The 89,157-nt window shown below is 70.7% G+C and carries 80 protein-coding genes and 1 pseudogene; 35 read left to right on the forward strand and 46 right to left on the reverse strand.

The window, feature by feature from the left end; all coding sequences use genetic code 11:
- Positions 1 to 164: 164 nt before the first annotated feature.
- The 12 genes from AC0B9F_RS34630 to AC0B9F_RS34685 form a co-directional block, all read right to left on the reverse strand.
- Positions 165 to 1,391, reverse strand: a complete 1,227-nt coding sequence (locus AC0B9F_RS34630; RefSeq protein ID WP_472009299.1) for a cytochrome P450 family protein — start codon at positions 1,389 to 1,391, stop codon at positions 165 to 167.
- 46 nt (positions 1,392 to 1,437) lie between these two features.
- Complete coding sequence (locus tag AC0B9F_RS34635) at positions 1,438 to 2,655, reverse strand: cytochrome P450 (RefSeq protein ID WP_472009300.1); 1,218 nt, start codon at positions 2,653 to 2,655, stop codon at positions 1,438 to 1,440.
- Positions 2,652 to 3,275: a GTP-binding protein gene (locus tag AC0B9F_RS34640; RefSeq protein ID WP_472009302.1), complete on the reverse strand. Its 624-nt coding sequence runs from the start codon at positions 3,273 to 3,275 to the stop codon at positions 2,652 to 2,654. The genes AC0B9F_RS34635 and AC0B9F_RS34640 overlap by 4 nt, the downstream gene beginning before the upstream one ends.
- Positions 3,253 to 3,579: a DUF742 domain-containing protein gene (locus AC0B9F_RS34645; RefSeq protein WP_472009414.1), complete on the reverse strand. Its 327-nt coding sequence runs from the start codon at positions 3,577 to 3,579 to the stop codon at positions 3,253 to 3,255. Before AC0B9F_RS34645 ends, AC0B9F_RS34640 begins: the two co-directional genes overlap by 23 nt.
- 23 nt (positions 3,580 to 3,602) lie before the next feature.
- Entirely contained in the window at positions 3,603 to 4,025 is a 423-nt protein-coding gene (locus tag AC0B9F_RS34650) for a roadblock/LC7 domain-containing protein (protein ID WP_472009303.1), read from the reverse strand.
- A gap of 2 nt (positions 4,026 to 4,027) precedes the next feature.
- On the reverse strand, positions 4,028 to 5,488 hold the full coding sequence (locus AC0B9F_RS34655) for an ATP-binding protein (RefSeq protein ID WP_472009304.1): 1,461 nt from the start codon (positions 5,486 to 5,488) through the stop codon (positions 4,028 to 4,030).
- A 542-nt stretch (positions 5,489 to 6,030) separates the two neighbouring features.
- Positions 6,031 to 7,236 (reverse strand): sensor histidine kinase, encoded by a 1,206-nt coding sequence (locus AC0B9F_RS34660; protein ID WP_472009306.1) that lies wholly within the window; start codon positions 7,234 to 7,236, stop codon positions 6,031 to 6,033.
- Positions 7,237 to 7,247: 11 nt separating this feature from the next.
- Positions 7,248 to 9,014 (reverse strand): sodium/solute symporter, encoded by a 1,767-nt coding sequence (locus AC0B9F_RS34665; RefSeq protein ID WP_472009308.1) that lies wholly within the window; start codon positions 9,012 to 9,014, stop codon positions 7,248 to 7,250.
- A gap of 204 nt (positions 9,015 to 9,218) precedes the next feature.
- Entirely contained in the window at positions 9,219 to 10,040 is an 822-nt protein-coding gene (locus tag AC0B9F_RS34670; protein ID WP_472009309.1) for a LytR/AlgR family response regulator transcription factor, read from the reverse strand.
- A 175-nt stretch (positions 10,041 to 10,215) separates the two neighbouring features.
- On the reverse strand, positions 10,216 to 10,602 hold the full coding sequence (locus AC0B9F_RS34675; protein ID WP_472009310.1) for a hypothetical protein: 387 nt from the start codon (positions 10,600 to 10,602) through the stop codon (positions 10,216 to 10,218).
- Positions 10,603 to 10,769: 167 nt separating this feature from the next.
- Positions 10,770 to 12,236: a Re/Si-specific NAD(P)(+) transhydrogenase subunit beta gene (pntB, locus tag AC0B9F_RS34680; RefSeq protein ID WP_472009311.1), complete on the reverse strand. Its 1,467-nt coding sequence runs from the start codon at positions 12,234 to 12,236 to the stop codon at positions 10,770 to 10,772.
- Positions 12,237 to 12,242: 6 nt separating this feature from the next.
- Positions 12,243 to 13,799, reverse strand: a complete 1,557-nt coding sequence (locus AC0B9F_RS34685; RefSeq protein ID WP_472009313.1) for a Re/Si-specific NAD(P)(+) transhydrogenase subunit alpha — start codon at positions 13,797 to 13,799, stop codon at positions 12,243 to 12,245.
- Positions 13,800 to 14,076: 277 nt separating this feature from the next.
- Here AC0B9F_RS34685 and AC0B9F_RS34690 point away from each other — a divergent pair, with 277 nt between their 5' ends.
- The 3 genes from AC0B9F_RS34690 (at position 14,077) to AC0B9F_RS34700 (ending at position 17,061) form a co-directional block, all read left to right on the forward strand.
- Positions 14,077 to 15,030 carry an Imm49 family immunity protein gene (locus AC0B9F_RS34690; protein WP_472009314.1) on the forward strand — a complete coding sequence of 318 codons (954 nt, stop codon included), beginning with the start codon at positions 14,077 to 14,079 and terminating at the stop codon, positions 15,028 to 15,030.
- Between the two features lie 117 nt (positions 15,031 to 15,147).
- Positions 15,148 to 15,825, forward strand: a complete 678-nt coding sequence (locus tag AC0B9F_RS34695; RefSeq protein ID WP_472009316.1) for a TIGR00266 family protein — start codon at positions 15,148 to 15,150, stop codon at positions 15,823 to 15,825.
- A 15-nt stretch (positions 15,826 to 15,840) separates the two neighbouring features.
- Entirely contained in the window at positions 15,841 to 17,061 is a 1,221-nt protein-coding gene (locus AC0B9F_RS34700; RefSeq protein ID WP_472009317.1) for an abortive phage infection protein, read from the forward strand.
- A gap of 23 nt (positions 17,062 to 17,084) precedes the next feature.
- On the opposite strand, the gene AC0B9F_RS34705 is transcribed toward AC0B9F_RS34700, so the two are convergent.
- From AC0B9F_RS34705 to AC0B9F_RS34735, 7 genes are all read right to left on the reverse strand, one after another.
- Positions 17,085 to 18,695 (reverse strand): glycoside hydrolase family 13 protein, encoded by a 1,611-nt coding sequence (locus AC0B9F_RS34705; RefSeq protein WP_472009319.1) that lies wholly within the window; start codon positions 18,693 to 18,695, stop codon positions 17,085 to 17,087.
- Between the two features lie 221 nt (positions 18,696 to 18,916).
- Positions 18,917 to 19,792, reverse strand: a complete 876-nt coding sequence (locus AC0B9F_RS34710) for a carbohydrate ABC transporter permease (RefSeq protein WP_472009321.1) — start codon at positions 19,790 to 19,792, stop codon at positions 18,917 to 18,919.
- Between the two features lie 16 nt (positions 19,793 to 19,808).
- Positions 19,809 to 20,771, reverse strand: a complete 963-nt coding sequence (locus AC0B9F_RS34715; RefSeq protein ID WP_472009323.1) for a carbohydrate ABC transporter permease — start codon at positions 20,769 to 20,771, stop codon at positions 19,809 to 19,811.
- Positions 20,772 to 20,899: 128 nt separating this feature from the next.
- Positions 20,900 to 22,312, reverse strand: coding sequence for an ABC transporter substrate-binding protein (locus tag AC0B9F_RS34720; RefSeq protein WP_472009324.1), 1,413 nt, complete (start codon positions 22,310 to 22,312; stop codon positions 20,900 to 20,902).
- A gap of 280 nt (positions 22,313 to 22,592) precedes the next feature.
- Complete coding sequence (locus tag AC0B9F_RS34725) at positions 22,593 to 26,879, reverse strand: discoidin domain-containing protein (RefSeq protein ID WP_472009326.1); 4,287 nt, start codon at positions 26,877 to 26,879, stop codon at positions 22,593 to 22,595.
- Positions 26,880 to 27,119: 240 nt separating this feature from the next.
- Positions 27,120 to 28,130, reverse strand: a complete 1,011-nt coding sequence (locus tag AC0B9F_RS34730) for a LacI family DNA-binding transcriptional regulator (protein ID WP_472009328.1) — start codon at positions 28,128 to 28,130, stop codon at positions 27,120 to 27,122.
- An 86-nt stretch (positions 28,131 to 28,216) separates the two neighbouring features.
- A complete protein-coding gene (locus tag AC0B9F_RS34735) occupies positions 28,217 to 28,837 on the reverse strand; it encodes a DedA family protein (RefSeq protein WP_472009329.1) in 621 nt (206 codons plus the stop codon).
- Between the two features lie 197 nt (positions 28,838 to 29,034).
- Between AC0B9F_RS34735 and AC0B9F_RS34740 the strand changes: the two genes are divergently transcribed.
- On the forward strand, positions 29,035 to 30,078 hold the full coding sequence (locus AC0B9F_RS34740; protein WP_472009331.1) for a LacI family DNA-binding transcriptional regulator: 1,044 nt from the start codon (positions 29,035 to 29,037) through the stop codon (positions 30,076 to 30,078).
- 26 nt (positions 30,079 to 30,104) lie between these two features.
- Here AC0B9F_RS34740 and AC0B9F_RS34745 read toward each other — a convergent pair.
- Positions 30,105 to 31,399, reverse strand: a pseudogene (locus AC0B9F_RS34745) (ROK family protein).
- A 180-nt stretch (positions 31,400 to 31,579) separates the two neighbouring features.
- Here AC0B9F_RS34745 and AC0B9F_RS34750 point away from each other — a divergent pair.
- From AC0B9F_RS34750 to AC0B9F_RS34765, 4 genes are read left to right on the forward strand one after another with little or no spacing between them, the layout of a single operon-like run.
- Positions 31,580 to 32,896: an extracellular solute-binding protein gene (locus AC0B9F_RS34750; protein ID WP_472009333.1), complete on the forward strand. Its 1,317-nt coding sequence runs from the start codon at positions 31,580 to 31,582 to the stop codon at positions 32,894 to 32,896.
- A gap of 14 nt (positions 32,897 to 32,910) precedes the next feature.
- A complete protein-coding gene (locus AC0B9F_RS34755) occupies positions 32,911 to 33,906 on the forward strand; it encodes a carbohydrate ABC transporter permease (RefSeq protein WP_472009334.1) in 996 nt (331 codons plus the stop codon).
- Positions 33,899 to 34,771: a carbohydrate ABC transporter permease gene (locus AC0B9F_RS34760; RefSeq protein ID WP_472009336.1), complete on the forward strand. Its 873-nt coding sequence runs from the start codon at positions 33,899 to 33,901 to the stop codon at positions 34,769 to 34,771. Before AC0B9F_RS34755 ends, AC0B9F_RS34760 begins: the two co-directional genes overlap by 8 nt.
- A gap of 33 nt (positions 34,772 to 34,804) precedes the next feature.
- On the forward strand, positions 34,805 to 36,166 hold the full coding sequence (locus AC0B9F_RS34765) for a GH1 family beta-glucosidase (RefSeq protein WP_472009337.1): 1,362 nt from the start codon (positions 34,805 to 34,807) through the stop codon (positions 36,164 to 36,166).
- Positions 36,167 to 36,277: 111 nt separating this feature from the next.
- Here AC0B9F_RS34765 and AC0B9F_RS34770 read toward each other — a convergent pair whose 3' ends face one another.
- On the reverse strand, positions 36,278 to 37,372 hold the full coding sequence (locus tag AC0B9F_RS34770; protein ID WP_472009338.1) for a DUF1996 domain-containing protein: 1,095 nt from the start codon (positions 37,370 to 37,372) through the stop codon (positions 36,278 to 36,280).
- Positions 37,373 to 37,452: 80 nt separating this feature from the next.
- Positions 37,453 to 39,636: a discoidin domain-containing protein gene (locus AC0B9F_RS34775; RefSeq protein ID WP_472009340.1), complete on the reverse strand. Its 2,184-nt coding sequence runs from the start codon at positions 39,634 to 39,636 to the stop codon at positions 37,453 to 37,455.
- Positions 39,637 to 40,108: 472 nt separating this feature from the next.
- Between AC0B9F_RS34775 and AC0B9F_RS34780 the strand changes: the two genes are divergently transcribed.
- From AC0B9F_RS34780 to AC0B9F_RS34805, 6 genes are all read left to right on the forward strand, one after another.
- Positions 40,109 to 42,649: a discoidin domain-containing protein gene (locus AC0B9F_RS34780; protein ID WP_472009341.1), complete on the forward strand. Its 2,541-nt coding sequence runs from the start codon at positions 40,109 to 40,111 to the stop codon at positions 42,647 to 42,649.
- Between the two features lie 174 nt (positions 42,650 to 42,823).
- Positions 42,824 to 43,762, forward strand: coding sequence for a sigma-70 family RNA polymerase sigma factor (locus AC0B9F_RS34785; RefSeq protein WP_472009343.1), 939 nt, complete (start codon positions 42,824 to 42,826; stop codon positions 43,760 to 43,762).
- Positions 43,763 to 43,819: 57 nt separating this feature from the next.
- On the forward strand, positions 43,820 to 44,422 hold the full coding sequence (locus AC0B9F_RS34790; protein WP_472009345.1) for a dihydrofolate reductase family protein: 603 nt from the start codon (positions 43,820 to 43,822) through the stop codon (positions 44,420 to 44,422).
- A gap of 870 nt (positions 44,423 to 45,292) precedes the next feature.
- A complete protein-coding gene (locus AC0B9F_RS34795) occupies positions 45,293 to 46,372 on the forward strand; it encodes a hypothetical protein (protein ID WP_472009346.1) in 1,080 nt (359 codons plus the stop codon).
- Positions 46,373 to 46,422: 50 nt separating this feature from the next.
- Positions 46,423 to 48,225 carry an Ig-like domain-containing protein gene (locus AC0B9F_RS34800; protein ID WP_472009347.1) on the forward strand — a complete coding sequence of 601 codons (1,803 nt, stop codon included), beginning with the start codon at positions 46,423 to 46,425 and terminating at the stop codon, positions 48,223 to 48,225.
- Between the two features lie 51 nt (positions 48,226 to 48,276).
- On the forward strand, positions 48,277 to 48,675 hold the full coding sequence (locus tag AC0B9F_RS34805; RefSeq protein WP_472009349.1) for a TOBE domain-containing protein: 399 nt from the start codon (positions 48,277 to 48,279) through the stop codon (positions 48,673 to 48,675).
- Here the strand turns inward: AC0B9F_RS34805 and AC0B9F_RS34810 are convergent.
- From AC0B9F_RS34810 to AC0B9F_RS34820, 3 genes are all read right to left on the reverse strand, one after another.
- Positions 48,623 to 50,224, reverse strand: coding sequence for a helix-turn-helix domain-containing protein (locus tag AC0B9F_RS34810; RefSeq protein ID WP_472009350.1), 1,602 nt, complete (start codon positions 50,222 to 50,224; stop codon positions 48,623 to 48,625). The genes AC0B9F_RS34805 and AC0B9F_RS34810 overlap by 53 nt on opposite strands.
- Positions 50,225 to 50,560: 336 nt before the next feature.
- Positions 50,561 to 51,859, reverse strand: coding sequence for a methyltransferase domain-containing protein (locus AC0B9F_RS34815; protein WP_472009351.1), 1,299 nt, complete (start codon positions 51,857 to 51,859; stop codon positions 50,561 to 50,563).
- On the reverse strand, positions 51,856 to 52,347 hold the full coding sequence (locus tag AC0B9F_RS34820) for a molybdopterin-dependent oxidoreductase (RefSeq protein ID WP_472009352.1): 492 nt from the start codon (positions 52,345 to 52,347) through the stop codon (positions 51,856 to 51,858). Before AC0B9F_RS34820 ends, AC0B9F_RS34815 begins: the two co-directional genes overlap by 4 nt.
- 429 nt (positions 52,348 to 52,776) lie before the next feature.
- Between AC0B9F_RS34820 and modA the strand changes: the two genes are divergently transcribed.
- The 3 genes from modA (at position 52,777) to AC0B9F_RS34835 (ending at position 55,120) form a co-directional block, all read left to right on the forward strand.
- A complete protein-coding gene (modA, locus tag AC0B9F_RS34825; protein WP_472009353.1) occupies positions 52,777 to 53,610 on the forward strand; it encodes a molybdate ABC transporter substrate-binding protein in 834 nt (277 codons plus the stop codon).
- Positions 53,611 to 54,111: 501 nt separating this feature from the next.
- Positions 54,112 to 54,531, forward strand: a complete 420-nt coding sequence (locus tag AC0B9F_RS34830) for a TOBE domain-containing protein (protein WP_472009355.1) — start codon at positions 54,112 to 54,114, stop codon at positions 54,529 to 54,531.
- 58 nt (positions 54,532 to 54,589) lie between these two features.
- Positions 54,590 to 55,120, forward strand: coding sequence for a GNAT family N-acetyltransferase (locus AC0B9F_RS34835; protein ID WP_472009356.1), 531 nt, complete (start codon positions 54,590 to 54,592; stop codon positions 55,118 to 55,120).
- Positions 55,121 to 55,289: 169 nt separating this feature from the next.
- Here AC0B9F_RS34835 and AC0B9F_RS34840 read toward each other — a convergent pair whose 3' ends face one another.
- From AC0B9F_RS34840 to AC0B9F_RS34850, 3 genes are read right to left on the reverse strand one after another with little or no spacing between them, the layout of a single operon-like run.
- Positions 55,290 to 56,393, reverse strand: a complete 1,104-nt coding sequence (locus AC0B9F_RS34840; protein ID WP_472009358.1) for an XdhC family protein — start codon at positions 56,391 to 56,393, stop codon at positions 55,290 to 55,292.
- A 52-nt stretch (positions 56,394 to 56,445) separates the two neighbouring features.
- Entirely contained in the window at positions 56,446 to 59,334 is a 2,889-nt protein-coding gene (locus AC0B9F_RS34845; protein WP_472009359.1) for a molybdopterin-dependent oxidoreductase, read from the reverse strand.
- Entirely contained in the window at positions 59,325 to 60,128 is an 804-nt protein-coding gene (locus AC0B9F_RS34850) for an FAD binding domain-containing protein (RefSeq protein WP_472009361.1), read from the reverse strand. Before AC0B9F_RS34850 ends, AC0B9F_RS34845 begins: the two co-directional genes overlap by 10 nt.
- A gap of 191 nt (positions 60,129 to 60,319) precedes the next feature.
- Here AC0B9F_RS34850 and AC0B9F_RS34855 point away from each other — a divergent pair, with 191 nt between their 5' ends.
- Positions 60,320 to 61,825, forward strand: coding sequence for a PucR family transcriptional regulator (locus AC0B9F_RS34855; RefSeq protein WP_472009362.1), 1,506 nt, complete (start codon positions 60,320 to 60,322; stop codon positions 61,823 to 61,825).
- Positions 61,826 to 61,911: 86 nt separating this feature from the next.
- Here the strand turns inward: AC0B9F_RS34855 and AC0B9F_RS34860 are convergent, their stop codons facing one another.
- Positions 61,912 to 62,337 carry a hypothetical protein gene (locus AC0B9F_RS34860; protein ID WP_472009364.1) on the reverse strand — a complete coding sequence of 142 codons (426 nt, stop codon included), beginning with the start codon at positions 62,335 to 62,337 and terminating at the stop codon, positions 61,912 to 61,914.
- 424 nt (positions 62,338 to 62,761) lie between these two features.
- On the reverse strand, positions 62,762 to 63,346 hold the full coding sequence (locus tag AC0B9F_RS34865) for a TerD family protein (protein ID WP_472009365.1): 585 nt from the start codon (positions 63,344 to 63,346) through the stop codon (positions 62,762 to 62,764).
- 331 nt (positions 63,347 to 63,677) lie between these two features.
- Here AC0B9F_RS34865 and AC0B9F_RS34870 point away from each other — a divergent pair, with 331 nt between their 5' ends.
- Entirely contained in the window at positions 63,678 to 64,070 is a 393-nt protein-coding gene (locus tag AC0B9F_RS34870) for a DUF2267 domain-containing protein (protein WP_472009367.1), read from the forward strand.
- 513 nt (positions 64,071 to 64,583) lie between these two features.
- On the opposite strand, the gene AC0B9F_RS34875 is transcribed toward AC0B9F_RS34870, so the two are convergent.
- Positions 64,584 to 65,264, reverse strand: coding sequence for a hypothetical protein (locus AC0B9F_RS34875; protein ID WP_472009368.1), 681 nt, complete (start codon positions 65,262 to 65,264; stop codon positions 64,584 to 64,586).
- On the reverse strand, positions 65,255 to 65,830 hold the full coding sequence (locus AC0B9F_RS34880) for an RNA polymerase sigma factor (protein WP_472009370.1): 576 nt from the start codon (positions 65,828 to 65,830) through the stop codon (positions 65,255 to 65,257). The genes AC0B9F_RS34875 and AC0B9F_RS34880 overlap by 10 nt, the downstream gene beginning before the upstream one ends.
- Before the next feature lie 181 nt (positions 65,831 to 66,011).
- On the opposite strand from AC0B9F_RS34880, the gene AC0B9F_RS34885 reads away from it, so the two are divergent.
- From AC0B9F_RS34885 to AC0B9F_RS34910, 6 genes are all read left to right on the forward strand, one after another.
- Positions 66,012 to 66,497: an Asp23/Gls24 family envelope stress response protein gene (locus AC0B9F_RS34885; protein WP_472009415.1), complete on the forward strand. Its 486-nt coding sequence runs from the start codon at positions 66,012 to 66,014 to the stop codon at positions 66,495 to 66,497.
- A gap of 77 nt (positions 66,498 to 66,574) precedes the next feature.
- Positions 66,575 to 66,742, forward strand: coding sequence for a hypothetical protein (locus AC0B9F_RS34890; protein WP_472009372.1), 168 nt, complete (start codon positions 66,575 to 66,577; stop codon positions 66,740 to 66,742).
- Positions 66,739 to 67,152, forward strand: coding sequence for an Asp23/Gls24 family envelope stress response protein (locus AC0B9F_RS34895; RefSeq protein WP_472009374.1), 414 nt, complete (start codon positions 66,739 to 66,741; stop codon positions 67,150 to 67,152). Before AC0B9F_RS34890 ends, AC0B9F_RS34895 begins: the two co-directional genes overlap by 4 nt.
- Before the next feature lie 44 nt (positions 67,153 to 67,196).
- The gene (locus tag AC0B9F_RS34900; protein WP_472009376.1) at positions 67,197 to 67,772 is read left to right on the forward strand and encodes a DUF6286 domain-containing protein; all 576 of its coding nucleotides are present in this window, start codon (positions 67,197 to 67,199) and stop codon (positions 67,770 to 67,772) included.
- A 26-nt stretch (positions 67,773 to 67,798) separates the two neighbouring features.
- The gene (gene amaP / locus AC0B9F_RS34905) at positions 67,799 to 68,404 is read left to right on the forward strand and encodes an alkaline shock response membrane anchor protein AmaP (protein ID WP_472009377.1); all 606 of its coding nucleotides are present in this window, start codon (positions 67,799 to 67,801) and stop codon (positions 68,402 to 68,404) included.
- Between the two features lie 64 nt (positions 68,405 to 68,468).
- Positions 68,469 to 68,624 carry a DUF6131 family protein gene (locus AC0B9F_RS34910; RefSeq protein WP_472009378.1) on the forward strand — a complete coding sequence of 52 codons (156 nt, stop codon included), beginning with the start codon at positions 68,469 to 68,471 and terminating at the stop codon, positions 68,622 to 68,624.
- A 213-nt stretch (positions 68,625 to 68,837) separates the two neighbouring features.
- On the opposite strand, the gene AC0B9F_RS34915 is transcribed toward AC0B9F_RS34910, so the two are convergent.
- Positions 68,838 to 69,191, reverse strand: a complete 354-nt coding sequence (locus AC0B9F_RS34915; RefSeq protein WP_472009380.1) for a hypothetical protein — start codon at positions 69,189 to 69,191, stop codon at positions 68,838 to 68,840.
- Between the two features lie 655 nt (positions 69,192 to 69,846).
- Between AC0B9F_RS34915 and AC0B9F_RS34920 the strand changes: the two genes are divergently transcribed.
- The 3 genes from AC0B9F_RS34920 to AC0B9F_RS34930 all read left to right on the forward strand — a co-directional run bounded on the left by AC0B9F_RS34920 (position 69,847) and on the right by AC0B9F_RS34930 (position 73,201).
- Positions 69,847 to 71,061 carry a PP2C family protein-serine/threonine phosphatase gene (locus AC0B9F_RS34920; RefSeq protein ID WP_472009382.1) on the forward strand — a complete coding sequence of 405 codons (1,215 nt, stop codon included), beginning with the start codon at positions 69,847 to 69,849 and terminating at the stop codon, positions 71,059 to 71,061.
- 104 nt (positions 71,062 to 71,165) lie between these two features.
- On the forward strand, positions 71,166 to 72,734 hold the full coding sequence (locus tag AC0B9F_RS34925; protein ID WP_472009417.1) for a sensor histidine kinase: 1,569 nt from the start codon (positions 71,166 to 71,168) through the stop codon (positions 72,732 to 72,734).
- Positions 72,731 to 73,201: a response regulator gene (locus AC0B9F_RS34930; RefSeq protein ID WP_472009384.1), complete on the forward strand. Its 471-nt coding sequence runs from the start codon at positions 72,731 to 72,733 to the stop codon at positions 73,199 to 73,201. Before AC0B9F_RS34925 ends, AC0B9F_RS34930 begins: the two co-directional genes overlap by 4 nt.
- 113 nt (positions 73,202 to 73,314) lie before the next feature.
- Here the strand turns inward: AC0B9F_RS34930 and AC0B9F_RS34935 are convergent, their stop codons facing one another.
- Positions 73,315 to 73,794, reverse strand: a complete 480-nt coding sequence (locus AC0B9F_RS34935; RefSeq protein WP_472009386.1) for an ATP-binding protein — start codon at positions 73,792 to 73,794, stop codon at positions 73,315 to 73,317.
- Positions 73,795 to 73,906: 112 nt separating this feature from the next.
- On the opposite strand from AC0B9F_RS34935, the gene AC0B9F_RS34940 reads away from it, so the two are divergent.
- Genes AC0B9F_RS34940 through AC0B9F_RS34955 form a run of 4 tightly spaced genes read left to right on the forward strand, consistent with a single transcriptional unit; the run spans position 73,907 to position 76,198 of the window.
- Complete coding sequence (locus AC0B9F_RS34940) at positions 73,907 to 74,284, forward strand: STAS domain-containing protein (RefSeq protein ID WP_472009387.1); 378 nt, start codon at positions 73,907 to 73,909, stop codon at positions 74,282 to 74,284.
- 40 nt (positions 74,285 to 74,324) lie between these two features.
- Complete coding sequence (locus AC0B9F_RS34945) at positions 74,325 to 74,852, forward strand: TetR/AcrR family transcriptional regulator (protein ID WP_472009418.1); 528 nt, start codon at positions 74,325 to 74,327, stop codon at positions 74,850 to 74,852.
- A 44-nt stretch (positions 74,853 to 74,896) separates the two neighbouring features.
- On the forward strand, positions 74,897 to 75,670 hold the full coding sequence (locus AC0B9F_RS34950; protein ID WP_472009419.1) for an EamA family transporter: 774 nt from the start codon (positions 74,897 to 74,899) through the stop codon (positions 75,668 to 75,670).
- A 30-nt stretch (positions 75,671 to 75,700) separates the two neighbouring features.
- Positions 75,701 to 76,198, forward strand: a complete 498-nt coding sequence (locus AC0B9F_RS34955) for a MarR family winged helix-turn-helix transcriptional regulator (protein ID WP_472009389.1) — start codon at positions 75,701 to 75,703, stop codon at positions 76,196 to 76,198.
- A gap of 9 nt (positions 76,199 to 76,207) precedes the next feature.
- Here the strand turns inward: AC0B9F_RS34955 and AC0B9F_RS34960 are convergent, their stop codons facing one another.
- The 7 genes from AC0B9F_RS34960 to AC0B9F_RS34990 all read right to left on the reverse strand — a co-directional run bounded on the left by AC0B9F_RS34960 (position 76,208) and on the right by AC0B9F_RS34990 (position 83,349).
- Positions 76,208 to 77,428, reverse strand: coding sequence for a PP2C family protein-serine/threonine phosphatase (locus AC0B9F_RS34960; RefSeq protein ID WP_472009390.1), 1,221 nt, complete (start codon positions 77,426 to 77,428; stop codon positions 76,208 to 76,210).
- A 66-nt stretch (positions 77,429 to 77,494) separates the two neighbouring features.
- Complete coding sequence (locus AC0B9F_RS34965; protein ID WP_472009392.1) at positions 77,495 to 79,234, reverse strand: PP2C family protein-serine/threonine phosphatase; 1,740 nt, start codon at positions 79,232 to 79,234, stop codon at positions 77,495 to 77,497.
- Positions 79,221 to 80,303 (reverse strand): SpoIIE family protein phosphatase, encoded by a 1,083-nt coding sequence (locus AC0B9F_RS34970; RefSeq protein WP_472009393.1) that lies wholly within the window; start codon positions 80,301 to 80,303, stop codon positions 79,221 to 79,223. The genes AC0B9F_RS34965 and AC0B9F_RS34970 overlap by 14 nt, the downstream gene beginning before the upstream one ends.
- Positions 80,300 to 80,743, reverse strand: a complete 444-nt coding sequence (locus tag AC0B9F_RS34975) for an ATP-binding protein (protein ID WP_472009395.1) — start codon at positions 80,741 to 80,743, stop codon at positions 80,300 to 80,302. The genes AC0B9F_RS34970 and AC0B9F_RS34975 overlap by 4 nt, the downstream gene beginning before the upstream one ends.
- The gene (locus tag AC0B9F_RS34980; RefSeq protein ID WP_472009396.1) at positions 80,743 to 81,156 is read right to left on the reverse strand and encodes an STAS domain-containing protein; all 414 of its coding nucleotides are present in this window, start codon (positions 81,154 to 81,156) and stop codon (positions 80,743 to 80,745) included. The genes AC0B9F_RS34975 and AC0B9F_RS34980 overlap by 1 nt, the downstream gene beginning before the upstream one ends.
- Positions 81,153 to 82,049: an STAS domain-containing protein gene (locus tag AC0B9F_RS34985; RefSeq protein WP_472009398.1), complete on the reverse strand. Its 897-nt coding sequence runs from the start codon at positions 82,047 to 82,049 to the stop codon at positions 81,153 to 81,155. Before AC0B9F_RS34985 ends, AC0B9F_RS34980 begins: the two co-directional genes overlap by 4 nt.
- A gap of 136 nt (positions 82,050 to 82,185) precedes the next feature.
- A complete protein-coding gene (locus tag AC0B9F_RS34990; RefSeq protein WP_472009400.1) occupies positions 82,186 to 83,349 on the reverse strand; it encodes a PP2C family protein-serine/threonine phosphatase in 1,164 nt (387 codons plus the stop codon).
- 148 nt (positions 83,350 to 83,497) lie between these two features.
- Here AC0B9F_RS34990 and AC0B9F_RS34995 point away from each other — a divergent pair, with 148 nt between their 5' ends.
- The gene (locus AC0B9F_RS34995; RefSeq protein ID WP_472009401.1) at positions 83,498 to 83,980 is read left to right on the forward strand and encodes a MarR family winged helix-turn-helix transcriptional regulator; all 483 of its coding nucleotides are present in this window, start codon (positions 83,498 to 83,500) and stop codon (positions 83,978 to 83,980) included.
- 325 nt (positions 83,981 to 84,305) lie between these two features.
- On the opposite strand, the gene AC0B9F_RS35000 is transcribed toward AC0B9F_RS34995, so the two are convergent.
- From AC0B9F_RS35000 to AC0B9F_RS35010, 3 genes are all read right to left on the reverse strand, one after another.
- A complete protein-coding gene (locus tag AC0B9F_RS35000; RefSeq protein ID WP_472009402.1) occupies positions 84,306 to 84,686 on the reverse strand; it encodes a hypothetical protein in 381 nt (126 codons plus the stop codon).
- Between the two features lie 187 nt (positions 84,687 to 84,873).
- Complete coding sequence (locus tag AC0B9F_RS35005) at positions 84,874 to 85,308, reverse strand: MarR family winged helix-turn-helix transcriptional regulator (RefSeq protein WP_472009404.1); 435 nt, start codon at positions 85,306 to 85,308, stop codon at positions 84,874 to 84,876.
- Positions 85,309 to 85,487: 179 nt separating this feature from the next.
- Complete coding sequence (locus AC0B9F_RS35010; RefSeq protein ID WP_472009406.1) at positions 85,488 to 85,664, reverse strand: hypothetical protein; 177 nt, start codon at positions 85,662 to 85,664, stop codon at positions 85,488 to 85,490.
- 201 nt (positions 85,665 to 85,865) lie between these two features.
- On the opposite strand from AC0B9F_RS35010, the gene AC0B9F_RS35015 reads away from it, so the two are divergent.
- A complete protein-coding gene (locus AC0B9F_RS35015) occupies positions 85,866 to 86,282 on the forward strand; it encodes an STAS domain-containing protein (RefSeq protein ID WP_472009408.1) in 417 nt (138 codons plus the stop codon).
- The gene (locus AC0B9F_RS35020) at positions 86,279 to 86,716 is read left to right on the forward strand and encodes a hypothetical protein (protein ID WP_472009410.1); all 438 of its coding nucleotides are present in this window, start codon (positions 86,279 to 86,281) and stop codon (positions 86,714 to 86,716) included. Before AC0B9F_RS35015 ends, AC0B9F_RS35020 begins: the two co-directional genes overlap by 4 nt.
- A gap of 51 nt (positions 86,717 to 86,767) precedes the next feature.
- Here AC0B9F_RS35020 and AC0B9F_RS35025 read toward each other — a convergent pair whose 3' ends face one another.
- Positions 86,768 to 88,825: an APC family permease gene (locus tag AC0B9F_RS35025; RefSeq protein WP_472009412.1), complete on the reverse strand. Its 2,058-nt coding sequence runs from the start codon at positions 88,823 to 88,825 to the stop codon at positions 86,768 to 86,770.
- A 237-nt stretch (positions 88,826 to 89,062) separates the two neighbouring features.
- Positions 89,063 to 89,157 (reverse strand): sigma factor-like helix-turn-helix DNA-binding protein (locus tag AC0B9F_RS35030; protein ID WP_472009420.1); only part of this gene is annotated, 95 nt, incomplete at its 5' end.

Here is an 89,157-nt window from a genome sequence, read left to right on the forward strand (position 1 = left end):
ACGCCCACAAGTCCGGCACCATCAAGGGCCTCACCGCCGAGGTCGGCGCCTCCCTCACCTCCGGCGCCGCCATCTGCGAGATCACGGACTGACCCACTGAGGGAAACCGGGGACACGACCGCCCGGCGGAGCGCGACACCGCGTCCGCCGGGCGGTCGTATGCCTTACGCCGGCGTCAGCCGCACCGGGACCTCCTGGTGGCCGTTGCTGATCAGGGACGGCACCGGACGCAGTTCCTCCGCCGGGACCGCGAGGGCCATGTCCGGGAAGCGGGCGAAGAGCTGCCGCAGCACCTCCACGACCTCCAGACGGGCCAGGGGGGCGCCGAGGCAGAAGTGCACACCGTGGCCGAACGCCAGGTGTTCCTTGAGGGTGCGGGTGACGTCGAAGACGTCGGCGTCGTCGCCGTGCCAGTCCGGGTGGCGGTTGGCGGCGCCGTAGGAGGCGACGATGGCCTCGCCACGCGCGATGACGGAGCCGCCGGGCAGTTCGACGTCGGTGACGGCGTAGCGCAGCGGCAGGTGCTTGACGGCGGGCGAGTGCCGCAGGGTCTCCTCGACGACGTCGTCCCAGCCGGCCTTGCCGGTGCGGACGAGGTCGAGCTGGCCGGGGTGGGTCAGCAGGGCGACGACGGCCTGGTCGATGACGTTGACGGTGGTCTCGTACCCGGCGCTGATCATCAGCAGCAGGGTGTCGCGCAGCTCCTCGGCGGTCAGGCCGCTGCCGTCCGTCTCCTCGTCGCGGGCCGCGATGAGCAGGGACGTCATGTCGTCGCCGGGGGTGGCGGTCTTCGTGGCGATCAGCTCGTCGAGGACGCCGTAGAGGCCGACGGTGTTGGCGTGGGACTCCTCCTGGGTGAGGGTGGTGTCGAAGACGCCGTCCACGAGCTGCCGGAAGCCCTCCCGCTGGTCCTCGGGGACGCCCATCAGGTGGCCGATGACGGAGATGGGCAGCGGGTAGGCCAGGTGCTCGCGCAGGTCCACGGCCTGTCCGGCGGGCCGGGCGGCGAGGGCGTCGATGAGTTCGGTGACCATGGTCTCGACGGCGGGACGCAGTTCGGCGATGCGGCGGGCGCTGAAGGCGGGGGCCACCATGCGCCGCAGCCGGCGGTGGTCGGCGCCGTAGGCGGTGAACATGTTCTTCACCGCGACCCACAGGGCGAGCGGCCAGGTCGTGACCCGCTGTTCGAACTCGGGCCAGTGCGCGCGTGCGTCCTTGGACACGTCCGGGCTGGTCAGCAGCTGCTTGAGCAGCGCGGGGTCGGTGACGGCCCAGGCCTGGACGCCGAGGACGTCCACGCGCGCGGCCGGGCCCTGCGCGCGCAGGGTCCGCTGCTCCTCGTGGGCGGCGGCGCCGGTCGGGTCGAGGACGAGCGGGGGGTGCTGGGACATGGCCGGTCTCCTTCGGGGCGACAACGGGAAGGCGGGGAACGGGACTTCAGACGACTGCGGGGAAGCGGACGGGCAGGGCTTCCAGGGCGCGGTGGAACGGGCCGGGCCGCCAGGTGAGTTCGGACTCGGGGCACGCGAGGTCGATCTCCGGCAGTGCGTCCAGCAGACAGCTGACGGCGGTCTCCGCGATGAGGTAGGCGTGGGTCCTGGCCGGGCAGGTGTGCGGGCCGATGCTCCAGGACAGATGGGCGCGGTTGCCGGAGAGTTCGGCCGCGGTGAGGCCGGCGGTGACGGCCGGGTCGTTGTTGCAGGCGGCCATGGAGATGACGACGGGCTGGTGGGCGGGCAGCAGCACGCCCTCGACGTCGATCGGGTACTGCGGGTAGCTGATGCAGTAGTTGGCCATCGGCGGGTCGGTGTACAGGATCGTGTCGAGGGCGTCACGGACGGGCTGGCCGGCGTGCAGGCCCGCGGAGAACTGCTCGTCGGTGAGGATCCTGAGCACGGTGTTGCTGATCAGGTTGGTCAGCGGTTCGATGCCCGCGCCGTACAGCGTGACGAGCTGGTGGGCCATCTCGACGTCGTCCAGGCGGGCGGAGTGGGCGATCAGCCGTGAGGTGACGTCGTCGCCGGGCTGCCGGCGCCGCAGGGCGACGAGGTCGCCGACGGCCCGGCCGAGGATCTCGTTGCCCTTCGCCGCCGTCTCGGCCTCCGCCTCGAAGATCTTGGCCATGCCGTCGGCGATGCGCCGGCCGATCTCGTCGGGGCAGCCCAGCAGCGCGCTCAGGACGCGGAAGGCGATGGGCCAGGAGTACTGGGTGAGCAGGTCGGCGTGGCCGAGGGCGCGGAACTCGCCGATGGCCGCGGCGGCGACCTGCTCCACCAGGGCGCGCAGCGCGTGCTGGTCGACGGCCTGCAGGCTCGCGGTGTTGGCCGCGCGGTAGCGGGTGTGCTCGGCGCCGGAGGAGCGCAGCGCGTTGGGGCGCCACTCCATCATCGGCTTGACCGGGCAGGTGCCGGGGATCGACTGCTGCCAGATCCGCGGGTCGGCGGGGAAGTGCAGCGGGTCGTTGAGAATGCGCCGGGCCTGGTGGAAGCCGATGACCAGGGTGGCGGGGACGCCGGGGGCGAGGTCGACGGGGACCAGCGGTCCGATGTCGCGGCGCATGCGCTCGTAGGCCGCGTGGGGGTCGTCGGCGAACTCGGCGTCGTAGAGCGCGATCCGTGTCAAGGGGCTCGCGCTGCCGGGGGCGTGGGTCGTCATGAACGGGGCTCCACCAGGGGGGCTAAGGCCTGACGGGCGGTCAGGTACTCGAGGAGGGTGATGAGCGCGTACACGCAGGACCGGCGGTCCCGCGCGTCGCATTCGGTGAGCGGCGTGTCGTCGTCCAGGGCGAGCGCCTGCCGGATCTCGTGCAGGGGGTAGCGGGGCGCGTCCGGGAAGACGTTGATGACGACGGCGTACGGCGTGTCCTGGTCCTCCAGCAGGCCCAGCACCTCGTGGCAGCCGTCCAGGTCGCGGGTGTCGGCGAGGACCACCGCGCCCAGCGCGCCCTCGGTCAGCCCCTGCCACAGGGGGCGGAAGCGGGCCTGGCCGGGGGTGCCGAAGAGGTAGAGCACCAGGCGGTCGCCGAGCAGGTGGATGCGGCCGAAGTCCATGGCGACCGTCGTGGCCGTCTTGTGCGGCTTGCCGCGCAGATCGTCCACGCCGACGCTCGCCTCGGTGATCGGCTCCTCCATGCGCAGCGGTGTCACCTCGGAGACGCTGCCGACGAAGGTGGTCTTTCCGACGCCGAACGCGCCGGCGACGACGATCTTCGCCGACCGGGTGACGCCGGGGGCGAGGTAGGAGACGGGCTGGTCAGACGATTTCACGGAGTCCACGCAGCACCTCCTGTAGCAGGTCGGGTCCGGGCCGGTCCTCCTCGGCGGGGGCCGGCGCGGTGAGATGGCCGCTGTCCATGAGCGCGGAGACGAGGATCCGGACCGTGGACGGCGGCAGTTCCAGTGCGGCGGCGACGTCCGCGACGGCCAGTCCGCCGCGTCCGCCGGCGAACAGGCGCATCACCCGGCGGGCGTCCGGCCCCAGCCTGTCGGTGGGACCGGACGCGGCGACGAGTACCGTCTCCAGGCGGACGTCCCGGCTGGGCCGGTTGCGGCCGCCGGTGCGGACGTACGGCCGGATCATGTCCGGGTCGTGCCGCGGACCGCTCACGTCGCGGTGCCGTCGTCCGCGGCCGGGCGGCGGCCGGCGACGTCCATCTCGTGGCCGAGCCGGGTCGCGAGGCGGACCATGTGGTGGGTGATCAGGCCGACGTCCGCCTCGGGGCCGGTGGTGACGACCGAGAGCATGGTGTTCCTCGCGGCCGCGGTGGTCAGCCCGATGCGTCCCTGTGATTCGATCAGCAGCTGGCACATGCCCTTGCCGCCGACGTGCTCGTCCCACGCCTTGCCGGCGGCGCGCAGCGACGCGGTCACGGCGGCGAGCTTCTCCGCGTCCTCCTGGCCGATGGTCTGCGTACGGGCCTGCAGGAGTCCGTCGCCGCTCATCAGCACGGCGTACTCGACGCCCTCGACGGAGCCGAGTTCCTGGTCGAGCAGCCATCCCAGGCTGTTGCTGTGCGTGTCGCGCATGGTCAGTGTCCTTCGATGGGTCCGTTGTCTTCCGGCATCAGGCGGCCGCGTCGGCTGCCTGCCGCCCAGGCGGCGGCGACGCCGGGCCGGCCCGGCACGACGGCGTCCTCGGCCTGCCGCGAGGGCGCGCTGCGCGCCCGGGAGGGTCGTTGACGGACCGTCAGGCCGCTGGCGGTGGTCCGGGCGGGCGCCGCATCGGCGGCCTCCGGCGAGGCGGAGCCGGCGGCGGATTCGGCGGCGGACCGGGCGGCGGATTCAGGCCCGGCGAGGGCCTCCCGGGGGGCGGGCGGGGCGGCGTCCCGGGCGGGCACGGCGGTCGCTTCCGGTGCGGCGGACCGCACCGCGGGCTGTACGGCGGGCTGCGCCGCGGCGGGCCGGGGAGCGGTGGCCGGAGCGGTCAGGAGGCTCTTCGGCAGCACCAGGACGGCCCGGGTGCCCTGGTAGATGTTCGGCGCGGTCAGCTCGACCCGGAAGCCGTAGTTCTCGGCGAGCAGCGAGGCGACCCGCAGACCGGTCTGGGGATGGGCGCCGAGCCGGGTGATGTCGTCGCGGTGCTCGCCGGACATGATGTCGCTGGCCCACAGCAGCCGCTCGTCGTCCATGCGCAGCCCGGCGTCGTCCACGATCAGGAAGCAGGCGTGGTGGCCCTCCTCGACGGAGACGTGCACGCGTGCGGTCGGCGGGGAGTAGCGCAGGGCGTTGTCCAGGAGCAGCGCCAGGGTGTGCACGACGGCCTCGACGGCCCGGCTCTCCACCGCGACGGTGTCCAGCTCGTGGTGCTCGATGCGCTGGTAGCCCTCGATCCGGCCCATCGCGGCGCGGATCACATCGGTCAGCGTGGTCCGCGGCCAGCGCCGGGACAGCTTGTCGCCGGCCAGGACGGCGTACCCCTGCGCGGTGAGGAGCATCTGCTGCGCGAAGTGGTCGATGTGCACGAGGGTCGCGTACGCCTCGTCGTCCTGGTGGGAGCGCACGCCCTGGCTGATCTCCCGGCTCAGCCGGGACGCCTTGGCCACCACGTTGGACGCGAAGCTGCGCACAGCGGCGCGGGTGGCCTCGCGGGCGTCGCGGTGCGCCTTCTCGGTCTCCCGTTCGGCCGCGGCCCGGATCTGCGCGGTCTGCTCGTCGGCCGAGGCCTGCGCGGTCTCCCGCACCTGGGTCACGGTGGCGGTCAGCCGGCCGGTGAGGTCATGCAGCCGGTGGGCGAGCGCGGTGTGTGCCAGGGAGGGGGGCGGGACGAGGCCGTCGCCGGACGCCTCGCCCGAGGCCAACGCCGGTATCGCGTGCGTGAGTTGTCCGAGGGCGTACTCCGTCGCGTGCAGCTGCTCGGTGAGTTGCCGCGTATGGCCCCGCAGTTGTTCGCCTCTGGCGCGCTCGCGCCGGTACGCGCGGTGGAAGTGCCAGGTGGTTCCTGTGGCCGCCAGCGCGACCGCGGTGCCGGCGGCCAGTAACAGGTCGGTCATCGAGTCCTCTCCAAGGGGTCCGGCCCGTGAACCGGCCGGCACGGGGCAGGGCGACCGGGCGAGGTGGTACCACCGGCTGGATGCGGGCATGACAGTCCGGGTGCCGGGAACCTCGTGAACCCGCGCCTCCGCGGGCGGGCCTGCGCCGGTGAAGTCGCGGCGCGGATCCGGCCGGTGGCGAGCGCGGTGCGGCCGGGGTGAACGGGCCTGCCGGCCAAGTCGGGGAAGGCGGCGGGCACAGTGTCCTTTCGGGTCCGCGGTCTCGTCGTCCTGCGTCGCCTCCGCGACGCCCGGTGGCCGTTGCCGGTCCGCCCGGAGTTTATCGGCAAACCAGCAGTGTGTTCGACCCTTCGGCCCGGAACCTGTGAAAGATCAATGACGACCCGGCAGGGACCCTGACCTGCGGGGCCGTTCCTTCACCTATGTCCCGAACGACCCTGGTACGCAAGGGGGTCGACCCCTTTGCGTGCCCGGCCGGGCGGGCTCGCCGATGAACGCCCCGTACCTCGACGCCCTCTTGACCACCCCGGACGGCGAGCACGTCAGCGGGCCGGTGACGACTGGACCCCCGCGCGGAACTTGGGGATGCGTACGGTGACCTTCATCCCCGCTCCGACGGCGGTCTCGATGACCAGCCCGTAGGCGTCGCCGTACACCTGGCGCAGCCGCGTGTCCACGTTGCCCAGGCCGATGCCCGTGGACGGCCCGCCGGCGTCCTTCAGGATCGAGCGCAGCCGTTCCGGTTCCATGCCGATCCCGTTGTCCTCGATGATCACCCGGGCCTCGGGGCCGTCGTCCTCCGCGAGGATGGTGATGGTGCTGCGCTCCATGCTGTCCTCCAGTCCGTGCTTGAGGGCGTTCTCGACCAGCGGTTGCAGACACAGGAACGGCAGCGACACGGACAGCACCTCGGGCGCGATCCGCAGGTTCACCTCCAGCCGGTCGCCGAAGCGGGCCCGGGCCAGCTCCAGGTACTGCTCGATGGAGCGCAGTTCGTCCGCGAGCGTGGTGTAGTCGCCGTGCTTGCGGAAGCTGTAGCGGGTGAAGTCGGCGAACTCCAGCAGCAGTTCGCGGGCCCGGTCCGGGTCGGTGCGGACGAAGGAGGCGATGGATGCCAGGGAGTTGTAGACGAAGTGGGGCGAGATCTGCGCCCGCAGCGCCCGTATTTCCGCCTCGATGACGTCGGAGCGGCCGCGCTCCAGGTCGACCAGTTCCAGCTGTACGGAGACCCAGCGGGCCACTTCGTCGGCGGCCCGGGCCAGCACGGCGGACTGCGCGGGTCCGAAGGCCGCGAGGGCCCCTCTCCGGCGGCCGTCGACGGTGAGCGGGGTGACGACACCCCAGCGCACCGGGCAGTCCGGCCGGTCGCAGACGATCTTGACGGCCCGGGTGTGGCCCTTGCCCACCACGTCGGGCAGCAGCCGCTCCACCAGGTCCCGGTGGTGGGCGCCCGGCCCCTCCCAGGCGAGCACTGTCTCCTCGTCCGTCAGGGTCATGGCCGCCTCGCCCAGCAGAGGTCTCAGCCGCCGGGCCGCCTTGCGGGCGGTGTCGGAGGTGAGCCCGGCGCGCAGCGGACGCGCGGCGAGCGAGGCGGTGTGCAGGGTGTGGAACGTGGCGCGCTCCACCGGTGTGCCGAGCCCGTGCGGCTCCCCGCGGCCCTGTCGGGCGGTCAGGTAACCGGCGGCCGCGCCGAGCGCGCACAGCAGCGCCCCTCCGGCGACGCCGAGCGCGAGGGCCAGAGTGCTCATGAGGACGCTCCTTACGAGGCGCGGGGGTGAGGGATCTCCGGCTCCGCGGCGTCACGGCGGCGCGGGCGCGTGCCGTTCGTCTCGGGGAGATGCAGGCGGGCCATGACGGCGGCGGTGCTGCGCGGGACGCGGTGCCGGGTGGCGAGGGAGACCACGATCATGGTGGCGAAGCCCAGCGGCACGGACCACACCGCGGGCCAGGCGCACAGCACGCGCAGCCACCCGGAGCCGGGTGCGCCGCTCATCGCCGCGGTGACCGCGACCAGCGCCGAACCGCCGCCCACCACCAGGCCGGCGGCGGCTCCGGGCGGGGTGAGGCCGTGCCACCAGATCCCCAGCACCAGCAGCGGGCAGAAGGACGAGGCGGAGACGGCGAAGGCCAGTCCGACGGCTCCGGCGGCGGGCAGGTCCGGCAGGGCGAGGGAGGCGGCGACCGGTACCGCGATGCCCAGCAGGGTCGCGAGCCGGAAGTGCCGTACGCCGAGGGTGGGCAGGACGTCCTGGGCGAGCACGCCGGCGACGGACAGGGTGAGCCCGGACGTGGTGGACAGGAACGCCGCGAACGCCCCGCCGGCGACCAGGGCGCCGGCCAGGTCCCCGGCCATGCCGCCGATGAGCCGCTGCGGCAGCAGGAGCACCGCCGCGTCGGTGTCGCCCGACAGCGTCAGGTCGGGGGCGTACAGGCGGGCCAGCGCCCCGTAGACGGGCATGAGGAGGTAGAAGGCGCCGAGCAGGCCGAGGACGATGACGGTGGTGCGGCGGGCGGCGCGTCCGTCGGGGTTGGTGTAGAAGCGCACCACGACGTGCGGCAGGCCCATCGTGCCGAGGAACGTGGCCAGGATCAGACCGTAGGTGGCGTACAGGCTGTGCTCCTCCCGGCCCTGCGGCGCCGGTCGCGCCCAGCCGGAGGGCAGCGCGCGGGCCCGTTCCCCGGTCGCCGGCCGGGGCACGCCCGCCCCGGCGGGAAAGTCCAGCGAGGTGCCGGCCGCGACGCGGTGCGTGCCCCGGGCGAGCAGCAGCTCGTCGTCGTGGTACGTGCCGTCGATCGTGCCCCGCGCGGTGACGCGGACGGGCCGGTCGAGGACGATGTCCTGCGCGGTGTCCAGGCTGACGAGCGTGGACCGGTGGAAGGTGGCCGGGCGGTCCCAGGAGGGCTGCGGGGTGCGGTCGGCGTGCCAGGCGCCGAGCAGGAAGACCACCGGGACGAGCAGCGCGGTCAGTTTCAGCCAGTACTGGAAGGCCTGCACGAAGGTGATGCTGCGCATGCCTCCGGCCGCCACGGCTGTCGTCACCACCGCGGCGACCAGCAGGCCGCCGAGCCACTGGGGGGCGCCGGTGAGCAGGCGCAGGGTGAGTCCGGCGCCGCGCAGCTGCGGCATCAGGTAGAGCCAGCCGATGCCGACGACGAGCACGGAGGCGATGCGCCGTACCGCCTGGGACTCCATCCGTGCCTCGGCGAAGTCGGGCAGGGTGTAGGCGCCCGAGCGGCGCAGCGGGGCCGCCACAAAGATCAGCAGGACGAGGAAACCGGCGGTGTAGCCGATCGGGTACCACAGCATGTCGACGCCCTGGGCGAGCACGAGTCCGGCGACGCCCAGGAACGAGGCGGCCGACAGGTACTCGCCGCTGATGGCGTAGGCGTTCAGCCGGGGCGGGACGCTGCGGGAGGCGACGTAGAAGTCGGACGTGGTGCGGGAGATGCGCAGCCCGAGCGCGCCGACGAGCAGGGTCAGCGTCACGACCGCGGACACCGCGACGATCGCGTAGGTCTGGTTCAACCGGTCGCCCCCCTGAGCGTCGTGCGGGCCGGCCCGCGCCGTCTCACCGGGGGTCCGGCACCGGGGCTTCGCCGGTCGTGCTCGCCGCTCGCGTGGTGATCACATGTGGCGGTGAGTGTACGCAGCGGCGCCGCCGTGGAACAGGTGCCGTTCCCCTGCCGGGGGCAGCGGCGCGTCACCGCGCGCCGAGCGGCCCCGGCGGGGTCAACGGCCGCGCCGCGGAGCCGCGTTCGCCCGCCGGAAGAGGAGATCGCGCAGTTCGCGGGCGTTGCGCCGGCTCACGGCGAGGGTCTGGTCGCCGATGCGCACGCTCAGGCCGCCGCCGTCGAGACGGAGTTCCTCGATGCTCGACAGACAGACCAGGTGGCGGCGGTGGATCCGGACGAAGCCGCGGGAGCGCCAGCTCTCCTCGAGGGCGGCCAGGGAGTGGCGGATCAGGTGGCTGGCGCCCTGGCGGGTGTGCACCCGGGCGTAGTCGCCCTGCGCCTCGACGTGGGTGATGTCGTCCAGGTCGACGAAGCGGGTCACTCCGCCGAGTTCCACCGGGATGTGGGGCGCGGCCTGCGGGCCCGGGCCGGTGGCGAGGGCCTCGGTCACCCGGCGGACCGCCTCGGAGAACCGTTCCTTGCGGATGGGTTTGAGCAGGTAGTCCACCGCCTCCAGGTCGAAGGCGCGCACCGCGTAGTCCTCGTGGGCGGTGACGAACACGATCAGCGGCGGGTCCGCGAACCCGGCCAGCAGGTGTGCCATGTCCAGGCCGCTGAGGCCGGGCATGTCGATGTCGAGGAAGACCACGTCGAAGACGTCGTCCGTGTCCCGGCCCTCCCCCACGGTCCGGCCGAGCCTGCGCAGCGCCTCGGTGGCGCCCCGGGCCCCTTCGGCGCGGCTCACCCGGGCGTCGCCGCGCAGCAGATACAGCAGTTCCGCCAGGGCCGGTTCCTCGTCGTCGACGGCGAGCGCGCGCAGTCCCGCCCGTTGCGGCGCGTGGTCCTGCCCGTGTGTTGCGGCCGCAGTCCAGTCACCCATCCGACCCGTCCCCAGGCTCCCTCAGGCGGCCCACCCGTGCGGTGGGCTTCCCGAGGACGATAGCGACGACCCGCCCGGGCCCGTCCAGGCGGTGGATGTGCGCCACCGACGACGACCGGCCACCGACCGAAGGGGTCATGTCCTCTCGACGACGACCGGCCACCGACCGAAGGGGTCATGTCCTCTCGGGGCGCGCGGACTCGGCGTGCTCGTGCTCGTTCTCGTGGCGTTCCGCGCGCCGGGTGTACCAGCGCCCTATGCCCACCAGGACCGGGTAGGGCGCCAGTCCCAGGGCGAGCCACACGACGAGCGGGACGTGCCCCCGTGCGTCGTGGGCCGGCGCCAGGCGCAGCAGCAGGGGAAGCAGTCCGAGCAGGGCGACGAGCAGCGCGAGGGACGCCAGGGCTAGCCGCATCTGCCGGCGCATCAGCGCCCGCACCCGTGAGACGTCGTCGGGGGCGTCGGCTACGGCGGGGCCGGAAGGCGGACGGAACCCCCCGCCGCGGGTGCCGGCCGGATCGCCGGTGACCACCTCCCGGCGAGGGACGGAGTCCGCACCCATCTCCCACCCCCGGATCGCCCGGTCCGCACCGCCGCGGCGAGTCTACGCAGCCCCGCGTGAGCGGGCCAGGCTGCGCGGCGCGGGGGCCGGTACTGCGGTCGGCGCCGACGGAACGCGGGACGAGTCCGCCGGCGCCGGCCGCGTGTGCACCAGGTGCTCGCGGCGGGTCAGCGGCCGGCCGTCGTGGCCTCGCGGGTGCCCGGGTTCGGCTTGTGCCGGTCGTCGGCGCCCAGTGCGCGCAGGATCTCCTCGACGCTCTGCTTGGCGTCGCCGAAGAGCATGCTGCTGTTCTCGCGGAAGAACAGCGGGTTCTGGACGCCCGCGTAGCCGGACGCCATGGAGCGCTTGAAGACGATGACCTGGTCCGCCTCCCACACCCGCAGCACCGGCATGCCGGCGATGGGGCTGGCCGGGTCCTCGGTCGCGGCGGGGTTGACGGTGTCGTTCGCGCCGATGACCAGGACGACCGAGGTGCCGGCGAAGTCGTCGTTGATCTCGTCCATCTCCAGCACGATGTCGTACGGCACCTTCGCCTCGGCCAGCAGCACGTTCATGTGCCCCGGCAGGCGCCCGGCCACGGGGTGGACGCCGAAGCGGACCTCGACGCCCCGTTCCCGCAGCCGGCGCGTCAGCTCGGCGACCGGGTGCTGGGCCTGCGCGACGGCCATGCCGTAGCCGGGGGTGATGATCACCGAGGTCGCGTGGGCGAGCATCTCGGCCGCCTCGGCGGCCCGCACCTCGCGGTGCTCGCCCTGCTCCTCCTCGCCGCCGGAGGGCGCCTCGATGCCGAAACCGCCCGCGATGACGGAGAGGAAGGACCGGTTCATCGCCTTGCACATGATGTACGACAGGTAGGCGCCGGAGGAGCCGACCAGCGCGCCCGTGACGATCAGCAGGTTGTTGTCGAGCAGGAAGCCGGCGGCGGCCGCCGCCCAGCCCGAGTAGCTGTTCAGCATGGAGACGACGACCGGCATGTCGCCGCCGCCGATCGAGGCGACCAGGTGCCAGCCGAGCGCCAGCGCCAGCACGGTCACCGCGATCATCAGCCCCAGGTTGGGACGGACCGTGAACCACACGGTCAGCGCGATGAACGCGACGAGCGCGCCGATGTTCAGCGCGTTCTTGCCGGGCAGCATCAGCGGGCGGGACTTGATGCGCGCCGACAGCTTCAGGAACGCGACGATGGAACCGGTGAAGGTGACGGCGCCGATGAAGATGCCGATGAACACCTCGGCGTGGTGGATGCCCAGCAGGTCGGCGCCGATCCGGGTCTGCGCACTGCCGTGTGCCTCCACCTCAAGGTAGCTGTTCCAGCCGACCAGCACCGCGGCGAGACCGACGAAGCTGTGCAGGACCGCGATCAGTTCCGGCATCTGGGTCATCTCGACGCGGCGGGCGCGCCACAGGCCGATCGCCGCGCCGAGCGCCATCGCCAGCACGATCAGGGCCACCGCTCCCGCGGTGATGCTCTGCGCCGCGACCACGACGGTGGCGACCAGGGCGAGGGCCATGCCGGCGATGCCGTAGACGACGCCGGCGCGGGAGGTGCGGTGCTGTGACAGGCCGGCCAGGCTCAGGATGAACAGCAGCGCGGCGACCAGGTCGGCAGCGTGGGAGGCTGTCAGGGAGGTCATCTCGGCTCAGCCTTTCGAGAACATGGACAGCATGCGGCGGGTGACGGCGAAACCGCCGAAGACGTTGACGCTCGTCAGCAGGATCGCCACGACCGACAGCGCGGTGACGAGCGTGCTCTCGTGCCCGATCTGGAGCAGGGCGCCGATCACGACGATCCCGGAGATCGCGTTGGTCACCGACATCAGCGGGGTGTGCAGCGCGTGGTGCACCTTGCCGATGACGTAGTAGCCGATCACCACGGCCAGCGCGAACACCGTGAAGTTCCCGGCGAGTTGGGCGGGCGCGAAGGCGACCAGGAGGAACATGGCGAGCATGCCGAGCCCGATGAGGACGAAGCGCCCCACGGGGGTCAGCCGCGCGCGTTTCGGCTCGGGCTCCGGCTTGGGGGCCGCGGGCTGCGCGGCGGGCGCGGCGGAGACCGCGACGGGCGGCGGCGGCCAGGTGACGTCGCCGTCGCGCACCACGGTCACGGCCCGCTGCACGACGTCGTCGAAATCGATCAGCAACTGCCCGTCCTTGCCGGGCGTGAGCAGCTTGATCAGGTTCACCAGGTTGGTGCCGAACAGCTGCGAGGCCTGGGCCGGCAGCCGCGAGGCGAGGTCGGTGTAACCGATGATCGTGACGCCGTTGTCGGTCACCACGGCCCGGCCCGCGACGGTGCCCTCGACGTTGCCGCCCATCGCGGCGGCCATGTCGACGATCACGCTGCCCGGCTTCATCACCGCCACGTCCTCGGCCGTCAGCAGGCGCGGCGCCGGCCGGCCCGGGATCAGCGCGGTGGTGATCACGATGTCCACGTCCTTCGCCTGCTCGTGGTAGAGCTCGGCGGCGGCCCGGTCGTAGTCGGCGGAGGTCGCCTTGGCGTACCCGTCGGTGCTCGCCTCCTGGGCGACGTTCACCGCCAGGTACTCGCCGCCCAGCGACTTCACCTGGTCCGCGACCTCGGGCCGCGGGTCGGTGGCGCGGACGATCGCGCCGAGGCTGGAGGCGGCGCCGATCGCCGCGAGACCGGCCACGCCCGCACCGGCGACGAGCACCTTCGCCGGCGGCACCTTGCCCGCCGCGGTGACCTGTCCGGTGAAGAACCGGCCGAAGACGTGCGCGGCCTCGATGACCGCCCGGTAGCCGGCGATGTTCGCCATCGACGACAGCACGTCCATCGACTGGGCGCGCGAGATGCGCGGCACCGCGTCCAGCGCCAGAGCGGTGATGCCGGCCTCGGCGAGCGCCTGGAGCAGCTGGGGCCGCTGCGCGGGGGCCAGCACGGCGGCCACGGACGCACCCCGCCGCAACAGGGCAATCTCGGCGTCGGACGGGGCGTTCACCTTCAGCACGACGTCCGCGGACCAGGCCTCGCCGATCTCCGCGCCGGCGTCGCGGTAGGCCTGGTCCGTGAAGCCGGAGGCCGCCCCGGCCTCGGGCTCCACGACGACTGCATAGCCGAGGCCGAGCAGCTGACGCACCGTGGCGGGGGTCGCCGCCACACGCGTCTCCCCGGAAGCGGACTCGGCGACGACGCCGATGCGCTGCGGTGGGTGGTGCGCGGGTTCATGGGCAGACATTCTCGTGTTCTCTCCTCGGAGGAGGCGTGACGGGTATCCGCGATCAGTGGGTGTCCCATAGGCCGTGTTCCCCTGATGGCCGCAGGTCGTAGGAACCTACCCGCCACAATCGCCCGAGCAGAGGGGGCGGCGCCGTGGTGTGTTTCACTCCGTGAAAGACCGGCCTTCGTGTATGGCCACGTGACGCTCGTGCCGTCCCGGCGGCCCCCGGAGGGATGTCAGGGGCCACTGATAGCGTGCCACCCCCTGTCGACAAGATCACGAAAGGACGGCACCTGTGCGGGAAGTGACGCGTCATGCCGTCAGCGGCCGGCGTATGACCGAGGCGCTCGAGGACATCCACAGACGGGCCCGGGGGCGCCGGCACGGACTGCGGTACGACGACGCGTCCCCGCAGAGGCTGCGGGAGATGGGCGACGAACTCGTCGAGCACGTGGCCGCCCGGACGGTGCGGGAGTCCCTGCTCGACGAGACGTCGCGGGTCGCTCTGCGGACCGCGGCGGAGTGCGCGCTGGGAGTGCTGAGCATCGGGTGTTTCCCCGACGGTGACCAGGAGGTTCCCTTCCCGCTCATCGACGAGGAGCTCACCAGCGAGGACGTCGCCTTCGCCGACGTGGTCGACCACGCGCCCACGGCCCGGACATGGCTGGACGCGTTCCAGTTGTGCCTGGTCAGCGGGCTGGTGTGGGACTGGCAGCGCGCGATCGGGCTGACCCTGCGCGGCGACTGCGCCTCGGCGGTCCGTGACGGGGTGCCGTACTCACGGTTCACCCCGGTGTCGGATCCGGCGGATCTCGCGGCCATGGACGCCCTGTGCGGCTACTTGACCGAGGCGGAGGGGCACCTGCCACGGGACTGGCCGACCGTGCCACTGTGCAAGCCGGACGACGACGTACGCGCCGAAGCCGCCCGGCGCCTGGACGCGGCGGGCCCCGTGAGCCCCGACCTGCGTCTGCTGCGGATACTCCTGGACGACGACCGGGCCCGCTTCGAGGAAGCCCTCGCGGACCGGCTCGTCGAGCACCGGCAGAACGTGGGCGCCGATCCCGCCGCCGCGAGCCTCCTCCCGCTCGGCGCGCTCGCCGCGGCCGTCCTCGCGGTCCAGGTGCACGGCTGGGAGCTCGGCGTACGCTCCGGCTACCTGCCGCCCGATCTGCTGGGCTCGCCCCAGGCGCTGCAGCAGGCGGACGCCCTGGGCGTGAACGACCTGGGCTACTGGGCCGCCAAGTAGCCGTCCAGGGGCAGGAGGAAAGTCGCGGGGTCGGGGCCGAGGGGTATCCGATGGTCGTACACGCCGGCTACCTTCGGCCGACGCGGCAGGGGCACGGCCGTTCCTAGCGTGGCCGGTATGGATATCGACGTACGACACAGCCCGTCGTTCACGGTGGCCCGGGTGCGCCTGGCCGCCGGGGAGTCGGTGCGGGCCGAGTCCGGGGCGATGATGGCGGCCTCCGGTGGGATCGCCGTCGCGGCGACGGCGGAGGGCGGGCTGCTCAAGGGGCTCAAGCGCAGCGTCCTGGGCGGTGAGTCGCTGTTCGTCACCCGGTTCACCGCGGACGCCGGCGGCGGCTGGGTGGATCTCGCCGCGCGGCTTCCCGGTGACGTGACGGCCATCGACGTCGACGGCGGGGTCAGTCTCGCCCGCGGCGCGTGGCTGTGCTCCTCGGACGGGATCGGCCTGGACACGAAGTGGGGCGGGTTCAAGAACCTGGCCGGGGGCGAGGGCGGCTTCCTGGTGCGCGCCGAGGGGACCGGACGGGTGGCCGCCGCCTGCTACGGCGCCCTGGACCGCGTCGAGCTGGGCCCGGGCGACACGCTCGTCCTCGACTCCGGTCACCTGGTGGCCTTCGAGGACGGGCTGACGTACCGCACGCGCAAGGTGACCCAGGGGCTGATGCAGACCCTGAAGTCCGGCGAGGGTCTGGTCTTCGAGTTCACCGGCCCCGGCCGGCTGTGGACCCAGAGCCGCAATCCCTCCGCGCTGGTCACCTGGCTGACCGGCAAACTTCCCTTCAGCCGCGGCTAGTCGATGCGGGGTGTCATGAGGAACGACGGGATCAGCAGGGCGCGCTTCCTCCGCCTGGCCGGCGCGGTCGGCGCCGCGGCGGCGCTTCCACCAGTGCCCGGGGTGGCGCTTCCGCCAGTGCCCGCAGGGGCGGTTCCGGCGGCGCCCTCCGTGGCGCTTCCGGGGGCGCCCTCCGTGGCGCTTCCGGCGGCGAACGCGGCGGTGGGCCGCACCCCGCGCGGCGGGCTGCGGCACCGGGGCGTCGTCTATGAGGTCGGCGCGGGCGAGACCCCGGCCACGGCGTGGAGCCCGCTGCGCGCCCGCACGGACCTGCACGCGATACGGCACCGGCTGCACGCCGACACGGTGAAGGTCACCGGCGACGGCGTCGAGCGGCTCACGGTCACGGCCGCCGAGGCGGCGGAGCTGGGACTGGGCGTCTGGCTGGAGCCGACGCTGGGCGACGTGCCGGCCGCCGACATCCTGGACCACCTCGCGCAGACGGGCCGGTTCGCCGAGCGGCTGCGGCGCCAGGGCGTGCGGGTGCAGCTGAACGTGGGCTGCGAGTTCCTGCTGTTCGTACCGGGCATCGTGCCCGGCGCCACGGCGCAGGAGCGCATCGAGGACCTCCTGAAGGGCGCCTACGACCCGGTGCGGACGGCACGGCGGCTCGCCCGGTTCACCGCCCGGGCCGCGGCCGTGGGCCGGTCCGTCTTCCACGGGCCGCTGTCGTACGCGGCGGCGCAGGACGAGGACGTGGACTGGGACCTGTTCGACCTGGTGTGCGTCGACTACTACGGATCGCATCCCACCGCCGCGGGCCACGTCCGCGAACTGCGCCGGTACCTGCGGCCCGGAAAGCCCCTCGCCATCAGCGAGTTCGGCACCTGCACCTTTCGGGGGGCGCCGGAGCTGGGCGGCATGGGCTGGGACGTCGTCGACTACACGAAGACGCCGCCCCAGGTCAGGGCGGGCCTCGTCCGCAGCGAACGCACCCAGGCCGCGTATCTCAGCGAGGTGCTGCGCGTCTTCGAGTCGATGCGTCTGCACACGGCCATGGCCTACACGTTCGTCACCCCGGACGCCCCGCACCGTGCCGAGCCCCGGCTCGATCTGGACATGGCGAGCTACAGCCTCGTGAGGACGGTCCGGGACCGCCCGGCCGACCCGGACTCCCCGTGGCACTGGGAACCGAAGGAGTCCTTCCGCGCCCTGGCCCGTGCCTACGGCGCCGCACGCGCCGACGGCCACGGCTGAGCCCGACGGGGCGGCCGCGCGGGTCACCCCTGCGTGCGGAGCCACACCGCCGTGTCCCCGGGGAGCCTGCCGTCCGGGGTGAGGGGGCCGCTGGCCAGGAGCAGCCGTTCGTGGGACGGCAGGTCCACGGGCGCCGTCGACAGGTTGACCACGCAGAGCAGCCCGCCCGGACGCGCGAAGGCGAGGACGCCGCCCGGCGAGGGCAGCCAGGTCAGCGGGCCGTCGCCGAAGCCGCCCTCGCAGCGGCGCAGCGCCAGTGCCCGGCGGTAGAGGGTGAGCATCGACTGCGGATCACGGATCTGCCGGTCGACGGCGTACGCGGCCCAGCCGGCGGGCTGCGGCAGCCAGGGTTCGCCGTGCGAGCCGAAGCCGGCGTGGGGGGCGTCGGCCTCCCAGGGCAGCGGGATGCGGCAGCCGTCGCGGCCCGGGTCGGTGCCCCCGGACCGGAAGTGCATGGGGTCCTGGATGCGGTCGAGGGGGACGTCGGCCTCCGGCAGGCCCAGTTCCTCGCCCTGGTAGAGGTAGACGGAACCGGGCAGGGCCAGGGTGAGCAGGGCGGCGGCGCGGGCGCGGCGGGTGCCGAGCTCCAGGTCGGTGGGGGTGCCGAAGGCCTTGGTCGCGAAGTCGAAGGCGGTGTCGCGGCGGCCGTACCGGGTGACGGTGCGGGTCACGTCGTGGTTGCACAGCACCCAGGTGGCGGGGGCGCCGACCGGGGCGTGCTCGGCGAGGGTGTCGTCGATCGAGCGGCGCAGCCGGTCCGGATCCCAGGGGCAGGCGAGGAAGGTGAAGTTGAAGGCGGTGTGCAGTTCGTCGGGGCGCAGGTAGCGGGCGAAGCGTTCGGCGTCGGGGAGCCAGACCTCGCCGACGAACACGGCGCCGTACTCGTCGGCGATGGCACGCCAGGAGCGGTAGATGTCGTGCAGTGCGTCCTGGTCGATGTACGGGTGCGGGTCGACGCCCTCGGTGAAGTCGGGGAGCGCCGGGTCCTTGACGAGCAGGGCGGCGGAGTCGATGCGTACGCCCGCCACCCCGCGTTCGAACCAGAAGCGCAGGATGTCCTCGTGCTCCCGGCGGACGGCCGGGTGCGCCCAGTTGAGGTCGGGCTGCTCGGGGGTGAACAGGTGCAGGTACCACTCGCCGTCGGCCACCTGGGTCCAGGTGGGTCCGGCGAACTGGGAGGGCCAGTCGTTGGGCGGGAGTGCGCCGTCCTCGCCGCGGCCGGGCCGGAAGTGGAAGAGTTCCCGCTCGGGGCTGCCGGGTCCGGCCTCCAGGGCGGCACGGAACCAGCGGTGCTGGTCGGAGACGTGGTTGGGGACGATGTCGACGATCACCCGGATGCCCATCTCGGCGGCCTGGGCGATGAGTTTCTCGGCCTCCGCCAGGGTCCCGAAGGCCGGGTCGATGGCGCGGTAGTCGGCGACGTCGTATCCGCCGTCGACCATCGGGGAGGCGTACCACGGCGTGAACCAGACGGCGTCCACGCCGAGGTCGGCGAGGTGGGACAGTCTCGCGCGGGCGCCCGCGAGGTCCCCGGTGCCGTCACCGTCGCCGTCGGCGAAACTGCGCGGGTACACCTGGTAGATGACGGCGTCCCGCCACCAGGCGTCGGTGCGGGGCGAGTGAGGGGCTGCCACGTGAAACGGTCCTTTCGGGCAGGGGTGGGTACTTCGCCGCCGGCCCGGAGGCTGCGGGGCGTCGGACGGGCCGGCGGCGAAGACTTGGCGAGGGGCACGCGGTTCGGGCCTGCCGCGGGGCGTGAGCCCTTGAGGCCACTGGAGCGGCACAGGCGCCGGCCCTTTGGGCCACTGGAGCGGCACAGGCGCCGGCCCTCGGGGCCACTGGAGCGGCGGGAGCGTCAGCCCTTGAGGCCGCCGGCGGTCAGTCCGCTCATGATGTTGCGCTGGAAGAGCAGGAAGAGCAGCAGCGTCGGCAGTGAGGCGATGGTGAGTGCCGCGATCAGGACGTTCACGGGGACGCCGTTGGACAGCGAGTAGATGCCGACGTTGAGGGTCTGCTTGGCGGGGTCGGGCAGGGTGAGCATCGGCCAGAGGAAGTCCTTCCAGACGCCGACGACCGCGAAGATCGACACGACGCCGAGGACGGGCCGGGAGATCGGCAGCACGATCGACCACAGGACGCGCAGCGGGGAGGCGCCGTCCATGGCCGCGGCGTCGAGCAGTTCCTTGGGGATGGAGTCGAAGAACCGCTTCAGCAGGAAGATGTTGAAGGCGTTGGTCACCGACGGCAGCCAGATCGCCCAGGGGGTGTTCAGCAGGTTGCGCTGCACGACCGGCACGTCGAGCACGGTCAGGTACTGGGGTACGACGAGCACGGTCGCCGGGATCATCAGCGTGGCGAGCATCATGCCGAGGATCGCCTTGCCGAGGACGGGCCGCAGCTTGGACAGCGAATAGGCGGCGGCGACGTCCAGGACGAGCTGGAAGGCGAGGGCGCCGAAGGCGTAGTACAGGGTGTTGAGCAGCAGCGTGGAGAGGTCCATGACCTGCCAGGCGCGGGAGTAGTTGTCCGGGGTGAAGGTGTTCGGCACCCAGGTCGGGGGTGTCTGCACCACCTCCTGGGTGTCCTTGAAGCCGCTGGAGACCATCCAGTACAGCGGGCCCAGGAAGACCAGGGTGAACCCGGTGACGACCACCGCGAAGACCGTCCAGTAGAGGGCCTTGCCGCGGGGGCGGGCGAGCCGGGCCGGTGAGATGAGTGTGCGTGTGGACATGCCGGTCTCCCCCGGTCTACTCGTCGTCGGCGCGGCTGAGCCTGGCGTACGCCGCCGAGAATCCGGCCAGCAGGACGAGCAGGAGCAGTCCGAGCGCCGCCGCGGCACCGTAGTTGTTGAAGTTGAAGGCGTACTGGTAGATGAGGTAGACGACCGTGGTGGTCGAGCCTTCGGGTCCGGCGCCGCCGGTGAGCAGGAACGGCTCGACGAAGACCTGCATGGTGGCGATGATCTGCATCAGCAGCATCAGCGACAGCACGAGCCGGGTCTGCGGGATGGTGACGTGCCAGATCTTGCGCAGCAGGCCGGCGCCGTCGAGTTCGGCCGCCTCGTACAGTTCGCCGGGGATGCCCTGGAGCGCGGCGAGGTAGACGAGGGCGGCGCCGCCCATGTTCATCCAGGTCGCGGCGACGACGATGGACGGCATCGACAGGTCCGGGTCCTGCAGCCACTGCTGTTCGGGCAGGTGCAGGAACCGGAACACCTCGTTGAGCAGGCCGTATCCCGGGTCGTAGAGGTACTTGAAGAGCAGCACCGAGGCGACCGGGGGCAGCATCACCGGGAGGTAGACCAGCAGTCTGAGGTAGCCCTGGCCGTGGTGGAACTCGTTGATGACGATCGCGGCGACGAACGGGACCAGGAAGCCGAGCAGCAGCGCCAGCACGGTGAACAGCGCGGTGTTGCGCCAGGCCTGCCAGAAGGCCGGGTCGTTGAAGACGGTGGTGAGGTTGTCCAGGCCGGCCCAACTGGTGCGGCCCGCCTCGGCCTTCTGGAAGGCGAGGGCGAACTCCCGGATCATCGGGTACCAGGAGAACACCGCGAAGCACAGGACGGCGCCGATGAGGAAGCCGTGTGCGGTGAGGTTGCGGCGCAGGCTCCGCAGGAACCGGTCGCGGCCGGGCGGGGGGTCCGTCTGGAGGGGCGGGGCGTGACGGCGGGCGGGGTCCGCCTTGCTCGGGGTCAGGCTGGGGGCCGACATCGTCGCTCCTTGGTGCGTGCTGGTCTGGCGTCACGGTCGCGGGCGGGGTCCGAAGAAGGCCGTCGGCGGCGTCGCCCGGTGGGCGCCGCGCGGGGCGGGGGCGGCCCCGGGGCCCTCCCCCGCCGGTGTCACTGGCCGGCCAGGACCTGGTTGACCTGTGCCTCGGCCGTGGACAGCAGCTTGTCGAGGTCGGCGTCCTTGTCGGTGAGGACACCGGACATCACGTTGTCGAGGACCTTGTAGAGCTCCTGGGCCTTCGGCGGCTCGGCCTTGCCGGGCACCGGGTTGTCCATGAACGTCTTGAAGTTGGCGACCGGCATGGTGGCGTTGGCGAGCCGGGCGGCGTCGTCCTTCTTCTTGGACTCGCCCCGCCAGAAGTTGGGCTGCGGGACGCCGACGGGGAGCTGGTCGGCCTTGGTGCGGGACCAGTCGAACTGGCCCTTGCCGACGGTGAGGTTCTTGTAGTTCAGCCAGGCGACGGCGGCCTTGATCTTGTCGGCGGAGATCCCCTTCTTGATCATGTAGTTGTTACCGCCGGCCAGCGTGTTCTTCTCGCCGGGGATCGGGCCCATGCCGAAGTTCTCGTACGTCGCGCCGAGTTGCTGGACCATGTAGGCGATGTCGTCGGGGGCGGCGAGGAACATGCCGAGCTTGTCGGTGGCGATCTGCTTCTGCAGGTCGCCCCACTTCAGCAGCTGGGTCTTGCCCATGCTGTCGTCCTCCCAGCGCATCGCGTGGAGGTTGCGCACGACCTGCTTGCCGATCTCGTTGTTGAAGGCGGCCTTCTTGCCGCTGGTGTCCACGATGTCGCCGCCGAGGCTGTACATCTGCGCGGTGAAGTGCCAGCCGCCGGTGTTGGCCGCGCTGTACTCGCCGTAGCCGGCGATGCCGTTGCCGAGCCCGGCGATCTTCTTGGCTGCGGCGCGGACCTCGTCCCAGGTGCGCGGCGGGTTGTCCGGGTCGAGGCCGGCCTGCCGGAACAGTCCCCGGTTGATGAGCAGGCCCATCGTGTAGTTGCTGGTGGGCAGGCCGTAGAGCTTGCCGTCGTGCTTGAGCGAGCCGAGGACGTCCGGGTCGATGTCCTTCAGCGCGGGCACGCTCTTGTCGTTGACGTAGGCCGTGATGTCCTCGGCGCCGTCGTTGTCGAGCACCTGCGGCAGGTCGGTGAAGTACGTGTAGAACACGTCGGGCTGGGACTTGGCCTTGAGCATCGCGGTGAAGCGCGGCGGCTCCAGGCACTGGCCCGGGGTGGAACGGCCCTCGATCGTGACGTTCGGGTAGATCTTGTGGAACGCGGCGACGTCCTCGTTCCACTCCTTCAGCTCGGCCGCCTTCGCCGCCGGGGGCATGCAGTCGATGGTGATCGTCACCTTGGTCTTCGGGTCCAGCGGCGCGGCCGGGTCGGAGGACCCGCTGCCGGAGTTGCCGCTGCCGTTGTCGCTGCTGCTCGTGCCGCAGGCGGCGAGAGCGGTGAGCGTGAGAGCGGAGACGACGACGACCGCGCCGGTGCGGCGGGTACGGCGGAGCCGGGCTGTTCTCATGGGTGGTCCCCTTCGGGCAGGAACGGTGAGGTGGCCCCGTCGCCGGTGCGTGGTGGGGCGTTGTGGGGCGTGGCGGGACGTGGTGAGGCGTGGTGGGGCGTCGCACACTCAACCACCGTCGACAACTGGACGCAATATCTCGCACAGTTCTCGTAAATACTCGACAGTTGAGGGAAGCGGAGCTTCCGCTGCCGATGAATCGCAGGCAGGCCGGCGCAAGCCCGCACCGGACTCGCGCCGGCCCCCTGCTCGTGCGGCGGCGCCTGGAGGGCGCCGCCCGTCACGGGTTGACGTTGATCTTGAAGGTGGAGGTGGTGTTGCGGATGTCGACGGCGTTGCCGCTCAACTCCAGGCCGTTGAAGGTGACTTCGCCGACCGCCGGGCCCTGGTCGGCTTCGGGCATCTCATTGGCCCACAAACCGAAGCCCGACTTGGCGTCGAAGGCGTCACCGCTCTTGCGTGCGCCCGTGATGGAGATGTCGGTGAAGACCGTGTCCTTGATCGGGTTCACCGGCCGGCCGCCCTGGTACTGCGTCTGGAACATGATCCCGCTGTAGGTGGGATCGACGATGTCCACGTGGTTCACCCTGATCCCCTGGAAGACCTTCGACGCGGAGAACAGCCAGATGCCCGGGAAGGTCTGCTGCCCCCAGAAGTGGCCGCCGGCCCGGACGACGGAGATGTTCTCGAAGGTCGTCGGATCGGTCCCGAAGCCGTTCATCGGATAGCCGAAGTCCAGCGACGAGATGGTGATCCCCGAATAGGTCAGCGTGTCCGCGATGTGGATGTTGCGGAAGGTGTTGTGGTAGCCGCCGTAGACGGCCACTCCCGCGGCACGCCAGGTCAGGGTGGTGGTGAGGTTCTCGAAGACGTTGTTCTTCTCGTCCGCGCCGCCCGCGTCGATCGCCGAGAACAGCGCGAAGCTGTCGTCGCCGGTGGCGCGCGCGTCGTTGTTGGTGACGAGGTTGTCGGTGGAGCCGTTGGTCATGTTGACGCCGTCGGCGAACAGGTCCCGTATCCGGGAGTTCTCGATGGTCATCCGGTCGGTGTCGGCGCCCCAGTACAGGCACACGGTGTGCTCGTCCCAGATGTTGTCGATGACGATGTCGGAGACGCCCGAGAAGTCGAACACCTTGCCCGGTCCGTCGATGCGCGAGGTGTAGTTGCCGAAGTAGGCGAAGCCCTTGAACAGCGACCCCTTGGCGGAGGCCTCCGCGCGGAAGCCGATGTCCGTGTTCTCCTGCGAGGCCGGTGCGTGGAAGGCCGTGAACCACGGTCCGGCGCCGACCACCTGCACGGCCTTGCCGTACACCTGGAACTTGCTCGACGTCTCGTAGTCGCCGGGCGGAAGGTAGACGCCGACGAGCTTGCCCGTGGTGTCCATACGGACCTTGTCGAGGGCGTCCTGCACCGCCTGGTGCGTGAAGCCGGCGGGCACGACGTAGGTGGCCGGGTCGGGGTTGGCGACCGGGGTGGCCTGCTCCAGGTCGACGAAGTCGATGGCGTACGTCGACGTGTTGGCGGCGTCCTTCTGCAGCCGGATCCTGCTCCCCTTGGGCACGGTCTCGCCGAGCAGGATGTGCGCCTCGTCGTAGATGTGCCGCGGGGCTCCGGCGCTCGGGGAGTTGCCGGGTGACGCCTCCGCGCCGTACAGCCAGGCGTACTTGGAGGTCAGCGGCAGCGCCTTCTTGAAGACGCCGTCGACGTAGACGTCGATCGTGGAGTCGATGCCGCCGCCGCCCGGCGCGTCCGGGATGGAGAAGCGGGTCACCAGCGTGTTGGTCGCGGCGCGGGTGGTGAACTCGACGTACTCGCCGGTCGCGTCCAGGCTGACGGCCTTGCGGCCGGAGGCCTCACCGGCGATGTCCCCGATGGTCCGGTTGGGGCCCACGACAGTGGCTCCGCCACCGACTGTGCCGTCCTCCGCCTCGTACGTGTCGTACGGCATGTGGGCGCCGCGCCCGACGAACAGCGGCCGGCTGGAGGTGTTGTTCTGGCGCTTGACCGGCACCTCGTTCGCGTCGTCGGCGATCACCGTCTTCACGGTGTACGAGCCGTTGGCCGCGGTCCACGGCCCGAGCTCCACGTCCGCCGAGGCGCCGGCGGCCAGCGAGCCGCTGTAGGCGCCGCTCAGGGTCCTGACCGTGGTCCCCTGGGAGTCGGCGAGGGTGAGTGTGACGCCGTGGCTGCCCGCGGCGCTCGCCTCGTTGCCCTGGTTCTTGAGCGCCACCTTGAAGGTGACGGCGTCCCCGGCCGCCGGGCTGGACGGCGAGGTGGTCACCGAGGCCGCGACCAGGTCGGCGCTCTCCACCGGCTTGACCACCAGGGAGGTGGGGCTGGTGTAGGTGTTGTTGGTCTCGTTCTGCTCGATCACCTTGTCTCCGTCGTCGGCGACGGCACTGAGCTGGTACGTGCCGGCCTCGCGCTGCCCGAGAGAGGCGGTGACGGTGGATTGCGCGCCTGCCGCCAGCGGGCCGACCTGCGCGGTGGCCACCTTGGTGCCGCCGAGCCGTACGGCCACGGTGCTCGCCGGGGCGTCGGCCGGCCCGCTGTTGCGCACGGTGGCCGAGACGCTGACGGCGTCCGACTCCACCGGGGCGGCGGGGGACACGGTCAGCCCGGTGACCTCCAGGTCGGGGTTGGGCGCCGGGATGCCGATCACCTGGAACTCGGCCAACTGGCCCGCCGACGAACCGGAGTTGGCGGTGAACTTCAGCTGCACGTCGGCCACCCGAGCGGACACGGGCACGGTGACGGTGTTGCCCTCGGCCGGGTCGAACGTGTAGCTCTTCGCCGCGACCAGCGAGGTGAAGCCGGCGGCGCTCTGCTCGCGCCCGAGGACCTCGATGGTCTGCGTCCGCCTGGACCAGGCGGAGTCCGGGTTGAGCTTGAGAACCAGGTGGTCGAGGTCGGCGTTGGCGCCCAGCTTGACGGTGAGGGTGTTCGGGTAACTGCCGCCCGCGCCCTCCCAGTAGGTGCTGACGTCGTTGTCGTCGGCGTTCTCGGCGGCGTACGTGTACACCACGGACGAGGCGCTGATCGGCTTGCCCACGGCGAGGTTGGAGCCGCCCCCGCCGCTGCCGTTGCGGATGACGCTGTTGCTCGCCGCGGACCGGTTGCCCGCCGCGTCCTTGGCCCGCACGGTGTAGGTCAGCGTGCTCGTCGCGGGCTGGGTGTCGGTGTAGGTGGTGACGTCGCCCGCGACACTGGCCCGCAGGGTGTTGTCGGCGTAGATCTCGTACGCCGTGACGCCGACGTTGTCCGAGGAGGCGGTCCAGGTCAGCTTGATCTTGCCGTCGCCGGGTTCGGTGAGGGCGAGGTTCCCGGGCGCGGTCGGGGCCTGGGTGTCGCCGGTGTCGCCCTTGCGGGTGACGGTGTTGCTGTTGGCGGACTGGTTGCCGGCCGCGTCCCTCGCCCGCACGTAGTAGGAGACCGTCTCGCCGGCCGGCCGGGTGTCGGTGTAGGTGGTGACGCCCGCGCCGACACTGCTGAGCAGCGATCCGTCCGCGTAGATGTCGTACCCGGTCACGCCCGTGTCGTCGGTGGCGGCGTTCCAGGTCAGCCGGATCTGCCCGGTGGCCGGCTCGGTGAGCGCGAGTCCGGTCGGGGCGCTGGGTGCCTGGGTGTCGCCGGTTGCGGGGCCGTAGACCTCCAGCTCGGAGATCTGCGCCGCGGGCTGGACGGTGTTGGCCGTGACCAGCACCCGCACATACCGGGTGGTGGTCGCGTCGAAGGTGATCGTCGCCGTGTTCCCGCTCGCGGAGTCGAAGGTGTAGGCGCGGGAGGCCGTCAGGTCCGTGAAGTCGGTGCCGTTGGTGCTGCCCTGGATCTTCAGCGTCTGGCTGCGGGTCTCCCAGCCGGCCGGCAGCCGCAGGACGACGCGGTCGACCCGGACGGAGGAGCCGAGATCGGCCCGCAGCCACTGCGGGAAGGCGTTGCCGGCGCTCTCCCAGTACGTGGCCCGGTTGCCGTCGTTCGCGTTCCCGGCGGCGTAGACCTGGGTGGTGGAGCTGGCCGTCAGGGGGCGTCCGGCCGCGAGGTTCGCCGACGATCCCGTCGCGGTGTGCACCTCCAGCTCGGAGAGCTGCGCCGCCTGCCAGCCCGTGTTGGCGGTGACGGCGATCCGGACGAACCGGGTCTGGGTCGCCGGGAAGGCCACCGTCACGGTGTTCGCGGAGGCCGGACTGAAGGTGTACGTCGCGCTGTTCTTCAGGGTGCTGAAGCTGGTGCCGTCGGCGCTGCCCTGGACGGAGAGGGTCTGGTCGCGGCTCTGCCACCCGGCGGGCAGCTTCAGGACGACCTCGTCGACCCGCTCGGTGGCGCCGAGGTCGGTCTGCACCCACTGGGGGAATTCCGGGCCGGCGCTTTCCCAGTACGTCCCCTGGTCGCCGTCGGTGATGTTCGGCGCCGCGTACCCGCTGTGGGTGCTGCTCGCCGACGCGGTGTCCCCCAGCGCGATGTTCGGCCCTCCGGCGGCCCGGGCGGCCATCGCCGGGCCGCCCAGTGCCAGGAGGCTGGTCACGATCACGGTGCTCAGGGCCCGTGATCTCCCTCTGCGGATTGTCATCGGTCCTCGATCTCTCCCCGTAGCCATGGTCGGTTTGAGTTGTCAGCTTTTTGCGCTTGCGGCTCAGAGAGTTGCAGAGGATCGTCCGAACGTCTACGGCTCGGACGAAGACTGTGTCAACGGACGTCACGGTGCGGGAGCTTGGGGAGCGAGGCGGGCCGCCGACCGCGAGACGACAACGGCGCCGGCCCCCGGGGAAGAAGTCCCGGGGGCCGGCGCCTGCTGAAGGTGGTGTGCGGGTCAGCTCACAGGGGCCTGGGCGGTCGAGCCGCGGACCACCAGTTCGGGCTCGAACAGCAGCTCACCGGGGTGGGCCTGGGTGCCCTGGATCTGGGTGCACAGCAGCTCGACCACGGCCCGCCCCATCGCCTCGATGGGCTGCCGGACGGTCGACAGCGGCGGCTCGGTACAGCTCATGAAGGCCGAGTCGTCGAATCCGACGACCGAGACGTCCCCCGGCACGGACAGTCCGCGGCGGCGCACCGCCCTGATGGTTCCGAGGGCCAGCGGGTCGCTCGCGCACACGATCCCGGTGACACCCCGCTCCAGCAGACGCGCGGCGGCCGCCTGCCCGCCCTCCAGGGAGAAGATCGACCGTACGACGAACTCGTCCGGCAGCGTGGTCCCGGCCGCCTTCGCCATGGCCCGTGCGGCGTCCAGCTTGCGCCCCGACGGCACGTGGTCGCCGGGGCCGAGGACGAGACCGATCCGCTGGTGCCCCAGCGAGGCCAGGTGGCGCCATGCCTGCTCGACGGCGACGGCGTCGTCGCACGAGACGCAGGGGAAGTCCAGGCCTTCGATGGACGCGTTGATCAGCACCACCGGGATGTTGCGCTCGGCCAGTTGCCGGTAGTGCTCGTGGGGCGCGTCGGCCTGCGCGAACAACCCGCCGGCGAACACCACGCCGGACACCTGCTGTTGCAGCAGGAGCTCGACGTAGTCGGCCTCGGAGACGCCGCCCTGTGTCTGCGTGCACAGCACCGGCGTCAGCCCCTGCTGCGCCAGGGCACCCCCGATCACCTCGGCGAAGGCCGGGAAGATGGGGTTCTGAAGCTCCGGCAGCACCAGGCCGACGAGCCGCGCGCGTTCGCCCCGCAACTGCGTCGGCCGCTCGTAGCCCAGGACGTCGAGCGCCGTCAGCACGGCCTGCCGTGTCGCGTCGGAGACACCGGGCTTGCCGTTGAGGACACGGCTGACCGTGGCCTCGCTGACCCCCACCTTCTTAGCCACCTGAGCAAGTCGTCGCGTCATACACGCAAGGCTAGCGCAAGCAACGCAAGCGGGTTACGTGCCTCATACATCGGCCGAGCGGGTGCCGCGCAAGCGAGGTGGGGGTGTCAGTCCTGGTGCCGACGCCGCAGCAGGTGCCGGGCGACGAACGCGGCGGCGACGACGCCCAGGGCGATGAGGGCGTAGAGCTGGTAGCGGCTGATCTCGTCGTAGAGGGTGGTGATGTGGGTGCCGGCCAGGTAGGCCAGCGTGGTCCACAGGCCGACCCAGAGCGCGGCGCCGAGGGCGTTGAAGACGAGGAAGCGGCGCCAGGGCATGCCGCTGGTGCCCGCGATGATGCCGTTGCCCTGGCGCAGGCCCTCGATGAACCGGGCGACGGTGACGATCTTGGCGCCGTTGCGGGTGAAGAACTCCTCGGCCCGGTGGAAGCGTTCGGGGGGCAGCAGCACATAGCGGCCCCAGCGGTGGACGAAGGCGCGTCCGCCGGTACGCCCGATCAGGTAGCCGACGTTGTCCCCGGCGACCGCCGCGGCGAACGCGAGCACCGCGACGGCGACGATGTTCAGCCGTCCGGCTCCGGCGTAGACGCCCGCCGCGATCAGGATGGTCTCGCCGGGGGCGGGAATGCCGAAGTCCTCCACGAAGACGACGGCGCCGACGGCCCAGTAGCCGTAGTGGCTGAGCACCGGGGCCAGGTGGGCCAGCGGGCCCGGGAGAGGCGGGGCCATGTGCCCCACCGTACGTCACCGGACCCCCACCGGCCCGGGCCCGGCGCCGAGCCGCGGCAGACCTCGGCCTCCGTACGGGAGCCGCGGCGCGAGCACCGCACCGGCCGGCCGCCCGCACCGGCGTCGCCGCCTCCACCGCCCACCGCATCCCGCACGGGCAGGGTCTGCCCGTCCTGGCGTGCCGTTAGGGTGCGGGCATGAGCAGGCAGACGCCGACCCTGGAGGACGTCGCCCGTGCGGCGGGGGTGTCGCGGGCAACGGTCTCCCGGGTCGTGAACGGCGTACGCAACGTCGATCCCGTGCTTCAGGAGATGGTGCGCCGGGCGATCCAAGTCACCGGATACGCCCCCAACAGGGCCGCCCGCTCGTTGGTGATCCGGCGCGCCGAGACGGTCGCCCTCGTGGTGTCGGGGGTGGGGGACGTCGCGGACGACGACACCCGGAACGCCTTCGTCACCCGGGTCTTCACCGACCCCTTCTTCGGGCGGGTGGTCGGCGGAGTCGTGGGCTTCCTGCGGCCGCGCTCGATGCATCCGGTGCTGATGTTCGCCGAGTCGGCCGAGGACCGGCGGGAGGTGCTGACCTGTCTGCGGCAGGGCCGGGCCGACGGCGCGCTCGTCGTCTCGACGCATCCCGGGGATCCGCTGCCCGCCCAGCTGGCCGAGGCGGGGCTGCCGGCGGTGCTGTTCGCCCGTCCGGCACGGCCGGTCCCGTTGAGCCACGTCGACCTCGATCACCGGGCCGGCGGACGGCTGGCGGCGCGGCATCTGCTGGCGCGTGGCTGCCGCAGGCCGGGCACGGTGACCGGTCCGCTGGACGTGCCCGCGAGCCGTGAGCGACTGGCGGGCTTCCGTGAGGCCCTGGCGGAGGCCGGCGTGACGGACGCGCCGCTCGCCGAAGGGGGTTTCACCCTCACCAGTGGAGTGGAGGCGACGGCGGCGCTGGTGGCCCGGTGCCCCGACGTCGACGGGGTGTTCGCGGCCAACGACCTCATGGCCGAGGGCGCCTGCCGGCTGCTCCAGGAACGCGGGAGGCGGATTCCCGAGGATGTCGCCGTGGTCGGCTTCGACGACAGCGGTGTCGCCGCGTCCTGCCGGCCCGCGCTGACGTCGGTCCGTCAGCCGGTGGAGCGGATGGCCGAGGAGATGGCCCGTCTTCTGGACGCCCACATCCGCGGTGAGCGCACCGAGCCGGCCTCGGTCGTCTTCGCCCCGCAGCTCGTCACACGGGAGTCGGCCTGACGCTCCCTCGCTTCACGGGCCTGTGCTCACGCGAGCCGTCGCCCGAGCCCGGCCTTCCACGGTGGCGCCGGCTTCCGCGTGCCCGAAGAAGCCGGCCGGCGCCGCCCGCCGTGGGCGAAGAAGTCGCCCAGCGGCAGGGTGGCCGCTCCGACGGTCACCGCGTCCGGGCCAAGGCGGCCGAGTTCGATGCCGACGCGGGCGGCGGGGTGGCGCAGAGCGTGGGCGAGGGCGTGGCGGCGTACCGACTCCAGGAAACGGGCGCCGAGTTGAAGTCCGGCCCAGCCGCCCACGAGGATGCGCTCGGGCTGGAAGAGGTTGATGAGGTCGGACAGGCCGGCGCCCAGGTACTCGGCGGTCTCGGCGAGGACGGCCGTGGCCACCTGGTCGGGCGCGTCGCCGTCGACCGGGTGGGCGGCGGCGAGGAGTCGCGTCAGCGCGGCCTCCTGATCGGCTCCCGCCGACGGGCTGCCGCCCGCCTCACGCCAGCGCTCGAGGAGTGCCTCGGCCCCCGCGTACGCCTCCAGGCAGCCGAGCGCGCCGCACCGGCAGCGTCGCCCCCGCACCCGCACGGTGAGGTGGCCCCACTCGACCGCCCGGCCGTCGGCGGCGTCGTCGGTGACCACACAGGCGCCGACACCGGATCCGAAGAGCACCACCACCGCGGAGCGGGCGCCCCGTCCGGCGCCGAACCACATCTCGGCCTGCCCCAGGGTCTTCGCCCCGTTGTCGATGAAGTACGGCACCCGGCTGGTAGTTGGCTGCAGGCGCGCAGGAGGCGTTCCAGCGGAACCGCGTCCCAGCCGATCGTCTGGCCGTGCACGACGGCACCGTCGGTGGCGGTGGGCTGGACGATTCCCGGCACCCCGACGCCGACGCCCAGCAAGCTGGCCGCCTCGACGCCGGAGGTCTCAAGGACCTCTGCGACACCGTCGTGGATGTGGCGGAGGACGACACCGACGTCGTACTCGCCCGGCTGGGTGAAGGGCCGTTCGGTGCGGGCGAGTTCGGCGAGGGAGAGGTCGAACAGCTCGACGCGTACCCGGGTTTCCCCGACGTCGACGCCGATCATGTGGGCGCTGCCGGGTGCGATGCGCACCAGAGCGCGGGGACGGCCGCGATGGCCGCCGGCGCCGCCGGAGTCCTCCAGCAGTCCGTCGGAGAGCAGTTCGCCCACGACGTTGCTGATCGTGCCCGAGCTCAGGCCGGTTGCGGGGATGAGCTGGAACCGGCTCATCGGCCCGTCGAAATACAACTGTTGCAATACGGCCGTCCGATTCTCTCTTCGCAGGTCACGTACGGTGCGACCACTGCGCGCTGCCACCCGGGCCTCCTCGTGTGCCGCCGTCGTCGGGGGAAGTGCTGCGCCGGACTCTTGACGACGCCTCACCCCACGACTTAACTCACGTTCTAAATTAAGCCATGGGGGGCTTCGGTGCCGAACGGGGTCGGCTCCGGTGACACCTTCACGGCTCTCGCCTCCCGGAAAGGGACACCAGGAGCCATGCGCAACATCAGAGCCGCGGCCCTCAGCGCCGTCACCTTGTCTCTCGCCCTCACGGCCACGGCCTGCGGCGGCGGTTCGTCCACCGGTGGCGGGTCCGACGACTCGCCGAAGACGCTCACCTACTGGGCCTCCAACCAGGGCGCGAGCATCGAGGTCGACAAGAAGGTCCTCCAGCCGGAACTCGACAAGTTCGAGAAGCAGACCGGCATCAAGGTCAAGCTGGAGGTCGTCCCCTGGTCCGACCTGCTCAACCGCATCCTCACGGCCACCACCTCCGGCCAGGGCCCCGACGTGCTGAACATCGGCAACACCTGGTCGGCCTCGCTCCAGGCGACCGGCGCCCTGCTGCCCTGGGACGCGCAGAACTTCGGCACGATCGGCGGCCGGGACCGCTTCGTCGACTCGGCCCTGGGTTCCACCGGCGTGGCCGGCAAGGACCCGGCGGCGGTGCCGCTGTACTCGATGGCGTACGCGCTCTACTACAACAAGCAGCTCTTCGCGGAGGCCGGCCTCACCAAGCCGCCGGCCACCTGGGACGAACTGGTCGCCGACGGCAGGAAGATCGAGGCCAAGGGCAAGAACGGACTGGGCGCCGAGGGCTCGAACCTGTCGAACAACATCCACCAGGTCTTCGTCCTGGCCCGCCAGCACGGCGCCGATTTCTTCACCCAGGACGGCAAGCCCGACTTCACCAGCGACGGCGCGGTCGCGGCGGTCAAGCAGTACGTCGACCTGATGGCCAAGGACAAGATCGTCAACCCCGGCAACGCCGAGTACGCGCAGAACCAGTCGCTGAGCGACTTCGCCAAGGGCAAGACGGCGATGGTGCTGTGGCAGACCGCCTCCGCCACCTTCAAGTCGCTCGGGATGAAGGACTCCGACTGGGGCGTGGCCCCCGCGCCGGTGCAGTCGGGCGCCCCCGGCACGGACACCCAGGTCAACTCCATGGTCGCCGGCATCAACATGGCGGTCTTCAAGAACACCCACAACCTCGACGGCGCCAGGCAGTTCGTGAAGTTCATGACCAGCGACACCGAGCAGAAGATCCTCAACACCGCCTACGGGTCCATCCCGCCGGTCAAGTCCGCCCAGTCGGATCCGGCGTTCAACGCCCAGGGCACCGCGGTCCTGCGGCAGACCCTGGCCGCCAGCGCGCAGGCGCTGCCCCAGGTGGCCGACGAGTCGCAGTTCGAGACGGCGGTGGGAACGGCCGTCAAGGAACTCTTCGCCGACGCCGCGGCCGGCCGTGCGGTGACCACCGAGTCGGTGAAGGCCAAGCTGGCCAAGGCGCAGCAGCAGATGCCCGCGAAGTGAGCCGGGACGCCCTGATGACGACCACTGTTCCCGAGCCGGACACCCGGGCGGTGCACAAGAACTCCCCCGGTGCGGCGCGCGGCCCCCGCCGCCGCACCGGGCGGATCCGCCGTATCGGACTGCCCTACCTGCTCCTGCTGCCCGCCCTGCTGCTCGAACTGCTCGTGCACCTGGTGCCGATGGTCATCGGCATCACCATGAGCTTCAAGCAGCTCACCCAGTTCTTCATCCGCGACTGGAGCAGCGCCCCCTGGTCCGGCCTCGGCAACTACCGCCTGTCGGTCGACTTCGACGGCCCCGTCGGCGAGGCGCTGCTGCACTCCTTCCTCGTCACCTGCGGCTACACCGTGCTGTCGGTGGGCCTGTGCTGGCTCCTCGGCACGGCCGCCGCGATCTGCATGCAGGACACCTTCCGCGGCCGCGGCCTGCTGCGCACCGTCTTCCTGGTGCCGTACGCGCTGCCGGTCTACGCGGCCGTCATCACCTGGGCGTTCATGTTCCAGCACGACAACGGCGCGGTGAACCACATCCTGCACGACCAGCTGCACCTCACCGACCAGCCGTCCTTCTGGCTCATCGGCGACAACAGCTTCTACGCCCTGCTGATCGTCTCGGTGTGGAAGGGCTGGCCGTTCGCCTTCCTCATCGTGATGGCCGGGCTGCAGAACATCCCCGGCGAGCTGTACGAGGCGGCCGCCCTGGACGGCGCCGGGATGTGGCAGCAGATCCGCCGTATCACGCTGCCCTCCCTGCGCCCGGTCAACCAGGTGCTGGTGCTGGTGCTGTTCCTGTGGACGTTCAACGACTTCAACACCCCGTACGTCCTGTTCGGCAAGGCCGCCCCGGAGGCCGCCGACCTCATCTCCATCCACATCTACCAGTCGTCGTTCGTCACCTGGAACTTCGGCACCGGATCGGCCATGTCCGTCCTGCTGCTGCTCTTCCTGCTCGTGGTGACGGGCGCGTACCTGCTGTTCACGTCCCGAGGGAGGAAGCCGGCCGATGTCTAGCACCTCGCCCGCGCCGCGCTCGCCGATGGCGCCGCCGCGCTCCTTCCTGTGGTCCCGGCGGATCTTCCTGACGCTGCTGACCGCGTTCGTGCTGCTGCCCGTGTACGTCATGGTCTCCAGCTCGCTCAAGCCCCTGCAGGACGTCTCCGGGAAGTTCCGCTGGCTGCCCAGCGGGCTGACGATCCGGCCGTACATCGACATCTGGTCCACGGTCCCGCTCGCCCGCTACTTCACCAACTCGCTGATCGTGGCGGGCGCGGCCACGGTCTGCTCGGTGGTCATCGCGGTGTTCGCCGCGTACGCGGTCAGCCGCTACGACTTCCGCGGCAAACGCGTGTTCACGGTGACCGTGCTGTCCACGCAGATGTTCCCCGGCATCCTCTTCCTGCTGCCGCTGTTCCTGATCTACGTCAACCTCGGCAACGCGACCGGCATCGCCCTGTTCGGCTCGCGCGGCGGCCTGATCCTGACATACCTCACGTTCTCGCTGCCGTTCTCCATCTGGATGCTGATCGGTTACTTCGACTCGGTGCCGCGAGACCTGGACGAGGCGGCACTGGTCGACGGCTGCGGACCGCTGCGCGCGCTGCTGCGGGTCGTGGTGCCGGCCGCGATCCCCGGCATCGTCGCGGTGGCCGTCTACGCCTTCATGACCGCCTGGGGCGAGGTCCTGTTCGCCTCCGTCATGACCAACGACACCACCCGCACGCTCGCGGTGGGCCTGCAGGGCTACTCCACGCTCAACGACGTCTACTGGAACCAGATCATGGCCGCCTCGCTCGTGGTCAGCGTCCCCGTGGTCGCCGGCTTCCTGCTGCTCCAGCGCTACCTCGTCGCGGGTCTCACCGCGGGCGCCGTGAAGTAGCCCCCTCCCTCGCTGTCTTCCGAAAGGTTCTCCGTGTCCGACTCGATCGACCTCGCCGCCTTCCCGCGCGACTTCGTCTGGGGCACCGCCACGTCCGCCTACCAGGTCGAGGGAGCCGTCGCCGAGGACGGCCGCGCGCCGTCCATCTGGGACACCTTCTCCCACACCCCGGGGAAGATCGACCACGACGACCACGGCGACGTCGCCTGCGACCACTACCACCGCTGGCCCGAGGACGTCTCCCTGATGCGGGAGCTGGGCACGGACGCCTACCGCCTGTCCCTGGCCTGGCCCCGCGTGGTGCCCGACGGCGACGGCGCCGTCAACGCCAAGGGCCTGGACTTCTACGACCGGCTGATCGACGGCCTGCTCGCGGCGGGCATCACCCCGAACGTGACCGTCTACCACTGGGACCTGCCGCAGGCGCTCCAGGACCGCGGCGGCTGGACCGAACGCGCCACCGCCGAACACCTCGCCCGCTACGCCTCGCTCGTCGCCGAGCGGCTGGGCGACCGGGTCACCCAGTGGTCCACCCTCAACGAACCCCTGTGCTCGGCATGGATCGGCCATCTGGAGGGCCGGATGGCGCCCGGGCTGACCGACCTGACCGCCGCCGTGCGCGCCTCCTACCACCTGCTGCTCGGCCACGGCCTGGCCGCCCAGGCGATCCGGGCGGCCGTCCCCGGCGCCCGCGTCGGCCTCGTCACCAACCACTCCCCCGTCGTGGCGGCCTCCACGCGCCCCGAGGACATCGCGGCGGCCGGCCGGATGGACGGCCACACCAACCGGTGGTGGCTGGACCCCGTCTACGGTCGCGGCTTCCCCGCCGACATGCGCGAGCTGTACGGCGTCGACCTCCCGGAGCGTGCGGGCGACCTCGAGACCATCGCCGTGCCCCTGGACTGGCACGGGCTGAACTACTACTTCCCGGCCACGGTCGCCGACGACCCGGACGGGCCTGTCCCCCACGCCCGCGAGGTCCGGCTGCCCGATGTCCCGCGCACCGGCATGGACTGGCAGATCGACGCCGACGGTCTGGAGAGCCTGCTGATGCGCCTCACCGACGACTACGGCATCCGCCGGCTGTACGTCACCGAGAACGGATCGGCGTTCTCCGACACCGTCGCCCCCGACGGCACCGTCGCCGACCCGGGCCGGGTGCGCTATCTGGAACAGCACGTGGCGGCGTGCGCGCGGGCCCTGCGCAAGGGCGCCCCGCTCGCCGGTTACTACGCCTGGTCCCTGCTCGACAACTTCGAGTGGGCCTACGGCTACGACAAGCGCTTCGGTCTGGTGCACGTCGACTACGCGACGCAGAAGCGCACCGTCAAGGCCAGCGGGCGACGCTACGCCGAGCTGATCCGGGCACACCGCGAGGGGGCCGCCACCGCCTGAGCCTCCCCGTCCCACCCGCTCGGGCCCCGGCCGCCGGACACACTCCGGCGGCCGGGGCCCGGCCGTCCCGCGCTCGGGCGGGGACGGCCGGGCCGGGGCAGCGCCCTGCGCTCAGGGCAGCCGGTAGTCGGTGTTCAGTGCCGCGCCCGCCTCCGGGTGCGTCTGGTCGTAGCCGCGGGCGTCGCACTGCAGGCCGCCCACGATGCAGTGGTCGACCAGAGCCTTGAGCGTGCGGTCCTCCCAGGCGTTGAAGAAGTCGTAGTGGAAGGAGTAGCCGCGGCCGCTGGCCAGCCGTACCTGGGACATGTCGCCGTTGACCGGGAACGCCATCTTGAACTCGATCATCGGCAGCGCGACCGGGTGGTCGGCGGGGCAGATGTTGTCGTTGGTGCCGGGCTTGACGACCGGATATGCCATGTGGCTCTTGTGGTCGGGGGTGTCGAGGTACTTCCCGTCCCAGCAACTCGGCGCCTGGAAGCGGATGTTGAGCTGGACGTCGGCGCGGCTCGGGCAGGTGGCGGGGAAGTCGACGTTGAAGTAGCTGTCGCCGCACTCCCAGCCCTCGACGAAGCCGCGGTGGTGGCGGAACTCGTCGGCGGTCTGCATCGGGCTGCCCACCACGAACCGCAGCCCCTTGGGGAAGGGCCGCACGCTGGTGTAGTCGGTGACGCCGGCCTTGTAGTAGATGGTCTGCGGGCCGACGGGCAGGATCTTCCGGTCGCCGTTGTACAGGGAGGGCATCCAGTACCCGGAGGCGTCGGCGGGCGCCTTGCAGGTGGTGGCGCCGCCGTCGAGGGAGGCGGTGGTGCTGCCGGCGTCGGTCGAGGTGTTGCCCATGAAGGTGTGGTCGTGGGACTTGCCGGGCTGGCCGGGGTAGACGATCGGGTCGTCGGGCGCGGTGTGGGTGACCGAGCAGTTGGCCTGGAACTCGTGGAAGTAGCGCGGCGGAGGGGTGGCCGTGGACGGGATGACGCCGGTGACCTGCGGGACCGCCGGGATGTAGCCGTCGCCGTCGGGGTCGTCGCCGGACGCCTGGGTGGAGACGGCCGTCATGTGGCCCGTGTGGGCGGCGGTTGCCGCCGTGGGAGCGGCGCGGCCGGTGCCGGCGTCGGTGGTGGCCGAGGCGATGGTGCCGACACCGAGGGCGCCGGCGATCAGCGCGGTGCCGAGGAGGAGTGCGGGGAGTCGGTGCGGACTCGGTCTCATGGGATCTCCTGCCCGTGGGGTGGGAAGAGGACCGCGCGCCCGGGTGGGTGCCGCGCGGGTTGGTGCCTGTCAGCGGTCTGTCAGCCGTAGATGCCGATCTCGTGCAGGGAGTAGCCCCAGCCGGTGCCGCGTGCCGTCAGTTGCAGGCGGACGTAGCGTGCGGTGGCCGAGACGCCGATGGTGTCGACGTCACCGTCGCCGGCGGTCGTGGAGTACACCGAACGCCAGGTGGTGCCGTCGTCCGAGACCTGCACCGCGTAGGACGTGGCGTAGGCCGGGTCCCAGACGAGCTGGAGGGTGCGCAGGGCCTTGGCGGCGCCGAGGTCGACCTGGATCCACTGCGGGTCGCTCCAGTCGCTGGCCCAGCGGGTGTCGGCGCGGCCGTCGACGGCCAGCTCCGGGGTGCAGGGGCAGTCGCCGTAGGACTGCTGGGAGGAGGAGGCGGTGGCGGGCCGGTTCAGCGCCAGGTCGGTCCCGCCGACCGGCGGGGCCACCACCTTCACGGACTTGGTCTCGATGCCGGCGTTGCCGTGCCCGTCCTCGGCCTGGAGGTACACCTTCCACACGCCGAGCTTCTGCGGGGCGGTGACCGCGAAGGTGCCGTTGCCGGTGGAGCGCCACTGCGCGGGGACGAGGCTCTTGTCGCCGTTGGCGTAGTTGCCGCTGAGGAATATCTTGTACGTGACCGGGTCGCCCTCGGGATCGCGCACGTCGGCGTGCACGGTGAACTCGCCGCCGGCCGGCGCCGAGGAGGCGGGGCTGACGGTCATGCCGCTGATGACCGGGGGTGTGTCGCCGACCGCGGTCGTCCCGGTGTAGGCCCGCTTCACGGCGTAGTACGACAGCCGTTTGAGCCCGTCGGGCAGGAGGTTGAACCAGACGCCGCCGAAGTCGTGCTCGGTGCCGTAGTGGAAGAGGGTGGCGCCCAGGGCCACGCCCTGGTGGCCGGTGACGCAGTTCCACGCCTTGGTGTACCCGTCGGCCTTCTGCACGTCGGTCGGCTCGTCGGGGACGCCGTTGACGTCGTTCGGGACCTCCCACTCCCCCGCCGGGCCGGTCTCGGTGATGATGTACGGCTTGGTGTAGCCGCCGTCGATCCAGTCCTGACGGACCTTGCACACGTTGCTGTACGAGTTCATCGCGTACAGGTCGAGGTCGGGCGCGTTGCGCTGGTAGTAGGGCCAGGCGCCGGTCCACGCGTCGGTGGAGGTCACCGGGTGGTCGGGGTCGATGCTGTGGATCTTCTTCGCGACGTCGTCGACGAAGCTGGTGTAGGCGTTGCGTTCCGCCTCCAACTGGGCGCCGCTGTAACAGTTCTGGAGCCCGAGGACCGACTCGTTGCCGACGTTCCACATCAGCGTCGCCGGATGGCTCTTGTAGGCGTCCACCCACTTGGCGAACTCGGTGAGCGCGTTGGTCTTGTACGTGGTGTCCGTGACGTAGTCGACGCAGCCGCCGGCGCCCGGCCCGCCGCCCGGCTGGAGCCAGAAGCCGTTGATGACGCGGATGCCGTTGGCGGCCGCGGTGTCCAGCAGCGGCTTGGTGGAGGCGTCGGTGCCCCAGGTGCGGATGGTGTTGGCGCCCATGGCCTTCACGTCCGGCATGTAGGCCGGGGCGTCCGAGACCGCCGGGCCCCACGTCACACCCTTGACGGTGTACGGCTGCCCGCCCACGGTGAGGCGCCAGTCGCCCTGGGTGCCCTCGACCTTGACGGCGCCGCCGGACGCGGGCGGCGGGGTGGTGCCGTCGGCGGAGCCGAAGACCTGGAACTCCCACAGCGAGTACCCGTATCCGCCGGAGCGGGTGATGCCCTGCATGCGGACGTAGCGGCCGGTCCCGGACACGGCGAGGTCGTCGGTGCCGCCGTCGCCGCCGGTGACCGTCTTCAGGGTGCGCCAGTCGGTGCCGTTGTCGGAGGCCTGGATCGCGTAGTCCTTGCCGTAGGCGGCCTCCCAGGTCAGGACGACCCGGCTGAGGTCGGCCTGCCGGCCCAGGTCGACCTGGAACCACTGCTGGTCGCTCCACTGGCTGGCCCAGCGGGTGGTGGTGAGGTTTCCGTCCACCGCGGCGGCGGCCGCGTAGCCGTCGCCTTCCTGCGAGGAGGCGGTGGCGGGGCGGCCCTGGGACAGGAGGGTGTCGGCCGCGTGGGCGCTCGGGGCCAGCGCGAGGGTGGTCAGCGACGAGGCGATGAGGGCGCCGAGCGCAAGCAGGGCCGAGCCGGCGCGGCGGCGGGGCGGGGGGACGGTGAAGGGCAGTCTGGGCACGGGTGCTCCTGACGGGTTGGTTCGCCGAAGGGAGAGCGGCGTGCGGGGGCCTGTGCTTCGCCGGCCCTGGTGGTCCCGTTCGACGGTGACGCCGGCCTGCCGGCCGGGGGCGGTTGCCGGGGCGGACCGTGACGGACACGGCCCTGGGAGAGCGCTCTCCGAACCATGCCCGGCGGCCACCCGTCGGTCAAGGAGCCCGGAGCATTTTTCCTACGCCTTGATTTAAGAGGTGATCTGCCGTGCGCGAGGGGATAACTGACGGAGCGTCATTCGGCGACCGCACTCAGAAGGCCGCCCGAAATCCCCACACCCTTTGCGTGCCGGGGTCTTGTCACCCGACTGACGTCACTAGTTAACTCAAGTCTTGAACTAAGCACGCGGCAACGCCTCCCCGCTGTGCCCGCGTACGCCGGCGCAGTCAAGTCCAGCCCTTGTTGCCGCACTTCGTCCACCCCCACCCGCAGGGACCCGTATGAGACTCAGATCCCTGGGCGTCGCGCTCGCCACCACGGCCGCGCTGAGCGCCCTGCCCCTCGCCCACACCGCGGCCTCCGCGGCCGAAACGCCCTTGTCACAAGGGAAGACGGTCACCGCGTCCTCCCAGGAGAACAACGGCACCCCCGCCGCCTACGCGGTCGACGGGGACACGGGAACACGCTGGTCGTCGGCCGCCACCGACGACCAGTGGCTCGAAGTCGACCTCGGGGCCAGGGCCTCGGTCACCCAGGTGGCGCTGAACTGGGAGGCGGCCTACGGCAAGGACTACAAGGTCCAGATCTCCGACGACAACAGCACCTGGACCGACCTGAAGTCCGTCACCGGCGGCGACGGAGGGCTCGACACCCTGGCGGTGTCCGGACAGGGCCGCTACGTGCGCATGCTCGGCGTGCACCGCGCGACCCCGTACGGCTACTCCCTCTGGGAGTTCCAGGTGTTCGGCTCCACGGGCGGCGCCCAGTCCGGCTGCTCCACGGCGAACTCCGCGCAGGGCAGGCCCGCTTCGGCCTCCTCCACGGAGAACGCCGGCACGCCCGCCTCGGCCGCCTTCGACGGCAGCACCGCCACCCGCTGGTCCAGCCAGGCCACCGACCCGCAGTGGATCCAGGTCGACCTGGGATCCGTGCAGGACGTGTGCAAGGTGGACCTGAACTGGGAGGCCGCCTACGGCAAGGACTTCCAGATCCAGGCCTCCTCCGACGGGCAGAGCTGGAGCACGCTCAAGAGCGTCACCGGCGCGAGCGGCGGCACGGCCTCGTACGACGTCAGCGGCTCCGGCCGGTATGTGCGCATCCTCGGCACCGCACGCGGCACCGGATACGGATACTCCCTCTGGGAGGTCGCGGTGCACACCGGCGCCTCCGGCGTCCCGCCCGTCCAGGGCGGCGGCGACCTCGGCCCGAACGTCATCGTCGTCGACCCCTCCACCCCCGGCCTGCAGCAGAAGTTCGACGACGTCTTCGCCCAGCAGGAGTCGAACCAGTTCGGCACCGGCCGCTACCAGTTCCTGCTCAAGCCGGGCACCTACAACGGCGTCAACGCCCAGATCGGCTTCTACACCTCCATCTCCGGCCTCGGCCTGAACCCCGACGACACCCAGATCAACGGTGACGTCACCGTCGACGCGGGCTGGTTCAACGGCAACGCCACGCAGAACTTCTGGCGCTCGGCGGAGAACCTCGCGATCACGCCGTCCAACGGCACCGACCGCTGGGCCGTGGCGCAGGCCGCCCCGTTCCGCCGCATCCACGTCAAGGGCGGTCTCAACCTGGCGCCCAACGGCTACGGCTGGGCCTCCGGCGGCTACATCGCCGACTCGAAGATCGACGGCACCGTCGGCCCGTACTCCCAGCAGCAGTGGTACACCCGGGACAGCTCGGTCGGCGGCTGGTCCAACGGCGTGTGGAACATGACCTTCAGCGGCGTCCAGGGCGCCCCGGCCACCAACTTCGACAGCGGCCCCTACACCACCCTGGACACCACCCCCGTCTCCCGCGAGAAGCCCTTCCTCTACCTGGACGGCTCCGCCTACAAGGTGTTCGTCCCGGCCAAGCGCAGCAACGCCCGCGGAGTGTCCTGGCCGGCGAACGCGGGCACGTCCCTGCCGCTCGACCAGTTCTACGTCGTCAAGCCGGGCGCCACCGCGGCCACCATCAACCAGGCTCTCGCCCAGGGCCTCAACCTCCTGTTCACCCCGGGCGTCTACCACCTCGACCGGACCATCGACGTCACCCGAGCGAACACCGTCGTCCTCGGTCTCGGCCTCGCCACCCTCGTCCCGGACAACGGCGTCGACGCGATGCACGTCGCCGACGTCGACGGTGTGAGGCTCGCCGGATTCCTCATCGACGCCGGCCCGGTCAACTCCGACACACTGCTGCGCATCGGCGCCCCCGGCTCCACCGCCGACCACTCCGCCAACCCCACCACCATGCAGGACGTCTTCGTCCGCATCGGCGGCGCCGGCCCCGGCCTCGCCACCAACTCCGTGGTGGTCAACAGCAACAACGTGGTCATCGACCACACCTGGCTGTGGCGCGCCGACCACGGCAGCGGCGTCGGCTGGGACACCAACCGCGCCGACTACGGCCTGCGCGTCAACGGCAACGACGTCCTCGCCACCGGGCTGTTCGTCGAGCACTTCAACAAGTACGACGTCTACTGGAACGGAGAACGCGGCCGCACGATCTTCTTCCAGAACGAGAAGGCGTACGACGCCCCGAACGCCGCCGCCGTCACCCACGACGGCATCGTCGGCTACGCGGCCTACAAGGTCGCCGACACCGTCACCACGCACGAGGCATGGGGCCTGGGCAGCTACTGCAACTACACGGCCGACCCCTCGATCGTGCAGGCCCACGGCTTCCAGGTGCCCGTCAAGCCGGGGATCAAGATGCACGACCTGCTGGTGATCTCCCTCGGCGGCAAGGGCCAGTACGCCCACGTCGTCAACGACACCGGCGCCCCCACCTCGGGCACGAGCACCGTCCCGTCGAAGGTGCTCCAGTTCCCCTGACCGCCGACCGCCCCTGACCGCCCGGCCCACGGCGCACCCCCGCACGCGGCGCGCCGTGGGCCCTATCCGAACCGCCTCCGACCGGCCACGACGCCGGGACGGCGAGCGCGGCTGCTCGCCGTCCCGGCGTCGTTCTCCGTGGGCGTGAGGCCGGGTGTGCGGCATGATGAGCCTGTGGATCTCGAGCCGTACCGGGGTGAGCTGGTGGCGTTCTGCTACCGGATGCTGGGGTCGTTCCACGAGGCCGAGGACCTGGTGCAGGAGACGCTGCTGCGCGCCTGGAAGGCCCGCGACCGGTACGACCCGGCGCGGGCGTCGGTGCGGACCTGGCTGTACCGGATCGCGACCAATGTGTGCCTGACCGCGCTGGAGGGACGCGGGCGGCGTCCCCTGCCGTCCGGGCTGGGAGTGCCGAGCGACGATCCCGGGGCGCCGCTGGTGCCGGCGCTCGATGTGCCCTGGCTGCAGCCGTTCCCCGACGCGCGGTGCGACGTGGAGGTCAGGGCCGATCTGCGGCTCGCGTGGGTGGCGGCGGTGCAGGTCCTGCCGCCGCGGCAGCGGGCGGTGCTGGTGTTGCGCGAGGTGCTGGCGTTCACCGCCGCGGAGGTCGCCGAGCAGTTGGGGACCACGGTCGCGGCGGTCAACAGCGCACTGCAGCGGGCCCGCGCCGCCCTGGCCGGCGTGGGCGATGCCGGGGCGGTCACCGAGCCGGACGATCCCGAGGTGCGGGCGGTCGTCCAGCGGTACATGCAGGCGTTCGAGGCGGCCGATGTCCCCGCGCTGGTGCGGCTGCTCGCCGACGACGCGGTGCTGGAGATGCCGCCGGTGCCGCTGTGGTACCGCGGGAGCCTGGACTACGGACGGTTCATGGAGCGGGTGTTCGCGATGCGCGGCACGGGCTGGTGCGTGCGGGAGCTGACCGCCAACGGGCAGCCCGCGCTCGCCGCGTACGCGCCGGAGCCGGGCGGCGGGCACCGACTGCACACCCTGCAGGTCTTCACCGTCACCGGCGGCCGCGTCGCGCGCAACGTGGTGTTCGCCGATCCGCGCGTCTTCGACGCCTTCGGGCTGCCGCGCGACATCCCGGCAGAAGAGTTCCGCCGGCGGCGATGAGTCGGGGCGGTGCCGCCGGTACGTACCGGTGAGCACCGAACCGAAGGGAATCTCATCATGAGCGTCGTCGTCATCGAGTTCATCACCCTGGACGGGGTCGTGTCCGACCCGGACGGTTCCGCCCGCAGCCCGCTCGGCGGCTGGGCGTTCCGGTACGGCCCCGAGGCGGTCGCCGGGGACAAGTTCCGGCTCGGCCGCACGCTGGACGACGGGGTGCTGCTGCTCGGGCGCACCACCTGGCAGCTGTTCTCGCGGCTGTGGCCGGGCCGCGACGACCCGTTCGCCGCGCGGATGAACGCCGTGCCGAAGCTGGTCGCCTCCCGCACCCTGAGCGGCGCCGACACCTCGGTGTGGGCGAACTCCCAGGTCCTCGACGGCGACCTGGTCGAGGCCGTCAAGGGCGAGCGGCGGGACGTGGTCGTCACCGGGAGCCTGAGCGTCGTGGACCGGTTGATGGCCTCGGACCTGGTCGACGAGTACCGCCTGCTGACCTTCCCCGTCGTCCTCGGCACCGGCCGGCGGCTCTTCCCGGCCGACGGCCCCCACGCCGAGCTGGAGTGCCTGGCTGCCGAGCAGGTCGGTGCGGCTCTCCTCACCCGTTACCGGAGACGCGTCAGCAGCAGTTCGGTCAGGCGTTCCGGGCTACGCAGCGGCAGGTAGTGGTCGGCGTCGGGGATCGTCTCGCCGCGGGCTCAAGTGCTGGGTCGCCTGCACCGACCCGGCCGTCTTCGGCGGTCACGGTGGCCGTGGCGGCGCGCCCTGCACCAGTAGTTCCGGGTGAGGGACAGTCGAGCGGAGGCTTCCGCCGGTCCGGTGCTCCTGGCCAGCCACCTGACCGGCGGATCCGTCACCATCTTGCCGCCCGCCGCCGGCCGCGACTGTCCGAGGGTGCCCCTGCCTCGCGGCCGGGGCGGTCGCGCCCCGCGTGACCAGCTCCGCGCGCCGTTCAGGCCGCCGACGAAGCAGCCCGGCGGTGCGACCCGTGGCCCGACGACGGTGCCGAACGAGGTCAGCCCGCCGATGCGGGGACGCGGCTTGTACCGCGCGGGCATCCGCATCAGCCGCGACCACATCGCGTCCGTCGTCAGCACCCTCGTCCTCGCCAAAGCGTTGAGAGCCTCGGCGCCTCGCCGACTGCCGATGGGACGGAACGGCTGCGGCAGCCACGCTGGAGCATCACACGAGCTGTCGTCGGCCTCGGCAGCCAGCGTACGGACGGTCGTCCGAGGTTCGGTCGGAGCCTTGCCCGGCTTACGCATCTGCAAGCCTTTCTCCGTGATTGACGTGTAGATGCGGGCCGGAATCGCTGTTAGAGTCCGCATGCTCCAAGCGGATCGAGGCGCCCCGGAACACCCGGGAGCCGCCGCTGCCGCGTTCCCTGAGCGAGCTCCCCACCGGGAGCGAACGGGGCCCTGCCGCCCACCCTTTCCCTGATCAGGAAAGCAGCATCTCCCATCGCCACCTGCCCGTCGCGCGACAGCGCTGCGGCCGGTCGCTCCCCCTCCGTTCTGCGCATGTGAAGAGGACTCGATGAAGACAAGACGTCTGCGGCGGCTCGCCGCAGGAAAGACCCTCGCTGTCGGCGCCGTGCTCGCCCTCGCGGTTCCGGGCGTCGCGTACGCCAACACCGTGGGGGGCGTGGTGAAGACTCCCGGCGCCACGGCCGGCCCGGCCTCCACCTTCTCCGAGATCACCACGAGTGCCTCCTGCACGAGCGGCCTGATCTCCGGAGGGGGGATCAACCAGGCCATCGGCACGGGCGCTTCGTCCAACGGCAACAAGATCAACGGCACCTCCCCCAGCCCCGACGGCAGCACCGAGTACCTCGGCTCCACCGGAGTGGTCGGCACCGACGTCACCCACTGGCTCGGCATCGGCGGCAGCGGGGGCGCGGTCAACGCCTCCTTCTCCACCACCCCCTATGCCCTGTGCTTCACCAGCAACGTCATCAACCACACCCAGGTGGTGATGAACAAGGTCACCGGTCCGACAACCAGCGGCACGGTCGGTCTGGCCACCGCCACCTGCCCGGCGCACACCCGCCTGCTCGGCGGCGGGGCCCGCATCACGCCCCCGAGTGTCGGCAGCCTCAAGCCGATCGCGAGTTTCCCCACCTTCAACGACGCCGCACACGACTACGGGCAGAAGGCCGCGGCCGACGGCGACGCGAACCCCGACTCCTGGACAGCGGTCGGCTGGAACGGCGGGGGCGGCAACAGCACCAACACCACCTATGCCTACGCCCTCTGCAGCGGCAACACCATCGACATCAGCGGTACGACCGTCAAGGTGCGCTTCAGCGAGGTCAGCGGACCCACCAACGCCACCAGTGGCCAGACCGTGACCGCCGGCTGTGGCGGCAACGACGGCAAGCTCGTCAGCGGCGGCGCCGCGATCAGCGGAGGCAGCGTCACCACCACCGACTTCACCGGTCCCGGTTCCGGCGGCGACCACCTCAACGGCAGCTACCCCAGCGACTCCGGTGGCACCCCGCTCACCGACGGCACCACCAACGCCGCGTACTGGACCGCCTTCACCCACACCGGCGGCACCAGTTCGCCGAGCACCTACTCCGAAGCCTGGGCCCTGTGCGCCGACGACGGCGCCTGAGCCGAGCCGCCGTACCCACAACTGCCCAACTCCTCCCTGAGGTAGATCTGTTGAACCTCCTACGCTCCAAGCTCCTGCCCGCCGTCGGCGCCGCCGGTCTCGTCACGGCGGTGCTCGCGCCGCTCCCAGCCGAAGCCGCCACCAGCGCCGATACCGCAACTCCCGCCACTGCCTCCCCCTGCGGCGTCGGCGGCCTGTTCAGCACCGCCCCGCCAACGTGCACGTACGACTCCGCCGGCACGGACGCCTTCACCGTGCCGGACGGGGTGCACGCCGTCACGGTCGATCTGTACGGCGCCGAAGGCGGCAGTGCGGCCGGCTTCGTCGCTCCCAACCCGCCCAACACCGGCGCTCCCGGCGGGCTCGGCGGCGAGACCCGGGCGCGGTTGGCCGTCACTGCCGGACAGAAGCTCCAGATCACGGTCGGCGCACCCGGTATTTCCGGGACCTCCCGGCACGGCGAGTACGCCCGGCCGGGCGGATTCGGCCATGGATCCGGCGGCGGGGGCGCTCACGGCGGCGGCGGATCCGGCGGCGGCGCCTCCGACGTGCGCATCGGCGACTTCGACCCCGCAGACCGGGTCCTGGTGGCCGGTGGCGGCGGTGGCGCGGGCAACGGCGGACCGCTCCTGCACGGAGGCGACGGCGGAGGCCCGGCCGGCCAGGACGGCGGCCAGGGCGGCGGCCCCGAGGGATCCGGCGTCGCCGGTGGCGGGGGAAGCCGGACCGCTCCCGGGACCGGCAGCCCCAACTCCGCCCTCGGCGGGCCCGGAGGCGCCGGCGGCGACACCGATCCGAACACCGGCCTGCCCAACCCCGGCAGCGGCGGCGCCGGCGGCAACGGGGCCCGAGGCGGCAACGGCGGAGGCGGAGGCGGAGGCGGCTACTTCGGGGGCGGAGGCGGCTCCGGCGGCGGAAACCCGGGCAACCTCTACGGCGCCGGCGGAGGCGGCGGAAGCGGTTACGCGGCGCCCGCCGCGTCCGACGTCTCGCTGCTCCAGGGCGTCCACCACGGCAGCGGCAAGGCGGTCGTCACCTTCCGCTACGGCACCTCCGTCTCGCTCACCGCGGACACGCCCACGCCGCTGTTCGGCCACGCCGTCACCTTCACCGCCGTCATCGGCCCGGCGAACACCACCGCCGGTGTCCCGACCGGCACGGTGACCTTCTCGGACGGCACGATGCAACTGGCGACCGTCCCGCTCGACCACGGCCAAGCCCGCTTCACCACCAGCGGACTGCGACCCGGCTCCCACGCCGTCACCGCCACCTACAGCGGCGACACCGGCTTCGCTCCGAGCGCGACCGACGCCGCCACGGACGTCACCGTCGGCTTCAGCCGGCCCTGCATCACCACCGCCCGCCACGGTGGACTCACCGTCGCCGCCGACGAGGCGATCTGCATATCCTCCGGCGGCAGCCAGGACGGCAAGGTGACAGTGCTGCCCGGCGGGTCGCTCGCCGTCTCGGCTGCCCGGATCACCGGCCCCGTCAGCTCCGACGGCGCTCTCGCCCTCACCCTGTGCGACTCGACGCTGACCGGGCCGCTCACCGTCAGGCGCAGCAGCGGGTTTGTGCGCATCGGGGGCGACCCGACGACCTGTGGGGGAAACACCGTGCGGGGCCCGCTGACGCTCGATGCCAACACTGGCGGTGTCGCGGTCACGGGCAACACGGTGACCGGCCCGGTGGTGATCACCGACAACAGCGGAAGCGGCCTGACGCCCCAGGAGGCCACTCCGGCGTTCGAGGGCAATCAGGTGTTCGGGCCGCTGTACTGCGACGGCAACGAACCGGGGCTGGACCAGAGGGCCGACACCGTGAGCGGTCCCCGGTTCGGGCGGTGCCGGTGACGTGACACACCGGCCTGCGCGGCCCCGTGGGCGACCCCCTAGGGTTTCCCTGTGCCGACGTACAGCATTGGCCAGGCCGCGCGCCTGCTGAGGGTGAGTCCGGAGACGGTGCGCCGGTGGGCCGACGCGGGCCGCCTGCCGGTCGGGCGGGACGGCTCAGGGAACCGGGTGATCGACGGGGTGGGGCTGGCGCGGTTCGCCAAGGAGCGGGCGGCCGAGGACGTGCGGAGCAACGTGGCCGGGCCGCCGACCTCCGTGCGCAACGCGTTCACCGGGATCGTCACGGCGCTGGACGTGGACGACGTCGTGGCTCGCGTGGAGATCCAGGCCGGCCCGCACCAGGTCGTGTCCCTGGTGACCCGCGAGGCGGTGGAGGATCTGGGCCTGGGGGTGGGCGTCACGGTCGTCGCGCGGGTGAAGTCGACGAGCGTGCACGTCGAGCGGTCGTAGCGGCTGGGGTGCCGGCCCGGTCCGCCGTCGTCGCTCCTGGCGTGCCGGCCCGGTCCGTGCGGCACAGCAGGGCAGCCCAAAGGTCCAGGCGGTCCTGGAGGCGGGAGAGGTTACGGCCGGTGAGGTGCTCGATGCGCTCGACGCGGTAGTGGACAGTGTTGACGTGCAGATGCAGGGCTTCGGCCGTGCGGCTCCAGGAACCGTCGTGGGCGAGGAAGACCTCCAGGGTGCGCCTCAGCGCGGCGGTGGAGGCGCTCACAGGGCTGCGCAGTGGTCCGAGGACGGTACTGCTGTAGGCGGCACGAACCTCGGCCGGTACTCCGGCCAGCAGCGTGTCCAGCGTCATCATCGCGGTGATGTCGGTCAGGGAAGAGGTACCTGGCGCCGTCGCGCGGGCGGAGGCCAGGGCATAGCGGGCCTCGGCCAGGGCGCCGGGCAACCCGGCCGCCTCGCCCGCCGGTGAGGCGAGCCCACCGTGCAGCAGGACGCCCGGCTCGCAGGCGGCCACCAGCGGCCAGGTCCTCGTCAGCCGGGCCGCGGCATCCTCGGGCACCACCGCGAACGCGGTCCCGTCCGGCAGACGTCCCACAGTGGCGAACGCCGGAGTCGTGTGCGCGACCGCTTCCGCCAGTGCCCCCTCCGCCAGCCCGTCGTACCGCACGTCGGTGCCGGCCACGGCCAGACGCAACGGCCCATCGGCCGGCAGACCGCAGGCGCGTACCGCGGCAGCCAGATCGCCCGTGTCAGGGAAGTGGAGCAGCCTGCCGAGCTCGTCCGCCGCATGACGCCCGGCTGCCCGGCGGCGGGCCAGCACTTCCTGGCAGCGGCCAAGGACGGTGGTGATCTCGTTCAGCAGGCGCGGGGGTACCGCGTCGGGGTCCGGCAGGTGCAGCCACCAGCGTTCGTACGGAGTGGACTTGTCGGCTTCCACCGGTACCGTCGCACCGGTGCCGCTCCCCGGCAGGGCCGCAGCCACCCGCGCCGGGAGTGGCTCCGCGCCCGGCGTGCCCGCGACGGTCCGGCCGGCCGGGGTGAGGACGTAGGCCGCGGTGCCCTCGAGATGCGCGAAAGCGGCGGTGAGCACCAAGGCCGGGTCGGCGCCCTGCGCGACCAGCCGGTCCAGCCGGGCGCGCATGTGTCCGGGCAGCGCGTGATTGCGGCTCAGCTCGCCCCACTGCCGCAGGTACACGGTGTCGGTGATCGCCCGGAACATCACATGGGCGGGCACGCCGGCGACCGGGACTCCGTGCCGTTTACACGCCTCGACCAGGCTGCGAGGCACCGAGCCGTGAGTCTCCTCGCCTGCGAGAAGCGCGGCGGCGCCTGCCTCCTTCAAGCCGGACACGAATCGTTCGGCCTTGCCGCTTCCTCCGTCCGTGCTCCACCAGACGAGTCCGCTGAGCACGACCTCGTCGGGGCGGACGAAGCGGGCGGGGTCCTCCAGGTCGGTGACGGTGACGCCGCTGATGTCCTGGCGCAGCAGCGAGTCCTCGGCCCAGAGCAGGCGCAGGCCGAGGGATTCCTCCTGCAAGAGATGTTCGACGTGCATGTGGTCCGGCTCCTCATACGACTGCGGGTGGCAGTGCCCGACACCCGGCATCTCACATTCACCAGGTGAGTGTGAGTCATCGCATCGTAAATGCAAGGCACGATAGGCGGAACGCCTCTTGGTTGATTCACCGACCACCGCCGTGTGAGAGCCGTCGTTTCCGTGCTGCGAACCAGTCGTGCAGCCCCCCTTCCCGTGACAAGCAGCCGCCAGGGACCGCAGCGGCGCCGAACGCATAGCCCGGTGCGCGGTGGTCACCGGTCCGCGGCATGGGCGGTTGCGGGTGTGGTCAGGTCCGCTCGCCCTGCCTCGCAGGGACGGTGAAGGACTACGGGTTCATCCGCCGGAACGGACCGCGCGGGCCAGGAAGTGGCGGGCGGCGTCCTCGTAGCAGGCCAGGTCCCAGCCGGCAGTCTCCAGGGCAAGGCCCAGATTCTCCTCGGCCAGCGGGTCGTCCGGGTCGAGTGGGCGGCCGTGCCGGGCCGCGCGTTCGGCGCGGCCCGAGGGGTGGAACAGCAGCAGGACTCCGCCGGGGGCGGTCACCCGGGCCCACTCGTGCAGGGCGGCCGCGGGGTCGGGGACGTGGTTGATCAGGCCCGCGCTGAAGACGCCGTCCACGGCGCCGGCCGGCAGCGGCAGCCGGCAGGCGTCGGCCAGCAGCAGCCGGGCGAGGTCGGCGCGGCCCTCCCGCGCGGTGGCCGTGAGCATCGCCGGGGTCAGGTCCAGGCCGAGGACGACCCCCTCGTCGCCGACATGGGCGCGCAGCGCGGGCAGGGCCCGGCCGCTGCCGCAGCCGACGTCCAGAGCGCGCTGCCCGAGGCGCAGCCCCATGCGGGCGACGGCCGCCGCGTACACGGGGTTGTCCGCGGCGTAGCGTTCCTCCCAGGAGGCTGCCCGGGGTGTGAAGAAGGTGCGGGTCGCCGTGCCGGCCGACCGTGCGATGACGAGGTCGGCGAAGCGGGCGAGGATCTGGTCGCGGTGCGGGGCCAGGGCACTCAGCTCCGCGAGGGCCGATTCGATGTGGTCGGGTGCCATTGCCGCTTGGTCGGGGAGCACCGCCTCGAAGGCTTCGACGGCCCTCTTGTCGACCTCCACGTGGAACCGCAGGCCCCACGCCGTGCCGCCGATCCGGAACGCCTGGACCCTTCGGCGGTCGCAGGAGGCCAAGACAGTCGCCCCCGTCGGCAGGTTCGTGATGTCCGCCTGCCCATGCAGGACGCGGAGCCGAGGGGGCAAGCCGGAGAAGAGGGGGTCGGTGTCCGCGGCCGGAAACAGACGGATCTCGCCCCAGGCGGCCCTGGTGCCGTCGCCGGCGAGAGCCGTTCCGCCCGCCGCCGACGCCAGGAGCTGTGCGCCGAGGCACACTCCGAGCACCGGCACCTCGGCCTCGAGCGCGGCTTGCAGCAGTGCCAACTCGTCCGCAGGGCCGGGACAGCCGTCGTAGGCCGCAATAGGGCCGCCCATGACCACCAGGGCAACCGTGTCGGTGAGCGTGGCCGGCACCGCCTCCCCCGCCCAGGTGCGGCAGACCCGCAGCTTCAGCCCGGCGGCCTGCAGCGCCGTGGCGATGGCGTACGGGCCTTCCTGCGGCGCGTGTTCCAGGACCAGGACGTGCGCGCCGGTCGAGGGGCTCACCGGGTCACGCCCGTCGTCGCGTAGCCGCCGTCCACCTGGATCGTGTCGATGCCGCTGATGTGCCGGGCCCCGCAACGATCCTGCGGCAGCACCAGTTGCGGGCCGGCGCGGTCGAGCGGGGTGCCGTCGAGCGTGACGCCGAGCAGGACGGGGGCGCGGCCGAAGTCCGGGTCGATTTCAGCCCAGGACAGCAGTGAGTGGTGGCCGTCCGCGCCGCGAACGGCGATCAGGAAGCGCAGGCGGTCCTTGCGGCGTGCCGGGTCGTAGGCGGGGCCCGCCGCGGTGAGGACGTCGTGCAGAAGCGGCCCGGTGAAGCGGTGGTGCTGGGTGCCGCGGGTGGCGCACTCGAAGGCGACCTGTGCCTCGTGCTGGGGCCAGGCGAGCAGGCCGGGCACCGTCAGCCTGGCCGGGCGGGATAGATCTCCGCTGATGACGATTTCCGCCAGCTCACCGGCGGACGTACGGGCAGCCGCGAGGGACTGGGTCACGAGCCACCACCTCCTGCATGACCGTACCCGACCAGACGTCCCGTACAAACGCACATGCCAGGACAAAACCAATAACGTTCGGCTCATGCGAAGCTACAGGTGACTCTCACCTTGCATATGCGGAAGTATGATCCCCGTATCCGGATCTACCGGATCGGGGACGCGGCCGCCTTGCTCGGCGCCTGTCCCGGCACCGCGAGGCGCTCGTCGACGGCGGGAAACCGACCGCCGAACGCGAGGAGTCGGGACGCTGGAGCACCCCCGAGCCGGCCCTCACGGCCTACGCCCGCGAGTCGGCTGAGGACCTGAAGCCCGGTGTTCCGGCAGCAGCCGTGAACAAATCGACCGACGTGGTCGTCGAAAGACCGTAGATGCGTCCGTTCAGGACCAGATGAGTCCGTTCAGGACCTAGAGGGAGTTGGACCCGTGATGACCCGTTCCGCGCGCCGGACCCGCCGCATGCTTCAGGTGACCGGGGCAGGTGCCGCCGCCCTCATGGCCGTGAGCGCCTGCTCGTCTTCCGACTCGGACTCCTCCGCGAAGCCGGACTCCTCCGCGTCCGCCTCGGCCTCGGGCTCCGCCAAGCTGTCCGGCGAGGTCACGGTCTTCGCGGCCGCCTCGCTGAAGGAAAGCTTCACGACGCTCGGCAAGGAGTTCGAGAAGGAGCACCCGGGCACGAAGGTCACCTTCAGCTTCGGCGGCAGCGACAGCCTTGCCGCAAGCATCACAGGCGGCGCCCCGGCCGACGTGTTCGCCGCCGCCAGCCCCAAGACGATGAAGATCGTCACGGACAAGGGCGACGCGGCCGGCGCCCCGGCCACCTTCGTGCGCAACCAGCTGGAGATCGCCACCCTTCCGGGTAACCCCGCAAAGCTGGCCTCCCTGAAGGACCTCACCAAGTCGGGACTGAAGGTCGTGCTGTGCGACAAGACGGTGCCGTGCGGCGCCGCCGCGCAGAAGGCCCTGACCGCGAGCGGCATCAAGCTCACCCCGGTGTCCTACGAGGAGGACGTCAAGTCCGCCCTCAACAAGGTGGTGCTGAAGGAGGCCGACGCCGCGCTGGTCTACAAGACCGATGTGAAGGCGGCCGGCGACAAGGTGCAGGGCGTGGACTTCCCCGAGTCGGCCAAGGCCATCAACAACTACCCCATCGCCCAGCTCAAGAACGCCAAGAACGCCGAGGCCGCCAAGGCGTTCATCGCGCTGGTGCAGTCCCCCGAAGGCCAGAAGGTTCTGACCGGGGCAGGTTTCCTCAAGCCGTGACCAAGGGCCTGTCGTTCGGATCACGCTGGCTGCAAGGTGCAGTGCCTTTCGGCCGACCCGAGCGGGGTCTGGTGCGTGCAGCTGCAAGGCGGAGGAGGGAGTCGACGCGGAGCGTCGGCGACCGACGACAACGCCGCAGATGTGCGTGCCAGACCCCGCTCGGGTCGGCGTGATCCAAACGACAGGGCCTAGCTCCACGAGGCCGGCGCTGCGGCCGACCCCCGCACGGGTGGGCCGCGGCTGCGGTGCGTCCGCGGGAACCCCCGCCGACGCTCCTGATCGCGCTGATCGGCCTGGCGCTCCTGGTACTCCCGCAACACCGAGTCTGAGGAGACGCGCAGAGGGCCGGCCGGATGAGCCGTACCGCGTCTGCGAGGCGCAGCAAGATCTTTCGCTCGCGTATGCGATGGCGCCCAGGCCAGGCTGCCACTGCCGCATTACGGTGGATCGCGCAGCACCCGAAGACAGACGAATCACCCATACTCTGCGAGGCGTCCGACCATGAGCCTTAGTATCCGCAACCAGATGCCCGGCACCGTCACTTCCGTCACCCCGGGCGAAGCCATGGCGACGGTCAAGGTCCGCCTCGACGGTGGCCAGGACGTCACCGCCGCCATCACCGTCGACGCCGTCAAGGACCTCGGTCTCGCCGAGGGCTCTTCGGTTCGTGCCCTGGTCAAGGCCACCGAGGTCTCGCTGGCCACCGGCCAGGTGGAGGGCCTGTCCATCCGCAACCAGCTGCCCGGCACCGTGCGCGAGGTCGCGACGGGCGCCGCCATGGCCACGGTCAGGGTCTCGGTCGAGGGCGCGGAACTGACCGCCTCCATCACGAAGGACGCGGCCACCGACCTCGGCCTGGCCGAGGGCTCCTCCGTCACCGCTCTCTTCAAGTCGACGGAGGTCTCGCTCTCAGCCGTATGACCCCAGGCGGGAACCAATTCGCTGGTGGCCGCTTGTTGTTGGTGGTCATACTGCCGCGATGGATCCAGTGACTCTTGAGACCGACCGTCTGGTGCTGCGGGCCTTCACACCTGCCGACGTGGATGCGGTGTATGCGGCCTGCCAGGACGAGGACATCCAGTTCTACACCCCGGTGCCGGTGCCGTACCGGCGTGCGGACGCGGAGAAGTTCGTCGGCGAGAAGCTCCCCACTCAGTGGGCCGAGGACAGGGACTACACCCTCGGCGCGTTCCGCAAGGACACCGGCGTCCTGGTCGGCTCGTACTGCCTGACCCTCATCAGCCGCGGCGTCTGGGAACTCGGTTACTGGGCGGTCAGGGAGCAGCGCGGACGCGGGTACTCGGTGGAGGCCGCTCGGGCCCTGTGCGACTGGGGCTGGGCCACGCTCGACGTGCACCGCATCGAGTGGTGGGCCATGGCCGGCAACACCGGCTCGCGTGCCGTCGCTGAGAAACTCGGCTTCACCGTCGAAGGGACACTGCGCAATCGCGGCATCGCCAACGATGGCAAGCCGCACGACTGGTGGGTGGGCGGACTGCTGAGGCCTTGATGTTGTTGGGGACGTACGGGCGGTCCCTTCGGTCGGGCCACGCCGGCCGCCGCGCTCGGGCTGACGGCCGGCTCCCTGACCGGGCTGGCGGCCGGGAACGGGCACCACTTGGTGGTTCGCCTCAAGTGGCCGGGACCTGGTCGCCGCATGAGCACATTCCCCAACAGCATCAGGCGCTCTGGAGAGTTGCCATGTGAATGGGGCCGTCGGTGTGGCCGAGGGGCAGGGTGGTGGCCTGGGAACGGGTGGCGATGATCTCCGCAGCGATGGAGACCGCCGTCTCCTCCGGCGTGTTCGCACGCAGATCGAGACCGATCGGAGAGTGCAGGCGGGAGAGCTCGACCTCATTCAGTCCCGCGTCGCGCAGTCGCCGCAGACGGTCGATGTGGGTGCGGCGCGAGCCGAGGGCGCCGACATAGCCTGCCTTGCCGCGCAGGGCCTCCTGGAGCACGGGGACGTCGAACTTGGCTTCGTGCGTGAGCACGCAGATCACGGTTCGCTCGTCGAGTTCACAGTCGGCGAGGTATTTGTGCGGCCATTGCACGACCACCTCGTCCGCGTCCGGGAATCGTGATGCTGTGGCGAATACCGCTCGCGCATCGCACACCGTGACGTGGTAGCCGAGGAACTTGCCCATGCGGGCCAGCGCCGCCGCGTAGTCGATGGCGCCGAACACGAGCATCCGGGGCGGGGTGGTCCAGCTCTCCACGAAGACCTCATGGTCGAGATGATCCGTGTCCGGTAGCGACCGGCACACGGTCAGCACCCTGGTCGTGTTCTGCGCCAGCAGGCCCCGTGCCTTGGCGGCGATGCGCTCGTCGAGGTCGGTGTCACCCGTGGTGCCGTCGTATCCCGTGGGATGCACCGCCAGCAGGGCGCCGGTGCTCAGCACGCGGGCCACCGCGACCGGGGCGCCGTCGCGAGCGGCGCGCAGCGCGGCCGGCAGGGCGCCACCCGGCCACGGGGCGAATCGCTGGATGTGCACGTCGATCACACCGCCGCAGGTCAGACCGACGGCGAACGGGTTGTCCGGGTCGTAGTCGTAGCTGTGCCGGACGGGTACACCGGTGTTGAGCACTTCCAGAGCGGCGTCGTGCACGGAGCCTTCGACGCATCCGCCGGAGAGGCTGCCGAGGACAGTGCCGTCGGCGCGCACTGCCATCGCGGCGCCCGGTCCCCTCGGTGCACTGCCCCTGACCCCGGTCACCGACGCGACGGCGAACGGCTCCCCCGCGTCGATCCACTCCAGCAGTTGTCCGGCGATGTCCCGCATGGTTACTCCATCCTGTGCGTCGCCCCCGGCCGGGCCGGCGGGAGGGGTGTGTTCAGTGGACGGTGGAGAGCTCTCTCGACCGGTTGTTGATGCGCACGTGCGCCAGCTTCCACCAACCGGGCACCGCAGTCGGGTCGTTGAGCATGCGCCAGACCCGGTCGCGGGAGAACGGCGTCTCATAGGGCCGCGTGCCGACTGCGCGGCGGATGGCGTTGCCGAGGGCGGCCGGGACAGGGTTGTAGGGGCTCTCGCTCATCGATTTCGCGCCGAAGGGGCCGAGTTCGTCGAAGGTCTCGGCGAAGTAGACCTCGGTCTCCGGGACGTCCTGCATCTGGGGGATCCGGTAGGCGCGCAGCACCGGGGTGAGCAGGTTGCCCTTCTCGTCGAGCATGACCTCCTCGGACAGTGCGGTGCCGAGGGCTTGGGCGACCCCGCCCTCCACCTGGCCGCGGCACTGCTCGGGATTCATCACGGTGCCCGCGTCGGCGGCGTGCACCGATTGCAGGATGCGTACCGCGCCGGTGCGGGTGTCGACGGCGACGCGGACTCCGTGCACGTTCCAGGCCAGCGAGCGGAACTCGCCCAGTTCGTCACCGCGTGCGAATGCGCCGTCGCCGTCCCGATGGGCCGCCGGGCAGGCGCGGATGACCTCGGCGAAGCCGACGATCCGCTTCGGGGTGCGGATGCCGTCGGGGAACATCGAGCAGTCTGCGGGCTCGCTGCCGGTGATCTCGGCAGCGACGCGAAGCAGCAGTGTGCGCAGAGCGATCGCCGCAGCATGCAGGGCTTTGCCCGCTACGGTGGTACCCGCCGAGGCGAATGCCCCGGTGTCGTAGATCGCCCCGTCGGTGTCCGAATTCGTCAGGCGCACTCGGTCCAGCTCGGTCGACATGTCGGTGGCGACGATCTGGGTGTGTACGGTCGTGGTGCCGTTGCCGAACTCGCTGGTCCCCACGCCGGCGACGTAGGTGCCGTCCGGCTTCACGGTCAGGGTCGTCTTGGAGACGTGGCCGAAGGGCGCCATCGTCGCGATCATCGCGACCGCCATCCCCTCGCCCACGCGCCAGTGCTCGCCTTCCGGCGGGGCCACGCCGTTGCCGCGGCCGAGACCTTGCTGCACGAGATCGAGGCACTGGTCGAGGCCATAACTTCCGAAGACGAGCCCCTCATCGGCCGGATGGGCCTCCACCAGAGGGTCACCGTCGCGGATCATGTTCTTGCGCCGCAGCTCGAAGGGATCGATGTCGAGGGCGAGCGCGAGTTCGTCCATCGCGGACTCGACACCGAGAATCACCTGTCCGAGGCCATAGCCCCGGAAGGCGCCCGACGGAACGTTGTTGGTGTACACCGATGCGGCGTCGACCCGCTTCACGGGAGCCCTGTACAGGCTGATCGACTCGGCGCAGCCGTGGAACAGCACCCCGGGTGCGTGGTTGCCGTAGGCCCCCGTGTCGGCCAGCACGTGCAGCTTGATCGCGGTGAGTTTCCCGCTGCGCTCGGCCCCGAGGGTGACCCGCACGCGGAACGGGTGGCGCACCGAGGTGCGCGCGAACTCGTCGGCGCGGTTCATCTCGTACAGCGCGAGTTTTCCGGTGCGCAGGACCACGAGTGCGACGAGGTCCTCGGAAAACATCTCCTGTTTCCCTCCGAAGCCGCCACCGACACGTTTGGTGAAGACACGCACTCGGTCCTCGGACAGGTCGAACAGCCGGCACAGCGTGCGTCGGGTCAGGAAGGGAACCTGGGAGCTGGTCCGGATGACCAGTCTGCCGTCGTCGTCGAGCCAGCCGAGGCTGCCGTGCGTCTCCAGTTGCATGTGCGACACACGCTGGGTGCGCCACTCCCCGTGCACGGTGACATAGGAGTCCGCCAGCGCTTCGTCGACGTCCCCGCCGACTCCGTCGTGGATGGAGGCGACCACATTGCGTGCCGGGTCCTGCGGCAGCTCGGCCTCGGGCTGGTCACTGTCGATCAGCTCGGGATGCAGCACGGGTGCGCCGGGTGACATGGCGCGTTCCGGATCGTGCACCGAGGGCAGAACGTCGTAGGTCACTTCGATGAGACGGCAGGCCTGCTCGGCGGCGCTTGCGGACGTCGCGGCCACGACCGCGACCCGCTGCCCTTTGAAGCGCACGACGTCGTCGATGATCCGGGTGTCGTGGGGGTCGTCGGTGCGACGTTCGTGCTGCGCGGTGGAGTAGCGGCTCCGGGGTACGTTGCGGTGGTCCAGCACCAGTTCGACGCCCGGCAGCTGCTCTGCCTTCGTGGTGTCGATGGCGAGGATGCGGGCGTGCGCGTGCGGCGAGCCGAGGACGCGAAGGTGCAGTGCGCCGGGGAGTTCCATGTCGAAGGTGTACGGTTCGGTTCCGGTGACGACCCGCTTGGCAGCGGGCGGGTTCACCGAGGTTCCGACTTTCGTCTTCGCATCATCGGTGCCCGGCTGATCGCAGTCGCCGCGACCGCCGGCCCGGCACGTCGGCTCGGAGTCGCCCGACTGCTCGGCGCCGGCGGCCTTGACGCCCTGGACGATCGCCTGGCGGATGGACCGGTACCCGGTGCACCGGCACAGGCTGCCCTTCATCAGCCGGGGCAGGTCGTCGAGTTGGTCCTCGGTGAGCGTGGACGCGGTCACGATCATGCCGGCGGTACAGAAGCCGCACTGGAAGCCGAAGTTGTCGACGAACGCCTGCTGCATCGGATGGAGCTGATCGACCGTCCCCAGGCCGGAGACGGTGGTCACCCGCCGTCCCTCGACGCGCTGTGCCGGATAGATGCACGAGTGCACGGGCTTGCCGTCGACCAGCACCGTGCAAGCCCCGCAATCGCCCGCATCGCATCCCTTCTTGACCTCGAAGTGTGCCTGGTCACGCAGGAAGGTACGCAGGCACTGTCCGGGGCGTGGAGTGGCTGTGCATGCCCGACCGTTGACGTTCAGCTCCATGGCTGCAGCTCCTCCAGAATCTCCTCGAGCAGCACGGCGCTGACGGCGCGGCGCCAGTCGGCGGTGCCCATCGGGTCGGTGTAGTAGCCGTCCGCGCCCAGCGCGTCCGCACGCAACCGGACGGACGAGGGCAGGGTGTCGTAGCGCAGCACCACGGGACGCAAGGTGGCGGCCGTGATGGTGAACACCGCCGCTCCGGACTCGTCCAGTCGGCCGGTGAGCACCGCCGCGCTACGACCGATCTCGACCAGCGCCATCTTGCGGAACCCGGTACGCGCGCGCAGCGCGTGGGCGGGGATGTCGATGCACCGCAACACATCGCCGGCAGCCAGCGAGTTGGTTCCGTTGCCCGTGGGTATGTCTGCGACGGGCAGCGTGTACTCACCGCCGTCCGCCGTCCAGATCAGCGCGGTGGCATCGAGAGCCGCAGCCAGCGACACCATGGCGGCCGCGGCGTACGAGCGGCAGATGTTTCCGCCGACCGTCATCATGTTCCAGACCTTGAACGAGGCGAGCAACGCGGAGGCCGCCTGGAAGAAGAGCGGATGTGCCCTCCAGCCCTCGCGCCGGCGGATGCGGGACAGTTCGGCAACCGTGCAGGTGGCCGCGATACGCAATCCCGTTGGCGTGTCCTCGATCGAAGGCCACCGCATCGTCGCCAGGTCGACCAGCCCGGTCGTGTTCACCTGGGGCTCCGAGTACAGCCAGGTCCCGCCGCCGAGGAACACCTCACCCGGTGCCAGAACGAGATCCTGGCGTGCGCGCGCGGGACGCCACGTCTCGATGGTGTTCAAGTCCACAACACACCTCATGCACATGTGCGCCGCCGGGGGTCGGCGGCTCGGAACGCGACCAGTAGAGCGTCAGCGGTGTGCCGCTCGTCATGCCTGCCGCATACGGATCTCCGAACCCGGATTCGGTTGATCAACCGAAGTGCTCGGGGACGACGTGATCTCGCCATGCCGGGGCTGATAGTGATGGGCCCATGCTGGTGAAACAGGTGATGGACCTCGTCGACCTCGGGCTGACGCCGCTGTGCGCGCCACCCGGCGCGCTGCAGCGCGCCGTCACCGGTGTCACGACTGCCGACATGGAGAACCCGTCGACCTACCTGTCGCCCGGCGAAATCGTGCTGACTGGCTTGGTCTGGTGGCAGCCGGACCGCCGCGGCACCGTGCGGGCGTTCGTCTCCGCGGTTCGAGCCGCGGGAGCGGTCGCGCTCATCGCCGGTGAAGGTGTGCACGGTGAAATCCCGGACGAGCTCGTCGACGCGTGCCGCGACCAGGAACTCCCGCTCTTCTCCGTGCCACGGAGCACCACGTTCCGCACGATCCTCGACAGCATCTACGTGCGGCTCTGGGCAGACCTGCGTGAATCCGACGGGCCCGCGCTGCCGCCCATGCTCAAGGACGAACTCCTCGACAGCATCGCCTCGCCGGCCCCGCTCGAAGACGCGCTGAGCACAGCAGTCGAGCGCCTCGGACTACCGGAGCTGACACTCACCTCCTCCGCCGGCCGAGTGATCGCGAGTACGCACCCTGATGCCGCGGGCGCCCCACCGGGCGCACCTGTGCCGATCGGCTCGGATCAGGGATCGCCGTTCGACGGTTGGTGGCTGCGCACGGCCCAAAGCGCCGATGCACGGCATCGGCCGGTGCTCCACGAGATCGCGGCACTGCTGTCCACCCGGCTGGGGCAGCACCGGGTACGGCTGCACGAACGCGGCGTGCGAGCCGGTGCGCTGCTCGCCGCTCTCGAGACGAAGGACACGGCGGCGATATCCAGCATCGTGCAGGAGTGCGGCTTCCCCGCAGGCGCCGCGCTGACACCGGTCGTGGTGAGAACACCTGGTGCGCCGACCGCCTGGGCCGTCGACGCAGCCAACGAACTGCTCGCGGGATGCGCGGTGGAATTCGCCACGTGTCCGGCTGGAGCCGGGGAATCGGTCGCCTTCGTCGCCGCGCTGCCGGAGCAGTTCGCCCGACGGCTTTCCGAGCACCTTCCGCGCCTGCAGGACCTCGTCGACGGCGGCGTCGCCCTATCAGTCGGTGTCGGCCCGAGCGCCGATCCCCGCGACCTCGCTCCCGCACTGCTCGCGGCTCGCTACCTCGCAGATGCCGCCGAACAGCGACCGGACTCAATGCCGCGAGTCTCCACGACCTCCGCCATCACGAGTCTGAGTGCGATGCTCGGAGGACTGCCGGCCTCCGTGGCGCACGCCTTCCAAGCGAACACGATCGGCCCGGTCATCAGGTACGACGCCGTGAAAGGCACCGAACTACTGCAGACGCTGGCCACCTTCCTGGACAACGGGGCCTCGTGGACCCGTACGGCAGCAGCCCTGCACCTGCACGTCAACACCGTCCACTACCGGATCGAGCGAGCAGAGGCGCTCACCGGTCGTCGCGTGTCCGACCCACGCAGCCAGATCGACCTGCACGCCGCCCTCATTCTGTATCAGTCGGCCACGCAGCGGAACGGGCAGCGGTAGGAGGTGCGGCCGCGGCCTGAAAGGCGACGGCGTCCCGCGCAACCACGTCTCGCCGGCCTGCAGCGACGGAGGCGGCGTTCAGGCACTCAGCCGGGCGTGGTGCACCACTGCCAACACGGTTCACGTGCCGCTCTGCTCAACCGCCGTGTGTTGTCGTCGCTGCCACTGCCCAGATTGCTGAACCAGGGCCGGTCCCACGCTTCGTCGGTGACGATCGGCTCGCCACCGTTCGCCGGACGCCGTACCGAACGGAACCGTGCAAGGCCCGTGGTGTCGCCGAGTCCGAAGGCGACCGATAAGACCTGCGCCATGACTGCGTCCAACGGGTCGTCACTCTCGTACCGCACGGGAGCCGGCGGCAACAGCACCTCGCCCGCATCGAGCGCGGGTCGCCGCGGAGGGAGTATCAGCAGGGCGACCCGCCGTTCGTCGCGCAGCAGCCACGAACTCGCCGCGTTCTCCCGCCGCAGCACCCACTGCTGCCCGGGCAGCCCGGGCAGGCGCACCTCCACGGAGCTCTTGCCCCAGGTCCCCACGCGTCGACGCGCACCAGGCGCCGGTCCACGGCGACGGCGATCGGGCCTGCCGGCCCGGGCGCGAGCCGACGCGCCATCCACAGCGGTACGCCCTCGGCCCGGGCCCGGGCGGCCAGAGCGGCCAGAGCGGCCACCTGTTCTGTCCCACCACACGGCCGTACCGCCAACTCGCCCAGCTCGCGGGCGAATTCGGCGGCATGGCGGGGCCTTCACCGGCGTGGGTCGTGCCGGTGACACGGGTCACCGGTACGACTCCGTTCCAGCGGGCGCTCCACCCCTCCGCCCCCAGCCCGTGCTCGGTCATTCCACGGTCCGCGCCAACGGATTCCATGACCGCTCGCCATAGAGCCTCTCGCTCACTGCAAGCCCCACCACAGGTACCCAGGCCCTTGGGCCGGCCTTACTTGCTGATGGCGAAGCGCATCAGGGCGTGTTCGTCGCCTTGCTTGATCTTCCCGGTCTGGTTGATCACTTCGAGTTTCCAGGTCCCGCCGTGGCGCACCGCCTTGGCCACGGCACAGCCGTTGTCCTGGGTGAGGAGGCTGGGCCAGATGTCTGCGACCTGCTGGGAGTTGCCGCCGGTCGCGTCGTAGACCTTGAAGCTGATGTTGCGCGCCTTCTGGAAGGAGCTGCCCTTCTTGAATGCGGCGGCGACGAACACGATCGACGTGATGTGGGGCGGTATCCGGGCGAACTCGACGGTCACCGTCTCGTCGTCGCCGTCCCCGTGTCCGGTCTGGTTGTCGCCACTGTGCACCAACGAGCCGTTTCCCATGGGGTCGAGCGAGTCGAGGCCGGCCAGGCGCACGGGGTCACCGCCCTGCATGGCGACGGCGATCAGGTCGAGGTCCGTGCCCTGCTTGCGGCGCAGCGCGCCCAGCACCCCGCCGCTGCTGCCGGCCGTGGCGTCCCAGGACACCCCTATGGACAGATGCGTCACCCCGTCGAGGTCCGCCGGGCCGTCTTCTTTGGTGAGCGTGATCATGTATCGGCCATCCCTTTCAAAACACAACTACAACATGCAGAGTGTGCCCGGGGCCTCAGCGGTTCCAAGAGACCGGCCCTCCTGGGCATTCAGGTGGCCGTCAGGGCCAAGGCGCCGTTGGCGAGTTGCAGGACGTCATCGGGCTTCCTCAGCCGGCGAACACGACGTCAACGAATACCGCCCGATTCGAAATACTGAGCCCCTGTCGAACTCAGTGTTTTCGTTTGCTGTATGAGTTCAGCTCATTGATGCGGGTAAATGACGGTTCATGACGAACACCGTACGTGTTCCCCGGCCCCGGTGGAACGGTCAGGCAACGGCAGGAGTAGTCATGGACGAAATCGCTCACGAGCTGCTCGACCACGTGCAGGAACGTGGATGCTATTCCGCCCGGAGCGAAGCCGCCTCGGCGGTGCGATGCGTCCTGCAGGTGCTGGGCTCGCATCTCGTCGGGGACGACCGCACGGACCTCGCAGACCGGCTGCCCCAGCAATACGCGTCCTGGCTCGACGATGCCCTCCCGGCAGACGAGCCGTTGCGGCCCGCCGGGTTCGTCGCGGCCGTCGCCGCCAGTGGCGCCATGAGCGCACAGAACGCTCACCGGGCTGCCACCGCGGTCCTCCCCGTGGTCGGAGACATCGCCGACGATGCTCTCCTGCGCCGTATCCTCACACAGTTGCCCCCGGGGCACGCCGAGTTGTTCGGCCGGGCGAACCGCACGTAGCGACTCGCGCCGGAGGAGCAAACGCCTTTCCGCCGGGCGGAGTTCCTTGGGCTGAGGCATCCGACCCCGGACAATCGACCGGACAGTCGTGGCGCCGTCGCGCTGTACCCGAACCGGCACCCGTCCCGCCGGCCGGTTTTCAGAGTGTGTAGTGCGGCGTAGCGACCCGGGTGACCGTCACGGTCACGGTCACCGGTTCCGGAACGCCGTGCGCGGCGAGATAAGAATCAACTGCGGCTCGTACCTGGCGGTGAACGTTCCGGGCGGTGTCCAAGGCTCTGTGCCCCTCGGCCACCACGCACCGCACCTCGATGTGCCATCCCGCGCCGTCCGGCGCCCGGTCGGCTCGCACACCCGCCTCGGGCGGCGTGCGTTCCACTGCTGATTCCGACCGCCCGGGCTGGGCAACTGCGGCCAGGCGGCGGGCGAGGCGAGGCTGCAGGCGGGCCACCCCTGGTACCGCGAGGGCCGCCTGGGCCGCGACGCCGAGAAGAGGAGTTGCAGGGGCAGACATCATGTACCGCCACTTCCTGATATCCAGGTGCCGGGCCCGACCGGCAGGGACGACTCCAGGACGTCGACCACGGTGACGTCGACGACCGTCACGCCGAGGCCCAGGACGCGGTCGGCCGCGTGAAGTACCGCTCGCCGTACCTGATCGCCCGTATCCGGCAGCGGGCGTTCGAGGGTCACGATCACGGTCATGGCCGCCTGCACGCCGAAGCCCTCGCCTGTGGGTACGAGCCGGCACTCTGCGGCCCGCACTCCGGGAACCGCGTCCGCAGCCTGCCGCAGCACCTTCGCGGCTGTGCTCTCGGCGATCCGGAGATCGAGCACCGTGTCAGCCAGGGGCAGGAGCTGTCCGAGCCGGAGTTCGGCTCGGACGATTCTCATGATGCGGTCGACGAGCGCCTGGAGGCCTGGAGGGTCCTTGGCGCGCAGTGCCCGCGTCGCCGTGTTCAACGCCGCGAGTCCCTCGACGGCCTCGCGGCACTCAGGGCACGATGCGAGGTGTGGATCGGCGGCCGGTGGCGCGTCTTGCGCCAGTTCCCAGACCTGGCTGAGCAGACGCCCACAGGGCAATACCTCGTCGTCCGCGATCGGGCCCGCGTCATCGACGACCGGGGCGTCCCGGGGTCGAGAGACTCCCTGCGGCTCGGCAGGCCGCTGCGGGTACGGGTCGTCTAGCGCCATGGGGCCATCGCCTCCTTGAGGGACCGCCGTGCCCTATACAGTCTGCCGCGCACAGTCTGCTCCGTGGTGTGTGTCACTTGAGCGATCTCCTTGTAGGGCAGACCCTGCAGTTCCCGGAGAATCCAGCAGACCCGCTGATCGGGGTCCAGCTCGCCGAGGGCGCAGGTCAGGGCGGCCGCGGCCGCCTCCTGCTCGGCGGCTTGGGCAGGCGAAGCCCACTCGTCGTCCGTAGCGGGTGACGCGACGGCATCCAGGGAGACAGGCGGCCGCCGGCGGCGGAGCGTGTTCAGACATCGGTTGACGGTGATCCGGTACATCCATGTGCGGAACTCCGCGTCGTGGCGGTATTCCGGCAGCCGGCGCCAGGCGCTCACGAAGGCATCCTGTACGGCTTCCTCGGCGTCCTGGGCATTTCCGAGCATGTAGTAGGCCAAGGCGAGGAGGGGACGGCTGTGCCTGCGGACCAGAACCGCGAAGGCGTCTTCGTCCCCTTCGGCCGCCCGCACGGCCAGCAGCCCGTCCGGCAGGTCACGTGCCGGCGGTGGCGGACCAGTCCATTCGGTCATGCCGCTCCAGCTCAGGATTCGGCGGGGCTCGGGATCACTCTGGCCCCGGGCCCCGGGGTACCCAGTCCGCAAAATGTGATGCACATCACACCGAGAGTGCGTGAGGAATCAGCCGACCGTCATGTCCAACCGTTCGACGGGCATCACGCAGATGCCCGACCAACCGATCGAGGCGACCGCCATGACGGACAACAGCATCACCGCCAACCGCGACGGCCGGCCAGCTGCAGGCGAGAGCGTGCTGAAGGGCCGTACCGGCGCCGACGCTCCGGCGGAGACGCGGGGCAGGACGACCATCGCGGACGGCGTGGTGGCGAAGATCGCGGGTATGGCCGCCCGCGAGATACCCGGCATTTACAACCTGGGCGGCGGCATGGCCCGTGCCATCGGCGCCATGCGGGACCGTGTCCCCGGCGGAAGCGGAGGCGTCACCCGAGGAGTCAAGGTCGAGGTCGGGGAGAAGCAGGCCGCGGTGGACCTGAACGTGGTGGTCGAGTACGGCGTCTCCATCGTCGAAGTCGCCGGCGACGTGCGCACCAACGTCATCAACGCCGTGGAGCGGATGACCGGACTGGAGGTCGTCGAGGTGAACATCTCCGTCGACGACGTCCACCTTCCCGACGAGGAAGAAGAGTCGTCCGAAGAGCATGAAGGCCGTGTGAGGTGACGCGCGGTGACCTGCTGCCACCTCCTGGCGGCAGCGGATGATCCCTCGACGGTCCTCGCAAGACGGGTGAGTAAGTCATGAACACAGCCAGCACGGGCCTAGCAGCGGGCATGGCTCTCGGTTTCGCCGGTTACTTCGGCGGCTTCTGGGCCTTCCTGCTGGTTCTGGTCCTGGGCGGGGCAGGGTTGGCCATCGGCCTGATCCTGCAGGGCGATCTCGAGCTCCCGGCACGGAGGCAGCGGTGAGTGCCCGGCCTGTTTCCGCCGCTCCCGCCGGCACCGGGTTCGGCCCGCCGGCGCGCGACACCCGCCTGCCGCCGGCCGAGCGAGGTGCCACCGTCATCCCCGACAGGGTCGTTGCCCGGATAGCAGCCCAGGCCGCACAAGGAGCACTGCTGCGGCGGGCGGCAGCAGCACCCCGCCTGGGCGAATCGACAAGCCCGAGCGCCACGGCCACCGCACGTGCTGGAGTCGTGCGCCTGCACGTGGCCCTCGACCTGCCGTATCCCATCGACATGCCCCACGTCTGCGGGCGGCTACAGCACGATGTCGCCACCCAGGTAACCGAGCTGACCGGCCTGAACGTCGGAGAGGTCACCCTCACGATCCGACGCCTGGTGACCGTGGCCGGCACCACGAGGAAGCGCGTTCGGTAACCCGCCGCGCGCCCCCGGCATTCCGCACACGAAGAAGGACCGGCATGACACCCCACGAGGGCCTTCCCGCACCGCCCCGGCGTCCATGGTCCGCGCGCCGCCTTCCGGCCGCTCTGGTCGCCTCGGTGATCCTCGCGACGGCGGGTGCGGCACTGATCGATGTGGTCGCCGTGCGGGCAGGGCGTCAGGCAGCGGCCTGGCGAAGAGGCCTGGCCGCCGAACTGGCCACCCGCCCCTTGGATGACGTGTGGCTGCTCACAGGAGCCGCCGTGACCGCTGCCCTCGGCGTGTGGCTGATGGTTTTGGCCTTCAGCCCCGGTCTGCGCCGGCTGCTGCCGCTGCGGGCCCCTGCGGACTGCCCCGCCCCTCAGCTCCGGGCTCAGTTGGACCGCCAGGGTGCCGCCACGCTGCTGCGTGACGCCGCCCTTCAGGTTCCAGGCGTCCGCAGCGCGCGTGTCCGGGTACGCCGCCACCGCGTCAAGGCCCGTGCGGACGTGCACTTCCGCGACCCGCAGCAGGTGAGGGACGACCTCATCGCCGTCCTCGTCAAGGAACGGGATCGGCTCGCCCTTTCCCGTCCTCCCCGCATCGTCGTACGTGTGCGACAACGCACTGCCTGACCGAGCCCCGGGACGGAGCCTGCGCCATGACGCCGCGACCTCTGCTCAACCGCATCCTGCTGGCCCTCATCGGTCTGGTACTCCTCGTCGGCGGCCTGCTCGTCATCGTTCCCGGACTCGACCTCTACCGGCGACAAAACCTGGAGCCGCCCTCCGGCTGGCCCCTGACCACACCGGACGATGTCCTTCTCAGCTCCGCCGACCGGGAGCGGTGGAGCGACGCCGGCTGGTGGTGGCCGGCTGTCATCGCCGCCCTCACAGTCACCGCCCTGCTCGCCCTGTGGTGGCTACTCGCCCAACTGAGCCGGCGCCGCCCGGGGGCCTTGCCGATCGGGAGCACTCGGCCACAGGAAGGAGTGGAACTGAGCCGCCGCGCGCTGAGTGACGCGATCGCCACCGAAGCCGGCGCACTGCCCGGCGTCCATAAGGCGAACGTCCATGTCACCAGCCGATCCGGCCACCCGCACACGCGAATCAACCTCACTCTCGACCCTCAGGGAGACCCCGGCGCCGCCCTCGATGACCTGTTCAAAGGCCCACTGAGCACCGCCCGCCGGTCCACCGGTCTCCCCCACCTACCCGCCGAGGCTCGCCTGCGCGTCGCCCGCCACAAGGCTCAGCGCACGCAGTAGGCCCCCTTCCTCCAAGCCGTCGTATCCGGCGGCGAATCAAGCACTGGCCCCATGAGGAGACATCATGATCGTCCTGGGAATCATCCTGCTCGTTGTCGGCTTCGTCACCGGCATCTCCATCCTGTGGACCATCGGGATCATCCTGGCGGTCATCGGAGCGGTGATGTGGGTCCTCGGCGCGATGGGACACGCCGTCGCAGGGCGACGCCACTACTGGTGACTGAGAGGAACGACGCCCGCCGCAGGCCCGTGACGAGGCTGCAAGCGGGCCCCGCACCTTGTATGTCCGGGCCCCGACGGCACCAGCTGGGACGCTGGAAGCACAACACCCGCGTCCCGGCCGCCGTCGAGGCCCCCTCCTTCGCGCCCCGGCCGACCGGTCTGCCCGACTGATCAACCTGCCCCCCGGCACGCCTCTCGGCCCGGACGGCCCTCACAGGAGGCCGGTACTGTATCCGCACACCCAGGCGAGCGCGGCGTGGACGCCGCGGAAATAGTCCAGGCCGCCCGGCGTCTCGGTGGTGTCCTCAAGTCGTACGGTGACGGCATCCAACTCGGCGAGCAGCACCGGCAGGTCGGGAGCACCACGTCCCCCACGACCGGTGACCGGTGAGCTTTCGGCACGGCCCAGCGCCCATTCGTACGCCGCAGACCGACCCGCGCGGAACTGCGGGGATTCGCCGGCATCGTCCTGCGCCAGATCGTTCAACGCGGCCTCGATCTCAGCGTGCGGAACCACACTCGCCGACCGCCGATCGCTCTCTTCGCCGTCTTCATCCGTGCCCATATGCCATGCGTACCAGCTCGACGGCGCGGCCGCAGCTCTTCTTCATGCGACGACGGCGTTGGATGTCATCACACTGCCGGCGCGGCCCCTTGCCTGTGAGCGGCGCGAGCGGCTCTCAACAGCGTCGAGGCGGGTACGGACAAGGTCCGCGCGAGCTCCGTCAACTCTTCTTCGGTGGGGCGGATGGGCCCGTCGGCTCCGTCCTCCGCGAACGCCTGCACCCTCGGGGTTCGCATGCCGGTCTGCTCGGCGACAGCCCGAGGGCTCAGTCCGCGACGACGCATAGCACTCCGGATGAGCCGCGCGAGATCATCCATCTGTCCGCTGCCTCCTGCCCGGCGATGTCTTTCCGGCCGCAAAGAGCTCTGCATGCTCGCCTACCCTGCGTTTGCGCCGGAACACCATCGTGGGCCCATTGGGCGAACCTCCACCAGGAAGGGCTCGGCAGACAGGGGCCGGCGGTGCCAGTACTCTTCCTCTGTTGTCGTACGACAATGACAAAACAAGAAAGCTGCCGTGGAGGCGGCGGAGGGAGAGGCAGGGACCGATGCTCCCAGCTCAGCACGGGTTTGTCGGCACCCACAGGCTTTCCCCCGACGCCGGGCGAACAGGCACCCTGGAGCCCGGCTCCCGCACCGTGTTCTCCCGTCCCTCCATGCCACCGGTGCCGCGGCCGACCGCGGCTTCTCTCGGTGCCGAGCGGCTCGATCGGGAACCCTCGGTGCTCCTGGTCGAGGACGACGAGGGAGACGCCCTCCTGGTCGAGGAGCTGGTCGCCGACGGGTTTCCCGGCATGCGGCTGACCTGGGTGCGCTCGCTCGATGAAGCCCGCCAGGCGCTGGCCACAGCTCCGGCTGACTGCGTGTTGCTGGACCTGCATCTGCCCGACGCGCACGGGCTGGAGGCGGTGGCCCGGATGCGGCAGTATGCCGAGGGGGTCGCGGTCGTGGTGCTGACCGGGCTGGCCGAGGAGAGCACAGGGCTGGCCGCCGTCGCCGCCGGCGCGCAGGATTACCTGGTCAAGGGACGGGTCGAGCCAGAACTCTTCGGACGCGCGGTCAGATACGCCATCCAGCGCAAACTCGCCGAACAGACGACGGCCGCCTACCAGGCCGGCCAACTGCGGGCCCAGGAGAACGCCCGGCTCGAGCGCGGCCTCCTACCCACTCCCCTTTTGCACGACAAGGGCCTGGAAGTCGTCGCCCGTTATCAGCCCGGGCGGGAACAGGCCCTGCTCGGCGGGGACTTCTACGACGTGGTGCAGACCCCGGACGGCACGGTGCACGCCCTGATCGGTGATGTGTCGGGTCACGGTCCCGACGAGGCGGCCCTGGGCGTGGGCCTGCGTATCGCCTGGCGCACCCTGGTGGTCAGCGGGTCCACGGGGGCAGGACAGCTGAGCACTCTGCAGGAGGTGCTGGTCGCCGAGCGGACCGGGGAGCAGATCTTCGCCACGCTCACCAGCCTGGAGTTGTCGCCCGACCGGCGCTCGGTGCGGGTCATACGCGCAGGCCACCCGGGGATGCTGCTGAGGGCCGGCGCCGGCGTCGAGTGGGTGGAGGTGCCGGGTGGGCCCGCCTTGGGGCTGCTGCCGGCCGGTGTCGCCTGCTGGCCGGTGGAAGAGCTCACGCTGCCGGAGGGCGCCGGCATCGTCCTCTTCACCGACGGGCTGTTCGAAGGCCGGAGCGGCCCCGACAACGAGCGGCTCGGCGAGGAAGGGCTCCTGGAGCTCGCGCGCTCGGTCGCGGCCCTGTCGCCGAACGCGTTCGTCGACAGGCTCGTCGGCAGCGCTGAAGCCATGGCCGAGGACTACGGCGGTCTGGCCGACGACGTGGCCGTGGTGCACCTGCAGTGGAATCAGCAATCATGAGCGAGCTAGGAACCGTGACCGTGACAACGCCCCCCGCCCCACCCGAGCCGCTCCGCCGCAGCCGTATCACCGTGCAGGGCTGGTTCCATGTGGCCCTCGCAGTGATGATCGCGCTGGTGGTGGCCGGTTCCGTCGTCGGAGCCGAACTCCTCAGCCGCACCGCACAGGTCTCGGACGAGCTGATCGAGCAGATACAGCCGGCCCGCGCCGAGGCCTTCCGGCTGCAGAACGCGCTGCTCAACCAGGAAACCGGGGCCCGCGGCTACGCCATCGCCGCCGACCCCCAGTTCCTCACCCCGTACACCGAGGGCAAGCAGGCCGAGAAGGAATCCGCCGGCCGCCTGCGCGCCCTCGTCGGTGACCGACAGGCCCTGCAAGCGGACGTGGACGCCATCGAGCGTGCTGCGGCGGACTGGCGCCGCACCTACGCCGACCCGCTGGTCGCCGGAGTCACTCCCGGCACTCCGCGTCCGATGAGCAAGGCCACCACAGAGCAGGGCAAAGTGGCCTTCGATCGGCTACGCGCACTGTTCCTGCCCCAGAACACACATCTCACCCATGCCCGGCAGGACAGCCGGAAGGAACTGACGCACGTCCGCACCGTGCGCAACTGGGTACTGGGCGGCATGGTCGCCGTCTACCTGGTCACCGGAATCCTCCTGGCCGTGCTGGTGCACACTCTCGTCGCCCGCCCGCTGACCGCCCTGCGCACCAGTTCCCGCTGCGTCGCCGCCGGCGACTTCACGCATCGCATCACCTCGGAAGGCCCCGCCGACATCCAGGCCATGGCGGGCGACGTCGAGGCGATGCGGCAACGCCTGGTGACCGAGCTCGACGCGTCCCGCCGCCAACAGGAGAATCTGACCCGGCAGACAGCCGATCTGGACGCCCAGGCGGTGGAACTGCGCCGGTCCAACGCCGAACTGGAGCAGTTCGCCTACGTCGCCTCACACGACCTCCAGGAGCCACTGCGCAAGGTCGCCTCCTTCTGTCAGCTGCTCGAAAAACGCTACGGCGACAAACTCGACGAACGCGGCGTGCAGTACATCGCCTTCGCCGTGGACGGCGCCAAACGGATGCAAACCCTGATCAACGACCTGCTCACCTTCTCCCGCGTCGGACGGGTCAACGACGCACACGTGAACGTCCCACTGGACCGCACTCTGGACAAGGCGCTCGCCAACCTGACGAGCGCGGTGGAAGAGTCGGGCGCCCACATCGAGCGCCCCGAGCACCTCCCAGAGGTCACGGGTGACCCGACGCTGCTGGTCATGCTCTGGCAGAACCTGCTGGCCAACGCCATCAAGTTCCGCCACCCGGAGCGCACCCCCGACATTCGCATCACCTGCGACCCGGACCCCGATGCCACTGGGGACGCCGAGGCGTGGAGAGTGTCCGTCACGGACAACGGCATCGGCATCCCCGGGGAGTTCGCTGAAAAGGTCTTCGTCATCTTCCAGCGACTGCACGGCCGCGACGCCTACGGCGGGACGGGAATCGGACTGGCCGTGTGCAAGAAGATCGTCGAGTTCCACGGCGGCCGCATCTGGATCGACACGACGCACACCGAAGGCACCCGTTTCTGCTTCTCCCTGCCGAAGCCCACTGAGCCGACCAGCCCGACTGGCGAGGCCACGCCCGCACGCACCACCCCGGAAGGACAACCCGCATGACCGCCGTCCAGCCCATCGAGGTCCTGCTCGTCGAGGACGACCCCGGTGACGAACTGATGACCCGCGAGGCGTTCGAGGACAACAAGATCGGCAACACCCTCCACGTCGTCCGCGACGGGGAGGAAGCCCTCGACTTCCTCTACCGGCGCGGAGCGCACACCGGTGCCCCGACACCCGACCTGATCCTGCTGGACCTCAACCTGCCCAAGTATGACGGCCGACAGGTCCTGGAACGCATCAAGTCAGACCCCGAGCTGGCCCATATTCCTGTTGTCGTGCTGACGACGTCGTCCGCCGAAGAGGACATCCTGCGCAGCTACAAACTGCACGCCAACGCCTATGTCACCAAGCCCGTAGACCTCGACCAGTTCATCGCCGCCGTCCGGCAGATCGACGAGTTCTTCGTGACCGTGGTCCGGCTCCCCCGCTACCGCCTCCCCGGCTCAGGCATGAACCCCATCGGGTGACCACTCCCGGGCGACGGACGCCGACACGCGACGGAAAAGACGTAACTCGCCCACGGCCGGTGCTCCTTGCATGGCCGCCAGTTACGCCCTGCGAGGCCACCACTCCGGTGTGTCTACTGAGGCAGGCGGCCGGAGATGGCGCCACTGGGATCGTCAGCCAGGGCGAGGCGGGCGGTGATGCGTTTTCCGACCGGCTCGCGCTGCACCTCGAAACCCTGGGCGACGGCCATCACGATCTCCAGGCCGTGCTGTCCGACCCGGCCGACGTCCGCGGCCCGGGCGATCGGCAGCACGGAATCGGAGTCCCACACCACGACCTCCACCATGCCGCCAAGGACGCGCAGGTCCAGCAGCACCGGGCCGGGAGCGTACTTGCAAGCGTTGGTGACCAGTTCGCTGACCACCAACTGTGTGAGGTCCATGGCGCGCTGGGAGACGGGCAGGCCGTGTTCGGCCTGGACACGGGCCAGGAAGTCGGCGGCCAGGTGGCGTGCCTGGGCGATGACTGTGCCGTCCCCGTCCAGGGCCACCGTGGTCTGTATGACCGGCCGGTCGGGCATGGTGACGTCCTCGCCCACGGGCTTCGAGTCCATTGCTGCCGCCTTCACCACTCCATTCACGACTCGCGCTTACCCGCTCCGGCGCGAATGACGCCCGTTGTTCCCGTGGTTTCGAAGGCAGGGCCGGATGTGCCAGGATCACGGCGTGGCTGAGGAAGAAATGCCGGGTACCGCATACGAGGTGCAGCCGGGCCAGTTGTCCGTCGCGACGTCTGCCGTGGACGACATCCGCGTGCTGACACTGGCCGGGGAGATCGACCATCACACAGGTGACGTGCTCCGACAGGCTCTCGACCTCTCCAGCGCACGGTGTCCCCGGGTAGTCATGGACATGCGGCAGGTGACCTTCATCGACTCCAGCGGCATCAACATCCTCATCGCCGCCCATCAGACACTCACGGACGTCGGCGGCTGGCTTCGCCTGGCCGCCGTGGGCCACTCCGCGATGCGCACCTTGAGCCTCGTCGGGGTCGACACCCTGATCGACCTGCACGAAACCCTGAGCCAAGCGCTCACCGCCTGAACGGACCGTCGGGGTCGTAGGACCGACTCAAGGCCATCGCCTGCGCTTCTACGCCGACGGTGTGGCGGCGACCGGGATCGACACGATCACCGCCGAGGCCGGCGTGGCGAAGATGAGTCTCTACAACAACTTCTCCTCCAAGGCCGACCTGGTCCGCGCCTACTTGGACGCCCGGCACGAGGAATGGCTCGGCCTGTACCGGACCCGTCTGGAGCGAGCCGAGGGGCCGCGTGACGGTGTGCTGGCGGTCTTCGACGCATACGCCGATCACGCCGCCTTCGCGTACGAGCACGGATTCCGCGGTTGCGGGCTGCTGAACGCTGCCGCCGAGCTCCCGGCCGGCGACGAGGGCCGCGCCGTGGTCCGCGCCCACAAAGAGGAGGTCGAGCGCCTGATCGCCGGGCACCTGGAGCAGCTGCTGCCCGGCCGCCCCGAAGAGGCCCGTGCGACGGCCGAGCACCTGTCCTTCCTGCTGGAGGGCGCGATGGCACGGGCCGGCCTGGAGGGCGACGGTGAGCGTGTCCGGCATGCCCGTTCGATCGCCGCGGCCCTGCTGGACCGGCTTTGACCGGCGCCGACCGCGGCCGGTCCGCGGGGATGGGCGCCCTCGGCGTGCTGGCAGCCGCCGTCCTCTGGGGGACGACGGGCACGGCCGCCACCTTCGCCCCCGGCGTCGGCCGCCTCGCGTTCTACAGCTCCATGCACTTGGCCGGAGTCGCCGTCGGCACCGTCGTGTCGATCGGCACCGCCCCACTGGCGTCGGCCCTGATCGAGCGCGTCGTGGACGGCCGCCGGCTCACACGCCGCTGGACCCTCGCCGCCGCCCTCGGCCTGCTCGGCACCGCCCTGCTGTGCGTGGCGGAAGCGGCCCACGCCACTGACAGCACGGGCCGCGACTCCATGGCCGGCACGCTGCTCGGCACCGGCCTCGGCTTGGTCGCCGCCACCACGTACGCCCTCTACTCGTGGGCCGCACACCGGCTCATCACCCGCAAGATCCCCTCCCGGGCGGCGATGGGTGCCGTCTTCGGACTCGGCGGACTGCTCCTCCTGCCCGTCCTCATTGCCACAGGTGCCCCGCTCGTCACCTCCTGGTCCAACGCCGCCGTCGGCACCTACATGGCACTCGTCCCCATGTTCGCCGGGTACGTCCTCTTCGGCTGGGGCCTCGCCCACGTACCGGCCAGCACCGCCACCACCCTGTCACTGCTCGAACCGGCCATCGCCGCCGTCCTCGCCGTCCTGGTCGTCGGCGAGCGTCTCCCCGCCCCCGGCCGGGTGGCCGTCACCGGCGCCCGATCCGGCGTACGACCGAAGTGGCAGACGTTCATACAGCTTGCCTCGCGCCTCTTCGGGTACAGCGTTTGGATGGGGGCGTTGTTCTAGTGCCTGGAGCTTACTGAGAGTGATGTTTTCGTGACCCGTCTCGGCAGTCCCGGCGGCGACGAAGCGAGAGACGTGCGCGAGGGCACAGACGCTGTCGCGCTGGAAATCGCCGATGCTGTGGACAGCCTCACGAACCTCTGGTCGTTGGCTGCCCAGGGGGCGATTCTGCGCTTGTCGCTGCATCAGTTGAGGGCGTTGCGTGCCTTGGAGATGGATCCGGATCTGAACCTCACGGCCCTCGCCGAACAACTGGGAACAGGGCTTCCCACCGCCAGTCGGCTGTGCGACCGGCTGGAGGCCGCCGGTCTGATCGAACGCTCCCCCCATCCCCACAAGCGGCGCGAGGTGCGGCTGAGGCTCACCGGACAGGGAAACCGGGTACTGGGTGACGTGGCGGCTCGGCGAGCACAGGCTCTCGGGGCCGCCCTGGCAGCGATGGCGGCTGACGAACGCGCCGCTTTGAGCCGCGGCATGCTGGCGTTCCTGGCCGCGCAGGAAGTCGGCCAGTCACGCCCTGGGCAGCCCTGACAAGCGGGCTCAGTCGGCTGGGCGCAGCACCCGCACCGTCTGTGGGGTGGAACGGCCGGTCCAGTCGAGGCAGACCACTGCGGCGTCAGCCATGAGGTCGGTGCGTCCGAAGTGCTCCACCAGTGCGGAGACGACGGCACGCGCCGTTTCGTGCGCGGGTGTGTGCCGTGTCGCGCTGAGAACCTGACGCAGGGCGTGCTCGCCGAAGAGGTCGCCGAGGGCGGAACGTGTGTTGTGCACCCCAGTGCTGACAGCGACGAGTCGGTCGCCGGGCTCCATACAGAAGGTCTGCTCCTTGTAGGGGGTCTCCTCGAACATGCCGAGGGGCAGTTGTGCTTCCAGGTCGACCTGTTCGGTCATGCCACCGCGCAGGAGGTACAGCTTGGGGGATCCCGCGTCCACGGCACGGACCACGCCAGTGATCAGGTCGAAGTTCATCAGGAGCGTGGAGGCGTAGACCTCGCCGCCATAGTGGGCATAGACGGCCTGGTCGGCGAGGCATGCCTGGTCGGCCAGACCGACGCCGGCACGGCGGGCGTTGCGCAGGGCGCCGACGGTGAGGCTGGTCAGGAGGGAGGCGTCGATGCCCTGGCCCATGCCGTCGGTGACGGTCAACGTCAGGTGGTCGGCTCCGGTGGACCAGTCGAAATTGTCGCCACCGATGGCGTAGGCGGGCTCGAGGTGGGCGCCGATGACGTACTCGTCGCGAGCGCAGCCGCGGCCGGGCAGCAGCTGCCATTGCATTTCAGCGGCGAGGGTCAGGCGGCGAGTGCGGCGGGCCAGAAGGTACAGGTCGGTGTCCCGGCCGGCCGTGGCCACCTCGTGGCCGAGTGCGGTGGCGAACTCGGCGAGGCGGAGGACGGTGACCGGGTCCGCGGCATCGGCGGGCAGCCGGACGGAGAGGACGCCCAGCCGGTCACCGCGCACGGTGATGGGCAGGTGCACCACGTGGGTCGCCGGATCACGGGTCACTTCCACGACCGCGCTCTGGTTGATGAACGCGCTGCCCGGAGCGCCGTCATGGGCGGGAACGGGGACCCCGGTGTGCGGCAGGTGGGTGACCGGTTGAAGAACCCGCAGACCGTAGTCGGCAAGAAGGAGGGTGGTTCCCAGGGCGCCCACCTGCTCTGCCAGGAGACGCTGCGCTGTGGCGACGAGTGCGTGCGGTGGCACCGACCGGAGTCGGCTTTCCACGGACGGGACGGGTTCAGAGGCATGCACGGCGTCCACCTTCTCCCCTTGCCGTTTCCACGCTATCGCAGCAAAGACCCGGTGTTGGGCGCCTTGCCCACCCGGTCACTCCGCCTCGTCGGTGCAGTGGCACAGCAGCAGGCAGACGTCGTCATCGCGGTCGGAGTCGTGCAGCAGCGGCTTGAGAACGGAATCCGCCGCCGCGTTCAGATCGTGCCCCAGTTCCGCCGCACCAAGCCCACTGAGCACGTGCGCCAGCCGCTCGATCCCGGGGTCTATCCCCTGCGCTCGTCGTTCGACGAGCCCGTCGGTGTACAAGGCCAGCGTGGAACCGCGGGGCAGTTCCACCGTGTGCTCCTGGTATTCGTACGGCACAGGGACGCCGAGCATGATCCCCGGCCTGGTGTCGAGGACCCGCACGGTGCCGTCCGCGAACCTCACGACCGGTGGCGGGTGACCGGCTGCCGCCCAGGTGACCGTCGGTTCTCCGACCCGGAACCGGGCCACGGCGGCCGTGGCGTACAGCTCGGGGTGCTGGTGGCGGAGCATGCCGTGCAGGCGCGTGAGGATCTCGGCCGGCCCGCCGCCCTCGACGGCGTAGGCACGCAATGCGGTGCGCAGCTGTCCCATGACCACGGCCGCGCGCAGTCCGTGACCGGTGACGTCTCCGATGACGGCGAGCACGCTTCCGTCGGGCTGGGTGAAGGCGTCGTACCAGTCGCCGCCGATGTTCAGGCCGTGCGTCGCGGGCAGGTAACGGGCTGCCAGCCGAAGGCCCTGTGCCGTGGGCAGCTCGGTGAGCTGGGCGCGCTGCAGGGCTTCGGCGACGTCCCGGTGCTGTTCGTAGCGGCGGGCGTGGTCGAGGGCGATGCCGACGCGGCGGGCCAGCTCGATCAGCATGACGCACGTGTCCGGGTCGAAGCGGGGACCCGGCGCGGTCAGCGTCAGCACGCCGACCAGTCCCCGCGCGGTGAGCGGGATGGACAACAGCGGCTTGTCGGGGGCCAGCGCCGAGGGCGGAAGATCGTCGATGCCGGGTGCACCGCTCGGATGAGCGGCAGCATGCTGGGGACGGCCGGTGCGGGCGGCGACCACCGCGCATGCCGGACGCACCTGGGTGGCGTCGGCGTCAGCGGCGCCTTCCCGCTGGTCGTCGGTGAAGAGCCAGATGTCGAGGTGCTCGGCGAACTCCGGGACCAGCAGGTCGGACAGACGTCGCACGATGTCCTCGGGATGCAGGGAAGCGGTCACGGCCGCGCTGGCGTCGGCGAGGAAGGTCAGCAGGCCACGGGCGTTCTCCGCCACGGCACGTGCCTGCCGCTCTGCGTCGAGCAGCTCCCGCTGGACCAGTGCGGCGGCGTCCAGCTCGGCGTGCAGCGCGAGCACGCCCTGGTTGGTCTGGTGCATCTCCTCCCGGTGGAAATGGACCAGATCCTGGTGTTCGTCGAGGCGGTGCAGGACTTCGGCGATGTCCTCGTCTGCGGCGAGCAGAGCATCGGCCAGTGACGCGGCATCGGCACCTGGCCGGCAGACGGGGCTCAGCCGTCGATGGCCCGTGAAGGTCGTCGTCAGCTGCCACTCGGGTTCCGCCGACGTACCTTCTGCCGGCGTCAGCGCGACCTGCACCTCCCCTGGTGTGTCGGAGGTCGGCTGCCGGATGCCGAGCAGCAGCTCCCAGGTGCCCTTCCTTGCGAGGCATCGGCGCAATCGCTCGGTCACGGCGGTCACGAAGCGCAAGCGGTCGAGCACCGGCACGTCGGCGTCCGCGAGGAGGCGGGCTACGGTCGTGCGGGCCCGTGCGGCGTCGGTGGACGACCGGATGGTCCAGACATCAGTGGCGGTCATGGGGATCCGTCCAGCGGTCGGGGACGAGCACGGCCACGCTGGTGTCGTCGCGCAGTGGTCGGGCGGCGCTGCTGGCATCCCTCAGGATGGCGGCGGCGATCACGGCCGGATCCTCATGGGCGAGAAGCTGGGGATCACTGGGAGGCTCCCAGCGGCTGGGCAGGCCGTCGCTGTGCAGGATGAACAGGCTGTCTCCCTGCCATGGCACCCGGTACACGGGCGGGCGCGCAGGGAAATGGGCGCCGACGATGCCCGGATGGGACAGGAGCGGCTGCCAGGCGTCGCCGACGCGAAGCCGTGCACCGACATTGCCGACACCGGAGAACGTGAGCATGCCGGTGGCCTCGTCGAGCTGTCCTACGGCGATGGCTGCGCCCCGGGTGGAGCGCAGCGCCGTGTGGAGGCCGCGGAGGATCTCCTCGGGTGACAGGACGGCTGTCCGGTGCAGTTGTGCGACCGCGGCTGTCGACGCCTCCGCGGCTTTGACACCGTGACCGAGTCCGTCGGCCAGCATCACGGTCAGGCGTGGGCCCGACCGCACCCAGGTGAAGGCGTCACCCGAGTGCTCGGCCAAGCCGAGGGGCACGTTGATGCCTCCAGCTCGTTTTCCGTTTCGGGCACGGCCCAGGGCGGCCTGTTGAGCGGCAGGTACGGGGCCCAGACGGGCGGTGGCGACCGTGCCGTGGCCACTCCTGCTGTGCAGACCGAAGTCGTTCGATATGCGCCGGCACGTGCCGAGTCCGGCACCGAGCGAGGCCGACACCGTCGTGTACCCGTCGCGCAGGGCCGTCTCGACGCTGCAGATGCCTGGCCCGTGATCGAGCGAGGCGATCTGCACCCACACCTCGCCGCTGTCCGCGACGACGTCGGGATGGGCGACGAGATTGATCACGATGTGACCTCCTCCCGCGTGCTTGAGCAGGTTGGTGGCCAGTTCGGTGGCCACGAGCGCGGCGGCGGCCGTCCGCTGGGCGTCGAGCCCTACATGGGCGCAGGCGGCTTCGGTGGCCACCCGAACGTCACGGATGCGTGTGGAGTCGTGGACCGGAATGTCCCAGACGCGGCTCATCTGGCACCCGCACGCGGAAAGGGCAGGCCAGAGAGCCAGACGGCGACGGTGACGGTGGTGCCTTGTCCGGGCCGGCTGTCGATCTCGAATTCCTGTACGAGTCGCTTCGCGCCGCTCAGCCCCAGACCGAGACCGCCACCAGTGGTGTAGCCATCGGTCAGCGCGAGTTCGAGGTCACGGATACCGGGCCCTCGGTCCGTGAAGGACAGCCGCAGACCCTGGGACGCCCCCTTGTCCAGCACGCTCAGCTCCATGTGCCCTCCACCGCCGTGGATGAGAGTGTTGCGGGCCAATTCGCTGGCGGCGGTGATCAGCTTGGTCTGCTGGACCAGGCTGAAACCGAGTTCGGCCGCAGCCTGCCGAACCTGCTGCCGCGCCCAGGCCAGGTCGGCGTCGGAGCCGATCGCGACCGTGGTCGTCGCGGCGAGTCGGGCATGCATTACGCGCCCTCCCCCGAAGAAACGGACGGGCCGGTCAGAGTGGACCCTCCTAGCAGGGACAGCGCTCTCTCGACGTTCAGGGCGGTGTGCAGGCCGGGCAGGGCGAGGCCCAGCTCGACGAGTGTGATCGCTACGGCAGGCCGCATCCCGGCCAGTACCGTGCGGGCCGCCAGCAGCCGGGCGCCGGCAGCGATGTCGGCGAGGATCCGGCCGAGGAACGAGTCGACGATCTCCACGCCGGAGATGTCGATGACCACTCCCCGCACCGGCTCCTGCGCGATACGCCGCGCGATGTCGTGCTGCAGTTGCTCAGCCGCTCCGTCCTGCAACTCTCCCTGCAATGTGACCAGCAGGACATCCCCCAGTGCGAGAACCGGCACCGGGGCTGCACGGTCGGCAGAGGAGTGGTTCACCGTGGGCTCGGCAGGACGGGCGTTCGGGCCGACACTTCGACACCCTGTCGGCTCAGTGCGTAAGCCAGGGCGTCGGACAGACCGCTGCGGGTGACGACCGGGCCGAGGTCGATGCCGAGCTGCACGATGGTCTGCGCGATCGCCGGACGAATCCCGGAGACGATGCACTCGGCTCCCATCAGACCGGCCGCTGCGACCGTCTTCATCAGGTGCTGGGCGACGAGGGAGTCGACCGTGGGCACGCCGGTGATGTCGAGGATGGCGTACTGGGCCTGCTGGTCGACGATCGCCTCGAGCAGGTCCTCCATGACGACCTGGCTGCGGGCACTGTCGAGCGTGCCGATCAGGGGCACGGCGACGATTCCGTCCCACAACTTGATGACGGGCGTGGCCACCTCGAACAGCTGCTGACGCTGCCGCGCGATGAGTTCCTCACCCGCGCTCAACGCGGTCTCCATGACCACCAGCCGAAGAGTGCCCATGAGGAGCGTGAGAGCCAACGCGGCCTCACGCGCGTGGACATCGGACGGGTCCCGGAACTCGACGCGCAGGAGGTCCGTGGCGGAGGAGCGCAGGGTGGCGACCTCGTCAGCGATCTGCGCCGGCGTCGATCCGCTGCGCGCACGGGAGGCCGCCATCCGCCCCAGTTGCTCGCGCACGGTCTGGAAACCGGGTGCCGTGATGTCCTCCAGCCGGCCGGAGGCCGCAACCGAGGCCAGGGCATCGACGACGGCCTTACAGGCCTCCACCGCCTCGTCGCGCGAGACGGTGAACACCGTACGGAACAGCGCCGCGTCCGCCCACCGCTGAGCGACCTGCTCGCGCCGCTGTTCCAGGAAGCCAGCCACCTGCGCCGCCGGCTCCTGGGCCGCGTCCCGCTCCGACACCTGCATCTTCTCCTCTGAAGAGGCTCCGCGCCGCGATCAGCACGCTCGGCCAATTATTGTCTCATGACAAATATTAGCGCCGGGTGAGTGACGCAAACAAGGCACGACCGCAATCCGTCGACGCCGCGCATCGTGTCGCTCGTCACCGCCCCCGCCAGTCGAGACAGACCACGAGGGCGTCGTCGTCCGGGAGGCTTCGACCGCGATGGCCGGTCAGCTCGCGCAGGATGGCGCGCGGGACCTCGGCGGCGGGCAGCAGACGCGTGGCATGGATCGCCCGGGCGAGCGCGGCGTCCCCGTATGTCTCACCCTTGGGTGAGGCGACGGCATAGACGCCGTCACTGACGAAGATCAGGCGATCCCCGGGCTCGATCTGGAACTCCTGGGCGACGTAGTCGGTCTCCTCGAACATGCCGAGCGGCAGCTGGGCCTCGAAGCGGACACGTTCCACGACGCCACCACGCAGCCGCAGCATCTGCGGGGAGCCGGCGTCCACGACCCGGGCGCGGCCGGTGACGAGGTCGAAGTCGAACATCAGAACCGACAGGTAGCAGCGGCCCCGGTAATGGGCGTACACCGCCTGGTCGGCCAGGGCGGCCTGGTCTTCGATGGAGATGCCGGCCCGCCGGGCGTTGCGCAGTGCGTTGATCGAGAGGTTCGTGAGCAGGGAGGCTTCTGTGCCCTCGCCCATGCCGTTGGTGACGTAGAGCACGAGGTGGTCGGCCGTCGCGGACCAGTCGAAGTTGTCCCCGAAGATCGCGTAGGCGGGCTCGAGCTGGGCGCCCAGCTCGTACTCCGGGCGCGAGCAGGAGCGCCCGGGCAGCAGTTGCCACTGCATCTCGGCGGCCAGGGTGAGCCGGTCCTTGCGGCGCGCCTGCAGGTACACGTCGGTGTCCCGTTCGGCCACGACCACCTCGTGCGCGAGCACGTCGGCGATCTCCGCCAGCTCTGCGAGGCACTCCTCGGCGTGCTCGGCGTCGGGCAGGGTGACGGACAGCACGCCGAGCCGGTCGCCGCGCACGGTCACGGGCAGGTGCGCCACCTGTGCCGAGCCGTCGCTAAGGGCTTCCACGAAGGGCTCCTGGGCGCCGAAAGCCCGGCCGGCGGGGCTGTTGTGCACCGACACCGGCTCCAGGGTGTGCGGCAGTACCGAGACCGGCTGCAGCACGGTCAGACCGTAGTCGGCCATGAACAGCTCGACCGACTCCGCCGCGTACTGCTCTTTCAGGACACGACGGACGGCCTCGAGCAGGTCATGGGGAGCCGCCGTACGTACAGCGCGTTCAGCGACCACAAATCTGTTCACGATGGAAAAAACACCAATCCTTTGCCGGAGAATTACCGCACGTCATCACGGGAACTGGGTCGTCCCATGCCACTACCCGCTCGCTCAAGCCGCAGTACCAGGCCCGGTCACCTAGTACGCTGACAGCCGCCCCGACGCCTGCGAGAGTGTGACCGTGACCGACTTCCGCGCCCGCCCACTGCCCGACGAGGTCGCGCGCGTGACCTCCACGGCGGCGGAGCTGCTGGAAGTCCTCTGGGGCAGGGCCTCGACCGTCCCCGCCTCGGCATCCCAGATGCGGGTACTGCTCATCCTCGAACACCACCAGGGCATCAACCTGCGCACTCTCGCAGACTGCATCGCCTCCACGCCGCCGTCGACCAGCCGGCTCTGCGACCGGCTGCAGGCCGCCGGCTTCATCGACCGCGATATCAGCCCGACCGACCGGCGCGAGGTGCGCCTGCACCTCAGCACCCGCGGCCGCGCCTTCCTCGCCGACCTGCGCGAACGCAGACGAGGGGAACTGCGGTCGGTGCTGAACGTGATGCCCGCAGCGAAGCGGGCAGCCCTCCTGGAAGGCCTGGAGGCCTTCTGCGACGCCGCTTCTCTGCAGATAAAGCCCGAAGCCGACGCCGACAGCCAGTCCGCCTGAGACGGCCAACGCGACGCCGAGTTCACCGGCACCCACCGATGCCGGTGGTCGGCGGCCGGAGCCGTGCCCGCCCACCGGAACATCTCGGATCCCTTCCCGCGTACGTGCGACACGTGTACTTTGTTGCCTCAAGGCTATAATTGTCAAACGGCAACAGTCGCTGTACTGACCTCTGCGACTGCGTCTTCATTCCCTGATACCCGGCCCCGCCGCCCACACGACAGCTGTGGCGCAGTTCACCGCAAATGCGGAGTAATCGAGCATGCCGGGAACCGCCTCCGGGACGTCCGGGGAGGCTGGATGGACAAAGGGAACCGCTCGCGGATCAGCTGCAAGGGGCATGCGGTACGGGCCGCGGCAACGTCAGGATGCCGTCCACCATCTGCGCCGTCCTTGCCTCGCCTCTCAGCGTGTCGAGGCGTTCCAAGAGTGCGTAGCCCTCGACCAGTACCGTCTCGTGGCCCCCGTAGGACTCCAGGTTGACGACTGCCGCTTCCACGTAGCGGATCTCGGACACCAGCAGTGCCACCCCGCAGCCCTGAGCGACGGCCGTTCCGACGCGGGGATAGAGCAGTGGCAACAGGTCGGCGCCGCTGGCATTGCCGATCGTGCCGGCATCAATGCCTCCGGCGCTCTCCAGTTGTCCCCGAGCGTGCTCGATCACCCGGACCAGAGACCGGAAATCCCTCTGGCTCAGCTCAACCACCAGGCGATCATCACTGAGGCGAGGAGTCGGCTCCTTTTGTCTTCGCTTCGAGAACCACGCCACGGCCGCCCCCTGTTGATCAAGCTAGCGAGGTGAAGTCACCTGCCCCAACTCTGAAGGCAGGTGGTGCCATCAGTCTGACAGATTCACATGCCAACTGTTGCTGCATGGAAACTTTTGGTCGGTGTCAGTGGCCCTCGCGGGCGGTGAGCAGGGCGCAGAGCTGCCCCAGCGCATCCTTGAGGACCTCCCGGTCGGCTCCGGAATTGGTGAGGGCGAGGCTCAGCAGATGCCGGCGGTGCTCCCGCGTGATCTGCAAGAGCTTCTGCCCCTCCTCAGTGAGACGGATGGTGACCTCGCGGCCCGCAGCGCGGCGCTCGACCAGGCCGCGCCGCTCAAGACGGTCACACAGCCGGGTGGCGGAGGACGGGCTGGTTCCCAGCGAACGGGCGAGACCGGCCCCGTTGAGAGGCGTGCTCTCCAGCGCCAGCACGGTACGCATCTGCTGGTCGGAGACATCCGGGGCTATGTCCGAGTGAGCGCGCCGCCACAACTCGATCACGGCCTCGGCGACCTGCTCCGCAGCCTCGACAGCGCTCGCTGGATAGCCTCCGTGGGGCATCAGGGCTCCATTCCGCCGACCACACTGGGGTGGCGTCTACCCCCAGGAGTCGCCACCCCACCCGAGTGCCTGAATCGAACACCTCGGGTCGGCGCATCCGGACCACCGCGATGCCGGGTTGGCCGACGGCAAGCCGCGACGCCGGCCGGGGCCCGGCAGACGGACACGGCCATGAGACGTCAGCGTCGACGGCCCCGGACTCTCCAGCCGCCTCCCAGACCCGCGAGATGCAAAGCCAACGCGGTGAGACCGATGAGCATCAGGTTGGTGGACGTCAAGACGTGGTTGGTCGATATGTCTGCCGCGTTGATCAAAAAGGCAATGAAGAAGAGGACGGCGGAAGCGATGGCCAGCATAGTTGTCGATCTCCTAGTCGGGAACGGAGGTGCACTGCACTGCAGATTCCCGCTACTTGGGAAATCACACGGGCGGCGACCGCAAAGGTGGACCGTTCCCCCTGAGCCCTGTCCAGTCACTGTGCTGGTTGCACAGAGACATCGGGGGCAGGGTTTACCCAGGTGCGAACGACGCACCGGAGAAGCGATAGGGGGCTCGGAATGTGCGACGTTCCTTCGGTTACGAAGGCCCATGTCGGCCACTGTCTGGTGGCCAGCTTCAGCGGCGACATGGATTACGCGACCGGGCCGATGTTTCGCAACGAGTTCCTGGACCTCCTGGACTCTGGTGACCGGTGCATTGTGCTGGACCTCGCCGGTGTACCGTTCTGCGATTCTGCGGGACTGAACGCCCTCCTGGCGGCCCGTCGATACGCACGTGAGATCGGTACGACGGTGGTCCTGGCACGGGTGCAGGAGCAACTACGAGCTCTGCTGACACTCACCGGCGTCAACGAGATCCTTCGCATCTACAACGCCGTAGAAGACGCGGTGACGGACCTTTCCGGTCACCTCGGCGATGATCCGAGGAAGGACAGAAATCCCACCCCTCACCCCAGTCCCCCCTCACCCGAATGACCGACGAATTCCATGCATTTGCGGAACCCGTGGCCGCACCGGAAATCGAGTTGTGGCAACGGGCCCGTGAAGAAGTCGCCCCCACCATTCCCCAGGAAGAGTTGCGCGGACTCCTCGCCCTGGACGGCAAGCCCACCGATCTGGGCGGAATCACCGAAAGCCTGGGCGTCAGCAACTCCTCGGCGACGCGGTTGCTCGACCGACTGGAGCGGCGCACGCTGGTGCACCACCACCCCTCCGGCACGTTCTGCCTCACTGGCGCCGGGAAGTGCGTCCTTGAAGCGATGCGTCAACGTCGTCGGCAGCTTCTGGAACAGCCGCCGGCGCCGCCGGACCGCCCGGCGCCTTTGGACGCACGCGCCCAGCTGTACCGAGTGGCTCGGGTGCCACGCAGCCGCTCGCCGCTCGGGTCAAACGGGACTGCACCGTCCTGACCAGCAGACCCGAGGGCGTCTGCTCGCCTGGGCTCGGGAGAGGCAACCCGCTCAGCTCACGTGGACGCGCGGCCGCCGGTCCACGTCCCGCTCGGCGCGGCGCAATACCTCTCGGGTGACCGATGCGACTTCTCCGTCACCGAAGACCAGGAAGCGACCCAGATGACCGACCGGTCCGCCCTCGGTCCAGCTGAAGTACACATGTGGCACCTCGCCGGTGCGGTCACGCAGAGCCAGCAGGATCGCCGCGATGGTGTTCGGCACCGTCGGTCCCTGCACCCGGAGCAGGCGTACCCCCTCCTCCTCGGTCCCGTGGACGGTGACCTCCGCTGTGAAGTCGGAGGAATCCCGCACGGACACCTCGAGGAGGAGGGGCGGTCCGCTCATGGGCGTGATGGGTGAGTGAGGGCGCGCCTCCGACGCGTTCTCGACGGCAGCCCCTCGCCGGCCTCTGTGCTCGTGCGGCTCGTGGGCGATCAAGTGCAGTGGTCCGTCTGCGGCGGCGTGGTCGACGATGCGCTCCGCCTCCTCATCGAGACCGACCTCCGCGACGCGCAGTTCGAACGACCGGTGCACGCGCGAGGCGAACGAGGTGACCAGTATCGCCACGATGAAGATCCCCGCGATCTTGATGCCGTCGGGCCGCTCGATCACGTTGGCGATCAGTGTGTAGGCGAAAACCGCAGTGATCACGGCGAAGCCAAGAGTCGCCCACCGATGGCGCCGGCGGCGCGCCGCGACTGTGGAGGCGAACGACGCCGACAGCATCAGCATGCCGGTCGCGTAGGCGCCACTCTGCTTGTCCACATTCGCGTGAAACCAGACGGTGATGAGAACCGCCGCCCCCATGAACACCAGCACCAGCGGGCGCACGGCCCGTGTCCATTCCGGTGCCATGCCGTAGCGCGGGAGATACCGCGGGACGAGGTTCAGCAGTCCGGCGAGCGCGGAGGCTCCGGCGAACCACAGGATCGCGATGGTCGACACGTCGTACGCCGTGCCGCCCACCTCCCCGAGGTAGCGGTGGGCCAGATAGGCGAGGGCGCGGCCGTTGGCCGGTCCGCCGCTCTTGAAGGCGTCCTGAGGGATGAGGATCGTTGTCGCCAGGCTGGAGAGCAGGAGCAAGAAGCTCATGGTGACGGCGGCCGTGGTGAGCAGGCGGCGGGTTTCGCGGATGCGCCCCTCGGGCTCTTCATGTGTGTCCGACGGGTCACCCTTGACCTGTGGCATCACTGCGACGCCTGTCTCAAAGCCGGACATGCCCAGAGCGAGCTTCGGGAAGACCAGCAGAGCCACACCTGCCATCGCCCACGGAGAACTGTGCGCGGCTGTCATGGCTTCCGCCCAGTCACCGATCCTCACCGGATGGCTGACGACGTGCCAGCAGGCGACGGCGAGCACCACGACGTTGAGAGCCAGGTAGGCGCCCACCAAGGCCACCGCGATGCCGATGGCCTCGCGGAAGCCCTTGAGGAAGATGCCGGCGAGCATGCCGATGAGAACGAGCGTGATCCACAGATTCGCGTTGTGCAGCCACTGCGGGGCGAACGGGTTCTCCACGACATGTGCGGAAGCGTCCGCGGCCGACAGCGTCATAGTGATCATGAAGTCGGTGGCGGCGAACGCCAGCAGCACCAGGACAAAGATCTTTCCTGGCCACCACGGCAGCAGTCGTTCCAACATCGCGATCGACCCTTCGCCGTGCGGACTCTCCCGCGCAACCCTCCGGTAGACCGGCAGCGCACCGCACAACGTCAGAGCGATCAGGACCACGGTGGCGAGGGGGGACAGCAGGCCCGCCGCGAGTGCGGCGATGCCAGGCTGATAGCCGAGCGTGGAGAAGTAATCGACGCCGGTCAGGCACATCACCCGCCACCACCGGTGCCCCTCCTGCTCGGGGTGCGGCGTGCGGTGCGGGCCTGGGTGGCGGGCCGTCTGTTCACTCAGCCCCTGAAGGAGCCAAGCCCGCCATCGTGCGCCCGAGGCGGTCGCCTTGCGGGCGGTCGCCTTGCGGGCGGTCGCCTTGCGGGCGGTCGCCTTGCGGGCGGTCGCCTCGGGGCTGCAAGGCTTGCTGCTCTCGCTGCCCGCCGTGACCTCCACGTCGGCCATATGGTCCTTCCGCGGTCGATGGTGCGTGCGCCGGCTCGGGGCAGGCAGTGTCGGTGAATACGCGAAAGGGCCCGTCGAGCAGGCCGGCGGGCGGACACCCCTTCACGCGGTGTCCGTTCGCTCAGCGCGTTGTCGTGGCCTGCAGGCGGCGTGACGACACAGGCGACTCCCGCCATCTGCTGACAGACCGTGCTGGGCAGCTGCGGGACCCGTCTCAGCCTGCTGGGTGCCCGGCACTCAGTCCGTGGTGAGCATGCCCTCGCGCAGGCGGGCCAGGAGCCGGGTGATCAGCCGGGAGACGTGCATCTGGGAGACTCCGAGGCGTTCGCCGA

Source organism: Streptomyces sp. NPDC097129 (genome assembly GCF_055668065.1).

Bases quoted from the DNA above. Each gene is read 5' to 3' on its own strand.
- AC0B9F_RS34695 (WP_472009316.1), top strand. From the start codon at position 15,148: ATGGATATCGACGTACGACACAGCCCGTCGTTCACGGTGGCCCGGGTG.
- AC0B9F_RS34920 (WP_472009382.1), top strand. From the start codon at position 69,847: ATGCCACCGGTGCCGCGGCCGACCGCGGCTTCTCTCGGTGCCGAGCGG.
- AC0B9F_RS34725 (WP_472009326.1), bottom strand. From the start codon at position 26,879: ATGACAATCCGCAGAGGGAGATCACGGGCCCTGAGCACCGTGATCGTG.
- AC0B9F_RS34975 (WP_472009395.1), bottom strand. From the start codon at position 80,743: ATGCATGCCCGACTCGCCGCGACGACCACGGTCGCGATCGGCTCCGAC.
- AC0B9F_RS34635 (WP_472009300.1), bottom strand. From the start codon at position 2,655: ATGACGACCCACGCCCCCGGCAGCGCGAGCCCCTTGACACGGATCGCG.
- AC0B9F_RS34790 (WP_472009345.1), top strand. From the start codon at position 43,820: ATGAGCGTCGTCGTCATCGAGTTCATCACCCTGGACGGGGTCGTGTCC.
- AC0B9F_RS34925 (WP_472009417.1), top strand. From the start codon at position 71,166: ATGATCGCGCTGGTGGTGGCCGGTTCCGTCGTCGGAGCCGAACTCCTC.
- AC0B9F_RS34880 (WP_472009370.1), bottom strand. From the start codon at position 65,830: ATGACCGAATGGACTGGTCCGCCACCGCCGGCACGTGACCTGCCGGAC.
- AC0B9F_RS34660 (WP_472009306.1), bottom strand. From the start codon at position 7,236: ATGAGCACTCTGGCCCTCGCGCTCGGCGTCGCCGGAGGGGCGCTGCTG.
- AC0B9F_RS34670 (WP_472009309.1), bottom strand. From the start codon at position 10,040: ATGGGTGACTGGACTGCGGCCGCAACACACGGGCAGGACCACGCGCCG.
- AC0B9F_RS34740 (WP_472009331.1), top strand. From the start codon at position 29,035: ATGAGCAGGCAGACGCCGACCCTGGAGGACGTCGCCCGTGCGGCGGGG.
- AC0B9F_RS34985 (WP_472009398.1), bottom strand. From the start codon at position 82,049: ATGCAGGTGTCGGAGCGGGACGCGGCCCAGGAGCCGGCGGCGCAGGTG.
- AC0B9F_RS34685 (WP_472009313.1), bottom strand. From the start codon at position 13,799: ATGTCTGCCCATGAACCCGCGCACCACCCACCGCAGCGCATCGGCGTC.
- AC0B9F_RS34900 (WP_472009376.1), top strand. From the start codon at position 67,197: ATGACACCCCACGAGGGCCTTCCCGCACCGCCCCGGCGTCCATGGTCC.
- AC0B9F_RS34840 (WP_472009358.1), bottom strand. From the start codon at position 56,393: ATGCGGGACATCGCCGGACAACTGCTGGAGTGGATCGACGCGGGGGAG.
- AC0B9F_RS34655 (WP_472009304.1), bottom strand. From the start codon at position 5,488: ATGACCGACCTGTTACTGGCCGCCGGCACCGCGGTCGCGCTGGCGGCC.
- AC0B9F_RS34890 (WP_472009372.1), top strand. From the start codon at position 66,575: ATGAACACAGCCAGCACGGGCCTAGCAGCGGGCATGGCTCTCGGTTTC.
- AC0B9F_RS34735 (WP_472009329.1), bottom strand. From the start codon at position 28,837: ATGGCCCCGCCTCTCCCGGGCCCGCTGGCCCACCTGGCCCCGGTGCTC.
- amaP (WP_472009377.1), top strand. From the start codon at position 67,799: ATGACGCCGCGACCTCTGCTCAACCGCATCCTGCTGGCCCTCATCGGT.
- AC0B9F_RS34830 (WP_472009355.1), top strand. From the start codon at position 54,112: ATGAGCCTTAGTATCCGCAACCAGATGCCCGGCACCGTCACTTCCGTC.
- AC0B9F_RS34810 (WP_472009350.1), bottom strand. From the start codon at position 50,224: ATGCACGTCGAACATCTCTTGCAGGAGGAATCCCTCGGCCTGCGCCTG.
- AC0B9F_RS34780 (WP_472009341.1), top strand. From the start codon at position 40,109: ATGAGACTCAGATCCCTGGGCGTCGCGCTCGCCACCACGGCCGCGCTG.
- AC0B9F_RS34965 (WP_472009392.1), bottom strand. From the start codon at position 79,234: ATGACCGCCACTGATGTCTGGACCATCCGGTCGTCCACCGACGCCGCA.
- AC0B9F_RS34645 (WP_472009414.1), bottom strand. From the start codon at position 3,579: ATGATCCGGCCGTACGTCCGCACCGGCGGCCGCAACCGGCCCAGCCGG.
- AC0B9F_RS34650 (WP_472009303.1), bottom strand. From the start codon at position 4,025: ATGCGCGACACGCACAGCAACAGCCTGGGATGGCTGCTCGACCAGGAA.
- AC0B9F_RS34855 (WP_472009362.1), top strand. From the start codon at position 60,320: ATGCTGGTGAAACAGGTGATGGACCTCGTCGACCTCGGGCTGACGCCG.
- AC0B9F_RS34730 (WP_472009328.1), bottom strand. From the start codon at position 28,130: ATGACGCGACGACTTGCTCAGGTGGCTAAGAAGGTGGGGGTCAGCGAG.
- AC0B9F_RS35020 (WP_472009410.1), top strand. From the start codon at position 86,279: ATGACCGACGAATTCCATGCATTTGCGGAACCCGTGGCCGCACCGGAA.
- AC0B9F_RS34700 (WP_472009317.1), top strand. From the start codon at position 15,841: ATGAGGAACGACGGGATCAGCAGGGCGCGCTTCCTCCGCCTGGCCGGC.
- AC0B9F_RS34760 (WP_472009336.1), top strand. From the start codon at position 33,899: ATGTCTAGCACCTCGCCCGCGCCGCGCTCGCCGATGGCGCCGCCGCGC.
- pntB (WP_472009311.1), bottom strand. From the start codon at position 12,236: ATGACCTCCCTGACAGCCTCCCACGCTGCCGACCTGGTCGCCGCGCTG.
- modA (WP_472009353.1), top strand. From the start codon at position 52,777: ATGACCCGTTCCGCGCGCCGGACCCGCCGCATGCTTCAGGTGACCGGG.
- AC0B9F_RS34970 (WP_472009393.1), bottom strand. From the start codon at position 80,303: ATGAGCCGCGTCTGGGACATTCCGGTCCACGACTCCACACGCATCCGT.
- AC0B9F_RS34935 (WP_472009386.1), bottom strand. From the start codon at position 73,794: ATGGACTCGAAGCCCGTGGGCGAGGACGTCACCATGCCCGACCGGCCG.
- AC0B9F_RS34750 (WP_472009333.1), top strand. From the start codon at position 31,580: ATGCGCAACATCAGAGCCGCGGCCCTCAGCGCCGTCACCTTGTCTCTC.
- AC0B9F_RS34715 (WP_472009323.1), bottom strand. From the start codon at position 20,771: ATGTCGGCCCCCAGCCTGACCCCGAGCAAGGCGGACCCCGCCCGCCGT.
- AC0B9F_RS34910 (WP_472009378.1), top strand. From the start codon at position 68,469: ATGATCGTCCTGGGAATCATCCTGCTCGTTGTCGGCTTCGTCACCGGC.
- AC0B9F_RS34885 (WP_472009415.1), top strand. From the start codon at position 66,012: ATGACGGACAACAGCATCACCGCCAACCGCGACGGCCGGCCAGCTGCA.
- AC0B9F_RS34875 (WP_472009368.1), bottom strand. From the start codon at position 65,264: ATGGCGCTAGACGACCCGTACCCGCAGCGGCCTGCCGAGCCGCAGGGA.
- AC0B9F_RS35010 (WP_472009406.1), bottom strand. From the start codon at position 85,664: ATGCTGGCCATCGCTTCCGCCGTCCTCTTCTTCATTGCCTTTTTGATC.
- AC0B9F_RS34795 (WP_472009346.1), top strand. From the start codon at position 45,293: ATGAAGACAAGACGTCTGCGGCGGCTCGCCGCAGGAAAGACCCTCGCT.
- AC0B9F_RS34675 (WP_472009310.1), bottom strand. From the start codon at position 10,602: ATGGGTGCGGACTCCGTCCCTCGCCGGGAGGTGGTCACCGGCGATCCG.
- AC0B9F_RS34835 (WP_472009356.1), top strand. From the start codon at position 54,590: ATGGATCCAGTGACTCTTGAGACCGACCGTCTGGTGCTGCGGGCCTTC.
- AC0B9F_RS34865 (WP_472009365.1), bottom strand. From the start codon at position 63,346: ATGATCACGCTCACCAAAGAAGACGGCCCGGCGGACCTCGACGGGGTG.
- AC0B9F_RS34845 (WP_472009359.1), bottom strand. From the start codon at position 59,334: ATGGAGCTGAACGTCAACGGTCGGGCATGCACAGCCACTCCACGCCCC.
- AC0B9F_RS34720 (WP_472009324.1), bottom strand. From the start codon at position 22,312: ATGAGAACAGCCCGGCTCCGCCGTACCCGCCGCACCGGCGCGGTCGTC.
- AC0B9F_RS35005 (WP_472009404.1), bottom strand. From the start codon at position 85,308: ATGCCCCACGGAGGCTATCCAGCGAGCGCTGTCGAGGCTGCGGAGCAG.
- AC0B9F_RS35025 (WP_472009412.1), bottom strand. From the start codon at position 88,825: ATGGCCGACGTGGAGGTCACGGCGGGCAGCGAGAGCAGCAAGCCTTGC.
- AC0B9F_RS35015 (WP_472009408.1), top strand. From the start codon at position 85,866: ATGTGCGACGTTCCTTCGGTTACGAAGGCCCATGTCGGCCACTGTCTG.
- AC0B9F_RS34915 (WP_472009380.1), bottom strand. From the start codon at position 69,191: ATGGGCACGGATGAAGACGGCGAAGAGAGCGATCGGCGGTCGGCGAGT.
- AC0B9F_RS34770 (WP_472009338.1), bottom strand. From the start codon at position 37,372: ATGAGACCGAGTCCGCACCGACTCCCCGCACTCCTCCTCGGCACCGCG.
- AC0B9F_RS34710 (WP_472009321.1), bottom strand. From the start codon at position 19,792: ATGTCCACACGCACACTCATCTCACCGGCCCGGCTCGCCCGCCCCCGC.
- AC0B9F_RS34630 (WP_472009299.1), bottom strand. From the start codon at position 1,391: ATGTCCCAGCACCCCCCGCTCGTCCTCGACCCGACCGGCGCCGCCGCC.
- AC0B9F_RS34930 (WP_472009384.1), top strand. From the start codon at position 72,731: ATGACCGCCGTCCAGCCCATCGAGGTCCTGCTCGTCGAGGACGACCCC.
- AC0B9F_RS34755 (WP_472009334.1), top strand. From the start codon at position 32,911: ATGACGACCACTGTTCCCGAGCCGGACACCCGGGCGGTGCACAAGAAC.
- AC0B9F_RS34870 (WP_472009367.1), top strand. From the start codon at position 63,678: ATGGACGAAATCGCTCACGAGCTGCTCGACCACGTGCAGGAACGTGGA.